Below are 115,343 nucleotides of genomic sequence, written 5' to 3' on the forward strand. Positions count from 1 at the left end.
GCAGCTTCGGTGTGGTCCAGGCGCCCTTCCTGGTGCGCAGGATGCGTTCGATCTCGGTATCGAGGTCCGCGATGACCGCGGCGTCGGAAATGAGGTCGGTGCGGGAGATGACCGTCTGGATCAACTGCCGCGACAGGATGCCGTCGCGCAGGGTGGTCAGCACTTTCGGTAGCCGGTCCCGCAGGGCGAGCGCTTCACCCACCCACTGATCGGCCTGGTAGCGCGTAATGGCGGCTTCGCGGCACACCCGGGTGGCCATCTCGGCGTAGCGGTCGATGAAGAACCCGCCCTGAGTGTTGACCACGAGCTGGTCGTAGACGGTGACGATCGACTCATACCGGCACCAAGCCAGGTAAGCCTCACCATGGCGGATCGAACCGAACCGTTCCATATGGGTTGCGGTGTCGGATGATTCGGGGTGGGCAGCATCGACCCCGGCGAGGAACTCGCTCGGTAGATCGGTCCACTTGCTCACGCTGCCCCCACAACGTCTACAGCCCAACCTGGGTGGCTGAATCTGTTACCAACCAATGTAGATCAACCCACCGACAAACGCGGATCTTCCTCCACAAGGTCGGGAAATAGAAACGTTGTGGGGCAGACGGTTTGATCGGAATGAAGTCTGGCAGACAAGTTCTAACCTGCCGCGCGCTCCAGGATCTCCTCTATCGCCCTTGCGGTCTCGGTGGCGTGCGGAGCGCGGATCATCGAGATGTGGTCGCCGTCGATGTCGAGGAACTCGACCTTCCCCGACGTGAAGTGGCCCCAGAGGGCGGGATCGTCGGTGTTGGTGCGTGCCTTGACGACCGTGATCGGACCCGAGTAGGGGCTGGGCCGGTGCCGTCGGATCATCTTGGTGCCGAGGCGGAAAAAGACGACCCACTGCACCGGCGTCGACAACGGGACGAGTCCCGCGGTGAGAACCAGTGCCTTGAGGGCGATTTCCTGCACGACGCGCTGGACCGGTGAGCCGGTGGGCTTCTTCGCGTCGGTTCCGGTGCGGTCCGGCAGTGTCTCGCTCGTCATCGTCAGCGAGCGCAGCGAGTTGCCGATGCGCTGCACGACGTTCGGTCCGCTCCCGGAAAGGCGTTGTGCCAGAATCGGGTCGATGACCGAATCGAGCACGGCGACCGGATGGCAGGTCTCGCCGGCCCGGGTGAGGCGCGCGGCGACCTCGACGGCGATGAACCCGCCCAGCGAGTAACCGCCGATCTGATACGGGCCGTGGGGCTGCACCGACCGGATGTCGGCGATCGCCCGACGTGCCGCGGCGCGCACAGAATGATCTGCACGGCCGCGCTTTTCGACGCCACGGGACTGGATGGCGTACACCGGACGGTCGCCGGAGAGTGCACGGACGACCGGCGTCAGGCTCGTCGCGAGACTGCCCGCCCCGGCGATGATGAAGACCGGGTCGCCGGCGCCCTTCCGCAACGGGATCAGCGTGGCACCGGTGGCGTTCTTGGAGCGCTCCTTCGCGGCCGCCTCGATCCGCTGCGCGAACTGCGCGATCGTCGGTGCCTCGGCGAGCATGGCGGTGTTCACCTCCAACTGGAGGTGGTGCTGGACCTCGGAGAGCATCTTGGCTGCGGCGAGGGAGTCACCGCCGAGCTCCACGAAGTCGTCGTGACGACCGAAGGACTGGGGTTCGAGACCGAGGATCTCGCTCCAGAAGCGGTGCAGCGCCATCTCGGTCAGCCCGCGCGGACGCTCGGGCGTCGGGCGCGGTGGGGGAGGAGGCAGGGCTCCGCGGTCGACCTTGCCGCGCTCGTTGCGCGGGATCTCCGAGACCACGACGATGTCGCGCGGGATCATCCACGGGGTCAGCGTCTTTCCGAGTTCGTGCCGGATCTCCGCGGGCGACGGCGACCACTTCAACGGGTCGACGGCCACGTGCGCGGTGAGCCGGCCCTCGTCCCGATCGGCGGTGACGACGGCGTCGGTGGTCCAGGGCAGCGACCGCAGCGCGGACTCGACCTCGAGGGGTTCGACGAGATAGCCGCGGATCTTGATCGCGTCGTCGCCACGACCGAGCAGTGCTAGTTCACCGTTCTCGTCGAGACGGCCGAGATCGCCGGTGCGGTAGCGTCTGCGGCCGTCGGGCAGCGAGGTGAAGCGGGCCGCGGTCAGCTCCGGATCCGCGTGGTACCCGGAGGCGATGTGTGCGGATTCGACGATGACCTCACCGGTGGTCCCCGGCGGCAGATCGTGACCGTCCTCGTCGACGATGCGGACGACCTTGTCCGATGCCGGGAGGCCGACCGGTATCGCGCCGTCGGTGACCTCGCGTTCCGGTGGGAAGAGATTGAAGGCCAGGTTGCCGACCTCGGATGCGCCTGCCCAGCAACAGAACACGCCGCGGGAGAGGATCGTGTTCCGTGCGAGTTCGACATCTGCGCGATGCGCAGGCTCACCGCAGGTCGAGAGCAGGCGCAGGGAGTCGACGGCGTCCTCGGCGTCGAGCTCGCCCAGCCACGACCGGAGCAGCGACGGAGTGCAGTGCGCGGTGGTGGCACTTTCGGCGGACAGCCAGTCGCGTAGCCCGGTGGTCGTGCGGCGCCGGACATCCCACAGCAGCATCGTCGCACCGTTCAGGAGGCTCATCGCGAGCGCGTCGAGCCCGCCGCCGAAGCTCAGCGGCAGCAGCACCGCAGCGCGATCGTCGGGACCGAGCTCCATGAACCGTCGGCCGTCACGCGCGTGGTTGACGGGTATGCGCTGGGCGAGTACGACCCCCTTGGGGGTGCCGGTGGAGCCGGAGGTGAACAGGAGAACTGCAGGGTCGTCGGGTGCGGGTTCGGCGTAGGGCGTCGCGGCCTGGTCGAGCGGCGCGAGCTGACCGACGGTCGCCGGGGTGAGGAGGTGCGCCCCGGACAGTTCCAGGATGTTCGCGCGGCGGTCCTCGGGCAGGAACGGGTCGACCAGTACGAGCGGACGTCCGGCGCACCAGACCGCGAGCATTGAGAGCACCGAGTCGACGTCGGACTCGATCTCGACGGCCACCGGGTTGTCCGTCGGGGTCGTGTCGAGGATTGCGCGGGCGAGGTCGTCCACCCGCGCGGCCGCCTGCGCGAAAGTGATCGACTGCTCCGGAGTGCGGATCGCGGCCGAGTCGCCACCGCTGCGGGCGATGGCTCGCCATCGGGCGGCGACGGTCCCGGCGGACTCGGATGATCCGGCCGTGGCAAACGGACTGTGATCCAGGTATCTGGCGCCGGTCATGTCCTCGAACTCCCCAGGTGGCGGGGGGGGGACCACGGTTGCGGGCGGGCCGCGGCTCTCGACCCGGACGGCGCCGTTCCGTGCGGGACGCGGCCCCTCCTCCGGCCCCGGAAACTACTCAGGTAACGCTACCCTTTGTTCGGCTCATCGGCAGTGTTGGACGGCGAGAACGTGGCGCGGGTAACAGTAGGGTGAAGACAGATCGGTAGGCCCGATGGCCCGACGAGAGGGAACGATGCAGTACGACGACGTGATCCTGGGCCGGCGCAGCATCCGCGGTTTCACACCGGAGCCCGTGCCCCGAGAACTGATCGAGGAGATCCTCGCGCTCGCCATGCGTGCTCCGTCCTCGATGAACACCCAGCCCTGGAACTTCTACGTGATCACCGGTGAACCACTCGATCGCATCCGTGCGGGCAACACCGAGCGCAACCTGGCCGGTGTACCGCACTCTCGCGAGTTCCGGACCGGGGCGGAGAAGTTCACCGGTGTCCATCGTGATCGCCAGGTCGGCGTGGCCAAGCAGCTGTTCACCGCGATGGGCATCGCTCGCGAGGACATGGAGATGCGGCAGGACTGGGTCCTACGGGGATTCCGCCAGTTCGACGCCCCGGTCTGCGTGATCGTGACTTACGACCGCATCCTCGACGGCAGCGACGACACACCCTTCGACTGCGGTGCGGTCTCCACCGCGTTGGTGAACGCCGCCTGGTCCCGGGGTCTCGGTGCGGTGATCAACAGCCAGGGCATCATGCAGTCACCCGTCGTTCGGGAACATGCCGGAATCCCGGATGACCAGGTGATCATGAAGAGCATCGCGCTGGGCTGGCCGGATGAGACGTTCCCCGCCAATGCCGTGATCTCCGAACGCAAGACGGTCGAGGAAGCCACCACGTTCGTGGGGTTCGGAGACTAGTTCAGAGCGCCAGCGCTCGGTGGGCCGCGTCGGCGACGCTGCCTCGATACAGCGGTCCGTGTCCGGCCAGCAGCAGCTCGGCGTCGAGTTCGGTGAACCGTTCGACGCTCCGACGCGCCGTGGCCTCGTCGTGCTGGAACGGTGACGGAATGCACTGTGGCCCGACGATCGCCGACACCTCATGGCCGCTGACCAGCGCATCGCCGGAGACCAGGGCGCGTCCGTCGCCGACCAGGTAGGAGCTGTGGCCGTCGGTGTGGCCGTGGCTGGCCACCGGGATCGGTGAACCCGGCAGATCCAGCGGCTCGGAGAACGGTGCTGCCGCCGGCAGTCCCGCGCGGCTCAACACCCCGAGTGGTGTGGTCTTGGCCAGCCACGACCAGAGTCGTCGGTGTCCGGCGAGCGGTGCGAGGTCCAGGGCGTTGGCCTGCTGGAGATGGTGCCGCAGGGCGTGGTCGACCTCGACGGGATCCATGTAGACCGGGAATCCGTACCGCACCTGCAGTTTCGCGAGTCCGCCGAGATGGTCGACGTGCGCGTGTGTCAGCAGCGCGCCACGGATGTCCTCAGGGCGGCGACCGATCCGATTGATCGATTCGATCACCTGCCCGGCCTGTCCGGGGTAACCGCCGTCGATGAGGGTGAGCTCGCCGTTCTGCTCCAGCAGCACCCAGTTCACGACGTCGGTGTGGACGAAATACGTTGTCGCCGAGTCAGCGTCGAGGCGCGTGATCTCCATCGGCCGGGCGGTGCGGAAGGAGGGACGCATCGCTCACTTCCGGACGACGAGGACGAACGGGCCCACCTCGGTGACCTCGAACCGCGGGTCATCGAAGACCGAAGGATCGAAGGTGACGGTGTAACGCTTCACGTTCGGGTCGTTCGGGTAGACGTCCTCGGCGAGGCGGAGCGAGTACCCGTCCGAGCTGTATCGGAACAGGAAGACGTTCGGCGCCTTCCACGGCGACTCGTCGAGGTGTCCGACCAACTGATCGGCGTCCTCCGACTTCGCCCACCGTGCGATGGCCGCGGCGCGCTTGTCGAACTCGGCCAGCGGGTTGGCGTAGTGCGAGGTAAGTCCCTGGAAACCCCAGTACGGATAGATCGACAGGAACCCGAAATCGGCGGTGAGGACGACGTTCTCGGTCGGCGGCCGGCCGGTCTGCTCCCCGATCAGTTTGTCGATCTCGGCGAAGTACGACTCGGCGCCGGCCGGACGTGCATCGGCGCGCTTGCCGTAACCGTCGGTGTCGGTGTAGGCGGTGGTGATCTCCGTACCGAGATGACCGGGGATGCTCTGTGCCGCTGCGATTGCGGCGAGCACGGCCACCGCGCCGACGACGACGCGTACGTCACCGAACCTGCCCACGGCCCAGCGGCCGATGTCGACGACACCGAAGACGCCGGCCGCGGCGAGCGCACACACCAGGATCGGCTCGAGCCGGAAGGACAGCAGGGTGGTGCCCATCGCGGTCATGAGCATCGACAGGAGACAGAAGAGGTACACCGTGATCACGGTGGCGCCCATGGCAACCGCGACGGTGCGTGTCCGGAAACGCAGGAGAATCCACAGCAGGCCGATCATGGTGATCGCGCCGACGAGGTTGACCCCGAACATCGGCAGCGGGAACACCGCACCGCGCTCCGGGAGGTAGTGCTCGGCGGTTCCGCCGCTGGCCGGGGCGCTGGACAGCCGCTTCAGCAGATAAGGCGCCCAGACCAGCAGGGCGATTCCTCCGGCGATGACGCCCACCGAGACGAGTCGGCCGGCGACGGCGACCATGATCTCGCGGCGGTGCGCCTTGACGGTCCGGGTCGGTGTCGCCTTGTTGGTCGCCGCGATCCAGCCCTGGGCGAGGAAGTAGCAGGCAAGCAGGATCGCGGTGAGTGCGAACAGGCCGGTGTAGAGCGTGTAGGTCGCGGCCGAGATGCCGAGGAAGACACCAGCACCGACCACCGCAGGCCAACTGGTCGCACCCCGCAGTGGTCCGGCCGGACCATCGGCGGCACGCGTGCGACCCCTCAGCGCGTAGGTGAGGACGATCATCATCGGTACACCGATGATCACGAGGATCGCGGCGTACGGCTCGGGTGAGGCGTACAGCAGGGCCATCGTGGTCACCGCGAGTCCCAGTGCCACACCACGATCCGCACCGAACATGCGGTTGAACAGGATGATGCCGACCGCCGCGGCCACTGCCATCGACACGATGGCCCACGGCTTGTACGCCTCCCACCCGGGCTGGCCGAGCAGATTCGCGAACCGGCCGCCCCACCAGAACCACCCGGCCGGGTAATACGGCGGCAGATCCGGATAGGTCATGTCCGCCAGGTGCGGACTCGACGTCATCCGCGTCAGGTACTCGGTGCGGAACTCCTGGTCGACGGACAGGCCGAAGAGGTAGAGACGCGTCGCCCCCAAGGGCATCCCGATGGTGACCGTCACGAACGCCGACATGGCCGCCGCCGACAGGAACGGGATGAACACCCGTCCCTTGCCGTAGCGGTACAGCAATGCGACGACGACGAGCACCGCGATCGCGAGGACCTGGCCGGCGGTCGTCAGCGACCGGGTCACGTTCGACGAGTTGAAGGCCGGCCAGTTGACGGTCTCGATCGCCTTGAGGCCGACGATCGACACCACCGCACCGACCACCACAGCCGTCAGCAGGAGCAGCGCCGTCCGGCCCAGGCGTGATGCCGTGGTGGGACCGGAGTCCGTTTCCTGAGGCGCGGTCGTGGGGTCCTGGCGGTCAGCGCTCACAGAAGTCGTCATCGCTCGCAATCGCAGTCGGGGGCTGCTAGACGGGCAGCTTGCGGAAGATCGGGCGCGGGATGTGGCGCAGGACCATCATGATGTAGCGGAAAGGTCCGGGGACCCAGACGATCTCCTTGCCCTTGGTGGCCGCGGCCACCGCGAGGCGTCCCACGTCTTCCTTCTCGACGGTCAGCGGCGCCTCCTTGACGTGCGCCGACAGTCGCGTGCGGACCTGACCCGGACGGATCACGAGGACGCGAGGGCCGTAGGGACGCAACGCCTCACCGAGTCCGAGGTAGAAGCCGTCGAGGCCGGCCTTGGTGGAGCCGTAGACGAAGTTGCTGCGACGCACGCGCTCACCGGCGACCGAGCTCATCGCGATGATCTGGCCGTGGCCTTGGGCGCGCATCTTCTCGCCGAGCAGGACGCCGACGGAAACCGCTGCGGTGTAGTTGATCTGGGCTTCGGCGACCGCGAGGCCGTGGTCCTGCCACGCCTGCTCGTCGTCACCCTGGATGCCGAAGGCGACGATGGCGACGTCGACGTCACCGTCGGCGAAGGCCTTGTCGATCACGTCGCGGTGGGTGTCGGTGGCGCGGGCGTCGAAGTCGATGACGCTGACCTCGGTGGCGCCGGCCTCCTTGGCCTTCTCCACTGCCGCCTCGACGGCCGGATCGCCCGGCAGGGCGGCGAGGATGACCCGCGCCGGTCCCTTGCTCAGGTACTCGGCGGTGATGGCGAGCCCGATCTCCGAGCTCCCGCCCAGGACCAGGATGGACTGTGGGACGCCGACGGCGTTCATCATCTTCGGTCTTCTCGCTTTCGGTGGTCTGCGGCCGGTCGGGCCGCAGAGGTGGTATGGAGGTCGGAACCGGTTGTGGGTCAGGCGAGTTCGAGTCGGCGGCCCATGTCGGACATGAACACGCGGTTGGGGTCGATCCGCCGACGCGTGGCGATCCACTCGTCGATGCGCGGGTACATCGAGTGGAAGGCCGCCGCCGACGTCCGCGAGTCCTTCGCGGTGTAGAGGCGTCCGCCCATGCTCATCACGCGGCGATCGAGATCGTTGAGGAACTCGGCGAGTCCGGCCTTGACCGGGAAGTCCAGGCAGACGTTCCAGCCCTTGAACGGGAAGCTGAGCGGCGCCTTGTTGCCCTCGCCGAAGAGCTTGATCACGTTGAGGAAGCTGACGTGTCCCGACGCCTGGATGTGCTCGATGAGGTTGGTGAACTCGGCCTCGTTACCGGTGGGCACGATGAACTGGTACTGGCAGAATCCGCCACCGCGACCGTAGGCGTTGTTCCAGTCACCGAACACGTCGAGCATGTGATAGAACTGCGCCAGATTCTTGACCTTGCCCTCGCTGGGCGGGCCGATCCGGTAGTACGCCTCGCCGACCGCGGCGAAACTGAGCTTGTTGGCCAGCCCGCGGGGGAAGACGTCGGGGAACCGCACGAGCGGCTTGTTGTTGAAGGACAACGGGTTGTCGCGGTACTTCTCCGGCAGCTCATCGACGCGCGCGAGGTTGCCGCGCGAGAAGGTGCCGCGGCCGAGCTTCGGGGGTGCGCTGATGGTGTCGAACCAGCCCGAGGCGTACTCGTACCCGTCCTCGAAACCGTCCTGCAGGTGCAGGTCGAGAGTCTCCTGCAGCGACCCGGTGCGCGCGGTGTCGGCGATGAAGTAGGCACTCTCGGTGCGCTTCATCTGGATCTTCGCGCGCAGCACGATGCCGGTCAGGCCGATGCCGCCGACCGTCGCCCAGAACAGTTCGCCGTTCGGGTCGTCGCCGGAGCCGTCCGGGGTGAGCGTCAGGATGCGACCGTCGGCCACGAGCAGCTGCATCTCCACGACGTGGTTGCCGAAGCTGCCCTGGCTGTGGTGGTTCTTGCCGTGGATGTCGTGCGCGATCGCACCGCCCACGGTGACCTGGCGGGTACCCGGGAGCACCGGCACCCAGAGGCCGTACGGGAGCGCGGCCTGCATGAGGGTGTCCAGGGAGACGCCGGCGTCGAGGTCGACCGTCGCGGTCTCGGAGTCGATGGCGTAGATCCTGGTCAGCGGGGTCATGTCGATCGTGAGACCGCCGCTGTTCTGGCCCGACTCGTTGTAGGAGCGGCCCAGTCCGCGGGCGATGACACCGCGCTTGAGGTAGTCCGGCTTGTCCGCGTTGTCGTCGGCGACGCGGGCCACCGCCTCGGCGATGACCTCGGGATACGGCGTGGACAGGACGTGGCCCTCGATCGGGGTGGTGCGAGACCAACCCACCAGCTTGCGGGTCGTGATCGGCAGCAACTCTTCAGTAGACATCGCTGAAGAGAGTACTCGGCCGCGGTGGGCCGCCGATGAGAGACGACGTGCGACAGGTGTCGCACTTTCGCGAGGCTGTGGCGTCGGGCTACCGCAGCACGCCGAGTTCGGCCCGTCCCAGCACGGCGGCCGCCGCGTTCCGGCCGGGGATGCCGCTCACACCCCCGCCGCGTCGTGCGCCGGCGCCGCACAGCAGCAACCGCGGATGGCGGGTCTCGACGCCCCAGGTGCCGACCTCCGACGCCGTTTCCGCCCACGGCCACCGCAGCGACTGATGGAAGATATTGCCGCCGGGCAGCCCGAGCATGTCCTCGAGGTCCTGCGGGGTCTTCGTCTCGATGCACGGGCGGCCGTCGAGGTCGTGGGCGATGACGTTCTGGATCGGCTCGGCGAGCAGCATGTTGAGCGAGGCGAAGGTCGCGCCCACCGCGTGCTCGACGGCGCCCGGTTCGTCGAACACGTCCGGTGGCATATGCAGACCGAACAGCGTGAGCGTGTGCTTGCCGTCGAGTTCGGGTCCGAGGATGGACCGGTCGGAGAGGGTGTGGCAGTAGATCTCGCAAGGCGGCAGCTCAGGGACCTCGCCCCGGGTGGCCTGCCGCCAGGCGTCGTGGAGCTGACTCGCGGTCTCGTTGATGTGGAAGGTGCCGGCGAACGCGGCCTCGGGTGTCACTGACTCGTCGCGGAGGCGGGGGAGACGGTCGAGGAGGAGGTTGATCTTCAGCTGCGAGCCGCGGGGATGGGCCTCGCAGACGATCGGATCGTCGAGCAGTGTGTTGAGGACCTGCGGTGCGCAGGCGGCGTAGAGCATCGAGCCGCGTGCGTTGTGCGGCGTGCCGCCCGAATCGGTGAACTCGACGGTCCCGTCAGCCGGATCGACGCCCGACACCGCGACCCCGGTGCGGATCTCGGCGCCCGCCGACGTCGCGGCCTGGTACAGCGCACCCGAGACCGCACCCATGCCCCTGACCGGGACGTCCCAGTCGCCGGTCCCACCGCCGATCACGTGGTAGAGGAAGCAGATGTTCTGCCGCAGCGACGGGTCGTCGAGATCGGCGAACGTGCCGATCAGGCCGTCGGTGGCGGCGATGCCGCGCAGCAGGTCGTCGTCGAAGTATTGGCCGAGCAGCGTGCCGAGCGGCAGCGTGGTGAGCGCCTCCCACAGCTCGGCGTCGGAGGTGTCGGTGCCGACCGCGAGTTCGTGCATGTCGGCGGCGGTACGCAGCGGCTCGATCAGGGTGGGGAAGACGCGCTGGGCGATGGTCCCGACGCGACGGTAGAAGGACTGCCACGCCATGAAACCGGCGGTGGAATATCCCACGGCGTCGGCCCCGACGCGGTCGGCGCGCAACACCCGCCGGAACGTTTCCGCGGTCGCGTCGTCGTCCTGGGTGTCGATGAGGATGCCGCGCGTCGGGTCCGACGGGAGCGGCGTGTACGAGGAGTAGCGGCGTCGGATCAGTGAGATGTCGAGGTCGAGGTCGGTGATGATCTCGCGCGGCATCAGCGAGACCAGATACGAGAACCGCGACAGCTGGGCCGCGAGACCGGGGAAGGGCATCGCCGAGACGGTCGCCCCGCCGACATGATCGGCCTTGTCCAGGACGAGGACCCGACGACCTGCGCGCGCGAGATAGGCGGCGGCGGTCAGGCCGTTGTGCCCAGCGCCGATGATGACGTCGTCATAAGAAGCAACTGCGGTGCCCATCGGTCCTGTGCCCATCGTTCAAAGGGTCTCAGATCGACGGACACCGCAGCGGTGATTTCGGGTCAGCGCAGGATGCGGGCCACGAACGGGGTCGAGTCCTTCATCGAGGCCAGCACCGCGCTGGAGTGGTCGTCCTCGGGGTAGACGAACAGCTCGACGGGCTGGTTGTTGGCCTTCATCTGTGCGTAGAGCGACAGCGCCGACGGTGCCGGCACATCGACGTCACGCAGACCCTGGCCCAGGAAGATCGGGCGGTCGTAACCCTTGTACGGGGTCGCCATGTACTCGTGCAGCGCCGGGCTCAGACCCGGGATCGACATCAGCGGTGCGCGGAACCAGGTGCGCACGTCGTCACCGGCGAGTGCCTTCTTGAGGATCGGGTAGCAGGTGGTGCGACCCTCGGCCAGGCGTGCGATGCCCTTGGGTGTCATGACCTTGGTGATGTTCATGTCCGGACGGGTGTCGTTGAACCCGGCCAAGATGTAGGCGGTGTAGGCGTTCAGGCCGCCGGGCAGGTTCACCGGCGGGACGGCCGGTCCCAGGTTCTGGTACAGGTACTCGAGGTTGGCCGGGATGCCGGTGGCGACGACGCCGCGGTAGTCCAGACCCGAGCCACGGCTGAACTCGGTGGCGTAGCGGGCGCCGTTCAGGGCGGCGGCCGCACCCTGTGACTGTCCGATGATGGCCCAGCGCTTGGCGAACGGCAGATCCATCTGATGCGACGCGACGACGATGTCGACGATCGCGTGCGCCGCGGTGACGCCGTTCAGGTAGGCCATCAGGCCCGGGGTGCCGAGACCGACATAGTCGGCGGCGACGACGGCGTAACCCTGCTGGAGCCAGTGGCCCAGGTACTTCTGGTCGCGCTCGCTGCGCGGGAACGCCGATGGCGTGCAGTCGTCGTTCATGCCGACGGTGCCGTGCGCCCAGGAGATGATCGGCCAGCCACCGGCGGGTGCCTTGCCCTTGGGCAGGAAGACCGCGCCGGTGCCCGTCGCCATCTTGCCGTGCTGGTTCAGCGACGAGTACTGGATGCGGTAGGCGTCACCGGCCGCGGGGAGGTTGAGCTCCGCGGCGAGCGGGACCTGGGAGATGAGGGTGCCCGCCTTGGCCGGGATGGGGCCCGAGTACTCGGTGACGTCCAGGCCCGACCAGTTCGGGATGCCGACGGAAACCGCGTCATCCGCGTGTGCCGGGGCGGTCGATCCGAACGCGAGCAGGACCATGCCGAGGCCGGTGATGACGGAGACGAGTGTTCGCGTGGTGCGCGACACCGGTGATCTGGACGTGAGGGCAGACATGTTCAGAACAGTAAAGGTACTCATGTGCCGCGTACACCTCAGGACGGTGAGTATTCGTGCCGTACCGGAGCGGTTTCCGTGCCCCCCTCGGTTTCCAGTTTGGTCTCGGCGGAGCGAACGGGGGTCGCGGCCGACCTATCCTTGTCGGGTGGACATCCCCTCGGTCGAGCTCAGCAACGGTCGGTCGATTCCTCTCGTGGGACTCGGCACCTACAACATGCTCGGCCGGCCGTGCATCGGCGCGGTCAGCGCCGCACTCAAGGCCGGATACCGACTCCTCGACACCGCTCCCCGCTACAGCAACGAGCTCAGTGTCGGCATGGGCGCGAACGGTTCGGGCATCGCTCGTGACGAGGTCATCGTCCAGACCAAGCTCAGCGGCGGTGACCAGGGTTTCGACGAGGCGATCAACGCCGCCAAGGAAAGCGCGCGTCGGCTCGGTGTCGGCTACATCGACGTCTATCTGATCCATTGGCCGTGCCCGAGTCTCGGACGCACGGTCGAGTCGTGGAAGGCGCTGCTCACCCTGGCCGACGAGGGTTACGTCCGCACGCCCGGTGTCTCGAACTTCAAACCTCATCAGCTCCAGGCGCTGTTCGACGAGACGGGGCGCTGGCCGGTGCTCAACCAGATCCAGTGCTCACCGGCACTGCCACGGACCGAGCTCCGTGAATTCATGGCGGAGAAGGGGATTCACGCACAGGCGTGGCATCCGACCGGCCGTAAGGAAGGTGTCTTGGGCGACCCGGCAATCCTGCGGATCGCCCGCAAGTACGGCAAGTCGCCGACTCAGATCGCGCTGCGGTGGGCGGTGCAGCACGGCATCAGCGTCGTGCCGAAGTCGTCGCACGCGGGCCGTCAGCTCGAGAACGCGGACCTCTTCGATTTCGCCCTCGACGACGCGGACCTCGCCGACCTCGCCTCGCTGGACCGCGGCGAACGCGCCGCCCGGGACTCGGACGTCGACGAGGAGTTCTAGCTCGTCCGCTAGGGTGTCAGCGTGTCTCGACCCGACTCCGGCAACGACGAACCCGCAGGTGACGTCCCTCACGATCACCACGAGGACTTCACGACGCGGCATGCGCCGATGCCGATCGAACTGCCCTTCGACGACGAAGAGGCGTCGACCGATGTCGACCTGAAGACGCAGCTGATCCGCTTCGTCGTCACCGGCGCCGGGTCGGCGGTTCTCGACTTCGGGCTGACGCTGTTCCTGCAGTACATCGTCGGGACCCCGGACTGGGTCGCCAAGGCATTCGGCTTCATCCTCGGCACCACCGTCGCGTACCTGATCAACCGGCGCTGGACGTTCCGCGCCGAGCCGAGCGCCGCCCGCTTCACCGCGGTCGTGCTCCTCTACCTGGTCACCTTCGCGGTCAACGTCGGTCTGTACAGCTGGTTGTCGTCGCTGTGGGACAAGACGGCCGTCTACTCGGCGATCGCTTTCGTCATCGCGCAGGGCACCGCGACGGTCATCAACTTCGTGGTCCAGCGGGCGGTCATCTTCAAGATCCGGTGATCGCGGCTACCGTGGCGGCATGCGAAGAGCCGTCGTAGTCGGAGCAGGACCCAACGGACTCGCGGGGGCGGTCCGGCTCGCCCAGGCGGGTCTGGAGGTGACCGTGCTGGAGGCCGCCGACGAGATCGGTGGCGGCACACGCAGCGCGGAGCTGCTCGAGCCCGGCATCGTGCACGACATCTGTTCGGCCTTCCACCCGCTCGGTGCGGCGTCTCCATATCTGCGAACCCTCGGGCTCGAGCGGTACGGCTTGCGCTTCCTCCGGCCGGAGATCGACGCCGCGCATCCCCTCGACGACGGCACCGCCGGCCTGTTCTACCAGTCGGTCGAGAAGACCGCCGCCGGGCTCGGCGCCGACGGTCGACGGTGGCGCGCGATCTTCGGGCCCGTGGCGAAACGCTTCTCCACCATCGCCGACGACGCGCTCGGGCCCATGCTGCGAATCCCGCGGCATCCGCTGGATTTCGCCGGCTTCGCAGTCCGTTCGGGACTCCCGGCGACCCTGCTGGCCCGAGCCTTCTCCACCCCGCAGGCACGCGCGCTCTTCATCGGCATCGCGGCGCATCCCTTCGTGCGGTTGAACCGGATCGGTACCGCGGCGGGCGGCGTGATGCTCACCGCGGCCGGCCACGTCGAGGGCTGGCCGGTGGCCGAGGGCGGCTCTGCCGCGATCACCCGGGCGCTCGCCGCGAAGCTGGCCGATCTCGGCGGCCGGATCGAGACCGGCACCACCGTGACCAGCCGCGCCGACCTCGATGCCGACATCGTCCTGCTCGACACCGACCCCACAGCGGCGCAACGCATCCTCGGCACCGAACAGCCGTCGCGCACCGCCCGGACCTATCGTGGGCATCGGGGCGGACCGGGGGCGTTCAAGGTGGACTATGTCGTCGAGGGCGAGGTCGGGTGGACCGCCCCCGGATGCGACCGCGCCGGCGTCGTCCATCTCGGCGGCACCATGGAACAGGTGGTGAGAGCGGAGAACACGGTCCTCGACGGCCGGATGCCCGACGATCCGTTCGTCCTCATCGGCCAGCAGTGGCTTGCCGACCCCTCCCGGGCGAAGGGTGATCGGAAACCGTTGTGGGCCTACGCCCATGTGCCGCGCGGGTACACCGGCGACGCGACCGAGGCGGTCACCGCGCAGATCGAGCGCTTCGCACCGGGATTCTCCTCGCGCATCCGCGCGTCCCGGAGCATCGGTCCCGCCGAGCTCGAGGTCGAGAACCCGAACTACGTCGGCGGCGACATCGGCGGCGGCCGAAACGACCTGTGGCATCTCGTCGCCCGGCCCCGCCTGTCGCCGAATCCGTACGCCACGGGCGTCGACGGCGTGTACCTGTGCTCCTCGTCGACCCCGCCGGGCGGGGGAGTGCACGGCATGTGCGGGTTCCGCGCCGCGGAGGCCGCGTTGCGCGGTTAGGTCACGCCCGCTGCGGGACCTCTGGCGGGATCGCCGCGAGAAGGCCTCGCGTGTAGTCGGTTTCGGGGTCGTGCAGGATCTGCGATGCCGGGCCGGTCTCGACGACCTTGCCCTTCTGCATCACCGCGACGGTGTCGCTGATCTGTTCCACGACGGCGAGGTCGTGCGCGATGAACAGGAAGGTCAGATCCTTCTCGCGCTGCAGGCCGCGTAGCAGTTCGAGAACCCCCGCCTGCACCGAGACGTCGAGCGACGCGGTCGACTCGTCGAGGATGAGGATCTCCGGCTCGGACGCCAGAGCTCGCGCGATGCAGACGCGTTGACGCTGGCCGCCGGACATCTCGTGTGGGTACCGGCCGAGGAACGAGGAGTCGAGGCTGACGTCGTTCAGAAGTTGCTCCGCACGGCTCCGCATCTCGTTGCGGCCCGAAGCCAACCCGTGTGCGCGGAGCGGTTCGGCGATCGACGCGGCGACCGTCATCCGCGGATCCAGTGACGCGGTCGGGTCCTGGAAGACCATCGCGACCCGGCGTCGGAGGAGCGCCTCGTCAGCACCTCGAACACCCACCGCCTCGACCTCGCGCCCATCGATCGTCACCGTCACGTTGCCGGTCACCTTCGCGCCCTGGCCGGAAGTGATCAGTCCGGTGACAACGCCGGCGACCGTCGACTTTCCCGACCCGGACTCGCCGACGATGCCGAGTGTCCGACCCCGGGCCACCTGCAGGTCGACGCCGTCGATCGCATGCACCACGCTGCGACCCGCCGGGCCGCGCACCACGTACTCGACGCCGAGCCCGCTCACCTGCAGGACGGGTTTCTCGGCGACTTCCTTCGTCAGCCCCCGGTCGGTGTCGCGTTCCTCGACCTTGCTCAGCAACGGCCGCGAGTCGAGGAGCTTCTTGCTGTATTCGTCCCGCGGGTCGTCGAAGAGTGCTGCCACGTCCCGGCTTTCGACGATGCGACCCGAACGCATGACCATGACACGGTCGGCGATCCGACCGATCACCCCGAGGTCGTGGCTGATCCACACCACCGCCATGCCGCGTTTGCGCTGGAGGTCGGCGACGAGATCGATGATCTGCGCCTGGGTGGTCACGTCGAGGGCCGTGGTCGCCTCGTCGGCGATGAGCAGGTCGGGGTCGCAGGCAAGGGCGATCGCGATCATCACGCGCTGGCGCTGGCCGCCCGACAGTTGGTGCGGGTATGCGCGCAAACGGCTTTCGGGATCGGGCAGATTGACGTCGCGCAGCAACTGGAGTGCGCGGTCATGTGCCTCGGCGCGACCGAGGCCGAGGTGCCGGCGCGGTCCCTCGGTGAGCTGCTGCTCGATGGTGAGAAGCGGATTGAGGCTCGACGACGGGTCCTGGAAGACGAAGCCCACTCGTGTTCCGTGGAGGGCACGCAGCGTCGACGGGGTGGCGCCGACGATCTCGGTGGTGCCGAGTCGAGCCGATCCGCGCACGTAGGCGCTCGGGGCGTCGAACAGGCCGGTCGCCGACAGCACACTCAACGACTTTCCCGAACCGCTCTCTCCGACGATGCCGAGAGTCTCGCCGCGTGCGACCGTGAAGCTGATGCCGTGCACGATCTCCCGCGGCCCGACCCCGATGATGAGGTCCTCCACGTCCAGCACCGAATCCTCGGCGACTGCGCGTGCCGGCTTCGGCGTCGCCGTCGCTACCGTGACGGACGTGCGGTCGTATCCCCGGTTGCGCAGCAGCGTGCGCTGCCGTGGGTCGAGCACGTCGCGCACCCCGTCGCCGACCAGGTTGAACGCGAACACGGTGAACAGGATCGCGAGACCGGGGAAGACGCCCATCCACCATGCGGTGGTGATGAAACCCTGCGCATCGAAAAGCATGCGGCCCCATGACGGATCGGGCGGCTGGACACCGAGGCCCAGGAAGGACAGTGCGGCCTCCGACAGGATGGCGAACGCGAGAGAGATCGAGGTCTGCACGATGACCGGCCCCGAGATGTTCGGCAGCACATGGCTGAACAGGATGCGGGACGTACGCACCCCCATCGTCCGGGCCGACTGCACGTACTGGGTCTGCCGCACCCGCAACGTGTCCGCGCGGGCGACCCGAGCGAAGATCGGGATGTAGACGACGCCGATGGCGATCATCGCCGATGTGACCCCGGGCCCCAGGACCGCGACGATCGCCAGTGCCAGAAGGAGCACGGGGAACGAGAACACCACGTCGACGATGCGCATGAGCGCCGTGTCGAGCACCCCGCCGGCGAAACCCGCGACCATCCCGAGGATCACGCCGACCGTGAGGGAGATCGCCACGGCGATCACCGCGACCCGCAAGCTCACCGACGCCGCGAGCACGACCCGGGAGAAGACGTCGCGACCGAGGTCGTCTGTACCGAACAGATGCGACCAGCTCGGTGCCTGCAGTGCGTTCGGCACGTCGATCGCGTTGGCGCCGTAGGGGGCGATGAGCGGACCGAAGACCGCCGCGACGACGACGACCGCGATGACGACCAGGCCCGCGACCGATGCGCGATTGCGGAGCAGCAGGCGACAGGCCGAATCCGTGGCGGCGGGAGGGTCGGGTGCGGTGGGTGTCATGACAACCGGATCCTCGGATCGATGACGGCGTAGAGGATGTCCACGACGAGGTTCACGAACAGGAAGATCACCGCGATCAGCAGGATGGCGCCCTGCAGCACCGGGTAGTCGCGGGCCGCGACCGAGTCGTAGACCAGCAGTCCCAGGCCCGGCCAGGCGAACACGACCTCGACGACGATGACGCCACCGAGGAGCCCGGCGAACTGGATACCGGAGATGGTGAGGACGGGCACCAGGGCGTTGCGTCCCACGTGGTCGAGCATGATCTTCTTCTTGCTCAGGCCTTTTGACTCGGCGGTGGTGACGAACGGCGTGTTCACGACCTCGAGCACCGATGATCGGACGTACCGCGTCATGATCGCGCCCGTCACGACCCCGACCGTCACCGCGGGCAGGACGAGATGCTCGAACCAACCGAGCGGCCCGTCGGCGAACGGCTGGTATCCCGCCGACGGCAGCCAGCCGAGCGCGGTCGAGAAGAGACCGATCAGCAGGATGCCCATCCAGAAGTCCGGGACCGAGATGCCGAACTGGCTGATGACGCGAATGACGTTGTCGGCCAGTCGGCCTTCGCGGAGAGCCGCCCACGACCCCAGCGGGATCGCGATGAGCAGTGCCACCACGATGGCGGCGAGGGCGAGCGTGATGGTGGCGGGCAACCGGTCGAACAGCATGGTCGTGACGGGTTCGCTGTTGCGAAAGCTCACCCCGAGATCGCCGGTGAAGGCATTGCCGACGTAGGCGAACAGTTGGTTGGCGAGCGGCTGATCCAGGCCGGATGCACTGCGAAGCGCCTCATACGATTCCGGCGTGTAGCGCGTGCCGAGTGCGATGCGCACCGGGTCGCCGGGCACGATCTGGATCAGGAAGAATACCGCGACGATCACCCCCAGCAAGACGGCGACGGTGTAGGCGAGCCGGATGAGGATGAAGCGCAGCAGCGGGGAACGGAGCGCGGTCACGTCAGCTCCTCTCCAGCCGGACGGACCGGAACCGGACGGCTTTGTCGGACCGGACCGTGTACCCGTGGAGCTCCCTCGAAAACGCCTGCGTGGCAGAAGGGTTGTAGAGGTACAGATAGCTGACGTCATCGGCTATCCGGCCGGCGGCGTCGGCGTAGATGCCCTTGCGGGTTTCGACACCGAGTTCGGTGCGTCCCCGGTCGAGCAACGCGTCCACCTGCGGGTTCGAGTACTTCTGCGCGTTCGACGTCCCCTTCGAGTGATGCTGAGCGTAGTAGAAGTCATCGGGATCGATGTTGCCCAGCCAACCGAGCAGGAGGGCATCGAAGTCACCGGCAGCCTGCCGATCGAGCCACGCACCGAAGTCGAGTTGCTCGATCTTGACGGTGATGCCGACGTCCGCGAGGTTCGACGCGATCACCTGCGCGGCGGTCACGGTCTCGGGGTACTCGGTGGTCACCATGAGCCGCATGTCCATCGACCGGATACCGGCCTGGCGCAACAGGTCTTTCGCCTTGTCGACGGCTTGAGCGCGGTCGAGGCCCGCGGTGTAGCGGTCGTAGGGCGCGAACCACGGGCTGGTCGACGGGATCGCGAGTTCGTTGGGTGTGGCGGTGCCGTATCCGACGACCTGCGCGATCGATGGTCGGTCGATGGCGTAGGCGACGGCCTGGCGCACGCGGGTGTCCTCGAACGGCTTGGCGTCGAAGTTCATCGTGATGTACCAGTAGTCGTTGGCCGTGACGGTGCCGACTTCTAGGGTGTCGTCCCGCGACAGGATGTTCAGCTGCTGCGCGGGAATCGCGTCCGTCCAATCGATCTCGCCGGAGCGCAATGCCGACACCGCCGTCGTGCCCTGCGAGATGAAGCTGTAGTTCACGCCGTCGATCGCCGGCGGCCCACCCCAGTAGTCGGGGTTGGCCTTCAGCACGATCGACGCGCCGGGGGAGCGCGAGACGAACGAGAACGGGCCCGTGCCCACGGGTTTCGTTGCGATCTCCCCGGATTCGACGTTGCGCCGGTTGACGATCGCCAGTCCTTTGAAGCCGCCGATGTTGGTGAGTAGGTTCGGGGTGGGTTCGCGGACGGTGAACTGCACGCGGCGGTCGTCGAGCGCGGTGATCGATTCGATGGCCTCGAGTTTCCAGGCGTTGGACAGCTCCTCGTCGAGGATGCGTCGGAACGAGAACTCGACGTCGGCGGCGGTGAGGGTGTCGCCGTTGTGGAAGGTCACCCCGGGCCGCAGCAGGAACGTCCACTGCCGGGCGTCGGGGCTGACCTCCCAGCTCTCGGCGAGAGCCGGTTGCATCTGCAGGTTCTCGTCAGGTTCGACGAGGGTGTCGAAGACGTTCTCGAGCACCTCGAAGGTGAAGTACGAACTGGATTTCTGCGGATCGAGCTGATCGGGTTCACCTGCGATGGCGACCCGCAAGGTAGTCGGCGAGACGGACGACCCGCCGCATGCGGCGAGTGCCGAGGCGCCGAGAAGCGCGGTACCGGTGACCCCCGCGGCCTTGAAGAAGGTACGCCTGTTCAGGCGAGACGAACCGTTCACCCGACCGGCACCCTGCGTCGACCACGAGGCCGACCCACCGGGTGAATCGGTCATCGCTGTCCTCCCACCCGGTGATTGCTCACACCTGGGGTCTGCATTGTCCGTGTCTGCAGTCTGCCCCAGGGGGAGGTGCCGTGCAACAGCGCCGACCGGTGCCCCCCAGTGGCAGCATCGAAGCGCAGTTGCTGGGCGACACCAGTCGCCTGATCCGAAAGCGGCACTCTCAGAAGGACAATCATGACCTCGGAGGTGATCGCGAAGTCGCATGATGTCGGACAGCATGGGCCTCGCCGTCTTTCCGCGGATGCGAGGCGAGACTCGCCGGCCTGGCCTGGGCCGGGTGCTCAGCGCGTGCGGAGGCCGCTCAGTTTCCTGTCACCGACTCAGCAGCTGCCGCGTGGTGTCGTCCGCGGGTACGAAAGTCTCGAGATGGAGCCCACGGAGGGTGACGTCTGATGCACTCTCGATCTGGCTGGTCACGCTGAAGAGCCGGAGTACATCGTCGCCTACCTCGATCTCCATCGGGATGACAGGGTCGACCAGCGATCGGGCGGGTGGAGTTCCGTCGGAGGGGTAGGCGGTGACGTCCTCCAGGAGTGAGACCAGGTCGGGGTCACCGCCGGTGTGGGCGATGCGCTGCTCGAGTTGGTGAATCAGGTGTGTTCGCCAAGCGGGCAGGTTGCGGATGCGCGGCGCGAGTCCTCGCGGGTGCAAGCAGAGCCGGATCACGTTCAGCGGCGGCTCGATCAGACCGGGATCACAACCGGTGACCAGCGCATCGACGGGCTCGTTGGCATCGACGACGTCCCAATGGTCATCGAGGAGCAAAGCGGGGTACGGCGCGTGGGCGTCCAACAAGCGCCGCAGTCCGGCCATCACCGGCGCGAGCGCCTCGTCGTCGGTGGCACGGTGCGGATAGCGAGGAGCGTAGCCTCCGGCGAGCAGAAGTCGATTCTGCTCGCCCATGGGTACCCGCATCACCTCTGCCAGACGGACAATCATCTCCGGTGTCGGCCGGGACCGTCCGTTCTCGACGAAGCTCAGATGCCGGGTGCTCACCTCCGCCTGCGTGGCGAGGGCGAGCTGGCTGAGGGATCGCAGCTCGCGCCAGCGGCGCAATTCATTGCCGACCGATGGAGTTGTCGCCGTCGAAGTCATGCCCCGAGCGTAGGCAGTCCGGATCCGGACGACCATGACCTCGCGGGTAATCGACCGCCGGTCGACCAGCGGTGAGACTTCGGGTGCAGCTCATTCGAGAAAAGACAAGGAAGACACCATGAAAGAAACTGTCACCCGTTACCTCGACACCTGGAACGCCACCGACGAGGCGGCACGCGCCGAACTTCTCGCCGATCACTGGTCCGAGGATTGCGCGTACGTCGACCCGCTTGCCGAGGTGCAGGGCCGCGAAGCCGTCGGAATGACCATCCAGGCCGTGCATGCCCAGTTCCCGGGCTTCGTGTTCACCTCCGTGGGCGAGGTCGATGCCCACCATCAGCAGGTTCGTTTCCAATGGGGTCTGGGCCCGGACGGCGAGGAGCCGGTCGTCGTCGGTTTCGACGTGGTGGTGGTCGACGCGGACCAGCGCATCCGTGACGTTCGCGGCTTCCTCGACAAGGTGCCTGCCTGACAGCTGGTCGAGGGCCGGCCGCAACGTCGGGGACTGTCACGGAGACCGCTGCACAACCGAATCAGTCGTTGACCTTCGCGATCACGTTGTCCGCGTACCAGTTCAGATGATCGATCTTGGTCTGGAGCGGCTCGGTGTCCTGACCCATTACATACGGTAGCCGGAAACCGACGATCACATCGGTGATCCCCTTGTCCTCCAAGCGCTTACATCCATCGACCGTGTAGGCGTCCATCGAGATCACGTGAATCTCGAACGGATCGTCGGCCTTGCCCTCCGCCTTGCGGATCTCGTTGATCCGATCGAGAAGCGTGTCGAGTTCTTCGGGCGGGCCGCCGCCGTGCATCCAACCGTCGCCACGGATCACCGCTCGTTTGAGTGCGGCGTCCGCGTGGCCGCCCACGAGCAGCGGGATGGGCTCGGTGGGCGCGGGCGTCATCTTGATCTTCGGGATGTCGTAGAACTCGCCGTGGAACTCGAAGTACTCGCCCGTGGTGAGGCCGCGGATGATGTCCATACACTCGTCCATCCGCTTGCCGCGGCGGCGGAAGTCGACACCCATGAAGTCGTAGTCCTCGGGCCACGGGCTCGTGCCGACGCCGAGGGCGAGGCGGTTACCGGTGAGGAAGGCGACCGAACTGGCCTGCTTGGCGACCAGGGCCGGCGGACGGACGGGAAGTTTCAACACGAACGGGGTGAAGCGGATAGTCGAGGTGACCGCGCCCAGTGCCGCGGCCTGGATGAAGGTCTCGATGAACGCCTTGCCGTCGAGAAACTCGCGATTGCCGTCGGGGGTGTACGGGTATTTGGCGTCCGATTCCTCGGGATAGGCGAGCGAGTCGGGGATGGTGAAGCCGGCGTACCCTGCCTTCTCCGCGGCCTGCGCGAGCGGCGCGTAGTACGACGGGTCGGTCATGGCCTCGGCGAAAGTGAACCGCATCATGCTCCTCAAGGACGTCCAGACGGAACTCTCCCCACAGTAGAACACGTTCTAGTTTGCTCGGGAAGAGTCCGCCATCGACGCAGCTGGGAGCTATCGATGCAACCCGGAAAGCGGGTTGTTCTCCCGCGCGCCCGGCCCCGGGCGAACGCGGAGGTCGGCGAGTTCGACGTGCTCGCCGCAGACCGAGCAGTGCGGCTCGACGGTCATCGTGTCGCCGCAGGTGTGCGTCGACTCCACCGGCGCGCCGTCGTCGGTGGTCCACTTGTCGCCCCATTGCCGTAGCGCGGTGACGACGGTCCACAGGTCACGCCCCTTGTCGGTGAGGCGGTAGTCGTAGCGGACCGGGTTGTCCTGGTAGGGCTCCTTGGTCATCACGCCGTGCTCGACGAGGGTGTCGAGACGCTGGGTCAGGACGTTGCGGGCGATACCGAGCCGCGTCGAGAACTCGTCGAACCGAGTCACGCCGAACAGGGCATCGCGAACGATGAGCAGGGTCCACCACTCGCCGACGATCTCCAGGCTCTGGGCGACCGAGCAGTTCATGTCGGTGAAAGAGGCGCGGCGCATGCCCTCGACGATAGTGGGTTGCGTGAAGCAACTCAACCTGCTTGCATGAGTTGCATGAAACAACTCAGCAGGCAGTGGAACGCTGCCGGTGGTCTGGCGGGAGAATTCGGGGCGTTGCCGGTCGGTTCGGGGAGGTGGGCGGCAACCATCGACGAGAGTTGGTGGGGCTGGTCGGGCCCGTTCGGCGGGGCGATCGTCGCGCTCGCCGTACACGTCGCAGCCGATGCGGTGCCGGGGGCGTCGGTCCGCGCGGTGGACCTGCGGTTCGTCGGCAAACCGGCCGGCGGCGAACTCATCCTGACGCCGTCGGTCCGTGAGGTCGGCCGGCACACGCGGATCGTCGACGTGGCCGTCACGCAGGGAACCGCCGAGATCGCGATCGCCTCGGTGACGGCGGGGCGGGTCGGCGACGCCGCTGCCGATGACATCGTCGACTTCACGGCGGCCGTGCCGGGTCCGGAAGGGCTCGCGCAGTTCGACATCCCGCCGGAGATCGTCCCCATGGGCGGTCACCTCGACCTTCGCCCGGTCGATGGCCCGCTGCCGCTGACCGGCGCCGACGACCCGTGGATGCGTGCGTGGATCTCGACGCGTGCCCCCATGGCGCTCGACGCGGCCTACCTCGGCCTGCTCGCCGATTGTCTGCCGCCCGCGGTCTTCCCCACACTGACCGCACCCCTGGCCATCCCCACCGTCGCCTTCTCGATGCACATCACCGCAGCGCTCGACGATCCCGAACCGGCGCCGGTCCTCGTGCACACCCGCAACATCTCCACGTCGGGCGGCTGGTCCGTCGACGACACCACCCTCCGTGACCGCAACGGGCGGCTCCTCGCTTCCGCGCGCCAGAGCCGCCGCGTCGTGGGGTGGTCGGCCCGATGACCTCCACGCGTACCGAAACCGACTCCGCCGCAGCGTCACCGGTTCTCGCCCGTCCCGGGCTCACGCTGCTCATCCTGTCCGGCGCCGCGTTCATGGCCAGCCTGGACGTGTTCATCGTCAACGTCGCGTTCGACGACATCAGTGCCGACTTCGACGGCGCGAGCCTGTCCGCGATGTCGTGGATCCTCAACGCGTACGCGATTCTCTATGCGGCGCTCCTCGTCCCGGCGGGCCGGATCGTCGATCGCTATGGCCGTAAAGGTGGGTTCCTTCTGGGTCTCGCACTGTTCACCGTCGCCAGTGCAGCCTGCGCTGCAGCACAGGGTGTTTGGTGGCTCGTCGCATTCCGTGCGCTGCAGGCCGTCGGTGCGGCGATCCTGACGCCGGCAAGCCTCGGGCTGGTGGTGTCGACATTGCCGCCGGAGCGTCGTGCGCGCGGTGTGAAGATCTGGGCGGCCACCGGTGCGCTCGCCGCCGCTTTCGGTCCCGCTGTGGGAGGCGTGTTGGTGGAGGCGTCGTGGCGGTGGGTGTTCCTGGTGAACATCCCGGTGGGCATCGCCGCTCTCATCGCGGGTGCGCTCGTTCTCGTCCGCTCCCGAAACGATTCTGTGACTGCGTTTCCCGATGCTCTCGGCGCCGGTCTGCTCGTGGTGGCCGTGGGTGGGCTGACCTTGGGTCTGGTGCAGGGGAGTGAATGGTGCTGGTCGGATTCCCGCATCATCGGTGCATGGCTCGTTGCGCTGGTGGCGTTCGCCGGGTTCGTGCTGAGTTCCCGACGCCACGCCGAACCGGTCATCGACCCCGCGTTGTTGCGGGTTCGGGCCTTCTCCTACGCCAACGTGGCCATCCTGCTCTTCTCGATTCCGTTCGCCGGCGCGCTGCTCGCCAACATCCTGTGGTTACAACAGGTCTGGGGGTTCTCGGCGATCACGACCGGGTTGGCGGTGTCCACCGGACCGCTGATGGTCCCGATCTTCGCGGCGGTCGCCGATCGCCTCAATGCGAGGATTCCGGTGGGCGTCATCGTGGCCGCGGGCTGTGTCCTGTTCGCGGTCGGGATCGGGATGGTCGCGCTGTCGGTCGACGCGACCCCGGACTTCGCCACCGAGATGCTGCCCGGCTGGCTCATCGGCGGTGCCGGTGTCGGATTCGCGCTGCCGTCGATCCTGTCCTCCGCGACGGCCGACCTACCCGCCCATCAGGCGGCGACCGGCAGTGCGGTGGTCAGCATGAACCGCCAGATCGGAATGTCGTTGGGTGTCAGCGTGTTCGTCGCGATCGTCGGCACCGCGGTTCTCTACGACGACGTGCACGACGGGTTCGTCTCGGCGTGGTGGGTGCTCGCCGGAATCGGGGTGGTCGGTGGTGTCGCCGCGCTCGGCATGACCCCGCGCGCCGGGCTCTGAAAAAAGTTGCGGCAGTTGGTACCGGAATACGGGACCGACTGCCGCAACAATTCGCGCCGACTCAGGGCCTTGTGAACCGCTCCCGACGACCCAATCCGCGCAGTCGTACCCACTCGGCGAACGCCTTCGGGTCACGTTGCTGCACAAGGAAGAACCAGCCGAAGCGGGCGTACTCCTGGGGGAGCAGCTTGCGCATACCGGGCTGGCTCATGAGGTAGCCGCGGTTGCGGTAGGTGAAATAGCGCTTGGTGTCGTTGTCCGGGTACTGGGTGTGCATGCGGCCACCCAGGATCGGGCGGAACTCCGCGGAACCGTCCGGATGCAGGTAGCCGGCTCGCAGGCAGGTACCGAACTTCACCCCGGAGCGAACCAGACGGCGGTGCACCTCGACCTCGTCGCCGCGGAAGAACAACCGGAGATCGGGGACGCCGACCTGCTCGAGGCATTTCGCCGAGAACAGCGCGCCGTTGAACAGCGACGCGATACCGGGCAGGAGATCGTCAGACTGGGCCTCACCGTCGGCGAAGAGCTCAGAACGCTTGCGGCGCCACACGAGCCCGCGTCGCAGCGGGAAGGCAAGGGTGTCCGGGTCGTCGAGGTTGGCGACCACCGGCGACACCTCGTCGAGGTCGTGACGCTTCGCGCAGTCGAGCAGTGTGGAGAGCACCGACGATCCGTCGGGCCGGCCGTCGTCGTCGGCGCACCAGACCCAGTCGGCGCCGAGCGCGAGTGCGTGCAGCATGCCCAGCGCGAACCCGCCGGCGCCACCGAGGTTGCGCTGCGACCCCAGGTACGTGGTGGGAACGGGCTGAGCGGCAACGAGTTCGGCGACCTCGGGCTCGTCGGCGTTGTCGACGACGACAAGGTGGTCGACGGGCCTGTCCTGGCCGGACACCACCGCGAGGGATTCGGCGAGCAGTTCGACGCGACGGTGGGTCACCACCACCGCGATCACCTTCTTCGGCCGGGAACCGCTCACTCGGAAGCCTTCTGCGAATCGGCCTGGACCTGGGCGATCACCTTGCGGACGTGGGCTGCGGCGCCCGGGCCCTCATAGGCCTCGACGACCTCTTCGATGCCGCCCTCCATGCGGACCTCACCCTTGTCGATCCACAGCGCGCGATCGCAGAGCTGGGCGAGGAACTCGTTGGAGTGGCTGGCGAAGACCAGGATTCCGGAACGCTCGACGAGCGCCTGCAGACGACCGCGCGCCTTCTTCATGAAGTCGGCATCGACCGCGCCGATGCCCTCGTCGAGGATGAGGATCTCCGGGTCGATCGACGTCACGACGCCGAGTGCGATGCGGACGCGCATACCGGTGGAGTAGGTGCGCAGCGGCATCTGCAGGTAGTCGCCGAGTTCGGTGAACTCTGCGATGTCGTCGATCTTCTTCAGCATCTCCTTGCGGGTCATGCCCAGGAACATGCCGCGGATGATGATGTTCTCGTAGCCCGAGATCTCGGGGTCCATGCCGACGCCGAGATCGAAGACCGGGGCGACGCGACCATGCACCCGGCAGGCGCCGCGGGTCGGTTCGTAGATACCCGACAGCAGGCGCAGCAGCGTCGACTTGCCGGCGCCGTTGTGGCCGACGAGACCGATGCGGTCGCCGTGTTTGAGGTGCAGGTTGATGTTCTTGAGAGCCTCGACGACCACCACGTTCGACGCGTTGGATCCGATGACACCGCCGGCGGCGCCGATGACGGACTTCTTCAGCGAACGCGTCTTGGCGTCGAAGATAGGGAAGTCGACGCAGGCATCCCACGTGTCGACGCGGACCCGGTTGTCCTCGAGGTTGTTGTTTCTGGCCATCAGTTGAGTCCCTACACCCAGTACGCCACGCGGGCGCGGTAGTTGCGCATCACCAGCATGCCCAGAACCCAGCCGACGGCGGTGCATCCGAGGACGACGGCCCAGTGGTAGAACTCCACCGGTTCGCCGAGCAGCGGTCCGCGCGCGATCTCGAGGTAATGGAACATCGGGTTCAGCTCGACCAGCTTCAGCCGCGACGACGTCTCGCCGGTCGCGCTGCTCAGGCTCGACGTCGTCCAGATGATCGGCGTCATGAAGAACACCAGCTGCACCGCGGTGGTCAGGAGCTGACCGATGTCGCGGAAGCGGGTGGACAGGATGCCGAAGACGATCGTCACCCACACCGCGTTCAGCACGTACAGGCCGATGGCCGGGACGATGAGGAACACGGTCCAGTTCAGCGGCGGTGTGAAGATCGCGAAGATGATCACGATGATCACCACGTTGTGCGCGAAGATGATCAGCGACCGCCACACGACCCGGTAGACGTGGACGCTGACCGGGGCCGGGAGCTGTTTGATCAGGCCTTCGTTCTTCGCGAACACCTCCGCGCCGTCGAGGATCGAGGTCTGGATGAAGTTCCAGAAGATGAAGCCCAGCGCGACGTACGGCAGGAACACCTTGATGTCCATGCCGAACAGTTCGCCGTACAGCAGGCCCATCGCGGTCGCGGTGACGCCGGTGGCGATGGTGATCCAGAGCGGGCCCAGCACCGACCGGCGATACCGCTGCCTGATGTCCTGCCAACCCAGATGGAACCACAGCTCGCGGCTGGCGAGACCGTCGCGGAGGTCCTTGACCGCACGCGCGAAGGTGCGTGACTCAGAACTCTCGGGACGCGCGGGTATCGCGTCGTCGTCTACTACCGCTGACACGAGGAGTCAGCGTACCCGCGCCGAGACTCAGAGGTACTGGCCGGTGCTGTGGCCAGGGCCACCGCCGGGTCCGGGCATGCCCGGGGGCAGTGCACCCTGACGCATCTGTTCGAGCTGGGCGCGGGCCGCCATCTGCTGGGCGAACAGTGCCGTCTGGATTCCGTGGAAGAGGCCTTCCAGCCAGCCGACGAGCTGGGCCTGCGCGATCCGCAGCTCGGCGTCGGACGGAGTCTGATCGTCGGAGAACGGCAGTGCGAGGCGCTCGAGCTCTTCGCGCAGCTCGGGCGCGAGGCCCTCCTCGAGTTCGCGGATCGACGACTCGTGGATCTCGCGTAACCGGTTGCGCGAGGCTTCGTCGAGAGGTGCGGCCCGCACCTCCTCGAGCAGCTGCTTGATCATCGTGCCGATCCGCATGACCTTGGCGGGCTGCTCGACCATGTCGGCGACGCTCGTCGACTCCGACGACTCGTCGCCGGATTTCGGGCCGTCCACGCCCGCGCCCACCACGATCACGTTCTCGGAGTCGCCGGCGCCGAAGGGGCTGCCGGGCGTCGAACCGGGTCCTGGAGTGCCATCGATTGCCATGGCTCCCATTGTGCCCATCCAGATCGACCGAGACCTCGCCGGGCGCGGATCGTTCGGGTGCCAGCACTCACCAGAGGTGGTGAACGGCGCGAGTAAGGGCGTCTATCCTCGTGCCATGGCTTTCGACGTCGCCTATGTGCGTGGATTGATTCCATCGCTCGGCGACGGCTGGATTCACCTCGACCCCCAGGCGGGTATGCAGGTTCCGGATTCGGTCGCCACGGCGGTGACCACCAGCTTCCGTCATCTGGCGGCGGCTCCCGGTGGCGTGTACCCGTCGGCCCGCGCCTCCGCGGATGTCACCGACAGCGCTCGACGCGCGATCGCCGATCTCGTGGGCGGCGACGCCGCGGGCGTGGTCCTCGGTCCGTCGCGCTACTCGCTGCTGGCCTGCCTGGCCGAGGCGCTCTCCCCGCACGCGTTCCTGCGCGGCGATGTGGTGGTGACCCGGCAGGACGACGAGCCGAACATCGTTCCGTGGGTCCGCGCGGCCGAGCGGTATGCCGGTCGGATCAGGTGGGCCGAGGTCGACGTCGAGAGCGGTGCGCTGCCCGCATGGCAGTTCGGTGACCTCATCACTCCGGAGACCGAGGTCGTCGCCGTGACCCTCGCCTCGTCGACGACGGGTGCCATCACCGACATCGGCGAGATCACGCCGCTGGTCCGCGAGGCGGGCGCGCTGTTCGTCGTCGACGCCACCAATGCCGCGCCGTACCTGTCGCTGGACATCCACGAGCTCGGGCCGACGTCCTGGTGGTCTCCGCCGAACGCTGGGGCGGCCCGCGGATGTCGGCGATGGTGTTTCGCGAACCCCAGGTCATCGACCGGTTACGACTGATGTCGATGGACCCGGGCGCCAAGGGGCCGGCACGACTCGAACCGGAACCCCACCAGGGGTCGATGCTCGCCGGACTGGTGGCCTCGGTCGAACACATCGCGGGACTGGACGAGGATGGCATCGGAAAACGCCGGCGCCGTCTGATCACCTCCCTCGACGGCGTCTACGAGTACCTGCAGCGGCTGACCTATTACCTGGTCACGACGCTGACCCAGCTCAATCACGTCAATGTGGTCGGCACCGAGGAGAACCGGGTGCCGCTGGTGAGCTTCACCGTTGACGGGGTGAGCGCCGACAAGGTGGTGCGTCGCCTCGCCGACAACGGGGTGTGTGCGCTTGCCGACGTCCCTCACCGAGCGCTGGTGCGGATGGGCGCACCCGAGTTCGGGGGTGCCGTCACCGTGGGTCTCGCACCGTATTCGACGCCGTACGAGGTGGACCACCTGGTCCGGACCCTGGGTTCACTCGCCTGAACAGAGGACAGCGCAACCCCGCACGGTATTCACTATTGCGCGTCCCGAATTAACAACAATGTATGTTGTCCTGTTGTGTCGGGAAACAAGGATGATCGAGCATCAGGTCCTCCGCGGTCACTCACCTCTGCCGAGGCCGAGAGTTGGTTCTACCTCGTCGACGGTGGATGGGCGTTGTTCGCGCGCGTCAACGACGAGTTCGTAAGGCGCGGCCTGTCGCTGTCGGACCTGCGCATCCTCGAGGCGATCTCGCAATCGCCGAAGCTGGGTGTCAGCGAGGTGGCCGACACCGTGCACATGCGCGTCAGCACCGTGTCGCGCATGATCGCGCGACTCAGCGAGGTCGGCGACGTCGAACGACTCGAGTCGAAGGCGGACGGGCGCCATCGACTTGTTCACCTCACCGATCAGGGCCGCGAGACTCTTGCCACCCACGTCCATCTCCGCGACCGGGTCATCCGGAGGTTCGTCGTCGACGCGATGAGCCCGGATGAGTTCGCCTGTCTCGGGATCGCGTTCCGCAAGATCAAGGAGGCGGTCGCCGCCGCCGACGAGGAGTCGGCCCCCGCTCGCTGACCTACTCCACCGTCAGCAGGACCTTTCCGATGGCGTCACCGCTGTTGAGGTGGTCGTGCGCCGCGGCGGCGTCGGCCAGGGGGAAAGTGCGGTCGACGACCGGCTCGACCTTCCCGGCTTCGATCAACGGCCACGTGCGGGCCATGGTCGCCGCGACCACCTCGGCCTTGCCGCCCGGCCCGTGAACGGGACGGGCGCGCAGCGTCGTGCCCATCACCGACAGCCGCTTGGCCAGCAGCAGGCCGATCGGGAGTTCGGCTTTCGTGCCGCCCTGCATCCCGATGATCACCAGACGTCCGTCGGTGCTCAACGCCTTGATGTTCGACGACAGGTACTTCGCGCCGATGATGTCGAGGATCACGTCGCGCCGCCGTTGTCCTTGAGGATCTGGGCGAAATCGTCTCGCGTGTAGTCGATCAGGATCTCGGCGCCATATTCGCGGCACCGGTCGAGCTTGGCCTGGGTGCGGGCGGTGACCGCGACCCGGGCGCCCATCGCATGCGCGAGTTGTGTCGCATGGGTGCCGATGCCGCTCGATCCGCCGTGGATGAGAAGCAGCTCGCCCGTGCTCAGGTGCGCGGTGTCGAAGACGTTCGACGACACGGTGCACGCGACCTCGGGGAGCGCGGCCGCCGACACCAGGTCGACGCCACGCGGGACCTGCATGACCTGCTCGGCGGGAACCGCGACCTTCTCCGCGTAGCCGCCGCCGGCCAGGAGTGCGCACACCTCGTCGCCCACCGCCCAACCGGACACCTGGTCACCGAGCGCGGAGATCCGGCCGGACACCTCGAGACCGAGCGTCTCCGAGGCACCGGGCGGCGGCGGGTAGTTCCCGGCTCGCTGGAGGATGTCGGCACGGTTGACACCGGCCGCGACCACGTCGATCACCACCTCACCGGCAGCCGGCGACGGGTCGGGCACGTCCTGCACGGACAGGTTCTCGGATTCGACGACGATGGCTTTCACCCTGTCGATGGTTCCACATGGGGCACCAGAACCACGGTGTCCCGCGACGTCCCGGGCCGAACCGGTGTTCACTCGGCTTCGGTGGGCGGACAATGGGCTCATGTCCACTCTGTTCTGGATCATCATCACCGTGGTTGCCATCGGCACGATCGCAGGCGGGTTGCTGCGCATGCAGGCCTGGCTGCGGAAGCCGGCTCCACCCGAGGTGATCGAAGCGGCGCGGCGGGAGCGCGAAGCCGAGGAGGACTGACTCGGAGCCGCCTACCACCAGATCAGCGCGGCGCAATGGGGTGCTGACGGCCGATGTCCGTGTTTGACGTACTCTTGCTGGTCAGGGAAGCGTGGCAGAGCGGCCGAATGCACTCGCCTTGAAAGCGAGCGTGGGTAAAACCACCGGGGGTTCAAATCCCTCCGCTTCCGCCAGGATCGCCGTGTGGCGCCTTCGCGAATCTGTACGTGAGGCACGACACGGCACGCGGCGTCCTAAGATCTTCGCCGTGCAGTTCTCGAGGTTCGTCGCCATCGGTGACAGTCAGACGGAGGGTCTGGGAGACCCGCACCCGGAGTACGAATTCCGCGGGTGGGCCGATCGCCTCGCCGAGCGGATGGCGGTACTCAACCCGGATCTGCAGTACGCCAATCTGGCGATCCGTGGGAAGCGGACGCGGCAGGTTCTCGAGGATCAGCTCGAACCGGCGCTCGCTCTCGAACCGGATCTCGTCGCCGCACCGCTCGGTATGAACGACGTGATCGGCCGCTCTGACCTCACCCAGGTGCGCGCCGACCTCGATGCGATCTATCGGCGACTCGCCGATTCGGATGTCACTGTGATCGTCTCGACCTTCCCGAACATCGTCCGCACCATCCCGTTTGCCGCCCGAAAAGAGCACCGGTTGCTGGAGCTGAACGCGATGAATCGCGAGTTCGCCGCGACCTACGGTTTTATCCTCGTCGACCTCCACGCCGCACCGGTGTTGACGGACCCGCGATCGTGGTCGTCGGACCGACTGCACGCCTCGCCGTTCGGGCATGAGAGGTTTGCCGACGCTGCCGCGCATGCCCTCGGTCTCCCCGACGCGACCGACGACTGGGGCAATCCGCTGCCACCCGCACCGGTTTCGCATCCGGTGGCCGCCCTCGTTCGCGACACCCGGTGGGCGGTCGAGTTCTTCACGCCGTGGCTCATACGCAAGCTCCGCGGGGTCTCCCTCGGCGACGGCCGCGATCCCAAGCGGCCGTCACTCACCTCGATCGTCGTTCGGGATGTCTGAGGTTGAGGGAGCCGGATTCACCGTTGCGTCGTTCAACGTCAACGGGATTCGGGCGGCGCGTCGGCGCGGCTTCGACGTCTGGCTGGCACAGCGCGATCCCGATGTCGTGGGCCTGCAGGAGTTGCGGTGCGGCATCGACGATGTCGGTGAGTTCGCCGGTTACACCGCGGCAGTCGACGTCGGCACGATCCCGGGACGAAACGGCGTGGCGATCCTGACCCGCACCGCGCCCGCCGCAGTGCGTACCTGGCTGACGCATCCACCGAAGGCGCGCGGGCTGAACGCTTTCGCGCTCGAAGGGCGGTATGTCGAGGTCGATCTGGCCGACCGGCCCCTCACCGTCGCGAACATCTACCTACCCAAGGGCGGTCTGCCCGCGGAGTTGCAGCGGCCCGGTTCGATGCGGGAGAAGCCCGATGGCGGCGCCAAACATGCACGCAAACAACGGTTCTTGGCGGCGTTCGCCCGCGAACTGCAGCGCAGCCGGCTCGCGGCACGCCGCGCCGGGCGGGAGTTCCTTCTTCTCGGCGACCTCAACGTCGCCCACCTCGAACACGACGTCACCAACTGGCGTGCGGCCCGCAAGATGGAGGGCTTCCTGCCCGAGGAACGAGAGTGGTTCGGTGAGATCACCGGGTCGCGCCGGCTCGTCGACGTGGTGCGTGCGTTGCACGGCGACCGGCCGGGCCCGCTCACCTGGTGGAGCTGGGCGGGGGAGTCCTTCGTCAAGGACGTCGGGTGGCGCATCGACCACCATCTCGCGACACCCGGGCTCGCGCGTCGGGCGCGGTGGGTCGAGGTCGACAAGGAACCGACGCCGGATGTCCGGCTCTCCGACCACGCGCCCCTCGTCGTCGAATACGCCGAGGTCAACGACGGGGAGAAGGGGTTGTCAGACGGTCCGCGACCCGCAGGTACTCAGCTGGGCTGATAATCTCCCGCCGGTGACAAGCTCTGCTCCGACCACCCGCGACGGCCTGGGTGCGCGCCTCCTGTTCACTCTGGCGCTCCTGTCGGCGACCGCACCGATCGCGACCGATCTGTACCTGCCCTCGTTCATCGACGTCCAGGACGCTCTGCACACGGACGCCACGCACGTGCAGTTGACGCTGACCGCGTTCCTGATCGGTGTGGGTGTCGGCCAGGTCATTTGGGGTCCGATCTCGGACCGGTTCGGCCGGCGTCTCCCGCTGATCATCGGCTCTGCCGGCGCAGTCATCGCCGGTGTGGTGGTGGTCGCGGCACCGAACATCGAGGTGCTGATCGGCGCCCGGTTCGTGCAGGCGCTCGCGGCGGCGTCCGGCATGGTCATCGCCCGCGCCGTCATCGCCGATCTCCTCCGCGGATTCGCCGGCGCCCGGTCGATGACGCTGATGATGAGTATCCAGAGTCTCGCACCGGTCATCGCACCGCTCGTGGGAGGTGTTCTCGCAGGACATGTTCCGTGGCGCGGCATCCTCGCGGTGATCCTGGCTACGGCCGTATCGCAGCTGATCGGTGCGGTGACCTCGGTGCCGGAGACCCTGCCGCAGGAGCGTCGTGCACCGCGACTTCGGTTCGGGGACCTACTCGGTCGGCTGAAGCGCCCGGCGTTCATGGCCTACGTACTGACGCAGGCCTTCGCGTTCGGCGCGCTGATGGCCTACATCTCGAGCTCGTCATTCGTGTACCAGAACGTCATCGGAACGTCGGAGCTGGTGTACGGCTGCGCCTTTGCGGTCAACGCGCTGGGGATGATGGGTGGAGGACTGATCTCGTCGAGGCTGGCGCGTCGGCAGGTCCATCCCGCGACGACCATCAAGCGCAGTCTTCCCGTGTTGATCCTCGCCGCGTGCGGGGTGCTCGGCGCGGCGGTGTCGTCGGTGCCGGTCCTGCTGGTTGTCCCGCTGTTTGTCCTCGCCACGGCCATCGGCTTCATCTTCGGCAACGCGGCCGCCCTGGCCATGGAGCACACCCACGACGCCGCGGGCGCCGGCAGTGCCATGCTCGGCGGGATCATGTTCCTCGTGGGTGGCGCGTTGTCCCCGCTGGGCGGCCTCGCCGGCGACGACACCGCCGTACCGATGGCCTGCATCATGATCGTCTCGTCGATCCTCACCGCGGTCTGCTTCGTTATCGGCCGGCGCTACGTCGCGCGCAACCCGGAATCGGAGGCGGCGTTCGCGCACGCGTGACCCGCGCCCGGGCACAATCGCTGGTTCCGGCCAGAAGCGCCAGCCGGAAGTGGCGCATCTGAGGGGAAGTCGCGATTGTGCCACGCGGCGGGGACGGGGCTCACACGACGGTGAGCACAGCCTGCAGGTACTCCCACTCCATGCGGCCGTCGGTGATGTGCCGGTCGGCGAGCTCGGCGATGGCGGTGTCGAGTTCGGCGACGCGCGTCGGGTCGTCGGCGATGTTGCGGAAGGTCACGATCGTCGGGCCGTAGTGGGCCTTGAAGAAGTCCCGGAAGGCGGCGCCGTCGGGGAACTTGTCGATCTCCACCGTCGTGGTGGTGAACCGGTGATCGGTCACGCGGCCGTCGAACAGCGATCGCACATGGTCGGTGCTGCCCCACAGCGGTCCGGGCTGTGCTCCGGGAGGTGGCGGCGGTGCATACGGCTTCATGACGCTGAACAGTTCGCCGATGAAACCCGTTGGCGTCCAGTTGATCAGGCCGATCCTGCCGCCGGTATGGACGACGCGGACGAGTTCGTCGGCGCACCGCTGGTGGTTGGGTGCGAACATGACGCCGACGCAGGAGGTTGCGATGTCGAAGTCGTCATCGTCGAACGGGAGGTCCTCGGCATCGGCGGTGCGCCAGGTGATGCCGAGATCCTTGTGCCGCGCCTCGCCGGTCTCCAGCAGCTCGGGGGTGAGGTCGGTGGCGACGACGTGCCCACCGGCCCGAGCTGCCGGCACCGCGACGTTGCCGGCGCCGGCGGCGACGTCGAGAACCTTGTCGCCGGACCGGATGTACAGCGCGTCGACGAGTCGACGGCCCAGCGGGGCGATCAGATCGGCGACGGCGGGATAGTCGCCCGCTGCCCAGAGCTTGCGGTGCTTGGCCTTGATCTCGGCGTCGAACGGGGTGGGCTGGGTGGTGGTCATGATGGGGACTCCTCGTCGTGGTCGTGTCGGGGTTCGTTTGCGGACACCACGAGCTTCCGCCGTCGGGACGACTTCCCTCTAGACCAACATCTGTACCGGTTCCGGTTCACATTCTGTACTGGTCATCGACGTGCCGCGGGTGTGTACTGGGATTCAACGACGCAAGGGAGGATGCGATGACGTCGTATGGACAGTTCTGCCCGGTCGCCAAGGCCATGGAGCTCCTGGATGAACGCTGGACGATCCTGATCGTCCGCGAAATGCTCTTGGGCAGCCGTCATTTCAACGAACTACGACGCGGCGTACCGAAGATGTCGCCGGCGCTGCTCACCAAGCGGCTGCGCAGTTTGGAACGAGCCGGGGTCATTCGGCGTTCGGACATCGGTGGTCGTTCGGTGTACTCACTGACCGACATGGGCCAGGAGCTGACCACTGTGGTGGAGGCGTTGAGCCAGTGGGGGATTCGCTGGGTCGGAGAACTCGGAGACGCCGACCTCGACCCTCACCTGCTGATGTGGGACATGCGCCGCACCATCGCCGTCGAACGATGGCCACGGCGACGGACCATGGTGCAGTTCAGGTTTCGCGATGTCATCGGTAGGTCGGGCACCTGGTGGCTCGTCGTGTCGGGCGACGACGCGCAGGTGTGCGATTTCGATCCCGGTTACGAGGTCGACGCCACCATCGTGACCGATTTGAGAACCCTGACCGAGATCTGGCGCGGCGACATCGACTGGCGGTACGCGCTCAGCGCCGATCGAGCCGAGGTCCACGCCCCGGCGGAGATCGCCCGCGAGATCCCGTCGTGGATCGGGCAGAGCCTCTCGGCGGCCATCCCGCGTCCCGCGTGAATCAGCGCAGTCCGATCGAGCGCATCAGGATCGGCCAGGACACAGCCAGTTCGTCCTTCCAGTAGCCCCACTTGTGGGTGCCGCTGGGTCGCAGGTTGGAGGTGTAGGGGATGCCGAGTTGCTTCAAGCGGTTGCTCATCTGTCCGGTGCAGGTCCAGCTGCCGAACTCGCCGATCATGCCCTGGAAGGTCTCGTCGATCGGGTCGGAGAGCAGGTTGTTGTACTTCCCGGGGAGGCCGTTTCCCGACGACATGTAGATGGTCTTGCCGCGCAGCTCCTCCGCGTTCACGTAGGGATCGTGGGCGCTCCACTCTGGGTCGCCCATCGGGCCCCACATGTTGTTCGCGTTGCCGCCGCCGCGGCTCACGTCCCATCGGGTGAGCAGCTGGTTCTGGGGGCTCGAGATGTTGGCGCAGTCGCTGTACCCGGCCACCCCGCGGTACAGCGCGGGGCGTCGGGTGGCGAGGGTCAGGGCCGCGACCCCGCCCATAGACGCCCCGGCGATGGCGTTGCGACCGTTGCCGCCGAACTCCTCGTCGATAAGCGGGGGCAGTTCCTCGGTCAGGAACGTCTCGTACATGTACTTCTTGCCGACGCCGGGATCGACTGCGCGCCAATCGGTGTAGTAGCTGTGCGGATCGCCGACCGGCGTCACGACGTTGAGCTTCTCGCCCGCGCCCAGCTGCTGCAGGTTCGTCATCGCGTACCAGCCGGACTCCTCGTCGTGTGCTTCGGCGCCGTCGAGCATGTACAGCGTCGGTCGCTTGGTGTCCCCGGCCGGATGCTGGACGTCGACGGTGATCTCGCGACCCATCGACGGCGACCAGATCCTGAGGCGCTCGCGTCCGTCGAAGGCGGTGGTCGAGACGATGCGGGCGGTGTCCTGGTCGGCGACGGCGGACGGGACTCCCGGGGTGAGTGTCAGCGCGAGTGACACCCCGACCGCCACCAGTGCCCCGGTCAGCGTTCGGTGTCGTCGCATGCGGCATCCCCTCGTCGTGGGTCGAGTAACCCGTCGAGTATGGGGCAGATGTGACGGATGGGACAGGTGTTGTGACCGGATTGCAACGACGGGCTCGGCACACGCCCCGTTGATGCGGGAGCTAAGCGATGTCGCGTCGCAGCGTGGTGTACCGCCCGATCACCGCGAACGCGGCGATGTACACCAGCATCACGAGAGCACCGGCCCACTGCGGGAGCAGATCCCCGGCGCCCTCACCCATGCTGGCGTAGAAGCTCGTGCCGACCAGGGCGTCGGCCGCCGACCCGGGCAGGAACTTCGACACCGACGTGGTGGCGTCGAAGGAGGCCAGCGCGATCCGGGCGATCGGTTCGACGAGCTGGGTGAACGCCAGCAGGATGACGATCGAGGCGACCTGATTTGAGACCACCGCCCCGAAGGCGACGCCCAGCGCCGTCCACAACACCATCACGAGCATCGACAGGACGATGACCTCGATGGTCGACGTGTCGCCGAGGAAGGCGCCGTCCCCGAGGAGCGCGAGGACCGGCGCGGCGGTCGCCACCACCGCGAGCGTGCCGAGGATGCCGTACAGCGCGCCGATCGGAATACCCGCGATCAACTTGGCCACCAACAGGATTCCGCGTCGCGGTTCCACCAGGAGGCTGGCGGTGATGGTCTTGTGCCGGAACTCGCCGGTCACCGCCAAGCTGCCGATCACCAGCGCGAAGACATATCCGATCGGTGAGGTCAGTGCGTAGATCGACCGCGCGAGGTCGCCACCCGAGAGCAGCACCGGCTGATTCATCGCATCGTCAGCGGTCATCGAAAAGGCAAGGACGGCACCGATGAACGCCAGGTATCCGACCATCGCGATGAGCAGCACCCACCACATCCTGGTGGAGACGAACTTGCGGTATTCCGCGACCAGCGCCGCCTTCATCGCACAGCTCCCATCGACGGCGTGGCCGAACCGGTCAGTTGCAGGAAGACGGTCTCGAGATCGGCTCCGGCGTCGGTGAGTTCGTGCAACTCGATCCCGGCGCCGAATGCCGCGGAGCCGACGGTCGCGGTGTCGACGCCGTGGATGCGGAACCCCCCGGGGGCGTCCTCGATTCGCCAGTGGCGTTCGCGCGCCAGGGCCACAAACGACGCGGGGCTCGGCGTGCGGACCCCGACCGCGTGAACCGCGAGGTCCTCGAACTCGGTCAGTGTGGACGCGCGGACGAGTCGACCGTTGCTGATGACCACCACGTCGTCGACGGTGCTGCGTACCTCTGCCAGAACGTGACTCGACAAGAGCACCGTGCGCCCCTCGTGGGCCAGCGATCGAAGGAGTCCGCGCAACCAGACGATGCCCTGGGGATCGAGACCGTTAGCCGGTTCGTCGAGCAGGATGACCCCCGGGTCGCCGAGAAGTGCGGTGGCCAGCCCGAGTCGCTGGCGCATGCCCATCGAGTAGCCGCCGACCCGCCGGTCCGCGGCCGCGGTGAGCCCGACGAAGTCCAGCATCTCGCGACAACGCGCCTTCGAGACCCCGACCTGCGGGGCCAGCGTCGTCAGATGTCCGAGACCGGTGCGGCCCGGATGGAAGCTCGACGCCTCGAGTGCAGCCCCGACCTCCTGCGCCGGTCGCCGGATCTGCAGGTACGGGCGGTCACCGATGAGTGCTCGTCCCGCCGTCGGCTCGACGAGCCCCAGCAGCATTCGCAGGGTGGTCGTCTTGCCCGAACCATTCGGTCCGAGGAAACCCGTCACGCGCCCCGGCGCGACCGTGAAGGACAAGTCGTCGACCGCGGTGACCGCACCGAAGCGCTTGGTCAATCCATCGATCGTGATGGCGGGGGAGTTCAACGTCGGGTCACAACCAATCGCGGCGTCGGAAGGTGATGTAGAGGCCGAGCACGATTACAACTATCAGAGAGATGCTCATGATGAAGCCGGAGGTGGCGAGATACCCCGGATACGGCACATTCTGTCCGTAGAAACCGGTGATGGCCGTCGGAATCGCGATGATCGCGGCCCAGGCCGTCAGCTTCTTCATCACCGTGTTCAGCCGCGCGTCGGCGAGCGTCAGGTTCGTCTCGAAGACGGTCGTGATCATGTCCCGCAACGACTCCGTCCACTCGGACGCGCGGAGGGCGTGGTCGTACAGATCCGAGAAGTGGGGATCGAGTTCGGGCGGCGCGTGGTTCTCGAGACGGCGCCGCTGGATGCCGGCGATCACCTCACGCATCGGCAGGACCACCCGCCGCAGCACGACCAGGTCCTTGCGCAGATCGTAGGTGCGGCGCTGGAGTTCCCGGCCCGGGACCCGTTCGTCGAAGAGCAGTGCCTCGAGGTCCTCGATCTCGTCGTCGAGTCGCTGGACCGCGTCGAAATGTCCGTCGACCACGACGTCGAGCAGGCCGTGGACGAGCGCGCCCATGCCGTGTTGCGTCGCGCCGCTCTCCGACCAGCGCCGGACCACCTCGTCCATGTCGAAGTCCGGGGTCGGGCGCACAGTGATCAGAACGTTCCGTTTGACGAAGATCGAGATCCGGTGCAGGTCGAACATGCGGGCGCGCCCGTCCGACGACGCCCGGAAGTCGGTCCCCGACGCGTTCTCCGCGACGTCGTCGGACGTGGTCTCACCGGCGGCGCCGTCGTGCAGGGCGATCGCGTAGACCATGACGAACGTGTGGCCGGAGTACATGACCGTCTTCACGCGTTCGGCCGCCGCGACGGTGTCCTCGACCGCGAAGGGATCGAGGTCGAGCTCGGCGGCGACCCTCGACAGGGTCTCGTGGGTGGGGCATTCGAGGTCGGCCCAGATGAGGGTGTCGGGATCGTCGGTGTCGAGGCAGTCCGAGATCGCGTCGATGTCGAAGCCGTCCACGGCTTCGCCGTCGCGCCAGAGCTGGCCGCGTACCCGCTCGTTCGCGTGCCGTTCGGTACCGGCCTCGGCGGAATCGGTCATGCCCACATCGTGACAGCACGAACGCCTCGGGCGAGCCCGGGTGAGGAGATCGCGGTCACCCCGGCGTGTCGGAAACCGCGGGTAGCATCGAAATCGGTGTTTGCGGAAACGGGGGGCGCATCGATCTCCCAGGTAAGGCGGCAGTGGCATGGTCGACAAGGGCTCGGAAGGGCAGGGCTCGAGAGGGTCGGGGCGGATGCCTGCGCGCAGCAGCGAGCAGATCCGCGAGTGGTGCGACCGGTCGGCACTGCCGGGTGAGCGTCGCGAACTGTCCGACACCGCCGCGCTGCTCGTCGCGGCCGGTTACCTGACTCCCGGGGGCCGCGCGATCGTGGTGCGCAGGATCTCCACCGGCCGCCCGATGCCGACGGTCCCCGCCGGGTTCGGCGACCTGCGCCGCCTGCAGCGCGCGATCGTCCAGCTCGAACACCAGCTGTCCAACCCGGTCGTCCCGAGCGTCGTCGGCGCCGTCATGCGCAACCGGCTGAACGGTCTCCAACGTCGCCGCGACGACGCCCGGAAGCACATCGTGACCGCCAAGGGCGTCCTCGCCTCGGGAACGCGCGCGATCCGTCGCGAGCGTCGCGAGAACATCTACCTCGAGATCGAGGAACGCGAGCGGCTCTTCTCCGGCCTGCTGTGCACGCCGACCCCCAACGTCAACTCCTCGGGCTATGTCCGACGCGCGGGCACGGCGGCCATCGACCGCATCGCCGGCGTCGTCGGACAGGTCGCCGCGAAGTCGGGCAACCCGCAGGCCGGGCAGTGGGCCGATCAGCTCCTGACCACCAGCCGCGACGCGGCACAGGCCGGCGCCCCGCGATCGGCGACCTTCGTCGACGGTTACGAGACACTGCTGTTCATCGCGGGCCACTATTACGACCGCATCGTCGGCAACCCCGCGTGGCGTTCGGACCACTTCGAAGTGCAGCGCACCCAGGTCAACCTCCACGCCGAGCTGGCCGAGATCGCCGCCGACGTGATCGGCCTGCGAGCTGTTCGCATCGACCTCGACCGCGCGAAGCGCAACGGCGGATTCGACCGCACCTTCGCGGCCCAGATAGACCAGCGAGAGACGACGCTCCGCCCGGTGTGGAGTGAACTCATCGATCGCGTCCAGGCACTCGGCGAGGTCGCGCACGTCGTCGAGTCGGCCGCCGTCGAACTCCAGGTGCTCGCCGAATACAACAAGGCGATGACGTTGGACGACCGCATCGACGCGCTGATCGCGCGTTCGGGAGATCGGGAGATCTCGGTCGACAACACCATGCGTCTCACCGAGCAGGTGCGCAGCGGCGAAGAGCAGCTTCGGATCTATCGGGATGTGTTGCAGGGCAACATCGCCCGGATCTCGCCGGCCGTACCGCGGGAGCTACCGGCTCGCTACGAGCCGTCGTGACCAGGCCTTGAGGTAGTCCTTCTCGCCGGGGCTGAGACGCCGGAGAGTGTGTTTCTCCACGTCGACGACGGCCATCTGGGTGCTCGCCACACACGCCGGGCGGCTCACCGGGTCGGCATGTGCACCGCGGATCTCGTAGCCGATGGTGAAGTCGACCGACCGGAAGTTCTTGATCCACATGCCGATTCGCAGTGGCGAGTCGTCGTGTCTGAGTTGGGCCTGGTACCGGATGTCGACGTGGACGATCATCGCGCTGGTGATCAGCGGGGCGTACTCCTCGCCGGCGCTCAGGAGCCAGGCGATGCGCGCCTCCTCCATGAGGGTGACCATGCGCGCGTGGTTGACGTGCCCGAAGGCATCCATGTCCGACCACCGGACCCCGACCTCCGCGACGAACGCGTACGCGGAGTCGTCGAGCCCGCCGTCCTCGAGACCGGTCTTCGCTGCGTTCATCGTGACTTTCGCTCGGGGACAGAGATTGTGTGGCGATTGGTATCGGATCGGCCACTTCCGCGGCGTCTCGCCCTGCCGACCAGCAGGTAGTCTGACAGTCTAGATGTCCGCCACGTGTCCGGTTGTCCGGTGCGGTGCAGTTACATGGCGAACGGTGACTTCCGGTGCGGTCGGGGTTTTGCCGGGTAGGGAGTTTGACGTGATTTCGAGGCGCTTGATCGCGGGCCTTGCCAGTGTGCTGATGACGGCTGCATTGACCCCGGTGGTGGCCCACGCGGCACCGCGGACGACCGAGCCGAAACCCGTCGCACGTATCGCCAAGACCGTGAAGATGAGTGCCCTGCGCACCGATGTATGGGTGTACTCCCCGGCCATGAAGGACCGCATCCGCGTGTCCGTCCTGACCCCGCCGGGGGCGACGGGTCCGCGATCGACGGTGTACATGCTCGACGGTGCCGGCAACTACAAGGACGTCAGCGACTGGATCACCAAGGGTCGCGCCGGCCGGTTCTTCGCCGACAAGAACGTCAACGTAGTACTTCCCGCCGGGGCGTCGGGCACCTTCTACACCGACTGGAAGAAGCGCGACGCGAAGCTCGGCAAGCCCATGTGGGAGACATTCCTGACCAAGGAGCTGCCCCCGCTCGTCGACAAGCGGTTCAACGGCAACGGGCGCAACGCGATCATCGGTCTGTCCATGGGCGGGCAGGCGGCGTTCGCGCTCACCGTACGGAACCCTGCGATGTACACGGGCGTCGCATCGCTCAGCGGCTGTCCGCCGGTGTCGGGGCCGTTCAACGAGGCGTATGTGCGCTCGACGGTCGGTCGTGACGGCGGCGACGCGACCAACATGTGGGGACCGTTCGGCTCCGCCGGATGGCGCGCCCACGACCCGAGCCACCATCTGGACAAACTCCGCGGGAAGAACATCTTCCTCTCCGCCGGGTCGGGTGCGATCGGCCCGCTCGATCTGCAGCGTCGGATCGAACCCGAGGAGGGCACCCGGGACGTCGTGACGGCCTCGTCGTCGGCCTTGGAGCTGGGTGCCTACCGCTGCTCGCTCGAGTTCGCGGTGACCCTGCGAGCCGCCCGCATCCCGTACACCAATGGCTTCCGCCTCATCGGCACCCACACCTGGGGTTACTGGGAACGCGACCTCGCGGTTGCGTGGCCGACCCTCGCGCGCGGTCTCTAGCCGGGTCCGCCAGCTAGGCCCGTGCTCCGCCCCAGTTCTCGGCGAACGCCAGGAAGACGTCACCTTCGACGGCATTGGTGACCGTCACGCGCACGCCGTCACCGTCGAACGGACGGATCACCACACCGGCGTCGACGCCGGCCCGGGCGAAGTCCATCGCGGCCTCGCCCAGATCGAGCCAGACGAAGTTGGCCTGCGAGTCGGGCACCCGGTAGCCGGCGGCCCGCAGCCGATCGGTCACGCGGGTACGTTCGGCGACCACGGCGTCGGTCCGGGCGACGAGCTCGTCCGCGGCCTCGAGGCTCGCGATCGCGGCCGCCTGCGCGACGCTGCTCACCGAGAACGGCACGTGGACCTTGCCGAGCGCGGTGATGACCTCGGGGTCGGCGATCGCGTAGCCGACGCGGAGACCGGCGAGGCCGTACGCCTTCGAGAAAGTGCGCAGGATCACGAGATTGGGAAACTCACGACGCAGTTCGAGTGCGTCGTAGGCCTGGCTCTCCGGCAGTCGCAGGTACTCGAAGTACGCCTCGTCGAGCACGACCAGGATGTCCGACGGCACCTTCTGCAGGAAGGCTCGGAGGTCGGCCGCTTCGACGACAGTGCCCGTCGGGTTGTTCGGGTTGCACACGAACATCAACCGGGTCCGGTCGGTGACGGCGGCGGCCATCGCGTCGAGGTCGTGGGTCAGGTCGCCGGTGAGCGGCACCTGAACCGGCGTCGCGCCCGCGACCCGGGTGGCCAGCGGGTAGGTCTCGAACGAGCGCCAGCCGAACACCACCTCGTCGCCGGGGCCGCTGGTGATGGTGATCAGGTTCTGGCAGAGGATCACCGATCCGCAGCCGACCTGGACCTCGTCCTCGGTGACGCCGAGTTTCTTGGCGAGCGCTGCGGTGAGTTCGACGATCCCGTTGTCCGGGTAGCGGTTGACTCCGGCCGCGGCGGCGGCGATGGCGTCGACGACGCTCGGCAGCGGGCCCTCGGTGACCTCGTTGCTCGCGAGCTTCACGGCCCCGGGAAACGTCTTGCCCGGAACGTAGACGGGAAGGGTGTCCAGATCGGGGCGGATTCGCAGGCTCACCAGACCAATGTAGGCCGACCCGCCAGAGGGGCAAAAACCGGCTCTGACCAAACGGTTTGCTTGTGGACGCAGCGGGTGTGTAATCTTTCGTCCGGCAGTTCGAAAGGACTCCGCCAAGGAGGCGTGCCAGAGCGGCCGAATGGGACTCACTGCTAATGAGTTGTCTCGCTAAAACGGGACCGGAGGTTCAAATCCTCTCGCCTCCGCCACCGCAGTCGGCCGACGGCGGTACAACTGAATAACACGCGCCCGTAGCTCAACGGATAGAGCATCTGACTACGGATCAGAAGGTTTGGGGTTCGAATCCCTACGGGCGCACAGAAAATGAACCCGCCACCGGCTCCCGGTGGCGGGTTCATTCGTCGGCGACGAACGTGATCTACGTGTCTGTGGTGAGCACCACCAATTCGTTCGTCGCCCGCGTCATCGCCACATACCGATCCACGGCACCTTCGATCCCCTCGCCGAACGACTCCGGATCGACGAGCACCACGAGATCGAACTCGAGCCCCTTGGCGAGGGTCGGGGTCAACGACCGGACCCGCTCGTTCTCGGCGAAGCCCGGGTCGCCGATGACGCAGACCAGTCCTTCGTCATGCGCGGACAACCATTCGTCGACGACCCCCGCGAGCTCGGATCGTCGTCCGTAACGGACGGGCAGGCCGGTGCGGCGTACCGAGGTCGGGACGTTGGCGTCGGGCAGCGCGGCGCGGATGACCGGTTCCGCGGCGCCCATGATCTCCTCGGGCGTGCGGTAGTTGATGGTCAGCCCCGCCAGGGCGACGTCGCCGAACCCGACCCGCCGCAACCTCTCCGACCACGACTCGGTGAATCCGTGACGGGCTTGTGCACGGTCGCCGACCACCGTGAAGCTCTTCGACGGGCAGCGGTCGAGGAGCATCTGCCACTGCGCGTCGGTCAGCTCCTGCGCCTCGTCGACGACGATGTGCGCGAATGGTCCGGCCAGCGGGTCCGCGGTGCCGGTGTCGGCCACGACGCCGTCGTCGAGCGCGTTGCGCAGATCCTCCCCGCGGAGCATGGTCATGAGGCCCTCGCCGTCGTCGTGCACCCCGGCTGCGATCAGGTCGTCGACCACCTGGTTCATGCGATCGCGCTCGGCCGCGACGGTCGCCCGACGGTGGCGTCTGCGCAGGGCGGCTTCGGGGTCCCCGACCCTGCGTCGCGCAGCGTCGAGCAGCGGGAGGTCGGCGTCGGTCCAGGCGTCGGGGATGTCGCGCTGTAGGGCACGCACCTCGTCAGGTGTCAGCCACGGCGCACACCGGCGCAGATAGGCGGGCACCGACCACAGATCGCCGACGATGTCCGCCGGTTGCAGAACCGGCCACGCGCGATTGAACGCCGACGTGAGCTCGTGGTCGGTGGCGAGCGCACGCCGCAGTGCGCCGAAGGGAACATCGTCGTCGTGCTTCGAGGCGATGATCGAGACGAGTTCCTCCCACACCTCGTCCCGGCCGTCGTTGTGCGGCGTGCCGGGCTCGGGCACATCGAACGCCTCGGTCCAATCCGATGCAGTGAGAGTGACTTCGGCCCAGGGCGTTTCGACGACAAGCGGCGTCGTCGGTGGTTGCTCGTAGAACTCCACCGCCGGCTCGACAGCCCCGACCATCCGCGCCGACGACTTCAGTCGTGCCACGCGATCGTCGGATTCCATTGTCGCCGAATCCCCTTCGACGACGAGATCGGAGAGCGTGCACGTCTGCACGCTCTCCTCGCCGAGGCTCGGCAGCACATCGGCGACGTAGGCGAGGTACGGGCGATGCGGACCGACGATGAGGAGCCCTCCGCGGTTACCGGCGAGTCGAGGGTCGGCGTAGACGAGATAGGCCGCCCGATGGAGGGCCACCACCGTCTTGCCCGTCCCGGGGCCGCCGTCGACGACCAGCGCGCCGTGGGAGCCGGCACGGATGATCGCGTCCTGATCGGCGGCGATAGTGCCCAGCACGTCCCGCATCCGCGGCGAACGGACGGCGCCCAGGTCGGCGATGAACGCCGACTGGTCGTCGAGAGCTGCGTGACGATCAAGAGCAGCCGGGTCGTCGACGAAGACCTCATCCCAGTAGTCGGTGATCCGCCCTTGCGTCCAGCGGTAGCGGCGTCGACTGACCAGTCCTGCGGGATCACGCAGGGTCGCGGCGAAGAAAGGTGCCGCCACGGGTGTACGCCAGTCGACGAGAAGGGTTTGGCCGGCGGCATCGGTGAGACCGAGCCGGCCGATGTAGAGCACCTCACCGTCGGCGCCGACGATGCGCCCCAGGCAAGCCTCGAGGTCGAAGCGTTTCAGAGCCCGCACGCGGGACAGGGTCTCGTGAATCTCCAGATCCCGATCCAGGGCTCGACGTCCGCCGCCGCCATCGGATCGGCGAAGCGCCGCGATCCGGGAGTTCGCGTCGGCGATGCTCTCGGCGAGGCTCGTGGCGATCGAGGCGAAGTGTCGCTCGTCGTCGGCGATGAGAGCGGGGTCAGCCTTGACGGACAGCCTGGGCGGCAGGTCGAAGACAGTGCTGGGTTCAGGGGCGAGCGGGGCGGACGGCACGGACAAGGCGGCTCCGATGGTGCGATGCGGGTGGGACTTCCGGCAGGTGGGAAGGCGATTCTGCACCCGGTGGGGGGTCTTGCGGCAAGGCCCCGTCCAGCGCTTATGGTGAAGAGGGAAAAACTTTCGGACACCGAGCGGGTCACGGATGACGACGCGCCGGCGCCCATCTGTTGCACGCTGTTTCCAGTTGTGTGAAGGTGGCATCAGTTCACTCGGTGAACTATTTCGGCGGGGCCTGTCAGGGGGCTGCCGCCCCCAGATACTGGGGGTAGGGGCGGCAGCGCGGCATCGGTCGAGGACGCCTCGACCCCCAGAGGCCGGCTGTCCGCGCGTGGGAAGTCATTTCGAGAAGCAGCCGATTTCATTTGGTCAACCGGATCCGCGTCGGATCGAACCCCAAGCGACCTGTATTTCCGGACCGCGCGGGGTCACTACCATCGCGACCCGCCGTAAGGTCGAAGACAGACGACACTTCGACCGGAGGCCGACGATGGGACAGCCGTACGGCGGGCCGAACCGCGACGCCCGCGACCCGCGGGATCACGGCAACGATCCGTATACGCAGACATCCGCGTCGCCGCAGCTGTACCCGCCGCTCGGCTACGCCCCGGACGGCACCGCCCTGTTCACGCCTGGCCAGCCGACGAACACCGAACTCCGGATCGCCGAGCAGGCCGAACGCGAAGAGGCTCGGGCCGCCGCCGAGTCGACAGCCGGGGCGGACGACGAGTCCCGCATCCCGAAGGTGTCCACGACGTCGCTCATCGTCTGTCTCGGACTCGTCGTGCTGGTGGCGGTGGCGATCGTCGGGTTCAGCGGCATATTCCGGAACGAGCCCACCGAGCCGCCGCTCGCCGACCCGCCCACCACGATCGACACGGTCCCGCTTCCCCGCACGTTCGAGCCGCCGCGGCTGACCCCCGACGGTCCCGGCCGGTCGGCGCCCGGCGGACCCGATGAGCGCGTCAACCCGCAGGACAAGCCGGTGACCTACGAGGTCGCCATCGACGGCCAGGCGACCATCCTCTACGTCGACTCGATGGGCCTGCGGTCGGAGTTCGCGCCGTCGAATCCGTGGAGTGTCGAGTTCACCGGCAGCGACAATCCGTTGCGCCTGCTCGTGATCGCCGGGACGGGGAGCGGCGCCAAGTGCTCGATCACCGTCGACGGCGAGGTGGTCGTGGAGGACACCGTGACGGCGTCGTCGGCCCGACGCACCGCCTCCTGTATCGCCTGACCGGCGTCTCCACGGTCGTCCACTTGGTGGAGTGACCAGCACGTCCGATGTGTGATCGGTCCGTCGGCTCGCTACCGTAGACGTGTGAGTTCCCCGCAGACAGCCCCCGAGAGCGGGCAGTCCTCCGCCACCACGGACGAGTTCAAGACAGTGCTGACGTGGCGTGGTGAGGACACCGATCGACTCGAACAGGTGCGCCTGGTCGTCTCCGGCGCGCGCATGAAGGCCTACGGCCGGATCATCGCCGCCAAGACCGACGACCATGAGGCCTTCTCGGCGTCGTACGAATTGCAGACCACGGAGTCCGGCGTCACCAAACGCCTCACTGTGCACCTCATCTGCGAAGCGGGGGAGACCCAGTTCGGCATCACCCGCGACAACGAGGGCACCTGGCTCATCCGGCGCCCCGACGGCGAGATCATCCGGTCGGACTTCGACGGTGCCGAAGACGTCGACCTCGCCCTCTCGCCGATGTTCAACGCGCTTCCGCTGCGCCGCAAGGCATTGACCGAGGCAGACGGGGCCGTCGACGTCCCGGTCGTGTACATGTACCTGCCGAGCGGCGAGGTCAAGGCGGCCACGATGTCCTACACCGCCACCGCGAAGGGCATCGACCTCGTGTCGCCGTTGGCCACCACCACCATCACGCTCGACGAGAACGGCTTCGTCACCGATTACCCGGGACTCGCCCGACGGGTCTAGCTAACCCACCCAGACCCTGCCCTGGTGCGCCTGGCGGCGGAGTTCCTCCTGCCAGCCCGGCTCACCGATGGTCACCCCGCTGATCGGCTCCGGCTCGCCATCGTGAAGTCGCTCGTATGCGACGCGTGCGCGATGCCCGTCGTCGACCAGGATCTCCGCGGTCCCGTGGTCGCGCAGCTCGTCGCGCGCGGCGATCAGCCGGTCGATGGTCTCGCTGAGCACATTCAGGACGGCGATGCCGTTGGCCTCGATCATCGCCCGCTGCAGCGCGGGCGCGGTACCGGCTACCCGGGTGCCGTCGCGGAAACTGCCGGCCGCCAGACGCAGAGCCAGGTCGCTCTCGCCGGCACCCACAGCCGCGGTCGCGGCCGCCGTCAGATGCGGCATGTGCGAGATCGCGGCAACGGCACGGTCATGGGCGTCGGGCGCCACCGGCACGACCCGCGAACCCGCCAGCCGGGCGATCGACGCGACGGCCAGCCAGTCGTCGGCGTCGGTGTGATCGGTCGTGGTGACCGCCCACATCGCCCCCTGGAACAGCGTCGGATCGGTTGCCGACCAACCCGACCGGCTCGTCCCGGCCATCGGATGGCCGCCGACGTACCGCGCACCGGGATGCGCCCGCGCGATCACCTTCTCCACTTCCTGCTTGACGCTGATCACGTCGGTCAGCAACGCGCCGGGCGCATGTTCGGCGATGGCCGAGAGGATCGGCTCGATGGTCGTGACCGGCGTCGCCAGCACCACGACGGCACCCGTCTCGGCCGCCCGGCGCAGGGTGGCGACGAGATCTGTCGACGCCTGGTACCCGTCGGCGGTCGCTGCCTCGACGGTCGCCGACGAGCGGTTGTAGCCGAACGTCTCGTGGCCGGCGTCGTGCAGGACGCGCAGCAGCGAGCCGCCGATCAGACCCAGACCCAGCACGCACACCGGCGTCGTGGGCACAGAACGCGAGGACGACGAGTCAGCAGTCACGCCGACAACGTTCCCATACCTTGATCGCTGCTCGTCCCGGGACTTGGGACTGCCGGTGATAGCGGCTACGGTTTCTCCCATGGCCGGTGCCGGATTTGGGAAGTCGGGGTCGAACGCGCAGGACGTGGACGACGACATCGACGGTTTCGCCGTCGCGGTGGTCCGTGACGAGAGCGGATGGAAGGTCTCTGCGCTCAAGCCGTCGGCGCTCTCCGATCTCGAGGACGCCGAGAGGCAACTCCGCGAGCTCCGTTCCGCCGGTGCGGTCTTCGGACTGCTCGACGTCGACGACGAGTTCTTCATCGTCATTCGTCCCGCGCCGACGGGTGCTCGTCTACTGCTCTCCGACGCCACTGCGGCGATCGACTACGACGTCGCGGCCGATGTCCTCGACGCCTTGAACCTCGACGTCCCCGACATCGACCCGGACGAGCTCGACACCGTCGACCCGTGGGAAGAGGGAGACCTGGCGGTCCTCGCCGACCTGGGCCTGCCCGACGCGGTCATGAGCATCATCGTCGGCGACACCGACCTCTACGCCGACGAACAGCTCGGCATGATCGCCGCCCGACTCGGCTTCGCCGACGAACTGGGCAAGGTTCTCGACTCGCTCGGACACTGACCGGCTCCTGATGAGCGCCCCCGCCTGGGAGAACATGGTCCGCGCGGCGCTCGACGCCGCATCCTTGTCGGGTACCGACGACGTCCCGATCGGTGCCGTGGTCTTCGACCCCGAGGGCGTCGAACTCGCGCGCGCGGCCAACCGCCGGGAAGCAGACGGTGACCCGACCGCTCATGCCGAGGTTCTCGCCCTGCGCGCCGCCGCCCAGGCGTTCGGTGACGGCTGGCGACTCCCCGGCTGCACGATCGCGGTGACCGTCGAACCGTGCACGATGTGCGCCGGTGCCATCACGCTCTCGCGCGTCGACGCACTCGTGTTCGGGGCATGGGAGCCCAAGACCGGGGCGGTCGGGTCCCTGTGGGACGTCGTGCGGGACCCGCGACTCACCCACCGCCCCCAGGTGAAGGGCGGGGTACTCGAGGACGAGTGCCGGGCGCTGATGGTCGACTTCTTCGCGACGAAGCGCGAGCGCTGAGGGCGGCTGTCAGGGGCCGGCGACAAAAAGATCGGTGGGATCTCAGGGTCGCGACCGATGGTCGGCGCTGTGCTGCTCTGGCAGATTGGACTGGTACCGACCAGATCCTCGAGGAGAAGCCATGTCCGACCCGGCCGACAAGGTCACCGCAGCCTTCGACACCGCCAAGTCCAAGATCAACGAACTGGCCGAGAGCGGCAAGGTGCAGGAAGCACTGGGCACCGCCCGCGACAAGATCGACGAGTTCGTCGAGAGCAAGCAGGTCCAGGATGCGCTCGGCACCGCCAAGGACAAGCTGAGCGAACTCGCCGAAAACGAGAAGGTCCAGGAGGCCGTGACCACGGCCAAAGACAAGATCACCGAGGTCGCCCAGAAGTTTCAACAACCGCTGATCATCCTCTGACCTGCGGTTCTGCAGGCCGGGGAATGTCTGTGGCACGGTGGGAACCAGGAGTCAGCTCCTTCGAGCGACGCCCGCGTCGAGCCACCGGCGCGTGACGGTCGCCGAGTTCTTCCACCTCGGCCGGCACCAGGCCGCGCCGAACCTCACCGAGGAGGCTTCATGGGAACCACTGACGACGCCAAGAACAAGGCCGAAGAGTTGAAGGGCCGTGGCAAGGAAGCCGCCGGCAGCCTCACCGACGATCAGAGTCTGAAGAACGAGGGCAAGGGCGATCAGGCCCACGCCCAGGGCAAGCAGAAGATCACCGAGGCCGCCGACGCCGTCAAGGGCAAGATCGACGACGTCAAGGACAAGCTCACCGGCCACTGATTGTCCGCTGCACCCGGTTTTATGGCTCTGACCAGCTGATTTAAGACTCAACGCCCTGCTGCGGTACAGTCTTTCGCGGTGGCGTGTCCGAGCGGCCGAAGGTGCAGCACTCGAAATGCTGTGTGCGGTAACCCCGTACCGAGGGTTCAAATCCCTCCGCCACCGCCAGGAATGACCCCCTATCTATTCAGGTAGGGGGTCATTTCATTTCTCCGGGAGCCGTTCAGTTGCCGGCGACGTCGTCCCGAAGTGCGCGCAGGCCGTCTTCGGTCTCGGCGGCCCGGTGCGCGCCGACAGCCGCCTCCCATCGGACACGGATCTGCTCGAACGCAGCACTCCCGATCGCGATCGCCTCGCGACCGTGCGCGGTGATCTGCAGACTCTTGCGGCGCGCATCGTCGGTGTCTGCCGCTCGTTCCACGTAGCCCAGTCCCTCGAGCGTGCTGATGGTCTTGGCGGCCGCCTGGCGGGAGACGCCGAGGTGCCGGGCGAGGGAAGCGGCGTTGCCCGCCCCCTCCTCGATGGCCTCCATGGCGAGCTCATTGGAAACCGTGAGGCCCGCATGCCCGGCCTCGGTCAGTTTCTCGGTGACCTCGCGCGTCATCGCGTCGAAGGTCTCGACCAGCATGCGGGCGAACTGTGCGCCATGAGAAACGTCCACGCCGGGAGATTACTGCGCGCCCCGAGATGTTGACAACCTAGTTGTCATACTCCTACCGTGTGTTGACAACCTAGTTGTCAATCTAAGGAGTCGATCATGATCATGGGCACGCAGATCCCGGTCCGGGCCACGATCCCCGGCGTCGAGCATCACGATGCAGCGGTGAACGGAACGGTGCTGCACTACGTCTCGGCGGGGCGGGAGGGCTCGCCGATCGTCCTGGTCCACGGGTTCCCCGAGTCGTGGTGGGCGTTCCACAAGCTGATCCCGCTGTTGGCGGGGACCCATCGGGTGTTCGCCCTCGACCTCCGCGGTTTCGGCGATTCGGCTGTCGCCGGCGACGACTTCACCAGTTCCATGGCCGCCGAGGACATCCACCAGTTCGTGAGACACCTCGCGGCCGGCCCCGTACATGTTCTCGCGCAGGATATCTCGGGCGGTGCGGTCTATCGGTTCGTCTCGGGGCATCCCGAACTCGTGCGGAGCCTTGTCGGCGTGGAGATGGGGCTGGCCGGATTCGGACTCGAGGGATTCGGGGATGTCACCCAGGGTGGTTCGTGGCACATCGGTGCGTTGGCCGCGCCGGGGATACCCGACCTGCTCATCGCCGGCCGCGAGCGGGAAGTGCTCGGCGAGTGGGCTTTTCCGACGATGACCACTGTCGAGGGGGCGGTTGGCGAGGAGGATCTCGACGAGTTCGTCCGGGTTTTCGCCCGAGACGGCGGTTGGCGCGGGGCAGCGGGTCTGTACCGGTCCATGCTCGCCGAAGGGGAGGAGTTCCGGGCCAGGGCTGCCGTGCCGCTCGCCGTGCCGATGCTCGCGGTCGGATCCTCCGGAGGGGCGTTCACCGCCCAGACGCTCGCGCAGATCTCCGGCGGGCCGCTGTCCGCAATGGAGTTCGACGAGGTGGGCCACCACGTCGCGCTCGAGGCCCCGGATCGGCTCGCGACAGCGGTCGCCGACTTCCTCGCCGACGTGGACGGCTGACCCCCACGTCGGCAGCGGGGATGCTGCGTCGCGATCCCGGCAGAGGCTTTTGTGCTCCGAGGACAAACGCCTCTGCCAAGTCTGGCCTCCCGGGCCGTTTCAGATCACTTTGCGGTTGCTTAGTGTTCTGAATCACATACCGGAGGACAAACGTGATCTGCCTTGGAGGCCTACCCGTGACCAGTTCCTACTTCGCCTGGGACCTGACCGAGCGTGGCGACGCACCGTGTGTTCGCGACGACGCGACCGCACTCGACTACGTGGGCTTCGCCGAGCGCGTCGACGCCGCGGCCGAGCAGTTCGCCGGTCGAGGTGTCGGCCGGGGCGATGTGGTGGCGACCTTCCTGCCGAACCGCGTCGAACTGCTGATCACGCTGATGGCCGCCTGGCGGCTGGGCGCGGTCGCTACGCCGGTCAATCCCGCCTTCACGCCCGATGAGGCCGAGTACCAGCTCGCGGACTCGGGCGCACGCCTCGTCGTCGGGCTCACCGCGGGTGGCACCGATCCCGATCGTGACTTCCTCCCCGTCGACGACCTCGCCACGTCGCCGCCCCAGCGCTGGCGCGCCCCGGCCACGCCGAGCTTCGACGACGACGCACTGCTCATCTACACATCCGGCTCGACCGGCCGTCCCAAAGGCGTGCGCCTCTGCCACGGAAACCTGCATCACATGGGTTCGGCGATGGCCCAGCACTTCTCGCTCACCGATCGGGACCACGCACTACTCGTGCTGCCGCTGTTCCACGTCAACGCCATCTGCGTGAGCTTCCTGGCGCCGATGCTGGTCGGCGGGCAGTTGAGCATTACCGGCAAGTTCTCGCCGAGCCGATTCTTCGACGACGTCGCGCGACTGAAGCCGACGTACTTCTCCGCAGTCCCGACCATCTACGCGCTCCTCGTCTCGCAGCCCGGTCTGACCCCGGACGCGGTCGCTTCACTGCGATTCGCGGTCTGCGGGGCGGCCCCGATCTCCAAGGAACTGCTCGACCGGGTCGAGCAGGCCTTCGGCCTCCCGATCGTCGAGGGCTACGGACTGACCGAGGGGACGTGTGCGTCGGCCTGCAACCCGGTCGACGGTGTGCGCAAACTCGGCACGGTCGGGCCTGCGCTGCCCGGCCAGCACATCGCCGTCGTCGACGCCACGGGCGCCGAGGTGCCGACCGGTGAGATCGGCGAGGTCGTCATCAGCGGACCGAACGTGATGCGCGGCTACCTGAATCGTCCCGATGCCACCGCCTCGACCATCGTCGACGGCCGGCTGCACACCGGTGACGTCGGCCGTCTCGACTCCGACGGCTACCTGACCCTCGTCGACCGGATCAAGGACATGATCATCCGTGGCGGCGAGAACATCTACCCGAAGGAGATCGAGAACGCGCTCGCCACCCACCCCGACGTCCTCGAATGCGCCGTCGTCGGCGCCCCCGACGAGCTCTACGGCGAGCTGCCGGTCGCTTTCGTGGTCGCCTACCCGGAGCGGAACCCGTCGGCCGAGGAACTCGCCGACCACATCGCCGACCGACTCGCGAAGGTCAAGCAGCCCAGCGTGATCCACGTCATCGACGCACTGCCGCGCAACCCCGTCGGCAAGATCGACAAGCCAACCCTGCGCAACGAGGTGCGCAGCCCCGCGCCCATCTGACGACCCCACACGATCCACCACCTCGCAGCCGTCCCGGCTGCCGAGTCGACACCCCACGCGCCACGGACCCCCGCGACGCCCGAATCCAGTGATATTCCACCGGAAAAGGAGTGCACAGCAATGGGACTCACCCAACCCGATTTCCCCCAAGTGGACCCGGAGACATTCCTCCAGAGACCGTTCTTCGACCGAATCCGCACACTCGGCGCCCATTGGGCCGATTACGGATTCGGCACACCGAAGATGGTGCACATCATCTATCTGGTGAAGGTCTTCGTCTTCTACGTCGGCGTGGGGATCACGCTCGCGACCCTGACGTCCGGACTCAACCCGCTCCACGTCACCGAGTGGTGGAACCAACCCATCGTCTACCAGAAGGCGATCCTGTGGACGGTGCTGGTGGAGATCCTCGGCATCGGCGGCTCGTGGGGTCCGCTGGCCGGCCACTTCAAGCCGATGACCGGCGGCATCCTGTACTGGTTGCGCCCCAAGACGATCCGGCTCCCACCGTGGCCCGGCAAGGTGCCCTTCACCAAGGGTGACTCCCGCACCCCCTTCGACGTCGCGGTGTACGCCCTGATCCTCACGAATCTCGTTGTCGCGATCGCTCTTCCGGGTGTCACGTCGGACTCGCTGGACGCCGCGATGGCCGACAACCAGGGCCTGGTGAACCCGACGCTGATGTACCCGCTGATCGCTCTGCTCGTCGTCATGGGTCTGCGGGACAAGGTCATCTTCCTCGCGGGACGATCCGAGCAGTACCTGCCCGCGATCATCTTTTTCGGAATCCTGCCGTTCGTGGACATGATCCTCGCGCTGAAGCTGCTGATCGTGACCGTCTGGGTCGGTGCCGGAATCTCCAAGATGGGGCATCACTTCTCGATGGTGATCCCGCCGATGCTGTCGAACACCCCGTGGTTGCCGAGCAAGACGGTCAAGCGTGCGCACTACCGCAACTTCCCCGGCGACATGCGGCCGTCGAAGCTGGCCGGCGGCGTCGGGCACGTGCTGGGCACCATCGTCGAGATCGTCACGCCCCTGGTGCTGCTCTTCTCCACCAACAAGACGCTCACCGTGGCCGCGGTCGTGCTCATGGTGTGCTTCCACCTGTTCATCCTGTCGACGTTCCCGCTGGCCGTTCCGCTCGAATGGAACATGCTGTTCGCCTACGCGTCGGTGTTCCTGTTCCTCGGGTTCCCGGCCTGGGACGGCTACGCCCTCACCGACACCTCGACCCCGTGGGGCATGGTGTTGATCGTCGCGGCGCTCTGCTTCTTCCCGATCCTGGGCAACCTGCGGCCCGACCTCGTCTCCTTCCTGCCGTCGATGCGTCAGTACGCCGGCAACTGGGCGTCGGCGACCTGGGCGTTCGCGCCGGGCGCCGAGGAGAAGCTCGACAAGTATGTTGTGCGACCGGCCAAGAACACCCGCACGCAGCTGCTCGAGTCGTACCCGCCGGAGGTCGCCGACGTGGTGATGCACCAGCTGCTGGCGTGGCGGTCGCTGCACAGCCAGGGCCGCGCGCTGTACTCGCTGATGATGCGCCATCTCGGCTCCGACATCGACACCTACACCCTGCGCGAGGCCGAGTTCTCCTGTAACTCACTGGTGGCCTTCAACTTCGGTGACGGACACCTCCACGACGAGAAGCTGATCGCCGCCCTGCAGCGACGCTGCAACTTCGCGCCGGGTGAGTTCACCGTCGCGTGGATCGAGTCGCAGCCGATCCACAAGGGCACGCAGGCCTACAAGGTGATCGACGCCGCGCTGGGTGTCATCGAGACCGGCACCTACCGGGTCGTCGACGCGATCAACGAGCAGCCGTGGCTCCCGAACGGGCCGATCCCGTTCGACGTCGAGTGGACTCTCGACGTTGACGCTCGTCGCGCGGTCACCGATCCTGAAGTGGTGCGTGAACCGCGGATGCGCCGCAACGACAGCGGCACGTCGCCCGTGCAGGCGACAGATCAGGTGCAGCAGTGACCACTGCTGTCGTGGTCGGCGGCGGGCCCAACGGGCTCGCCGCCGCCCTGCACCTGGCCCGCAACGGCGTGCAGGTGCAGGTACTGGAAGCCGCCGACACGGTCGGGGGTGGCGCACGATCCGGCGAACTGACCGTCCCGGGCGTCATCCACGACCACTGCTCGGCGTTCCATCCGCTCGGGGTGGGGTCGCCGTTCTGGGCCGAGGTCGGACTCGAGAAGTACGGGCTCGTGTGGAAGTGGCCGGAGATCGACTGCGCCCACCCGCTGGACTCCGGCGACGCCGCGCTGCTGTACCAGTCGATCGCCGAGACCGCCGCCGGTCTGGGCGACGACGGAGTCCGCTGGCGGTCCATGTTCGGCGACCTCGCCGAACATTTCGACGACCTGGGTGAGGACCTGCTGCGGCCGATCGTCAACGTCCCCGGACACCCGATCCGTCTGGCGGCGTTCGGTCCTCGTGCGGTGCTGCCGGCGACCGTGCTCGCGCGGTGGTTCCGAACCGGACGGGCGCGTGCGCTCTACGGCGGGATCGCCGCGCACCTGTTCTCCCGCCTCGACCGGCCGCTGACGGCTTCTCTCGGTCTGATGATCGCCGCGAGCGGGCATCGATACGGATGGCCCGTCGCCGAGGGCGGTTCCGGCGCCATCATCGCGGCGGTGTCAGCGGCGCTGCTCGACGCCGGCGGCAAGATCGAGACCGGAGTCCGTGTCAGTTCCCGTGCGGACATCCCCACCGCCGACCTCGTCCTGCTGGATCTGTCTCCGGCGCAGGTGCTTTCGATCTACGGCGACGCCATGCCCGCACGAATCCGTCGCTCCTACCGGCGGTACCGCGTCGGGTCGTCGGCCTTCAAAGTCGATTTCGCCATCGACGGTGACATCCCGTGGACCAATCCGGACTGTGTTCGGGCCGGAACCGTGCACCTCGGCGGCGACTTCGACGAGGTCGCGTACACGGAGAAGCAACGCGCGGCGGGGGTCATGCCGGCTCGGCCCTTCGTCCTGCTCGGTCAGCAGTACGTCGCCGATCCCAGTCGGAGTGCGGGTGACATCAATCCGATCTACGCCTACGCCCACGTCCCGCGGGGTTTCGACGGCGACGCCACCGAACAGATCGTGGCGCAGATCGAGAGATTCGCCCCCGGTTTCCGCGACCGCATCGTCGCCACGACGAGCCTGGGAACCGAGGCTCTGCACCAGGGCAACGCCAACTTCGCGGCCGGTGACATCATCGGCGGCGCCAACAACGGGCTGCAGATGGTCCTGCGTCCCCGCCTTGCGGTCGATCCGTACTCGACAGGCGTCCCGGGCGTGTACATCTGCTCTCAGTCCAGTCCGCCGGGAGCCGGTGTGCACGGGTTGTGCGGGTACCACGCCGCGGAGTCGGCGTTGCGTCACGCCCGGGTGGGTTCGGCCCGGTGACCGGTTCGGGTGCGTTTCGCTCGATGTCGACGGCCGCGGGCGACGCAGCCCGCGACCGGCTGGCCGGGGTGCCCGCCGCGGCCGGCTCCGAACTGCTCGAACACGCCGCGCTGGTCGCGAAGATGTTGCGGGAGGGCGAGTCCGAGCTCGTCGCCGAGCTGAGCTCGATGATGACCCGCGGCATCGACCAACTCGACACCGACCCCAAGCTGATCGAACTGCTCGCGGCCAGCGTTCACGGCAACGTGTCGACGATCATCCATGTCCTGGCCAACGACATCCCCATCGAGCATCTCCAACCGGCAACTGCCGCAGTGGAATATGCGCTCAGGCTGGCGCAGCGCGACGTGCCGTCGAACTCACTCGTCCGGGCGTACCACATGGGACAGAACAGCATGATGCACCGCTGTTACCGGCTGGTCGAGGAACTCGACCTCGATGCCGAGGCCTCCATGGCGCTCATCCGGCACATCTCAGATGTCGTCTTCGGCTACATCGACTGGATAACGCTCTACGTGTTCGAGGCCTACGAGGACGAGCGCCGCCGGTGGCTCGGCGTCGAGGGCAACGTGCAGTCGGCCGCCATCCACACGTTCCTCGACAGCCTCGACGCCGACGACCGCGACTTCGAGAGCGAGACCGGATACCGCCTGGAACGGCGGCATCTCGCGCTGATCGTGTGGTCGGCCGACGACGATCCGCGCGAGCTGGGCGCGCTCACCCGCGCGGCGCGAGACCTGGCCGTACAGATCGGTGGCGGAGGGGACCCGATCGTCACCGCGATCGACCGGTCGACCGTCTGGGCCTGGATTCCCTTGGCAGTTCGCGGCGACGACGACAGCGTTGCGCAGGCAACGGTGCCGCCGGGGGTCAGGGTCGCCTGGGGCCTCCCGGCGTCGGGTGCGCGTGGTTTCCGGCGCACACACGAGCAGGCCCGCGCCGCCTATTCGGTCGCCACGACGCCGGGGAGTTCGGCCGGACAGGTCGTCGGCTTCGGCGACCGGGGTGTCGCCGTCGTGTCATTACTTGCCCGCGAACTGGATTCGACGCGTGCCTGGGTCCACGAAGTACTGGGCGGACTCGCCGAGGACACCCCGAACGCGGCGATGCTGCGCGAGACGCTGTCGGTGTACTTCGCCACGAAGGAAAGTCACCTCCACACCGCCGAACGCCTGAACCTGCACCGGAACACGGTGAAGTACCGCGTCGGGAAGGCGCTGGCCGAGGTGCCGCGCGACCGCGACCGCCTCGACCTCGCCCTGGCCCTCAAGGTCTGCGAGTTCCTCGGCCCGACGGTGCTCGACCGCTGACCGTCAGTCACACGCGGTGGCTGCGGACGCCTCGCGCAGCGGCGCGATCTCCTTCTCGATGCGTTCGGTGATCGCCACCCGCCGGTCGAGCGCGTCCTGGCCTACGGGAAGATGCAGCGGCAGTGGACCGTCCGACGACACGATCCGGTGGATGAACGCGGCGCCCTTGACCGGATCGCCGAGCTGCGAGTGGTTGGTCTCCGCGGCCCAGTCGAGTGTCGCGTGAGCGGGGGTGCCGTCATACGCCGCAATCTGATTCGCCGGGAGTTGTAGCGAACTGGCGTCGAGGAAGTCGGTGCGGAACACACCGGGTTCGACGACGGTGCTCTGGATGCCGAACGGCGCGAGCTCGCCGGCGAGGGATTCGCTGATGCCCGCGACCGCGAACTTGGTGGCCGAATAGAGTCCGACGCCCGGCTCGCCCTCGAAGCCTCCGCGCGATCCGATGTGCACGAGTTTGCCGCGACCGGCGGCCCGCATCAGCGGCACGACCGCACGAGTGGTGTTGAGGAGTCCGAAGACGTTGACGTCGAACACCGACCGCGCCTCGGCGTCGGTGACCTCCTCCACCGCACCGAGCAGACCGCGTCCGGCGTTGTTGACCAGGACGTCGATGGTTCCGAACCGCTCTACCGTCAGGGCGACGGCGGTGGCGACCTGGTCGGGATCGGTGACGTCGAGCGGTACCGGTAGGACATCGGCGTCGGCTCGGACGTCCTCGGGGATGGAGTCGGTGCGGCGCGCGCAGACCGCGACTCGGTCGCCGGCCTGCAGTGCGGCCCGAGCCATCTCGAGGCCCAGTCCGCGGCCGGCTCCGGTGATCATCCAGACAGACATGTTCGTGCTCACTTTCGTTGGGATGGTGGTGAATCGCCGTCGAGGCGATGACATCCATGGTTGCGATGCCGCGAGCACCGGTGAAGAGAGAGTTCTTCCTGGGACAAACTGGGCCACCCACATCCTTTGACGCACGTCGGCCGAATCCCCAGGATGGAGACATGGCCGATCAGCTGGAACCGTCGCTCGCCGATTTCCTCCGCGCTGCCCGCGGCCGATTGACGCCCGAGACCGCCGGAATATCCGACACCGGGAGGCGCCGGGTCAACGGTCTGCGACGCGAGGAGCTGGCGATGCTCGCCGGGGTGAGCGTCGACTACTACACGCGACTGGAGCAGGGGCGGAGCAAGAGTGCGTCCCTGGAAGTGCTCGATGCCCTGGCCGACGCCCTTCAGCTCGACGACAGCGAACGCTCACATCTGCACACGATCGCCCGCCGCGAACCGGCCCGACGACGTGCGGACAGGCCACAGCGTCTTCACGAGTCGACACGGGAACTGCTCGTGACCTTCGACGCGGCGCTACAACCTGAGTTCGTGCTCGGACGTCGGCTGGATGTGCTGGGACACAACCGGCTTGCCGGTCTGCTCGTCGCCGACTTCGAGAACATGCCTGCAGCACAACGGAATCAGGCACGCTTCGTCTTTCTCGACCCGCATGCACGCGACCTGTACGCCGACTGGGGCGGCGTCGCCGCAGACACCGCCGCCATGCTTCGCATGGACGCGGGCAAGCACCCCGACGATCCGAAACTCGGTGCCCTGGTGGGTGAACTGTCGATCCACAGCCCAGAGTTCGTCAAGTTGTGGGCACGCAACCGCGTGCATGAACGCAGTGTCGGCACCAAGCGGTATCACCACCCGTTGGTGGGTGACCTGACGGTTGCCTATCAGGCCCTGACCCCGGGGGACGATCCCGAGCAGACGATCTTCGTCTATCGGACCGAGCCGCGGTCCGCTTCGCGGCACGCGCTTCAACTGCTGTCCGGGATCGCCGACGCACCGGCGACGCCCGCTGGGACGACAGCCGTCTCGCGCGCCGCCGAGTCGGGTACCTGAGCGACTGTCCGGCAGCAGCCGAGGTCAGCCGATCGCGGGCCGGTGACTCTGCGCGGTGGTCTTCCGTGCCGCAGCGACCGGAGACAGTGCGACTGCGATGGTGCCGGTCACCACCAGGTGCGACGGGATCGCGGCATGAAGGGTGCGGCGGTGCCGGGACAGATCGACGACGGTGATGTCGAGCATCGATCCCGTCGAACCGGACCCGGGGAACGCGACATCGAGGATCGACGAGTGAAGGGGAAGCGCGGCATCGATGGAAACGACCGCGCGTCCATGGGAGATGACCACCGAGGTCATCCGGGTCACCAGCGTCGAGTACCACTCCGACGGCTCGCACGAGGACTGGCTCACCGGCAGTCCGTCGGCGTCGAGGTAGAAGGCGACCTTGCGCCGCAGGGATTCCTCGCGCAACGAGACCTCGCCCGCGAGGATGTCGTCGCCGGCGGCGCTGAGCGGGGCTCCCCAGGTGGATGCATCGAAGGTTCTGGTCACTTCTGACCCCTCTCGGCGAAGGACTGTGTTCTCCCAGTGTGACCGATGGCCGGGCGCTGTGCACCTCGACGCGGCGGAAAAATGTTGAACAGCAACAAAATTGACGATACATGCGTACTGGATTGCACACGCTGGAGCCGGCGCCGATCCGACGCGAACGACGATCGGGTGCTCGACCGCGATCTCGTCGTGTGCACCGATCATGGCTCAACACCCGCGCCTCCGCACCTCGGACACGCCGTTCTCGTTCGTTCGGGGGAGCACTGATACCGGCTAACCGGTAATCCCGTCACCGGGCAGCCTCCGGTCGGGTTGGCGGTCAGCATCGACGACATCTGGTTCCCATCGGACGAGTGTTGTAGTCACCGATTCAAGGACTCACCAGGACGAATCCGACGCCGCGGTGACACTGCGCGAGAGGGGCTCTCACCATGAACGACACATCGATAGACACGGTCGCGTGCCCGACGACTGGGTCCGGCAGCTGAACCACGCGCACGCCCGCTGAATCCCGAAACCCTCCCCGCCACCGCACTTCACGAACCACGGAGCCCCTCATGTCCACCGCCTTCACCTCACACGCCACCGACCTCGTCAGCGTCTACGGTCGCAGCCAGTGCCGGCGTGCGTTCGAGCTGCGCGACCTCCTCAGCCGGAGCGTCGTCCACTTCCAATGGATCCCGATCGACACCGACGTCGACTGCACACAGCACTTCGGTGTGCCGCTCGACGAGACAGACCTCCCGATCGTCGATCTGAGCGACGGTTCGCGGCTGCACTCCCCGACGGTCGCCGAGCTCGCGGACCGGCTCGGGTGGGTCCAAGAACCCAAGCTGAAGGAATACGACGTCGCGATCTACGGTGCCGGGCCGGCGGGGCTGTCCGCAGCGGTCTACGCGGCGTCGGAGGGGCTGAGCTCCTCCTCATGCGCGACGGGATGCAGACCCGCTTCGCCGACGACCGGGTGTACACGACGCTGAACGACGGGACGACCGTCGTCTCACGGACTGCGGTGTGCACGACCGGCGTGGAGTGGCGGCGCCTCGGGCTCCCCGACGAGGACCGCTACATGGGCTGCGGCCTCTTCTACGGGGCGGCGACCAGCGAGGCGCCGACGTGCTCCGACCTCGAGGTGTTCGTCGTCGGCGGCGGCAACTCCGCCGGCCAGGCGGTGATGAACTTGTCGGCGTACGCCAAGCGCGTCACCATGCTGGTCCGCGGGCCGTCCTTGTCAGCGACGCTGTCCGCCTATCTCGAGGAACGGGTCGTCCGACAGCCCAATGTCGAGATCAGGACGAACACCCGGGTGGCCGGCCTCCGCGGAGCGCAGGGATTGACGTCGATTCGTGTCGAGGACACCAGAACCGGCGCCGTCCGCCGGAACTCGGTGAAGCGCGTCGCATCCGCCGTCGGCGAAGGGGCGATGGCGGTCACCTTCGTCCACAGCTACCTGGCGTCGACTTAGGTGCGCAGACCTAGCTGTGCACGCCGGTGTGGGTCCCGTCGGCGCGCCACGTGACCGTCGTCGGGACCTCGTCGTCCCAGGGTTGGCGGGTGACGAGATCGGCGACCCGGACGTACCCGCGTTCGAAGATGCCGGTGGCCGGATCGACAAGGCGGTACTCCTGGGTCTGGCGATGAATCGGCTGGGCGTCGAGCAGGACGATCCGGACCTCACCCGGCTCGAAGTGGCAACGCCGCTGCAGTGATTCGATCAGCTGCTCGTTCGAGAGGTGGCCGTCGCCGAAGTTCCAGCCCATCGCGGTGCTGCAGATCCGCTCACCGTCGGTGAGGACATATTGCTCCTCCGGGGTGGGGGTCATCGCCTTGTGCGCCAATGTGAACAGTGCCCGACCGTGACTGTTGAAGGCGCGGAACGCATATCCCATGTACAGCGGGATCTGGGCGGCTTCGGGACTGCCGTAGAAGCGTTCGAGCTGAGCGGCCGGCATCGAGGCGATGGCGACGATACCGGCTTCGATCTTCGCCGACGCCGACGGTTTGATGCACCACAGCCCCGTGTCCCAGTTGCCGGCGTAGTACCGCATGCCCGGCAGGAAGGACACTTTGCGCGGCATCAGATTGCCGACGACGACTGTCGTCGCCGACACTGCGAACAACAGTATCGGCCAGGGTGATTCGAGATCGGTGAGGCCGATGCCCGGGTGTCCCACGAAGATCGCCAGGATGCCGAACATCATGAAGACATTCCACTCGAGCGGGACCCCCATCGGGATCGACGACAGGATGCCGAAGTGGAAGACGAGCATGATCGCGGCGGCGATCCCGCCGACCCACCCGCCGTGCGAGAAGAACAGCACGATGGGGACGAGTCCCTCGATTGCCGTGGAGAAGTGGGCGATCCAGCGTGACCGTCGTCCGGGGCGCAGGTCGTCGGGGAAGTCCTCGAAGAACTTGCGTTTGATCTTCGGCGACCGCCAGATCGGGTTGTTCGACATCATCGTCGCGATCACGAAGGGGAAGTGCTTGTTCAGCTTCGATGTCGCCGCACCCAGCCAGATGCACAGGAACATGAGCTTGGCGCCGATGATCATGTCGACGCCGCTGAACAGGAAGGTCACCGTGAGTGCGCCGTACACCTCCCCGCGCGCTGCGAGGAAGACCGTCTTGTCGCGGAGCCCGATCGCGGCGAGGAGTGCGAGGATCGTCCAGATCTGCCACACCGGCAGAACTCCGACGGTCGTGTCGAGAGCGGGGACGGCGCCGGACCCGGGGCTGAACAGCGCGATCAGCACGACGACGATCAGCGCGCCGTAGAGCGCGACGTCGACCGGGGTTCGGGTGTCGCCCGTGGTCAAGGGGATGCGCGGCCACGGGGGCTGGCGGATCGTCTTGGGGCGCAACCAGTAGAGGATCGAACCGAAGGGCGGGAAGAAGCGGTTGTTCAACGGACCGAACCCGCAGCCGAAGCCCACGACCTCGAACAGCATCGTGTAGAGGACGACCTTCTGGAAGACGATCGGCTCGTTGTACCAGTCGGTGACGGCGAAGAAGCCGTCGATGCCGGGTGTCGAGATGACGATCGCCCAGCCGATCAGGATGTAGGCGAGGATCTTTCCGACGTAGAACAGGTGCAAGGCGACCGGGGTCCCGAATCCGACCTCGGCCCAGTGTCGCGCCATCGGTCGGATCTTCTCCGCCCGCGTGCCCTGGCTCCAGGTCGGAAAATCGATGTCCGGCGTGGTCTGCTTCAGGAATCCCATCGTCGCTGAACGTAACAAACCAAGCGATTGCTTGGGGTCGGATCGGGCTCGGCGGCGTGCGAGCGGCAGAGCGGCCGGGTCACTGGTGCGCGGTGTCGTATCTGTCGCGGGACGCGTGCACTTCGTCCATGTGGCTTCGGCCCAGGTCTTGATCGACGCCATGACGCCGTGCAGGGACAGCCCGAGGTCGGTGAGTTCGTAGGTGACGGTGACCGGAACCGTGGGAGTCACCGTGCGGGTGAGAAGTCCATCGCGTTCCATCGACCGCAGCGTCTGCGTCAACATCTTCTGGCTGACGCCGGCCAGGCGTTGTGCGAGTTGGGAGTAGCGCATCGCCCGCGGGCCGCCCGGGCAGTCGTTGCCCGGCGCGGGACCATCGCTTCCGAGCGCGGCGAGGATGAGCGCGACCCACTTGTTGGAGATGCGGTCGAGGAGTTGGCGGCTGGGGCACTGCGCGAGGAATGCGTCGTACTGCGCGCGAGCTTCCGCCCGTCTGTCCGCCGCGGTCTGTGTCGGCATGGTGGCACCTTTCGTTCCGGTGCGTAACGCACTTCGAAGTGCGTACTTCCCAATAGAGAGTTGCTCTCTCATGGTGGTTCATAGGAGGGCTACACACAAGGAGGAGAACGTCATGAACACATAGCGAGACACTTTCCGCGCCGCCGTCGTGACCACGCCGTCGGGACCCGATTCGATCGAGATCGTCGACATCCCGGTGCGGCAACCCGCGGACGGTGAGGTGCGCGTCGCCGTCGCTGCCGCGTCGATCAATCCGGTCGACCTGGCGGTCTCGTCCGGGTTCTTCCACTCGGTGGGGGTGATCAGCGGCGACACGCCCGTCGGGCTGGGTATGGACTTCGCGGGCACGGTCCTCGAGTCCGGCGTCGGCGTCGACCTCGCACCGGGTACCCGGGTCGCCGGGGTCCTGCCCGGCTTCGACCATTCGACGGGCGCCTACGCCGACGAGGTCGTGGTCCCGGCTGACGCGGTGGCAGTCGTGCCGGAATCGCTGGACCTCGTCGCCGCGGCGACCGTTGCCATCAATGCCCTTGCCGCAGAGCAGATCCTCGACCTTCTCGGCGAGCCCGGGCCCGGCGGCGACCGACTACTCGTGACCGGTGCGGCCGGGGTGGTCGGTGGATACCTCCTGGTTCTGGCCCGGCGTCGAGGGTGGGACGTGGCCGGGCTCGCCCGACCGGCCGACGAGGACTTCGTGCGGGGTCTCGGTGCGGACTTCCTCGACTGGCCGCTGGGCGGCTGGTTCGCGGTCGCCGATGCCGCCGCGATGCAGGAAGACGCCCTCGCGCTGGTGCAGAACGGCGGTCGGTTGGTCGGGGTGATGCCCGGTCGGGCCCCGGCCGCCGAACGTGGGATCACGGTCGACGTGGTCGACTCTCACGCGGACGACCGCCTCGCGCGGCTGCTGGAACTCGCCGCGGTGGGTGACCTGCCGATCCGGGTCGAGGGAACCTTTCCGCTCGACTGGGTCGCCGACGCTCAGAAGGCCGCGGCGAAGCCGGGTGGTCGGGGTCGGTGGGTGATCACGCCGTGACGATGTGCGGTGCGGGCGGATCGAAGCTCGGGTTGTCGGGGAGAGGCGATTCGCCCTTCGAGTCACCGATCTCCTTCACTGTCTTCAGGTCGGTGAGCTTCGAGCCGCCGCGCCGCGCGAGCGAGTCGTCGTACCACTCGAACCACGGATAGCCGTACTGCAGATACTCCTCGATGGTGGGAGGCGCGTGGTGCGGAGCCGTTCCGGTCAGTCCCTCCCAGTCCGCGCTGTTGATGATCCGCAGGACGGCCGCGCCGGTGGCGTCGGTGTCCCAGTTGGTGCGTGGTTCGACGGGCGTCGCGATGGTCTGCGTGATCGATCCACCTGCGCCCATGCCCATCGCGCCGGTGGCTTCGGGTGCCTCTGCGCACAATTTCATCATGTCGGGAGCGGGCAGAGGCAGCGCCACGCGTCGTGCGGCGACCCGTTCGTTCCAAGTCGACGAGCGAAGCGGGGTGACCTGGATGCGGACTCTTCCGTCGTCGGCCCCGCTGAGCTGTTCCGCAGCGGTGTAGCCGCCGCCGAGTGGCATCGCGACGAACTGCCGGACGGTCTTCTCGTCCACCCGGAAGCCGTCGAGCCAGGGCTGCTCGGGGACCTCGAAGTAGTCCTCGCCCAGGAAGTCGACGGCGTCGGAGAAGTCGTCGCCGGTGACCGCGTTGATCCCGCCGACCGCGATCCGGACGAGAAACGGGTAGTCCTCGGGTGAGTTGAAGCTGAACCAGGCGGCCTCGGCCTGCCACATGGGGAGGAGTACGTCAGAGCCGGCCCAGGTGCGAGGCCGGTGGGCAACGGTGCCCGCATTGATCAGGGAAAACGAGCCGATTCCGGGCGGCAGCCCGTAGGTGGTCTCGTCGTCGGGAACGCGGAGGGTGCGATGCACGCGGATGTGCAGTCGGGCGTCGGGGTGGACATCGGGAAAAGCGAATTCCAACTGGTTCCGGGTGACGGTGGGGGACATGTGCGGCCTCCGGCTGGTGCTGATGTGTGTCGCCGACGTTAGAGGTCGGGTCCGACAATCCCCGGCGTGCGCAGACCTGAGTTCGAACCGGCGACGGGACCAGCGCGGAGTGGTTCACTGGAAGCATGATGCTCGTCGCGGTGGCCGTCTTCGTGGTGGTGGTCGCGGTGGCGCTCGTCCTGCTGATGTCCATGGCCATCGGTGCCTTCTCGGCGATGTTCAGCGAGATGAAGGCCGACTCCGCGCGTCGGCGCGCTGGGCGCGGTGATTCGCCGATCTCGGTGTCAGACCCCGTCGCGTCGAACTCGACCGACCCGCTCGCCGAGCTCGCCGACGACATGCGGCTGGCACAGGCCCGCCGATGGGCGTCGTGCCAGTCCGTGCAGAGCCGTCTGCAGGACGAGGTGAACGAGACATCCGAGTACGTCTCCCTCGCTCTCGACATCTGGGGTGGCGGCGACCTCGACAAACTCAGAGGCGACCGCGTCGGACAGATCGTCTGGACGACGGCGATGGTCGCCGACAGCGTGGCCCGTCAACCGGCCTGGCAGCTGGACTTCTTCGACCGCCATGCGGTCCGCGTCGACCTCGGCGGCGAGGTCACCTCCATCGCCACCGCCGCCGCCGGACTGCGCGACCAGCTCGACATCCTCGGCGACAAACCCGAGGGACACCTCGGCGTCGACGACGAGGTTATCGCCACCTTCGCCGAGAAGTCGCGGGTGCTGTCCGGGCGACTGGACGGCCTCGTCGAACGTCTGGAGGCATTCGCCGGCTACGAGCAGATCGTCGCCCGCATCCAACAGCGCCAGGAGAAGCAGGCCTGGCTCGACAGGGTCAGTGCGATAGACGAATTCGAGCACGTCGTCGACGCGGAGTGGGACCGCGCCGAGAGCGACCGCGTCCGCAACCTGGCCGACGAATCCGAGGTCCTCGCCTCGATCTACCTGGATGAGATCGCCCCGCTGGCGAAGTCGCTCAAGCGGAGTGACGCATCGTAGGACCTCTTACGAGGGTGTGGTGACCACCTGGAACAGGACCTCCTTCCGGACCTCGAATCCCAGCTGCTCGTAGAGGCGGATGGCGTTCACGTTGGTCGCGTCCGCGTGCAGGATCGGGGTTTCGCCCCGGTCCCGAATGCCCTGCGCGAGTGCGAGAACCAGCCGCGACGCGAGGCCCTCACCACGGTGATCGGGGTCGGTGCACACTGCGCTGATCTCGGTGTATCCCGGGAGGGTGAGTCGTTCGCCGCCCATCGCGATCAGCCGGCCGTTGCGTCGGAACCCGAGGTAGGTGCCCATCTCGATGGTCCGTTTCCGGAACGGCCCGGGACGGGTGCGGCTGACCAGGTCGGCCATCTGCGGGACGTCGTCGGCGGTCAGGCGGATCGCGGCGTCGTCGGGCCTCGCGGGCACCCCGGCGTCGATCATCTGGACTCCGGGCAGATGCATCTTCGACTGCCAGTCGGCGGGTGGGGTGTCGGCGACGACCGGGATGAAGAGCGAATTTCCCGGTCCGACCATACGGGCGGCGTCGGCCCAGTCCTGGGCGGTCGGGCCGTCGGGGAGGGCAGCCATCGGGCAGACGTCGGGGTGGTATCGCAGGGCGGTGCCGACTCCTTCGGCGAACCGCGCATGCGGGCCGGCCAGGGCGGCCCGGGCCGGGTTGTCGAGCGGGGTGTGGTCGGAACGTTTTGTCCCGCGCGCGGATTCGTCGACGCTTCCGACCACACGACGACGATACCCGGCGGTGCGGACCGGGTCGGGTCGAGTTCGCGCGGGAAACGGCCTACGCAGGACACATGGACCATCTCGGCCTTACGATCGGGCGATCAACAGCGCTGGTCACGAACGTTCCGCGTAGCGTCGCCGGCGGAAGTCCGGGCCCGAAGGAGCCGCGCGTGGCGATGAGTGAGAGGCCCCCCGATGTCGGCGTCGACCGTGAGGCGACGCGCAATCTCGCCTTGATGCTCGTGCTCACGTTCGCGACCGGCGTGGTCGACGCGGGCGGTTTTCTCGGCTTCGACACCGTGTTCCTCGGGAACATGACCGGCAACGTGCTGATCCTCGGTATGGGTGCGGCCGGTGCCGACGGACTGCCGGTCTTCTCGCTGGCCCTCGCCCTGATTGCGTTCATCGTCGGCGCCGGGATCGCGAGCCTGTTCCTACGTTCGGGGCGGCGTGGATGGAGTCCGCGGTTGACCGCGGTGCTGGTGGTGTCGGCATCGCTGGTCGCCGGCACCTCGGTCCTGGTCTGGCTGCAGCCGACCGAGCACGTCGCAGTGATGTTCGCGATCGGGATGACGGCGGGTGCGATGGGCATGCAGGCCGCCGTGGCGCGCAACATCGGTGTCGCAGACGTGACCACCGTCGTCGTCACCTCGACGATCACCGCTTGGGCGATCGACATGTTCGCCCGGCCCAGCCGGGCCACGATCCTGAACCGCCGGCTGGCTGCGATCGTGACGATTCTGGTGGGTGCCCTGGTCGGTGCGCTGTTGGTGAAGGTTGCGCTCTGGTCTGTCTTCGCGGTGGCCGCGGGAGTCAGCGCCGTCGTGGTGGTGTGCGGGCACGTGCTCGCCTCCGCGGGTTCCGGTGGGATTACCCGAACCAGTTGATGTCGACGCGGCCGAGTGACGTTATGTGGTTGCGTCCCTGCCAGATCGGCGTTCCGGCTGGTTGGGTCGAGTACAGTCCGTGACCGGCAGCGAGCACTCGGTCGTACTGACTGGGCCAATTGATCTCGGCGGCGAGACCGTCGAGCGTATCCCGGCCTCGGTTGAGTGCGCGTTTGACGTGCGCGGGCGCGGGCAACCGGTCTGACTTGCTCGAGTTGCAGCCCTGGCACGAGACAACGAGGTTCGCGAGCCCGTCGATGCCGACCCGCGACCACGGCAGAACGTGGTCGACGTGGCGTTGGCGGTAGAGCATTGTGTCGCAGTAGAAGCAGGCACGGCCAAACCGGTCCGTGAGCGCGTCACCGGCTCGCTGCAAGGACACACGATCCGCACCGAACAGGTGGTGGGCGAGATCGGGACCCTCGTCGAGGAGGTTCTTGTTCATCCTTCGAACGTCATCGACCCACGCCAGCTGGAAGGCCGGCTTCAGCAACGGTGCAAGGCGCGCGAGAGTCACGCATACGCCGGGGAACAGCGTCAGTTTGTTGCCGTGGTCAGCCACTCTTCCCTGCGAGTCCGTACCCATCCAGGAGTCGTCGTACAGGAAGCGATCCTGCTCGCCGCCCGAGGTGAGGTTCTGAAGAAGCTTCAACGGATACCGCACCAGCGTCCGTTTGACGACGGCATGCGTCGCCCTGTAGCGCTCTGACTCGTGTGCGACAACGAGATCGAGGCCTTGAGTCCGGTGAGTCGTGGCCTTGGCCCGCAAATCCGAGACTGCATCGAAGATGACTCCTCGCCCGTCGGCGGACTGTCGCAGGAGATGGCCGTCTAGGGGTCGCATCTGGCGCCAGTACAGCTCGATGACTCGGCTGGTCAGATCATCCAGGTCGACGTCGACAGCCGCGTCCGGGTTGTCGGGCACGGATTCAACTGCTAGGTCGAGCAGAGCCATCAGGACGGCTAGCTTGTACGTTGCTGTGCGCCGGCCACCCTCGATGATCGCCACCAGTTGCTGCCCGAGGGCGAGCGGGTCGGTGGGATGCGGCACGGTCGCATTCTATTCGACGAGCAGGCGACCCCGGAGTGACTGACTGTGTAAGTTGCGCTCACCTTGGGCGACGGGTCTGCAATTACAGATTGCGTCTTGTCGCGGAAAGCGGCACCGATCGCAACGTGATCTGGAAGCCACTCAAAGGAACGGTCGGCGAACACGCAGAAGCGCGCTCGCCGAACGTCTTTCAGGTCCCGGCCGAACGGTCGCCGAGCCCGAGGCCGCGGGAACTAGCTCAAGACGATCTCGACCGGCACTGCGCTGCCGAGGGTATGGCCGACGGGAGAGCTCGCCTGAACCTTTGCGTGCAGTTCGTCGAGCTTCTCGCGCGGGGCGTCGGAGTCGATGGTGACGTTCGCGGTGATCGAGTTGAAACCGGCGTGACCTTCGGCGAGGCCGAGGAAGACGCGAAGGTCGATGTCGCCCTTGAGGTCGATGCGGAGATCCTTCAGTTCGACGCCGGCCACCGTGGCGTTGGCGGCGTAACCGACCGCGAGGCAGTTGCCGAGCGCACCGAGGAGCTGCTCGACCGGGTTGGGTGCCGTGTCGCCGCCGCCCAGCGCGGCCGGCTCGTCGGATGCCACCGGCGAGAAGTTGCGGACACGGGCTTCGGAAGCGAACGCGCCATTCCACTGGACGTGAGCAGCCCAGGTCGTCTGAGCCTTGGTGTCGTCGGCCCGGATGGCTTCGACGAGCTGACCGACAACTGCGATGTCGACGTCGTTGAGGCGGGTGGCGGTCTCGGTCATGGTGCTCCTTCGCGAAGAATGTCGATCTTCGCCGAAGCTATCCGGCGACGACGCCGCGATCACCAGTCAGCGTCATCCTGAGCCGAAGTCTTGGCGGCGGTCCGCAACCGGAGCATGATGATCGGCCCGGCCGGTCAGCAGTTGTTCGGTTCGCCGATCTTCACGGCGGAGCGAACGGCCTGGCGCTCCCCGAACGATTGGGCGCGTAGGGGCACCCGCGCCCACCTATGCGTTCAGTTGGTTCGAACGAAGGAATCGAGATCTGCCTGCCGGTCGTGCGGCGGGCATGTCGCGACCGCGCGGTAGCCTGCGGCAAGGCCGGCTACCGACGACACGAGGGTGACCAGTGACTACGGACGACACCCCTGGTGGGGGCTTGGGAAGAAAGATCCCGCCATGCCGAGCGTGATCCCCGAGAACCCGCGGTTCGCGGCGGCGAGCGAGGAAGTCGTCTTCAACGCGCTGAACGAGCAGCTCCTGGACGAGGACCTGCTCGTCGTAGGGCAGCGGGTCACCGACCACTCGAAGGATCACGAGATCGACTTCGTCGTCGCGATCGAGGGCGCCGGGGTCGTGTGTGTCGAGGTCAAGGGCGGCGACGTGTGGCACGACGGCGAGTCGTGGTGGCAGGAGCGCATCGGGCAGGCTCCGAAGCGGATCGACCCGGTCGCACAGGTCAGGGACGGCTGCTACTCGCTGCGTGATTTCGTCGAGCATGATCCCCGGTGGACGCAGGGGCGGGTGCGATGGGATCACGTGGTGGTGTTCCCGCACTCGGAGGTGGATTCCACCTTCGCACTTCCCGAGTGCCCGCGATGGAAGGTCGTCGACCGCACCCAACTCCACCAGCTCATGCCCCTGATCCGGAACGTCCTGCTGAAGAAGGACGTCGAGGTTCCCGGGATCGATGCCGAGGGGATCGGTCGACTTCGACTCGCGCTGAGCGGCAGGGGTTTACCGCAACGAGATGTTGTCGCCCGTGCTCTGGAGAACGAGAGCGTCGCCGACACGCTCACCTCCCACCAGGCAGTGATCCTCCGTGCGATCCATCAGCTCAATCGCGTCGAGGTGCGTGGCGGTGCCGGCAGCGGGAAGACATTCCTTGCCGTCGAACAGGCACGACGCCTTGCGAAGGACGGGCAGAGGGTTGCCCTCGTCTGCTACTCACACGGGCTGGCGTCGTTCCTCCGTCGACTCACCGGCACGTGGAAACACAAGGAACGGCCCGCGTACGTCGGCGAGTTCCACGAGCTGGGCATCGAATGGGGTGCGCCCACCGGCCCCGACGAACAGGAACGAACCCAAGCGGCGCAGGACTTCTGGGAACACACGTTGCCGCAACTGATGGACGAACTCGCACAGGAACTCCCGCCGGGGAAGCGCTTCGACTCGATCGTCGTCGACGAGGCACAGGACTTCGCCGACGACTGGTGGAAACCGATGCTCGCGTGCCTGCGTGACACCGAGTCCGGCGGCATCTACGTGTTCAGCGACGAGGCGCAACGTGTCTTCGCCCGGCAGGGATCGCCGCCGGTGGACCTGGTGCCGCTGGTCCTCGACCATAATCTGCGTAACACCAAACAGATCGCCCAGACCTTCAAACCGCTTGTCGGACAGCGAATGCAGTTACACGGCGGTGATGGTCCGGCGGTGACCTTCGTGCCGTGCACGGCAGCAGAGGCGGTCGACGTCGCCGACGACCAGATCGACCCGTTGCTCGACAAGGGATGGCGTCCCGAGGACATCGCGCTGCTGACCACCGGGAGTCGCCACGCCGAACAGAAGGCGCGCCAGGCCGAGGGCACCAAGGAGTACTGGGAGTCGTTCTGGGACGGCGAGCAGGTCTTCTACGGTCACGTCCTCGGGTTCAAGGGGCTGGAACGGCGCGTCGTGGTGCTGGCGCTCAACGAGACGAAGGCGTGGGACCGGTCTCGCGAACGCCTCTACGTCGGATTGTCGCGGGCCCGTGATGAGTTGGTGGTCTGCGGTGATCCCGAGTTCGTGCGGGAGGTCGGCGGACCCCAGGTCGCCCGACAACTCGGCATCGCCTAACCGACCCGTACAGACGATGGCAGCGGTGAACGACGGCCTTCGACAAGGCAAACAGAAGCCGCCGACCAGGACGTTTGCCCTAATTTGGCACGAGATCGCGCGCCCTATGGGACTTTGGTCCCGAGGATAAGTGGACTTATGGCGTGTGGGTGCCGGGACCTAGTTACCTAAGGCGAGAAGATTTGAGTCCACCGGCTTCACAGCCGTTTGGTTCGGTTGAGAAGCTCCTTACGCTCCGTCGGCATGAATGCCAGACGCGCCCTCTGTGCGGGCCTCGCAGCAGTCGCTGTCCTCGTCGGTGGTGCCGGAGTACTGGCCCCGGCGGCGAACGCTGCTCCCGCGAGTCGCTGTGCCCCCGCCTCGACCCCTGAGACGACGCAGCGGCTCTCGGAACTGACCGATCCGTCCGAGATCAAGACCTTTGACGATGCACGCTCCACGATCAGCGAGACCTGCGTAGTGAGCTCAGCAAGTCGAACAACTATCTCGGCACGTTCCCGATCGCCTTCGACAACATCCTCGAGCTCGTCGGACCCAGCATCGAGTCCGGAATCTACGAGCACCCGGAGTGGGCTTCGGATCTCGCGGTGGAGGTAGTCCGCCTCTACGTCGGGAACCTCCACGAGTACGTCATCGGCGGCAAGCCGCAGGCGCATTGGGCGCAGGCGTTCGCTCTGACCACCGCGTGCGACCGCAGCCCGGGACGGGTCCTGCTCGGGCAGATCTTCGCCCATCTCCTCGTCGACTTCCCGTACGCGCTGGAGAACATCGACACGACCGTCGGCCACACCCGGGACTTCTACACCTTCGGCGGTGCGCTGGTCGACGCCACGCCGGCAATCGTCAAGGACGTCAAGCGCACCTACGGTGTCGACCTCGGGCCGCTCTTCACCGCATGGTTCGTCGGCGACCTGATCGGCGACAGCCAGGCCACGACGCTCCTCTTCCAGTCGACCCGGACCGCTGCACTCGTCAACAGTTTCGGCTTGCAGAATCCGGCAACCCGCGGCGTGACCGTGGCCGAGATCAATGCTCTGTTCCAGACGTCGAACGTCGCCCTCGATGTGATGGAGAAGCTCGGCCAGATCTGACGAAGACGCGGGCCGGTGACAACCCGTCACCGGCCCGCGTCTTGGTCCTGTAGATCCAACTACCAGGAGATCTCGATCTCGATCTCGGATTTGTCCTCGCCGCGCTCGAACTCGACCTTCAGCTTCACCTGCGCCGGGATGTCGATACGCACGGTCTTGTTGTTCTCGACGTACGACACCTCGTTGTGCCGGGCGATCGCGTCGGCGAGGTCGTGAAGCCGCTGCGCCGCCTCTTCGCGGGTCAGCGTGGTCTTGGTCTCGTGTTCGAACAGTTCGTCGCTCATGTGTTCATCTGAACCGATCGGGATGCATCGGTCAAGGAAGAAGCTGAACTAGTTGCTCAGCGGCCGCAGGAACTCGCCGCTGACCTGAACTGCGGGCGCCGACGATCCGCCGCCGACGACCAGCGTCGCGAAGGCGAGGTCGCCGACGATGCCGGCAAACCAGCCGTGCGGGTTCTTGTTGTCGCCGTACTCAGCCGTCCCGGTCTTGCCGCCCAGGCCAGGGATGTCCTGCAGCGCGGTGGCGGTTCCGCGGGTGACGGTGTCGCGCATCATGCTTCGCAGCGCGCGCACCACATCGTCGGGAATCGGCTGGGGTTCGGTGTCGCCGGTGGTTCCTCGTCCCTCGACCAGCGTCGGGGTGACGGTCTCACCTCGCGCGAGACTCGCCTCGGCCAGTGCCAGGCCGAACGGGCTGACGGTGACTGTGCCCTGGCCGATGCCGTTCTCGACGCGCAGGGCGGGGGTGTCGGCGTTCGGTACGGAACCGGTCACGGTGGTCAGGCCCGGAACGGTGTAGTCGGCGCCGATGCCGAACCTGCGGGCCATCGAGGTCAACGCGTCGGCGGGGAGCTTGTTTGCGAGCGCACCCATGGAGGTGTTGCAGGAGCGCGAGAAAGCCGTTGGTAGAGGGACGGTTCCGAGATCGAATTCGTCCTCGTTGGGGATCGTCCTCCCCTCGATCGTCGTCCGTCCCGGACACGGGACCTGCGATGTCGGCTGCACCCCGCCGGACGCCAGGGCTGCGGCGGTGGTGATGGTCTTGAAGGTCGAGCCCGGCGGATACAACCCGGTCAGGGAGACTGCGCCGGAGCGGTCCGCGGCGTCGTTCTGGGCGACGGCGACGATTCCGCCGGTCGAGGGGGTGATCGCGACGATCATCGCGGGGCGTCGTTCCCGGTCGACGGCCCGCTGCGCCTGGGCCTGGATGTCGCGATCGAGTGAGGTGCGGACCGGAGACGTCTCGCCAGGTTGAGCTGAGTCAACGAGATGCGTTGGTGCGCCGTCCTTGTCGACGATCTGGATCGACCACCCGGCTGTGGCGTCGATCGCGCTTCGCCAGATGTCCTCAAGGCCGGCCATCGCGGGGGAGTGGAGAGCTTTGGTGGCACTGAGGAGTGCGCCCTGCTCGGTGGTCGTGATGCCGGCGATCGACCTGAGGCTGCGCTGGACACGTTCGAGATCGCTGTCGCGCAACCTGATCACGGTCTGGCTCGGGGCTTTGTTGCCGTCGAACAGTTTTCGGATGGTTGCCGTGGTGATCGACGGTTCGATCGGCCGGAGCGCGCGCGCCAGTTGACCGGCCGACGCGAGCTGTGCCCGTTCGAGATCGATCAGCGTCACGGCTTGCCATGTCATCAGCGGGCGGGCGTTGGTGTCGAGTACGGGGGTGCGGTAGGCGCGGTCGTCGCTGTAGGAGAAGGATTGTCCGTCGCGGAGCTGCCGGTGCATCACGGAGGGCTGCCACCGCACACGCCAGCCCGAATCGGTCTCGGTGAGGATGACCGACGTCTGATAGGCGGTGTTCCCGTTCCGGATCTGCCACTGGTGGTCGAGAGTCCCGGTGACCTTCTTGTCATCGACGAGGTCGGGGGTGACCGACAGCTTCGGGGTGGAGCCCATGCCCTCGAAGATCGACTTGATGGTGGTGCGCGCGGCGGCCGGGTTGTCGGTGAGTCCGGCGGCCGCGTCGACGTCACCCCGTTGGAGTGCCTCCGCGAACGACCGCAGGGTGTCCTCAGGCGAGTCCTTCGTGAGGAAACACCCCGACAACGTGCCGACCAGAACCGCGAGAACGCTCAGGATCACCAACCACCGACGCATGTGGTCAGACAACCGACCGGAGTGCCCCGATGCAAAGTCACAACGCGCGATCAAGCGATAGCGAACCAGTATCAGCCCAGATCACACCGGGTGGACGGCGTCATTCCCGAGGAATGCGGAGCTCCGTGACGACGGTCCGGGCCAGCTCGCCGATCGCGCGGTCGACTTGCGGCAATGCAGGCTCCGACCGTGCACTCCTGGTGAAGACCGCAACGGCCACCGGGAGCTCGCCGGGGAACTCGACGACGCCGACCTCGTTGCGGATCGCGACCAGAGTGCCCGTCTTGCCCGCGACCGTGACCCGTCGGAACGGAAAGCCCGACGCCAGTCGGGAGGTGAAGACCTGACGACGCATGGTGTCCCTGATGAACGCGCACATCTCGGCCGACGCCGCGCGGTCGGTCCACACGGCGGTCAGGACCGTCGAGCAGTCCCGGGGCGTGGACGAACTCGTATAGGCGGCGTCGTAGGCGCTCACCGTGGTGTCGCTGTCCGGGTCGGCGAGTGCGGCGAAAGCCTCTGCCACCGTGCTCGTTCCGGTCTCGCGCTGGAGTCTTTCGTGCAGTTCTGCGACCCCTCCGACGATGCGCGTGCTCGTGGCACCGAGGCCGATGAGGTCCTCTCGGACGCGGTCGAGCCCGATCTCGTCGAGGAGGACGTCGGCGGCCACGTTGTCGGAGACGGTCATCATCGAGGTGGCGAGATCGCGTCGGCTCAGGGTGATCGGGTCGCGCAGCGTGGCCAGGCCCGTCGGTCCCTGCGCCCACCGGGTGGGATCGACGGTCACCGGCGAGGTCAGGTCGATCTCTCCGCGATCTGCGCTGCGGCACAACGAGATCAGGACAGCGAGCTTGTAGACCGATGCCAGAACGACCGGTGCGTCGGCGTCGTAGGAGTAGCTGATCTGGGGCGAGCCGATCGTCGTCGCATGAAGCCAGCCGGAACAGCCGGCGTCGGCGAGGATCTCGGCGACGTTGCGGTCGATCCGATCTCTCACGTGGGCAGGCAGCTCACCCGGGCCGACGGTCACCCGGTCGCCTTGCTGATCTTCCACAGTGCGGCCGTCGCCACGTCGGCCACCTCGCCGAGCGCAGACTCCCGGTAGACGACGCGGAGTCGAAGTGCTGTTGCGTCACGCCCGATGGGCAGGCAGCTTATGGAGTCCAGCGATGCAAGGCGTTGCGCGTCGGCGGTCAGACCGAAGGCTCCGCTGCCGGCGACGGCGGCCACCAGGTGTTCGGACGACGAGATGGGCAGAATGCGTGGATCGAGCCCGGATTCGCGGAGGCGGTCGATCAGCTGATCATGTGCGGGTGGATTCGCCGCGCGCGATTGGTGGCAGAGGTCGAGTCCGGCCAGTTGTCGCAACCGCGGACGCACCGTGGTGGTCACCGGATGGTTTGCGGGTACGACCACGTGGCGCCGAAACACGACGATCGGACCGGTGGTGAGAGTGCCAGTGACACAGGGAGCGTCGACGATCGCGAGGTCGAGCGTGCCCGCGGATACCTGCTCGACCAGACTCACCGCAGTTGCGCTCAGCATCTCCTGGCCGGAGGACACGTCACCGAGACGTTGTGCGACTGCCGCAATCGCCGCGGCACCGGCGAGAGGCACTGCACCCCAACGCAGCACCTCGGATCCGTCGTGAAGGTGTCGGGCTTCACCGAGGAACCGCGCTGCGTCGTCGATGAGAAGACGTGCGCGGGGCAGCAGGTCGCGGCCCGCGTCGGTGAGTTCGGCGCCGCGGGAGGTGCGTCGGATCAGCTGGACCCCGAGCTCCTTCTCCAGGCGTCTCAGCCCCTGCGACACCGGTGGCTGCGTCATCTCCAGCCGAGCAGCCGCGTCCCCGAAGTGGCCTTCCTCGGCGACGGCGACGAAGAACCGCAGGTGCCTGACGAGATCCACGGGTTCCAGGATGGCACGGCGGCGTCGACCGGCCTCGCAACCCACCCCTTTTCCGTATACCCACCCCGTCGAGCGGGGGCGGGTATACGGAAAAGGGGAGAGGCTGCGACGGTCAGCGCAGGAACGTCGCGGCCGCGTCGGCGAGGTCGAGCAGCGGTTGCGGGAAGATGCCGAGTACGACGGTGACCAGGGTGCAGATCGCGATGCCCGTGGTGGTGAGGATGCTCGGCTTCACGACGTGCGGTGCGTCGTGGGTGGGGACGTCGTCGAAGAACATGGCGACGATGATGCGGATGTAGACGTAGGCGGCGATCGCGCTGCTGATGACGCCGATGACCACCAGGACTCCGCCGCCGTTGCCGGCGACTGCGGCGAAGACGTCGAACTTGGCGATGAAACCGCTTGTCAGCGGGATGCCCGCGAAGGACAGCAGGTAGACCGCGAACATGGCGCCGACCAAGGGGTACCGACGGCCGAGACCCGACCACTGGGTGAGGTCGGTGGCCTCGCGGCCGGACAAGTGCGGGTTGCGGACCGTCGCCGCGGTGCCGTGGATCGCGGCCGTGCGTGCCGAAGTGCTGGTATCCGAAGTTGTCGTGTCCGAAGTTGTCGTGTCACAGTCGGGTTCGCGGATCACCGCCACCATGGCGAAGGCGCCGAGCGTCGTGAACGCGTAGGCCGCCAGGTAGAAGAGCGTTGCGCCGAGACCGGCGTCGTCGAAGGCGATCAGGCCGAGCAGGATGAAACCGGCGTGCGCGATCGACGAGTAGGCGAGCATGCGCTTGATGTCGTTCTGGGTCACCGCCATCACCGACGCGATGACCATCGACGCTATCGCCACTGCCCACAGCGCCGGCTCCCATTGATCGCGCAGCGCACCGAAACCGACGTAGAAGACGCGCAGTAGCGCACCGAATGCGGCGACCTTGGTCGCCGATGCCATGAACGCGGTGACCGGGGTCGGGGCGCCCTGGTAGACGTCGGGAATCCAGGAATGGAACGGAACCGCACCGACTTTGAACAACAGCCCGACGGCCAGCATCGCGAGCCCGATCAGCGCCAGCGTGGTGTCGCCGCCGGTACCGGCGACATCGGTGAGCGACGCTCCGATCGTCGACAGGTTCAGCGAGCCGGTCGCGCCGTAGACGAATGCCGCACCGAACAGGAAGAAGGCCGACGAGAAGGCGCCCAGCAGGAAGTACTTGAGCGACGCCTCCTGCGAGATGAGCCGACGACGCCGCGCCAGTCCGCACAGCAGGTAGAGCGGCAGCGAGAAGACCTCCAGCGCAATGAACATGGTGAGCAGATCGCCGCAGGCGGGGAACAGCATCATGCCGCCGACCGCGAGAAGGGCCAGCGGGAACACCTCGGTCGTCACGGCCCCGGCACGGGTCGCCTCGAACTCGGCGTCGGTGTTGGGCACCGACGCACCGGACGGCGTGAACATGTCCGCGTCTACTCCACCGCCGTTCAGACCTGTCCTGCCGGACTGATCGTCGCCGACCTCGGCGCCGGCGAGAGTACGCATGGTGACCGGCGCGACGACCCGCTCGAGCCGCCGTTCGGCCATGAAACCCACCGCGATGATCGCGATGATCAGCAGGAGTCCCTGCAGATACAGTGTCGGGCGGTCCATCACGACGGCCCCCGACATCGCGAACTGACCGTTCGCGCCGTCCGCGGTCTGTGCGGTTGTGACGGTGGCCAGCGCGGCGAGAGCGACGACGAGGCCGCCCAGCGAAAGTGCCAGTTGCAGTGCGTACCTCAACCTGCGCGGGGCAAAGGCTTCGACGAGGACCCCGATGACTCCCGCACTGAACACGATCAGCATGGGGGACAGCGCCGCATACTCGACGCTCGGGGCTTCGATCGCGGCCAGCGGCGTCGTGCTCAGGGCGACGAGAGACGTGGTCATCGGTGAGCCTCCGCGACAGGGGTCGAGCCGGCGGGCCGGTCATGGGCGGGGTCCGCCACCGCGGGTTCGGGATCGGTGACCCCGACCGTCGTCAGCGTGCTCTGCACGGCCGGATCGATCAGGTCGATCATCGGCTTGGGATAGACCCCCAGGGCGATGAGCAGGGCGAGAAGCGGGACGACGACGGCCAGCTCGCGGCCGGCGAGGTCGCGTATCGGCGTCGACCGCTCGTCGTCGGGCCTGGCCGGTCCGCCCATCATCCGCTGGTAGGTCCACAGGATGTAGATGGCGGAGAGCACCAAGGCCGAGCACGCGAGGACGGCCGCGATCGGGTAGCGCGTGAATGTGCCGATGAGGACCAGGAACTCGCTGATGAACGGGGCGAGTCCGGGCAGCGACAGGGTCGCGAGACCCGCGACGAGGAAGGTCCCGGCCAGGACCGGGGCGACCTTCTGGACACCGCCGTAGTCGGCGATCAGGCGACTGCCCCGCTGCGACACCAGGAACCCCGCGATGAGGAACAGTGCGGCCGTGGAGAGTCCGTGGTTGACCATGTACAGCGCCGATCCGGTCTGTCCCTGATCGGTCAACACGAAGATGCCGAGGATGATGAAACCGAAGTGGGAGATGGACGTGTAGGCGATCAGGCGCATGACGTCGGTCTGACCGATCGCCAGGATCGCGCCGTAGATGATGCTCACGACCGCGAGCCCGCAGATCAACGGGGCGAAGTACTGGCTGGCATCCGGGAACAGCTGCAGGCAGAACCTCAGCATTGCGAAGGTCCCCACCTTGTCGATGACGGCCATCATGAGCACCGCAGAGGTCGGGGTGGCGGCGACCGCGGCATCGGGAAGCCACGAATGCAACGGCCAGAGCGGGGCTTTCACCGCGAACGCGAACATGAAGCCGAGGAACAACAGTTTCGCGAGACCGGTGGTGTCGTCGATCTGTCCGCTCGACACCGCGGCCACGATGTCTCCCAGTGCGAAGGTCCCGCCGCCATCGGCCCCGACGCCGTTCTGTGCGGACACCACATACAGGCCGACCACCGCCGCGAGCAGGAGCAGACCGCCGAACAGGTTGTACAGCAGGAACTTCACCGCCGCACCGGAGCGGTTGGGGCCGGTGCCGAAGCCGCCGATGAGGAAGTACATCGGGATGAGCATGGCTTCGAAGAAGATGTAGAACAGCAGGATGTCCAGGGCGACGAAGCTCATCAGCACCATCGCCTCGGTCGCGAGGAACAGCGCGAGATAGATGTGCGGGCCCTTCTGTGCCCGTCCACCCGAATGGTCCAGGGAACCGTCGGAGTCGGCGTCGTGCCAGCCGGCCAGCAGTAGCAACGGCAGGAGAGCTGCGGTCAGCAGGATGAGGACCAATCCGATTCCGTCCAGCCCCAACGCATACCGGGTCCCCAGGGCCGGAATCCAGCTCACGTCCTCGGTGAACTGGTATCGCTGCCCGGCAGGATCGAAACCGACCGCGAGACCGACGGCCAGGACGAGAACACCGACGGTGACCGCGAAGGCGAACCAGCGGGCCACCGCGGGACGGCTCGCGGGAATCGCGAGGACCAGGGCCGCGCCCACCGCGGGGGCCAGCCAGAGGATCGTCAGCCAGGGGATGTTCACAGCACGTTCACCGCCATCACGAGTGCGACGATCAGGGTCGTCCCGGCGAACATCGACAGCGCGTAGGACCGTACATAACCGTTCTGCCACCCGCGTATTCGGCGTGATGCGCGGGTCACGGTCTCGCCGACCCCGCTCGTCAGCCCGTCGACACCGTCGGATTCCACGGCGACCAGGCCGGCGGTGACGCGCTGCCCGGGACGCATCAGTAGTTCCTCGTTGATCGTGTCGCCGTACAGATCGCGTCGTGCTGCGACGGTCAGCACCGACACGTCCTCGGGTGCGACGACGGGAACCGGCCGGGTGGCGTACTGCCGGTAGGCGATCGCGACGCCGACCGCCACGACCAGAAGGATGATCGCGGTCATCGCCCAGACCGGGATCAGGTGGTGGGCGGTGTGTTCGCCGACCACCGGTTCGAGCCAGCGCTCGAGCGAACCGCCGATCGCGAGCAGGCCACCGGAAGCCACCGAACCCAGTGCGATCAGGACCATCGGCCCGGTCATCACCCGGGGTGACTCGTCCGGGTGCGGTGCGGGGGCATCGGTGCCGTCGTGCCAGCGCTTCTCGCCGAAGAAGGTCAGCAGCATCACGCGGGTCATGTAGAACGCGGTGATGCCCGCGCCGAGAAGCGCTGCACCACCGAGGATCAGACCCTTCGCGCCGCCCGCGCCGAAGGCGGCCTCGATGATGTGGTCCTTGGAGTAGAAGCCCGCGAACGGTGGGACACCGATGATCGCGAGGTAGCCGACCCCGAACGTCACGAAGGTGACGGGCATGAGTGTGCGGAGTCCGCCGTACCGTCGCATGTCGGTCTCGTCGTTCATCCCGTGCATCACCGATCCGGCGCCGAGGAACAGACCGGCCTTGAAGAAGCCGTGGGTGAGGAGGTGCAGGATCGCGAATGCGTAACCGGCCGGGCCGAGGCCGGCGGCGAGCACCATGTATCCGATCTGGCTCATCGTCGACGCCGCGAGCGCCTTCTTGATGTCGTCCTTGGCGCAACCGATGATCGCGCCGAACAGCAGCGTCACGGCACCGACGACCACGACCCCGACCTGGGCGGTGGGTGCCAGGTCGAAGATGGGGCCGGAGCGCACGATCAGGTACACGCCGGCGGTCACCATCGTCGCCGCGTGGATCAGCGCGGACACCGGGGTCGGACCCTCCATGGCGTCACCGAGCCACGACTGCAGCGGTACCTGGGCCGACTTGCCGCAGGCGGCGAGCAGGAGCACGAAACCCAGTGCGGTGAGGGTTCCTTCGCCGGCCTGGGGAGCGCCGTCGAAGACCGCGGTGAACGCCACCGACCCGAAGGTCGCGAACATGATCATCAGTGCGACGGCCAGCCCGATGTCGCCGACGCGGTTGACCACGAAGGCCTTCTTGGCCGCGGTCGCCGCGGTCGGCTTGTACTGCCAGAAGCCGATCAGCAGGTACGACGCGAGGCCCACGCCCTCCCAACCGAGGTACAGGCCGAGATAGTTGTCGGCGAGGACGAGGACGAGCATCGCTGCGAGAAACAGGTTGAGGTAGCCGAAGAATCGTCGACGGTCGGGGTCGTCGGCCATGTAGCCGATCGAGTAGACGTGGATCAGCGATCCGACGCCGGTGATGAGCAGGACGAAGCACATGGACAACTGGTCCAGGCGGAAACCGAAGTCCACCTGTAGTTCTCCCACCGGAACCCAGCTGAAAAGGGTGTCGGTCACGCCGCGGTCGTCGGCGGGACGAGACACCATCCCGGCGAACATCACCAGCCCGACCACGAACGATGCGATCGCCGCGGCGGTACCGAGCAGATGACCCCAGCGGTCGGTGGTCCGACCACCGAGGAGGAGGATCACCGCACCGGCGAGCGGGAGCGCGGGGACCAACCAGAGCAGTGACGCGGTCAGTTCGGCGTTCACCAATCCTCCTCTACCGCTTCAGCAGATCCGCGTCGTCGACCGACGCCGAGCGGCGCGATCGGAAGATGGTCATGATGATGGCGAGCCCGACGACCACTTCGGCCGCGGCGACGACCATCGTGAAGAAGGCGATCACCTGCCCGTCGAAGGACTGGTTCATCCGGGCGAAGGTGACAAAGGCGAGATTCGCGGCGTTGAGCATGAGTTCGATGCACATGAACACGACGATCGCGTTGCGTCGCAGCAGCACTCCGGCGGCCCCGATGGTGAACAGCAGTGCCGCGAGGTAGAGGTAGTTCTCCGGATTCATGATCGAGCCCCACCCGGGTTCTCCGGAGCCTGCGGATTTTTCTGGCGCAGGGTGCGGGCGGCCAGGATGGCGTTCACCGAGAGGTCGGAGGGACTGCCGTCGGGCAGTCGTGCCGGGACGTCGACCGCGTTGTGCCGGGCGTAGACACCGGGACTCGGGAGCGGGGTGATGTTGATGCCGCTGCGGAATCGCGCCTGCGACAGCTCCTTCTGGGTGAGGCGTGGACCGAACTTCTCCCGGTGGGCCAGCACCATCGCGCCGAGGGTCGCGGCGATGAGCAGTGCCCCGGTGAGCTCGAACGCCCAGAGATACCGGACGAAGATGAGCTCGGCGATGGCCTCGATACCGTAGTCGCTGTCGTCGGCCAGGGCGCCGGGGGCGGTCGCGCCGGTGGTGACCGCGATGGTGGCGTTGCCTATCCCGGCGATCAGCAGGACGCCGAACCCGACACCGATGATCATCGCGGCGACTCGTTGCCCTCTCAGGGTCTCTTTCAGGGAGTCGGAGGAGTCGACGCCGATGAGCATGAGCACGAAGAGGAACAGCATCATCACCGCGCCGGTGTAGACGACCACCTGCACCACGCCGAGGAACAGCGCACCCTGTGCCACGTAGAAGACCGCGAGGACGATCATCGTGGTGGCCAGGAAGATCGCCGAGTACACGGCCTTGGTGGCGAAGACGACGCCGAGCGCGCCGGCCACCGCGATCACTCCGAGCACCCAGAACTGCACGGCCTCACCGGTCGAGGTGCGAATCACCTCGTCGGCCAGTGTCGTGGTCATCGGCCCGGGCGTCATGGTCGCGGCTCCCGGGCACCCTCGCGAACCGTCGGTGTCGGGAGCGGCGTCACCCGGCCGTCGGAGGTGACCTCACCGCGGTAGTAGTTCTCCTCGGTCGAACCGGGCGCCATGGCGTGCGGTGGTGGTTCGACGTCCGGTGCCAGTGGCGCCAGCAGTCGGTCCTTCTCGTAGATGAGGTCGGCTCGGTTGTCGTCGGCGAGCTCGTAGTCGTTGGTCATCGTCAGGGCACGGGTCGGACAGGCTTCGATGCAGAGTCCGCAGCCGATGCAACGCAGATAGTTGATCTGATAGACGCGGCCGTACCGCTCACCGGGCGAGTACCGTTCGTCCGGGGTGTTGTCGGCCCCTTCGACGTAGATGGCATCGGCCGGACACGCCCACGCGCACAGCTCGCAGCCGATGCACTTCTCCAGGCCGTCGGGATGACGGTTGAGTTGGTGCCGACCGTGATAGCGAGGCGCGGTCGGCCGCTTCTCCTCGGGATACTGCTCGGTGATGCTCGGCTGGAACATGCCACCGAAGGTGACGCGTAATCCACTGACCGGTTTGAGGAAATCAGGCATCGGTGGTCTCCCTGCTCGGCGTCTGATCGGCGGGAAGGGGCGGCTCGGGATCGATACGGACGGGCTGGGATCTGGAATCCGTCGACGGCATGGGCGGTACGGGGAACCCTCCGGCCATGGGATCGAACTCGGCCGGGCTCTCCGGTTCGGCCGGGGCCTCCGGCAGATCCGGTACCCGCATCATCCGCCAGATCGCGTAGGCGATCAGTGCCGTCACCGCGAGACCTGCGCCCGCAGAGACGAGCGGCCGGATGAGGCCTGCGTCGTCGCCGATGGAGGCGCGGATGATCGCCACGACCATCACCCACGTCAGCGAGATCGGGATGAGCACCTTCCAGCCCAGGTTCATGAACTGGTCGTAACGCAACCGCGGCAGGCTGGTCCGGAGCCAGATGAACACGAACAGGAACGCCCAGACCTTGATGGTGAACCAGAGGACGGGCCACCAACCGGAGTTCGCCCAGTCGAAGGCACTCAGCGGCCACGGCGCCTGCCAACCCCCCAGGAACATCGTGGTGGCCAGGGCCGAGACCGTCACCATGTTGATGTACTCGGCGAGCATGAACATCGCGAACTTCAGCGACGAGTACTCCGTGTGGAAGCCGCCGACCAGCTCGCCCTCGGCCTCGGGCAGGTCGAAGGGAGCGCGGTTGGTCTCGCCGACCATGGAGATCGCATAGATCACGAACGACGGGAGCAACAGCAGGAAATACCAATGATGCTCCTGCGCCGCAACGATTCCCGAGGTCGACATCGTCCCGGCATCGAGGAACACCGCCGCGAACGTGAGTCCCATCGCGATCTCGTAGGAGATCACCTGGCGGTGGAACGGAGTCCGCCGAGAAGGGGATAGGTCGAGCCGGATGACCAACCGGCCAGCACGATTCCGTACACGCCGACCGAGGTCACGGCGAGGACATAGAGCACCCCGACCGGCAGATCGGTGAGCTGCAACGGGGTTTCGTGGCCGAACACCGACACCATCGGCCCGAACGGGATCACCGCGAACGCCATCACCGCGGGCACTACCGCGATGATCGGTGCGAGGAGGTAGATCACCCTGTCGACGCCGGACGGGATGATGCCCTCCTTCAGTGCGAGTTTCACACCGTCGGCGAGACTCTGGAGAATTCCGCGAGGCCCGACGCGGTTGGGTCCGATCCGGGTCTGCATGCGCGCCATGATCTTGCGCTCGAGCAGGATCGCGACCAGCGGGTTGACGACGAGGAACGCGAAGACGGCGACAGCCTTGACGACGATGAGCCAGATGGGGTCGTGGCCGAAGTCGGCGAGGTCGGGGAAATCGGTGGCGAGAGTTGTCATCGAACACCTCCGGCGACGTCCGCCGACGAGGCCGGCGACAGCGCGACGAGATCGCCCGCCCGGGCCCGGAGGTCGGCGTGCACTCGCGAGCAGGGAGAGTTGAGCGGGACCCACACGACGCGGTCGGGCATCTCGGCATACTCGACGGGCAAAGCGATCTCCCCGTCGGCGGTGCTGATCCGCACGCGACCGCCGACCGCGACCCCGGCTTCGGCGGCGGTCGTCGGAGACATGCGCGCAACCGGCGGGCGTGCGGTCCCGGCGAGGTGCGGCTCACCGTCCTGCAGACGCCCCAGGTCGAGCAGCATGTGCCACGTGGCGAGCACGGCCTGGCCGGACTCCGGTGCGCGTTGGGGACGCTCATGGGCGACGACGGCCGGGCGTTCACCCGACCACGCTCCGATGCGGCGCAGGTCCATGTGGATGGTCTGCGGTCCATCGCAGCGCAGTTCGACGCCCAGCCGCCGTGCGAGTGCGTCCAGGACCCGATGGTCGGGAATCTGTCCCGACTCGGTCAGCGCGGCGGTGAAACTGCGCGGACGGCCCTCCCAGTCGACGAACGTGCCCTCCTTCTCGGCGACCGTCCCCACCGGGAACACCACGTCGGCATGCGGCGTCACCGTCGACTGCCGCTGTTCGAGACTCACGACGAAGGGTGCGGCGGCCAGTGCGTCCTGCGCGGCCGCGGGATCGGGGAGATCATCGAGGTCGACGCCGGCGACGATCAGCGAGAGTCCGTGGTAGCGGGCCGCATCGAGGATTCCGGTGGTGTCCCGACCGGGCAGCGTCGGGATGCCGGGGCCCCACACCTCCGACACCGCGCCGCGCGCCGCGCTGTCGGTGATCGGCCGACCGCCCGGCAACAGCCCGGCGAGCGCGCCGACCTCGAGTGCGCCCCGCTCACCGGCCCGGCGCGGGATCCAGGCGATCCGCGCGCCGGTGCGATCAGCGAGGTCGGCGACCGCCCGCAGTCCCCCCGGAACCCCGGCCAGTCGCTCCCCGACAATGATCACCGAACCCGCTTCGCGCAGATGGTCGGTCACCTCGTCGGAGGCGAGGATCTCCGTCTCTGCGCCCGGCGTGGTGGGGAACAGTCGCGCATCGAGCTTCTGTGCGCCGCGGCTCGCGAACGGGGCCAGGGTGGCCACCCGCTGCCGGTTCGTCCGCACCGCCCGGCGAAGACGCAGGAAGACGATCGGGGACTCCTCCTCGGGTTCGAAACCCGCGAGGAGTACCGCCGGGGCGGCGGACAGATCGTCGTAGGTGGTGTCGAGACCGCGCCCGGCCACCCGGCTCGCAAGGAAGGACGCCTCTTCGGTGCTGTGAACCCGGGCACGGAAGTCGATGTCGTCCGACTTCAGGACTGTTCGGGCGAACCGTGCGTAGGCGTAGGCGTCCTCCACGGTGAGGCGTCCACCGGCGAGGACGCCGACGTTGCCGATGGCCGTCGAGAGTCCCGCGGCGGCAACGCGGATGGCGTCGGCCCACGACGCCTCCCGCAGTTCGCCGTGCCGGTCGCGGATCAGCGGAGACGTCAGGCGGTCGGCCTCGGTCGCATAGGCGAAGGCCCACCGTCCCTTGTCGCAGTTCCACTCGGAGTTGACCTCGGGGTCGTCGCCGGCGAGGCGTCGGAGCACCTTGCCTCGCCGATGATCGGTGCGCTGGGCGCATCCGCTCGCGCAGTGCTCGCACACGCTCGGCGTCGAGACGAGGTCGAAGGGCCGTGCACGGAAACGGTATTGAGCGCCGGTCAGCGCGCCGACCGGGCAGATCTGGACGGTGTTGCCGGAGAAGTACGAGTCGAAGGGTTCGTCGGAGTAGATGCTGACCTGTTGCAGCGCACCGCGATCCGCCAGTTCGATGAGTGGATCGCCGGCGACCTGTGTGGAGAACCGCGTGCACCGGGCGCACAGTACGCATCGCTCCCGGTCGAGCAGGACCTCCGAGGACAGCGGGACCGGCTTGGTGAACGTGCGTTTGACGCCGTCGAACCGGGACTCGCTGCGACCGGCCGACATGGCCTGGTTCTGCAGCGGGCACTCGCCGCCCTTGTCGCACACCGGACAGTCGAGCGGATGGTTGATCAGCAGCAGCTCCATCACGCCGCGCTGCGCGTCCGCGGCGATCTGCGAACTGAGCTGTGTCCGGACGACCATTCCGTCGGTGGCCGTGGTGGTGCACGATGCCAGGGGCTTTCGCTGACCCTCGACCTCGACGAGGCACTGGCGGCAGGCGCCGACCGGGTCGAGCAGCGGGTGATCGCAGAAGCGGGGGATGGTGATGCCGATCTGTTCGGCGGCGCGGATCAGCAAGGTGCCCTTGGGTACCCGGAGCTCGACGCCGTCGATGGTGATGCCGACCAGGTTGTCGGCCTGGGTCGCCGGATCACTGCCGTGTGTGAGGGTCATCGGGCGTCTCCCATCGGCTCGGAACCCAGGACGGTCGACAGCGAGTGGTCGAACGGGCAACCGTGATCGAGATGGGCGAGGTATTCGTCGCGGAAGTACTCGAGCGAGGACACGATCGGACTGCCCGCACCGTCGCCGAGCGCGCAGAACGACTTTCCGACGACGCTGTTGGTGACATCGGAGAGAGTGTCGAGGTCGGCGGCGGTGCCGCCCTCGTGCTCGAGCCGATGGAGTAGTTGCACCAGCCAGTAGGTGCCCTCCCGGCACGGCGTGCACTTGCCGCACGACTCGTGCGCGTAGAACTCGGTCCAGCGCAGCACCGCACCGACGACACAGGTCGTCTCGTCGAAGATCTGGAGAGCCTTGGTGCCCAGCATCGATCCCGCGGCGCCGACGCCCTCGTAGTCGAGTGGGACGTCGAGGTGATCCGGCGTCAGCAGCGGCGTCGACGACCCGCCCGGGGTCCAGAACTTGAGTTCGTGTCCGGCGCGGACGCCGCCGGCGCGTTCGAGCAGTTGCCGGAGGGTGATTCCGAGAGGTGCCTCGTACTGGCCTGGATGAGTGACGTGGCCGGACAGGGAGTACAGAGTGAACCCCGGTGACTTCTCGGTGCCCATGGACCGGAACCAGTCGACGCCGTTCCGGATGATCGGCGGCACGCTCGCGATCGATTCGACGTTGTTGACCACGGTCGGGCTGGCGTAGAGGCCGGCGACCGCCGGGAAGGGCGGGCGGAGGCGCGGCTGGCCCCGACGGCCCTCGAGTGAGTCGAGGAGCGCCGTCTCCTCACCGCAGATGTACGCACCCGCGCCGGCGTGCACCACGAGCTCGAGATCGAAGCCCGAGCCCAGGATGTCTTTCCCGAGACAGCCTGCGGCATAGGCCTCGTCCACGGCGGTACGCAGACGGCGCAGGACCGAGGCGACCTCCCCGCGGACGTAGATGAACGCGTGGTGCGCGCGGATCGCATACGCGGCGATGACGACCCCCTCGACGAGGGTGTGCGGCGTCGCGAGCATGAGGGGCATGTCCTTGCAGGTACCGGGCTCGGATTCGTCGGCGTTGACCACGAGGTAGTGCGGAATCGAGGGCTCGGCGCCGGGGGACTTCTCCTGCGGGATGAAGGACCACTTCATCCCGACCGGGAAGCCGGCGCCGCCGCGCCCCCGGAGGCCGGAAGCCTTGACCATCTCGATGACGTCGTCGGGTGGGGTGTCGAGCGCGGTGCGCAGGCCGCGGTATCCGTTGTGGCGCAGGTAGTTCGTCAGGGACCAGGACTCGTGTTCGTCCCAATGCCGGGACAGCACCGGGGTGTCCGGGGGTTCGGGTTCAGCAGGTTCGCTGGTCGTCTGGTCCGTCGGGAGTCGGGGGTCGGCCGGCGAGGGCGCGGCCCCGGCGAGCTCGAGCTCGGTCCGACGGAAGGAGCACACGCTCCCGGTGCCGCGGGCGGGCTCGACCGAGACGCCGGCGCGGAGGTCCTCGATGAGTTCGATCGTCGACTCCGGGGTCTGGTTGTCGAAGAACTCCCAGTTCACCATCACCACCGGCGCGAAATCGCAGGCGGCATTGCACTCGACGTGTTCGACCGTGATGCGTTCGTCCGCGGTGGTGTCCCCGGGCCGGACACCGAGGTGGTCGCAGACCGCGCGGAGGATGTCGTCGCCGCCGAGAGTGGCGCAGAGCGTGTTGGTGCACACCCCGACGAGGTATTCACCGGTCGGTGAGCGTCGGTACATCGAGTAGAAGGTGGCCACCGACGCGACCTGGGCGGCGGTCAGATCGAGCTGCGCCGCACAGAATTCGACGCCGGCGCGGGTGATGTAGCCGTCCTCGGACTGCACCAGATGAAGCAGGGGGAGAAGGGCCGACCGCGACTGCGGGTAGCGCGCGATGACCGGTGCCGCCTGCTCGGCGAGACGTTCGGTGACCTCGGCCGTGTACGCCGACGGGCCGCCGAAGGTGATGATCGGCGCCGGGGTGCCTGAGACCGGCGCGGCGTCCTCGGTGGGCGGTGAGGTGGAGAGCTCCACGAACACGGGATCGGTCATCGGTCCACGCCTCCCATCACCGGGTCGATACTGGCGACGGCCGTGATCACGTCGGCGACCATGCCGCCCTCGCACATCGCCGCCACCGCTTGCAGATTCGTGAACGACGGATCGCGGAAGTGGACCCGATAGGGTCGGGTGCCGCCGTCGCTTACCAGGTGGACGCCGAGCTCGCCGCGTGGGGACTCGACCGCGACGTAGCACTGTCCGGCCGGCACGCGCATGCCCTCGGTGACCAGCTTGAAGTGATGGATCAGCGCCTCCATCGACGTCCCCATGATCCTGGCGATGTGTTCGGGGGAGTTGCCGAGACCGTCGGGACCGAGGGCCAGATCGGCCGGCCAGGCCAGTTTGCGATCGGCGACCATGACCGGGCCGGGCCGGAGCCTCTCCAGGCACTGTTCGACGATGCGAATCGACTCGCGCATCTCCTTGACGCGGATCAGGTAGCGGCCGTAAGAGTCACAGGTGTCGGTGGTGATGACATCGAAGTCGTAGGTCTCGTACCCGCAGTACGGCTGCGTCTTCCGCAGATCATGCGGATAACCGGTCGACCGCAGCACCGGTCCGGTGATGCCGAGAGCCATGCAGCCCGTCAGGTCGAGATAACCGACGCTCTGGGTGCGCGCCTTCCAGATGTAGTTGTCGGTCAGCAGATCTCCGAGCTCGTCCAGGCGGCCGGGTAGCTGGGCGACGACCTTGGCGACCTGTTCCGGCCCGTCGGGCGGCAGATCCTGCGCGACGCCGCCGGGTCGGATGTAGGCGTGGTTCATCCTCAGGCCGGTGATGAGCTCGAAGAGGTCGAGGATCAGTTCTCGCTCGCGGAAACCGAGGAACATCGCGGTGACGGCGCCGAGCTCCATTCCGCCGGTGGCCAGGGCCACGAGGTGGCTGCTGATCCGGTTCAGCTCCATCAGCATGACGCGGATGACGGTGGCCCGCTCCGGGACGTCGTCGGTGATCCCGAGGAGCTTCTCGACGCCCAGGCAGTAGGCGGTCTCGTTGAAGAACGGTGACAGATAGTCCATCCGGGTCACGAACGTGACGCCCTGCGTCCAGTTGCGATACTCGAGGTTCTTCTCGATCCCGGTGTGCAGGTAGCCGATTCCGCAGCGCGCCTCGGTGACCGTCTCACCCTCGATCTCCAGGATGAGCCGCAGCACGCCGTGCGTCGACGGGTGTTGGGGGCCCATGTTCACGACGATGCGCTCGTCGCCGGGTTGCTGTTCGGCGCGGGTGCGGACGTCGGAGACGATGGAGTCCCAGTCCTGTCCGGAGACGGTGTAGGTGCGGGTCGGGGTCTCCTCGCGTGGCGTCGTGGAACGGGGTTTCGACGATCCGGTGGCTGTGTCGGTCATCAGCTGTACGACCTCCTCCGGTCCGGTGGGTCGACGCGGGTTCCCTTGTACTCGATGGGCACTCCGCCGAGCGGATAGTCCTTGCGCTGCGGATGGCCTTCCCAGTCGTCGGGCATCTCGATACGCGTCAGTGATCGGTGGCCGTCGAAGACGATGCCGAAGAAGTCGTAGGTCTCGCGCTCGTGCCAGTCGTTGGTGGGGTAGATGTCGCAGAGGCTCGGGATGTGCGGATCGGTGTCGGGTGCCGACACCTCGAGGCGCAGGCGCCGGTTGTGGGTCAGGGAGGCGAGGGGATAGACGGCGTGCAGTTCCCGGTCGGTGTCGCCGGGATAGTGGACCCCGTTGACGCCCAGGCACAGTTCGAAGCGCAATCCGGGTGCGTTGCGGAGGGTCAGCGCGACGGCGGGGAGGTGCTCTCGCGCGACGTGGACGGTCATCTCGTCGCGGAAGACGACCACTTTCTCGACCGCGGCGTCGTAGGAGTCGCCGAGTTCGGCCTCCAGGAGATCGGCGATCTCGTCGAAGTAGCTGCCGTAGGGTCGAGAAGAGCTGGGCGGCAGGGTGATCGGATCGATCAGACCCCCGTATCCGGAGGTGTCGCCGGTGCCCGGTGCGCCGAACAGTCCGTGGCGGACGCCGATGACCTCGGGATCGGGCGGTTTCGGGTCGGGCATGCCCAGGTCGGTCATCGCAGCAGCCCCTTCATCTCGATGGTCGGAGTCGCCTGCAGGGCAGCGCGTTCCGCTGCCCAGATGGCCTCCTCGCGATTCACGCCGAGCGGCATCTCCTGGATCTTCTCGTGCAGCTTGAGGATCGCGTTCAGCAACATCTCGGGACGAGGAGGACAGCCCGGGAGGTAGATGTCGACGGGCACGACGTGGTCGACGCCCTGGACGATCGCGTAGTTGTTGAACATCCCGCCGGACGATGCACAGACCCCCATCGCCAGAACCCATTTGGGTTCGGGCATCTGGTCGTAGATCTGCCGGAGCACCGGCGCCATCTTCTGGCTGACGCGGCCGGCGACGATCATGAGGTCGGCCTGCCGCGGAGACGCACGGAAGGCCTCCATGCCGAATCGGGCGAGGTCGTAGCGACCCGACGTGGTGGACATCATCTCTATTGCGCAGCAGGCGAGTCCGAAGGTGGCCGGCCACAGCGAACCCTTGCGCATGAAGCCGGCGAGATCTTCGACGGTGCTCAGCAGGAAACCGCTGGGGAGCCGTTCCTCGAGTCCCATGACTGACCTCCTTACAGACGGTGACCGGGTGAAAAGTCCTCAGTCCCAGCTCAGTCCGCCACGACGCCATTCATAGGCGTAGGCGACCGAGACGTTGACGATGAACAAGAGCATGGCCGCGAGGCCGAACCAGCCGAAGGAGTCGAAGGCGACGGCCCAGGGGTAGAGGAAGACGATCTCGATGTCGAAGATGATGAACAGCATCGCGGTGAGGTAGTACTTGACCGGCACCCGCTGGATCGGGCCGCTGAACGTGGGGCCCTCGCCCCCGCGACGGGAGGCGGGAGTCAGAAGACTCTGGCCGACCGGCTCGATGCCACACTCGTACGCCTCGAGTTTGGCGCGGTTGTACCGTTTCGGGCCGATCGCGATACCGATGAAGACGCTGAAAACGGCAAACGCCACGCCGATTGCCCCGAGGATCATGATCGGGACGTAGGCGTTCAAAGCGTGGACTCCTCCTCGCTCCGGGCGGCCGAAACACCTGGTGGGCGATTCCGGCTCGGCGATTGTCCTGCCCGTGCCAGGGGTTCGGTCAGAACCTCCCGACGCGGTTGTGAGCTACACCACAAGCCTAGGTGGTCGTCCCGCGGGAGTCACCCGTTTCAGGCAGTTCGGCGTTTCTCGACCATCTCGACGAAGGCCTCTGCGAGGGCGATCGGATCGACCGGGAGAGTGGCGACGGCATCGGCCCGCGACCATTCGGCGAGCCAGCGGTCGTCGGCGCGGCCGAGCAGCACGAGCACCGGTGGGCTCGGGTCCAGCTCGTCCTTCATCTGCTTGGCGATCCCCATCCCGCCGGCCGGGGAGGCCTCGCCGTCGGCGATCACCGCATCGACCACGCCGGCGTCGAGCTGGGCGAAGACCATTGGAGCCGTGGCGACTTCGATGAAGCTGAGCTCGGGGATGTCCTGGGACGGCCGGGTACCGAGCGCACCGATGACCTGGGCCCGGGTCTCCGAATCGTCGGAATAGACCAGCACGCGCAGCGACCGGGCAGCCTGGGTGTGGGTCACGCGTGCGATGCTACCGCCGTTCGACGTCCGGTTCGGGTGACTTGACCCGCGCGTCGGTCGTCGGGTGGCTCAGTGCTCGGTCGAGAAGCCGGCGCGGCGCCGGTGGACCTCGAGCGCGAAGACGACGAGCTGGTCGATGAGATCGGCGTAGGGCACCCCGGTGGCCTCCCACAGCTTCGGGTACATCGAACCGGGGGTGAACCCGGGGATGGTGTTGACCTCGTTGAGCAGCCAGCCGCGACCGTCGGCCTCGTAGAAGAAGTCCACACGGGCCATACCGGTGCAGCGCATCGCCGTGAACGTCCGGGCCGCGAGCTCCTTGACCTCGGCGATCGCGGCGTCGGGGAGGACCGCCGGGATGACGAGCTTCGCCGCGCCGGTGACGTACTTGTCCTCGTAGTCGTAGAACTCGCTGCCGGGTTCGATCTCGCCGGGCACCGACGTCTCGGGGGCGGTGTCGCCGAGGACGGCCACCTCGATCTCGCGACCGGTGACGTTCTCCTCGATGATCACCACGTTGTCGTAGCGCAGGGCCAGGTTGATCGCGGCGTCCAGCTCACGCTCGTCGTGCGCCTTGGTGATGCCGACCGACGATCCGAGGTTCGCGGGCTTGACGAACACCGGGAGCCCCAGCTCCTCGACGACCCGCGGGACGATCGTGTCCGGGTCGTCGACGCCGTCGCGGAACTCGACCCAGCGGCACTGCGGGATGCCGGCCTGCGCGGCGACGATCTTCGCCATTGCCTTGTCCATGCACACCGCCGACGAGAGCACCCCGGCGCCGACGTAGGGCAGCTTGAACAGTTCGAGCATCCCCTGGATGGTGCCGTCCTCGCCGTGCGGACCGTGCAGCAGCGGCAGGACGACGGTGATCGCCTGGTCGGCGTGTCCGCGGAGTTCGGTCAGCGGGTCGACGACGGTGCCGGCCACCTCCAGGACGTCCGGGAGCGGGGTGCCGTCGGCGATCGCGGCGATGGCCTTGTCGTTGCGCAGCCAGGTGCCGTCCTTGGCGATGCCGATGGGGACCAGGTCGTATTTGGCCCGGTCAGCGGCGGCGAGAACATGCGCGGCTGTGACCCGTGACACATCATGTTCGGCGGACACCCCGCCATAGAGGACCACAAGACGCAGGAGCCGCGAAGACATGCATGTCACGATACGGCCCCCGGCAACCGAGTTCTCGGGGTGGCGTGGCCGGTTGTGGGTTTCGACACGGCTCGACCAGCAGCGCAGACGGCTCGGGAAGCCGGTCCGCGGACGTCGGCTAGCGTGAGGTCGTGCATTTCTTGGCGAGTGAGGTCGCAGCGTCCGTCGGCGGCGAGTTGATCGGTCCCGACGTGCAGATCGACGGGGCGAGCATCGACTCGCGCAATGTCCGGCCGGGTCAGCTCTTCGTGCCGATCGTCGCCGAGCGGGATGGTCACGACTTCATCCCGTCGGCCCTGGAGAGCGGCGCGGCGGCGTACTTCACCTCGCGCGCGGAGGTCTCTCGCGGCACCGCCATTCGCGTCCCCGACACCGCCCTGGCCCTCGCTGATCTCGGGCGTGCGGTCCGCGGCCGTATTCCCGACCGCGTCGTGGGCATCACCGGCTCGGTCGGCAAGACCTCCACCAAGGACCTCCTGGCCGGGGTCCTGCAGACCACCTACCGCACCGCGGCGAGCGAGAAGTCCTTCAACAACGAACTGGGCCTTCCGCTGACCCTGGCGGGCGCGGCCGACGACGTCGAAGCCGTGGTCCTCGAGATGGGTGCGCGCGGGATCGGCCACATCGACCTGCTGTGCTCCATCGCGAGCCCGACCGTCGGCGTGATCACGCGCGTCGAAGGTGTCCACCTCGAGTTGTTCGGGGACATCGAATCGGTGGCCCGCGCGAAGGGTGAGCTGGTCGAGTCCCTTCCGGCCGACGGGATCGCGGTTCTGAACGCCGATCACCGGTACGTCGCGGCGATGGCGGAGCGCACCTCGGCCCGGGTGCTGCGGTACGGCCTGTCGCCGGACGCCGACGTGTACGCGTCGGACATCGTCGTCGACGACGAGCTGCGAGCATCGTTCCGGTTGCACACGCCGTGGGGTTCGACCGACGTGCGCCTCGGTGCGCGGGGTGAGCACCAGGTCCCCAACGCGCTCGCGGCCGCGGCGGCCGGCGGCGGTCTCGGAGTGTCCGTCGAGGACATCGCCAATGGTATGTCTGCCGCCGAATTGTCCGGTCTGCGAATGGAACTCGCGAAGAACGCCGACGGCACGATCGTGCTCAACGACGCCTACAACGCGAACCCGACGTCGATGTCGGCGGCACTGAAGTCGCTCGCCGCGCTGCCCGCGGGACGACGCGTCGCCGTTCTCGGCACCATGGCAGAACTCGGATCGGACTCTCCGGCCCAGCATCACGCGATCGCACTCGAGGCACACGAACTCGGCATCGAGGTCATCGCGGTCGACGAACCCGACTACGGCGACACCGCGCGCCACACCTCCGGCGTCGACGAAGCGGTTGCCGCACTCGGCGACCTCGCCGGAGGAGATGCGGTACTGGTCAAAGGAAGTCGCGTCGCCGCACTGGAGCGGGTGGCGCAGGCCCTGCTGAGCTGAGGTCCGGGCCGGCCGCGTGTCACGCGGTCGGTGATTCCCAGTTCTCCACGGGGTCGGCCTCGGCGGCCGCGCGGGCGCGGTATTCGCTCGGGCCGATCCCGAGTTCGGCCCGGAAGCGGTTGCGCATCGTGGGACTCGACGGGAAGCCGGAGATCCTGGCCACCTCGGAGACCGCCATGTCCGGACGTGTCCGGAGGAACTCGCAGGCGGTCTTGAGTCTGCGGTCGGCGATGCGTGCGGCCAACGAGTCCTCGGTGTCCTCGAAGTGCCGGTACAGCTGACGGCGGCTGATGTGCAGGTAGCGGGCGATCGCGTTCGGGGTGAACGAGGGATCGCGATGGTGACGCTCGATGAGGTCGGAGACCGCCTCCCGCACGAAAAGGGCGTTGTCGGTGATCTGTCGATTGTCGTAGTCGAGCTGTCCGAGTGCAGCGCGAACCAATTCGATGGCGGCCATCTCCGTGTCCGGGCCGGGTTCGGTCACGCCGACCGCGGTGTCCGACGCGAACTGAAGGATGAACGATGCGGTGGCGCGCGCCAGCAGGGTGTGAGAGGCGACCGGCCGGCGGGCCTGCTCGGCGACGCGGCGCTGGTTCCCGAGGAGTTCGAGCGGGATCACCAGGCCCGCAGGGTCATTGATCTCGAAGGTCCGCTCGAGGTAGGGGGATGCATTGCTGACGAAGGCGAGTTGCCCGGGGCCGTAGGCGAAATCGCGTGACCCCTGGCGGATGATGTGCTTGCCCTCCAGGGTGTGCACCCCGATGACCAGGTCTTCGGAGGGCTGTTCGGAGATGAGGCGCGGGTTCCGCGACACCTCGAGCGGGGTGTGCAGGCTGCAGAACGTGCCGATCATCGAGAGCTGACGTACGTACATCAGCGAGTCGAACGAACCGGGGTCATCGGTCCGCACCTCGACGTGCTGCCCGTAGTGGCGCATTCCGTCGGGTCCGGTGAGCCGGATCGGTTCGGCATGGATGTTGCTGCGGTGCACGCCGACACGGCGCTCCCACGTCTCGATCACCTTCGGCGGGAGGGGGTCCGACGAGACATCGTCCCGGAACAGCTCGGTCATCCCCGGCTCCCCGGTGCCCGAGCGCCCTCGCCGGGATTCGGTTGTGTAAGTGGTCCGGTCATGCCGACTCACCCGCGGAGTTGCGGTCCCAGGCCGGGAGGACCACGAGGGACGCCAGGAAGAAGCAGATCGCTCCGATGAAGGTTCCCCAGTTCGCCATCGCCGTGTCGACCGTGACTCCGCCCTTGGACACGTAGGCGCCCACCGCGGCGACGCCGAAGGCGATGCATCCGATGAGGTTGATCTGCACCGACCACCAGCCGGCCGAACCCGGGTCGAAGAACTTGTGTGCGTGCCGGTAGCCGCGAACGGCCATGAAGCCGCTGACGAGGAAGAGGATCGATCCGCCGGCATCCGGCGACCAGACGAACTCTCTCTGGGAGGGGATCGAATGCGCGGTGAGTGCCGCGGTGGTGCTCACGTTGAACAGGATCGTTCCCAACGACTGGGTCGACGCCGCGAGCCAGTCGGCGCGCACCATGATGCCGCTGCCGTAGTCGACCTTGGTCGTCACGGGGCCGCTCAGGATCAGCTGGATCAGGCCGGCGGCGGTGAAGAACCACGCCCCGACGAAGCAGCAGAGATTGACGGCCGACGATCCAGCCGAGCTGCCGAAGCCCGGCGCCGCGCTCAACGCGAAGAGTGCGGATCCGATCATGAAGCCCCAACACTGTTTGTTCAGGGTCGGGATGAAGACCGTGCTGCGTCTGGGGGCTGACGCGGCAATACTCATTTTCTACCTGTCTGTGAATGCGACGATGCGTCCCCGGCCTGGAAGGGATGCCAGGCCGGGGACACATCAGGGGATCGCGACGATCTCGGCGATCAGTGGTGGAAGTGCGAGCGCTCACCCTCGGCCGGGATCGGGCCCTCGAGACGATCGAGGAAGTCGACCTCGGTCTGGATGTCGGCGATGAGGGCACGCGCGAGGTCGTGGCTCAGGCCGGCGCGGACGACGATGCGCTGGACGGTGAGGTCGGCGAGGTCGTCGGCCATCGGGTAGGCCGGGACCAGCCAGCCCTTCATGCGCAGGCGATCAGACAGGTCGTAGAGGTTCCAGTTGTCGGTGTGGCCCGACTTCAGGCGCCATGCGAAGACCGGGATGGTGTCGCCCTTGCTGACGAGCTCGAAGGCGTCGATCTTGGCGATCTCCGACGACAGCCACTGCGCGACGTCGAGCGAACCCTGCTGGACCTGGCGGTAGCCCTCACGGCCGAGGCGCAGGAACTGGTAGTACTGCAGCAGCACCTGGGCGCCGGGACGCGAGAAGTTCAGAGCCAGGGTGGGCATGTCGCCACCGAGGTAGCTGCAGTGGAAGACCATGCTCTCCGGCAGCGCCTCGGTGTCGCGCCACACGATCCAGCCGACACCCGGGTAGACGAGGCCGAACTTGTGGCCCGAGGTGTTGATGGAGACGACGCGGTCGACGCGGAAGTCCCACTCCAGGTCGGGCTGGCAGAACGGAGCGATCATCGCGCCCGACGCGCCGTCGACGTGGATCTTCACGTCGAGGCCGGTGTCGGCCTGGATCTGGTCCAGCTTGGCGGCGATCTGCTTCACCGGCTCGTACATGCCGGTGTAGGTCTGGCCCATGATGGCGACGACGCCGATGGTGTTCTCGTCGACGTACTTCTCGAGCTCGTGGCCGTCGAGGACCATGTGGTCGGGGCTGATCGGCACCCAGCGGGGCTCGACCTCGAAGTAGTTGCAGAACTTCTCCCAGCAGACCTGAACGGCGGTGGACAGCACCAGGTTCGGGGTCTCGGTGGACTTGCCCTCGGCCTTGCGGCGGGCCTGCCAGTGGCGCTTGAGGGCCAGGCCGCCGAGCATGCAGGCCTCCGACGAACCGATGGTCGAGGTGCCGATGGCGTTGTCGACGTTCGGGTTGTGCCAGAGGTCGGCGAGGATCTTCCAGCAGCGGTCCTCGATGGCGGCCGTCTGCGGGTACTCGTCCTTGTCGATCATGTTCTTGTCGACGGTCTCGGAGTAGAGCTTCTTCGCCTCGTCGTCCATCCAGGTCGACACGAAGGTCGCCAGGTTCAGGCGCGCGTTGCCGTCGAGCATCGCCTCGTCGTGGACGATCTGGTAGGCGGTCTCGGGCAGCAGCATGTCGTCGGCCATCGAGAACTTGGGCAGATCGGTGGCCTCGCCCGGGCGGGTGAAGACGGTCCGCAGATTCAGGTTGTCGCCGATGTTGGTCGTGGCGCGGGCCTGCGAGTTCGATTTGGGTGTCATGTATTCCTCCTGGTGTTCAGATGCTAAGGCGCTCAATACCGGAAATGGGGCGGTTGAAGCGATCTACTCGAGGTAGACGACAGTCACGGGGGCTTGCCTGTCTCGACCTCCCTAGACTTCCACCGGCGGATACAGACGGTCCATCGTGTACTGGCGGTTTCGACGGGCGGCCCACGACGAGATGAGCAGGCAGCCCAGGGTGATTCCGCTGAGGACACCGATGGCGAGCCACAGTCGGTAGTCGATGCCGCCGACCGTGAGTTGTCGGAGGCCCTCCACCGTGTAGGTCATCGGGTCTACGTAGTGGATGTACTGGAACGGCGTGGCCGTGGTCGGCACGGGATAGATACCACCCGCGGACACCAGCTGGATCATCAGGAACGCCAGTGTCACAACACGTCCGACCGCGACGTCGAAGACCGCGTTGAACATCTGGATCATCGCCATGAAGGTCGCGACCACGAGCAACAGGTACAGGAACGTGGCTATCGGGTACTCGGCACGCAGCCCGACCGCGAAGGTGACCACCGTGTACAGGACGGTCGCCTGGATGAAGCCGATGGCGAAAGCGGGTGCGTACGAGGCCAATACGACGCGCAGCGACGAGAAGCCCTGGACGATCGGGCGGGACTGCAACGGCGTCAACAACATCCAGGTGATGATGCCGCCGACGAACAGTGCCAGGGACATGAAGAACGGTGCGAAGCCGGTACCGAAGGTCGGGGCCTCGTGTGTGTAGTCCTCTTGCAGGGCGACGGGCTGTGCCAACGTCTTGGCGATCTCCGTCTTCTCCTGGTTGGTCCAGGACGGGATGGCCTTGACCCCTTCTTCCAGACCGGACGCCAGTTCGTCGGCACCCGCGCTCAGCTCACCGAGGCCAGAGCTGAGTTCGGCTGAGCCGCTCTTCAGTTCGTTGGCGGCACCGCGTGCGGCGAGGATGTCGTTGCGAAGGCCGCCGTTCTCGACGAGGGTGAGGCCGAGGCGGAGGGGGCTGTTCGGATTGCCGAGCTGCTGCGAGAGCACGTTGGCGTCGTTGTTCAGCTGGGTGAGCTGGTTGTTCGCGTCCGGTCCGAGTCCGCTGGTGCGCAGGAACTGTTGTGCGGGGGAAAGGGCATTGGCGAGAGATCGCATCGTGGGATCCGGCGACGAACTCAGCTGGGCGATGACCGAGTCGAGGCCCTTGCTGGCCTGCGACTGCTGATTCGCGGCGGTCGTGAGTTCGTTCGACGCCGCTCCGGCATTGCGGGCGAGTCGATCTGCGGCCGCATTCACCTCGGCTGAGGACAGACCGGTCTGGTCGGCGCCGAGTGCGTTGAGCAGGGGATCGGTGGCCTTGATCAGTGCGGAGTCGAGTTGGCCGAGACCGGACGCGAGCTCCTGAGCGCCCGAGTCGGCGGTCTTCAGACCGGCGGCAAGTTCGTTCGCGCCGTCGGCCGCTTCCGTCAGCTTGGGCGTGAGGTCCCCGACCTCGTTGAGGACGATCTCGAACGTCTGCGCGCCGACCTGTGCGCTGACCTTGTTGACGACCTGCTGGGCGGCGTCCTGACCGATGATCGTCGCCAGGTAGTTGTTGGCGTCGTTGTAGGTGAACACCAGCGGCGCCGAACGCGGCTTGTCGCTCGTGGGCGAGGCGATCGCCTTGCTGAAGTCGGCGGGCAGCGTGATCGAGAAGTAGTACTTGCCGTGCGCGACACCGTCGGCGGCCTCGGCGGCGGAGACCTCGTGCAGATCGAGCTGCTTGGACTCGATCAGTCCGGCCGCGACCTGGGAGCCGGCGTCGAGTTTCTGCCCTTCGACGACTGCACCGGTGTCCTCGTTGACGAGTGCGACGGGGATCTTGTCGGCGGCGGCAAACGGATTCCAGAACGCCCACAGGTACATCGCGCCGTAGAGGAGCGGCATGAGCATGATGACCACGAGCGCCAGCCGGGGCATCCGGCCCCGGTAGTAGCGCTTGATGTCGCTGCCCGGCGAGAATGCGGCAAACATGTTCCTACGTCCGATCTTCGTGCTCGAGGCCGACGAACTGGCCATCTGTGAGGTTGTCGACGGGGATGACGTCACGGACGCCGCCGGCCGGGGACACGGCGTTGATGTCGGCGGTGATCACCGTCTGGGTGCGGCCCAGGTCGACGAGGCGGTCCATGAGATGGACCTGGTTCTCGCGCCGGGTCAGGTTGTCCACTCCGCCGACGACCAGCAGTGGCGGACGGCGCAGGTTGCCCACGGCGATCCGGAAGAGAGCCGCGGTCAGCTCGGGGAGTTCCTCGACGAACGATTCCATCGCGGGAAGGGGGTAGGGGCCGAAGACGGGTCGGCAGATGCGCTCGAGGTCTTCCTCGCGCGCGGGCGTGACCCACTTGTACCAAGGCGCCGACCACCGGATCTGCTCGGTGATGACGTCGCTGACACGGATGGTCTGTTCGATCCCGTCGACCTCGTCGATCCACGCGACGGCCGCGTTCTCGAACAGGTGGTGGGCGTCGTTGGCGCGGTCGAAGGCGACCAGCTCACCCTTCGTCGGCTTCATGCGACCTGCGAGGGTGAGGAGCAGTGCGGTGCGGCCTCGGCCCTCCGGCCCGGCGATGACCGTGACCCCGCCGGTGCGGACCCGAAGGTCGACCGGGCCGTAGATGTGGCCCCAGGAAGCATCCACGGAGAGTCCGTGGCCTTCGATCAGGGTCGCGTCAGAGGGGGTGCCGCCAGGCTCCGGGGCATCACGCATCGCTGCCGCCCGATCCGAAGACCACATCGTCCAACTTTCTGTCGTTGTGTCGGCATAACCGACTCGCCTGCCGTACCGCCGGTGAGCAGTACGACAGGCTGGGGGTGAATTCAGAGGTTCTTTAAGATTCGCGCGGCGTCGCCCTCGATGAGTGGGTCTGTGCCCTCGATCAGTCCTTCGGACGTCCCGTCGAATACCCGAGTGTCTCGGATGATTGTGCGACCGTGAACAGTCACTTTGCTGGACATACATTGGAACTTAGCTCAGGCATATCCGGCATTTCAATGCGAACGCGCAGGTCACAGAGGGCGAATCTGGCACGAAATTCGCCCCGGCAACCTGTAACGGCTCCGGGTCCGGTTCGAGGTGCCCGCTGGGTCCGCGAACAGCACGTTTGGGGTGAACGGCTGTAATCCTCATGATGTGTCCTGAATCCCACGGACTGGGTTTCGTGGTCCCATTTCCGGGGGAAAGAAACGCTGGGCCAGGGCAATCCCCGAAGACGGCACGATATTGCCGTTACCTGCGAGTAACGCCAAAGATCGGGATAACTTCTCGTCGTCGCGACGCCACCGGAGTGCCTCATCAGGTTTGTCGTATGTGAATCGGTGGCACATTTCGGTCACTGGACCCAGTCGTTGTCGGGGGCCACTCGGATCGGCCTGTCAGAATCTTTCGTCATGACCGATCTCACCCACGCCCACGCCGTGTCCCTTTCCACCGTTCCGAACCTCCGGGACCTCGGTGGGTGGACGACCGCCGATGGACGCCGTGTGCGGTCCGGTCTGGTGTTCCGGTCCACCGAGCTCCACCGGTTGGCGGGTGATGACCTCACGAAATTCGACGCGTTGGGGATCACGGCCGTCTACGACCTCCGCACGGTTGCCGAGCGTTCGGCCGCGCCGGACCCGGCCCTGCCCGGTGTCGTGGAGGTTCCCCTCGACGTGCTGGCCGACTCGTCGACCGCGATCCCGGCACGCCTCAACGAGGTGGTCGCCGATCCGGCCGCGGTCGCTGCAGCGAGCGAGGCACTCGGGGGAGGTAAGGCGGCGGAGCTGATGGAGGGCACCTACCGACAGATCCTGAGCCTGCCCAGCGCCCATGCTGCGTACCACCGGCTGTTCACTGCGCTCGCCGAGCCCGCGTTGCCGGGTGCGGCACTGTTCCATTGCACGACCGGCAAGGATCGGACCGGCTGGGCGGCGGCAACGTTCCTCACCGTGCTCGGCGTCGGCCGGGACGAGGTGTTCGAGGACTACCTCCTCACGAACGACGAACTGATCCCGGCACTGCACCCGGTCTTCGCCGCGTTCCAGGCGGCCGGCGGCGACCCCGAGGTGTTGAAGCCGATCCTCGGCGTCCAGCGGAACTACCTCGAGGGGGCGTTCGAGGAGATGACCGCACAGTTCGGCGACATCGAGGGCTACTTCCGCGACGGACTGGGACTGGATCCCGCTGTGCCGGAAGCGCTCCGGAAGCGCTACCTCGACGAGTGAGCGGAAACCGGGCGTGAGTCCTCGGAGCATCGCGTCGTTCGAGGCGATCGGTCTCGGCCTTGATCTGCTGCCAGTCCTCCTTCGAGAATCGGGCGGCGCGCTTCTGGCTCTCCTGCCACGCGTCGGTCTCGCCCCACCGTTCCTCGGCCTCCGCCGCGTACTCCTCGCCGGGCCGGCCCTCGCCGAAGATCTCGGGTTGTTCGGCCGCCGACAGCTGGATTCCCTGCTTCTTCGCGCTCATCATCTCCTCCACCGCTGCAACCATCCGATGCAAGTGATCGATCCGGTCGGTGAGCAGCTCGTGCTGCGCCCGGAGCTGATGCAGTTCGTCGGCATCGGGATCGTCGAGCAGGGTCGCTATCTGCTCGAGTGAGAAGCCCAGTTCGCGGTAGGTCAGGACACGGCAGAGCCGTGCCACGTCGGCGTCGTCGTAGACGCGGTACCCCGCTGCGTGCGGCGCGACGGTGTCACCAGACCGATCCGGTCGTAGTGGTGCAGTGTGCGGACACTCACGCCGACCATCCCCGCGACGAGGCCCACGGTCAGGTCCGACGAGGGAGCGGGGTGCGGTCGGTGCTTCTCGTCACTCACATGAGCAACCTTGGGGTCTGACGTCGCGTGAGAGTCAAGACAGTTCGGTCAGCGAGTTCGGATCAGGGAGCGAAACCGATGACCGTCGTGTCCTTCTGGCAGGCGGCGAGCACGCCCTGCAGCTGCGATGGCCCGCAGGTCCAGCCGGAGACCGACTGCTGCGCGCCGGAGACGATCTTGGGGCCGTACTCGCCGGCGATCGACGTCGCCTTGTCGCAGTCGACGTCGCCGGACAGGATCAGCACACGCAGCGCGCCGTCGGGGCCGGGGATGCTGCCGCAGGTGGCGCCGGGCCCGCCCCGGGTCGATCCTTCCGCGTCGGCGCCCGGTGTGACCGAGTCGGCACGGGCCGACGCGGGCTTGCGCCCGGGGACGACGGGTGCCGATGTCGACGGGGCGTCGGCGGGTTGCTCCGCCGATGCGGCCGCGCTGTCACCGGCGCTCGCGGAGGTGTCGGTGACATCCTGTTCCGCACCGCACGCGGACAGTGTGAACAGGGCCAACGACAGGCCGAGTGCGGTGGTGGCGACCCTGGTCCCGGAGGAGACGGCGCGGCGCGTTCTGCACGACATGGTCCCCACCGTAGCGAATCCCGGAATGCCGGACCGATCGGTCGTCGTGGTCGCCGATGGGCCCGACGGCGCCGCCGCCGGTTTGGGTGGAGGGGGCCGACCTGGGAGGATGCACCGGTGAGCAGTACCGGAACCGAAGTCGCCGACCCCGCCTACACCGTCGGCACCACCCTGCCCGGCACCCGCGGCCGCACCGGGGTGATCAACACCCCGCACGGCGCGATCCTGACGCCCGCCTTCGTGCCGGTGGGTACCAAGGCGACGGTGAAGACCGTCCTGCCCGAGTCGGTCGCGCAGCTGGGTGCTCAGGCCGTCCTCGCGAACGCCTACCACCTGTACCTGCAGCCGGGCCCCGAGATCATCGATCAGGCCGGCGGACTCGGTGCCTTCATGAACTGGTCGGGCCCGACCTACACCGACAGTGGCGGGTTCCAGGTCATGTCGCTCGGCGCCGGCTTCAAGAAGGTCATCGCGATGGAGGTCGGCAACCCCGACGACGAGCTCACCGCGAACGGCAAGGAACGGCTCTCCCGCGTCGACGACGACGGCGTGACGTTCAAGTCGCACCTCGACGGCTCGGCGCATCGCTTCACGCCCGAGGTGTCGATGCAGATCCAGCATCAGCTCGGTGCGGACATCATCTTCGCCTTCGACGAACTCACCACGTTGATGAACACCCGGGTGTATCAAGAGAATTCGCTGGAACGCACCCGACAGTGGGCCATCCGGTGTCTGGCCGAGCACAACCGCCTGAGCGTCGAACGGGCACACCGGCCCCAGCAGGCGTTGTGGGGCGTGATCCAGGGAGCCCAGTACGAGGATCTGCGACGCAAGGCGTCCCGCGACCTCGTCGCGCTGAGCGAGGCCGACCGGGAGGCCGGCGGCAAGGGATTCGGCGGCTACGGCATCGGCGGCGCCCTCGAGAAGCACAACCTCGGCCGGATCGTCGGCTGGGTCAACGACGAACTGCCCGAGGATGCGCCGAAGCACCTGTTGGGCATCAGTGAACCCGACGACATCTTCACCGCCATCGAGAACGGCGTGGACACCTTCGACTGCGTGTCGCCCACGCGAGTCGCGCGCAACGGCGCGATCTACTCGCTCGACGGTCGGTACAACATCACGAACGCGAAGTACCGCAACGACTTCCGGCAGCTCGATCCCGAGATCGAGAACTACACCTCGCAGTACAGCCGCGCCTATCTGCATCACCTTTTCAAGGCGAAGGAGGGTCTCGGTCCGACGCTGGCGACCCTGCACAACGTGTCGTTCATCATCACGCTGGTCGACCGCGCACGACAGGCGATCGAGGACGGCACGTACGTCGAGTACCGGGACGAGTTCCTGCGCCGCTACTACGGTTCGACGCGGGACTGAACGCGTCCCCGAAGCCGTGTGGTGGGTCACGTCCCGGAACCGCGCGGAACGGTGATTCGTTGTGACCCCATCGCAACGAGGTTGCGTACACCCCCGAACACTCGGCACCCTGTAGGGGTAATCGAGTACCAGCGAGAGAGACGATGAGACGCGCTAAGCGCCGAAAACGCCGACGACACCCGTCCGCACCCTGCCCCGAACCGGGCCCTGACCCGCGTTCCGGACACGCAGTCCACTGCGAGATCCATCCCGACGTCCCAGGCGTCGACGCTGATCGGATGGCGACATGCTGACCGTTCTCGGAATCTTCCTGGGAATCCTGGTCGTCCTCGCGATCACCGCCGTCACCGGCTACTTCGTGGCCCAGGAATTCGGCTTCATGGCGGTCGACCGCTCCCGCCTGAAGGCCCGCGCCGAATCCGGTGACGCCGCAGCGAAGCGCGCCCTCTCCGTCACCCGGCGAACCTCGTTCATGCTGTCCGGTGCCCAGCTCGGCATCACCGTCACCGGCCTGCTCGTCGGTTACGTCGCCGAACCGCTGATCGGTTCCGGGGTCGGTGACCTGCTGAGCAACGTCGGCATCCCGGTGGGTGTCGGTGTCGCGATCGGCACGGTCATCGCGATCCTGTTCTCCACCGTCGTGCAGATGGTCTTCGGCGAACTCTTCCCCAAGAATCTCGCGATCGCCCGGCCGGAACCGGTCGCGCTCTGGCTCGCCCGGTCGACAGCGATCTACCTCGCCGTGTTCGGCTGGCTGATCGCGTTGTTCGACAAGGCGTCGAACCTGTTGCTGCGCGCACTGCGGATCGAGCCGGTCCACGACGTCGAACACTCCGCGTCGGTCCGCGACCTCGAACACATCGTCGCCGAGTCGCGCGATGCCGGTGAGCTTCCCGAGGACCTGTCCGTGCTGCTCGACCGCGTGCTGGAGTTCCCGACGCGCACAGCCGAACACGCGATGATCCCGCGTCCGCACACCGACCAGGTGGACGCGTCGCTGCCCGCCTCCGAGGTACTCGCTCTGATGAGTACCGGGCACACCCGGTACCCGGTCGCCGGTGACGACGAAGTTCTCGGCGTGGTCCATCTCCACGACCTTCTCGAGTGGTCGTACGCGCTGAAAAAACAACCCGCGCAGGCTGTCCCGACGGCCACCGCGGGTGACCTCTGCCGCCGCGCGGTCGTCGTCCCGTCGACCCTGCCGCTGCCGGAGGTGCTGGAGAACCTCTCTGACGCACACGAGGAGATGGCCATCGTCATCGACGAGTACGGCGGCTTCGCCGGCGTCGTGACCGCCGAGGACATCGCCGAGGAACTGGTGGGCGAGATCGACGACGAGCACGACCCGGAGACCTCCGCGGCGATCGAGAAGACCGCCGGCGGCTGGCGTGTCCGCGGTGACGCCCACGTCGACGAGGTGTCCCGTGCGATCGGTTGGGAACTACCCGAAGGCGACTACGAGACGATCGCCGGACTGGTGATCGCCGAGTTCGTCGGGTTGCCCGAGGTCGGGGAGACCGTCGAGATCACCATCGATCCCGATCCGGCCTCGGTCCTCGACGACGACGAGGCGCCACCCCGCGTGGTGCGCGTCGATGTCCTCGAGGTCGAGAAGCATGTGCCGGCGCTGGTGTCGATGACACTCGGAACCGAAGTGAGCACCGACGCAGCAGGATCGGACACCGGACGGGAGGCCGACAATGGATAACCCGTGGGTCATCGGGGTGATCACCGTCTCGCTCATCGCGGCGAGTGCTTTCTTCGTCGCCGTCGAGTTCGCTCTGATCGCGGCCCGACGCCATCGGCTCGAGGACGAGGCCGCAACGAGTAGTAGCGCCCGTGCGGCCCTGCGTAGCGCATCGGAGCTGTCGGTGTTGCTCGCGGGTTCGCAGCTCGGCATAACCGTCTGCACCCTGGCGCTGGGTTCGGTCACGAAACCTGCTGTGCATCACTGGCTCACGCCGCTGTTCGAGACGTGGGGCCTGCCGTACTGGTCCGCCGACATCGTCGGCTTCGTGCTGGCGCTCATCATCGTGACCTTCCTGCACCTGGTGGTCGGCGAGATGGCCCCGAAGTCGTGGGCGATCGCGCACCCGGAGCGGTCGGCGATCGTGCTGGCCCTGCCGATGCGGGCTTTCATGTGGCTCACGCGGCCGATCATCGTGCAGCTCAACCACCTGGCCAACTGGTGTTTGCGGCGCGTGGGCGTCGAACCCGTGGACCAGGTCGCCACCGGCCAGGACAGCGACGCGTTGCGCCACCTCGTCGAGCACTCGGCGACGGTCGGAACACTCGACGAGCGGTATCACGCGCATCTGACCAGCGCGCTCGAACTGGAATCGCTGACGCTCGGCGACGTCGTCACGCCCAGCGACACCCTGGGCGCGGTGCTGCCGACCGCGAGTGCCGACGAGATCCAGACTGCCGGACGGATTTCGGGGCATCTGCGGCTGCTGGTGCGCGACGCTGATCGGGGCCCGGTGCACGGCGTCGTGCACGTGCGCGACAGCCTGCGCGCGGCGCCGGACGCGACAGCCGCCGACCTCATGCGTCCGATGCTGCGGTTCGAGTCCGGGCAACCGGTCTACGAGGCGCTCGCCGCCATGCGTGAACGCCGGGCCCACCTCGCGCTGGTCACCGACTCCGGTCGGGCCATCGGGTTGATCACTCTCAACGACCTGTTGCAGAGACTGCTGGCGACGACTGCGTGAAGACGACCCCGCTGCCTGGGGTGTAGGCGCGGTAGGCCCCTCAGCTCATTCCCACTCCGCTGGGCCCAGCAGCCAGGGCTCCCGGGGCAGGGCGTCTGGGTCGAAACGGCTTGCGAGCGTGGGGAGGTCGACGGTCTCGCCGGGGTCTGCGAGGTCCAGTGACCGCGCGATGTGCGAGAGGACGGTGGCGGCCGGAACCCCGTCGGCCGCAAGGTCGGCGAGGGTAACGGCACCGTCGCGTTTGGAGAGCCGGACGCCGTCCGGGTTGAGCACCATCGGCACATGGGCATAGGTCGGTGGAGTCTCACCGAGCAGCGTCGCGAGGTAGGCCTGGCGTGGAGCCGACGACAGCAGGTCGTCGCCGCGCACGACCTGATCGACTCCCTGTGCGGCGTCGTCGACGACGACGGCCAGGTTGTAGGCGGGCGTGCCGTCGTTGCGCTGGATCACGAAGTCGTCGACCATGCCGGTGAAGGTGCCGTGGAGCAGGTCGGTGACGGTGAACTCGGTGGTGTCGGCCAGGATGCGGATCGCGGGTGGCCGTCCCGAGGCGATCTTCTGGGCGCGTTCGGCGTCGGTCAGTGTCCGGCAGGTGCCGGGGTAGGCGCCCTGCGGTGCGTGGGGAGCGGACGGGGCCTCGAGGATCTCGCGTCGCGTGCAGTAGCAGTCGAAGGTGCGACCGGCCTCGCGGAGCCGGGCGATGATGCCGCGGTAGATGTCACGTCGTTCGGTCTGATGGACGACGGGAGTTTCCCAGTCGATGCCGAGCGAGGCGAGGTCGGCGAGTTGCCGGGCGTCGGCGCCGGCGACCGCGCGGTCGAGATCCTCCATGCGGATCAGGAACCGGCGGTCGGTCGTGCGGGCGAACAGCCAGGCCAGCACAGCCGTCCGCAGGTTGCCGACGTGGAGGTCGCCCGACGGGGACGGCGCATACCGGCCCGCTGCGTGCTGTGTCGACATCGCGTCGAGGTTACCGCGTCGCGTCGACGCCCCGCGATGAGAATCGGTCTCGCCGATGGTCTGTCTCTGCGCCAGACCCCACGGTCACCCCGGAGTCCCGGGCGGATCGTTGCCAGCGCCCGGAGAAGTGAGGAACAGTGAAGCCATGGATCTTCCGGTCATGCCGCCCGTAGCCCCGATGCTGGCCAAGGCGGTCACCGCCGTGCCGCAGCAGCCCGACGGTGAGACGGCCTGGTCATACGAACCCAAGTGGGATGGTTTCCGCGCGCTGATCTTCCGCGACGGCGACGAGGTGGCGATCGGCTCCCGCGGTGGGAAAGACCTGGCGAGGTACTTCCCGGAGATCGTCGCCGCGGCGAAGGCCGAGCTGCCGGACAGGGTCGTTCTCGACGGCGAGATCGGGGTACCCGCACTCATCGGCGACACCCACCGGCTCGACTGGGATTCGCTCGCGCAGCGCATCCATCCCGCCGAGTCGAGGGTCAACATGCTCGCCGAGAAGACGCCGGCGATCTTCATCGGTTTCGACGCACTCGCACTGGAATCGACGGCGGTGAACGGACAACCGTTCGAGGTCCGTCGAGAGGCGCTGCTGCGCGCGGTCGGACCCGGCGACTGGGATCGGCGGATGCACGTCAGCCGCGTCACCAGCGACGCGTCGATCGCCGAGGACTGGTTCTCCGCCTTCGAGGGCGCCGGCCTCGACGGCGTCGTCGCCAAGCGTGTCGACGGCGTCTACGTCGAGAACAAGCGCGAGATGCTGAAGGTCAAACACAAGCGGACCGCGGACTGCGTGATCTTCGGTTATCGGATCCACAAGTCGGGCAGGGGGATCGGCTCGATGCTCCTCGGTCTCTACGACGACGACGGCGAGTTGCGCATGGTCGGGGGCGCGGGCGCGTTCTCCGACGCCAAACGCGTTGAGCTGCAGGAGATGTTCGAGCCGATGCGCCTCGACCCGGACAAGCCGTCACCGGGCGAGCCCACCCGATGGCGGTCGGAGAAGTCGGGGGAGTGGATTCCGATCCGCCCCGAACTGGTCGCAGAGTTCGCCTACGACCAGATGGAGAACCAGCGCTTCCGCCACACCGTGAAGTTCCTCCGCTGGCGCCCGGACCGGGATCCCGAGAGTTGTGGCTACGGCCAGCTCGAGGTTCCGCTCACCTACGACCTGCACGACGTCCTCGAAGGAGAATGACCATGGCATCCCGTTCTCCCGCAGAAGAACTCGACGTCGACGGGGTCGCCGTCCGTCTCAGCAACCCGGACAAGATCTATTTCCCCGAGCTCGGCGAGAACGGCGGCCGCAAGCGGGATCTCGTCGGCTACTACCGGACGCTCGCGCTCGGCATCGACGACAGTGGCGACGGGCCGCTCATGCGCGCGACGCGCGACCGGCCTACCTTCCTGCAACGCTTCCCCGACGGCGTGGAGGGGGAGGAGATCTACCAGAAGCACATCGCGAAGAAGCGTCCCGAGCACGTGCAGTCCACGCCGATCATGTTCCCGTCCAAGCGAACCGGGGACGCCATCCGCCCGACGGTGCCGGCCGATCTGGTGTGGGCGGCGAACCTGGGGACCGTCACCTTCCACACCTGGCCGACCCTGCACCCGGACAACGACCATCCCGATCAGCTCCGCATCGACCTCGATCCGCAACCCGGCACGACATTCGACGACGTTCGGAGCGTGGCGATCGACGGGTTGAAACCGCTTCTCGAGGAACTCGGCTTCACGGGCTTCGTGAAGACGTCGGGTGGCCGAGGAATTCACGTGTACGTCCCCATCGAGCCGTTGTGGGACTTCATCGCCACCCGGCGATGTGTCATCGCGATAGCCCGTGAACTGGAGCGCCGGGACCCGGATCGGGTCACCACGTCGTGGTGGAAAGAGGAACGCGGGGAACGGATCTTCATCGACTTCAACCAGAACGCCCGCGACCGCACGATGGCGTCGCCGTACTCCGTACGACGCAGCGCGATCGGTCGGGTGTCGACGCCGGTGACGTGGGACGAACTGGCCGACGTCGATCCCGACGACTGCACGATGGCAACCGTCCCGAAGCTGCTCGAGCGCCGCGGCGATCCGTGGACCGACATCGCCGATCACCGGCGCGGCATCGAGAAACTGCTGGAGATGGTCCAGCAAGACGATGCGAACGGGTTGGGCGACATGCCCTACCCGCCCAGCTATCCCAAGATGCCGGGCGAACCGCCGCGCGTACAACCCAGCAAGAAGGTCGCCGAACACTGGGACGAGAAGGGCAACCGGATCGAGGACTGACGCCCAGCTCGCAGGAGCGCTACTTCGGTGCGCAAGCGCTAGCTGCAAATGGCGCCTCGCGGCGGAACTGGCGATTTTGG

At 67.2% G+C, this 115,343-nt stretch carries 101 protein-coding genes, 4 tRNA genes and 5 pseudogenes; 46 read left to right on the top strand and 64 right to left on the bottom strand.

Annotated features, from left to right (window positions below; translation table 11 throughout):
• Positions 1-475 (bottom strand): DUF222 domain-containing protein (locus BJF87_RS15780; RefSeq protein WP_139319532.1); only part of this gene is annotated, 475 nt, incomplete at its 3' end.
• 161 nt (positions 476-636) lie between these two features.
• The gene (locus BJF87_RS15785) at positions 637-3,222 is read right to left on the bottom strand and encodes an AMP-binding protein (RefSeq protein ID WP_075863521.1); all 2,586 of its coding nucleotides are present in this window, start codon (positions 3,220-3,222) and stop codon (positions 637-639) included.
• A gap of 235 nt (positions 3,223-3,457) precedes the next feature.
• Between BJF87_RS15785 and BJF87_RS15790 the strand changes: the two genes are divergently transcribed.
• Entirely contained in the window at positions 3,458-4,138 is a 681-nt protein-coding gene (locus BJF87_RS15790) for a nitroreductase (RefSeq protein ID WP_075863522.1), read from the top strand.
• 1 nt (position 4,139) lies between these two features.
• Here BJF87_RS15790 and BJF87_RS15795 read toward each other — a convergent pair whose 3' ends face one another.
• From BJF87_RS15795 to BJF87_RS15820, 6 genes are all read right to left on the bottom strand, one after another.
• Positions 4,140-4,907 carry an MBL fold metallo-hydrolase gene (locus BJF87_RS15795; RefSeq protein WP_075863523.1) on the bottom strand — a complete coding sequence of 256 codons (768 nt, stop codon included), beginning with the start codon at positions 4,905-4,907 and terminating at the stop codon, positions 4,140-4,142.
• Positions 4,908-4,910: 3 nt separating this feature from the next.
• The gene (locus tag BJF87_RS15800; protein WP_396246705.1) at positions 4,911-6,914 is read right to left on the bottom strand and encodes a galactan 5-O-arabinofuranosyltransferase; all 2,004 of its coding nucleotides are present in this window, start codon (positions 6,912-6,914) and stop codon (positions 4,911-4,913) included.
• 25 nt (positions 6,915-6,939) lie between these two features.
• Positions 6,940-7,701: a decaprenylphospho-beta-D-erythro-pentofuranosid-2-ulose 2-reductase gene (locus BJF87_RS15805; RefSeq protein WP_035754282.1), complete on the bottom strand. Its 762-nt coding sequence runs from the start codon at positions 7,699-7,701 to the stop codon at positions 6,940-6,942.
• A 77-nt stretch (positions 7,702-7,778) separates the two neighbouring features.
• Positions 7,779-9,203 (bottom strand): FAD-binding oxidoreductase, encoded by a 1,425-nt coding sequence (locus BJF87_RS15810; protein WP_075863525.1) that lies wholly within the window; start codon positions 9,201-9,203, stop codon positions 7,779-7,781.
• Between the two features lie 88 nt (positions 9,204-9,291).
• Complete coding sequence (locus tag BJF87_RS15815) at positions 9,292-10,911, bottom strand: NAD(P)/FAD-dependent oxidoreductase (protein WP_075863526.1); 1,620 nt, start codon at positions 10,909-10,911, stop codon at positions 9,292-9,294.
• Positions 10,912-10,973: 62 nt separating this feature from the next.
• The gene (locus BJF87_RS15820; protein ID WP_262339012.1) at positions 10,974-12,212 is read right to left on the bottom strand and encodes a S9 family peptidase; all 1,239 of its coding nucleotides are present in this window, start codon (positions 12,210-12,212) and stop codon (positions 10,974-10,976) included.
• Positions 12,213-12,360: 148 nt separating this feature from the next.
• Here BJF87_RS15820 and BJF87_RS15825 point away from each other — a divergent pair, with 148 nt between their 5' ends.
• Genes BJF87_RS15825 through BJF87_RS15835 form a run of 3 tightly spaced genes read left to right on the top strand, consistent with a single transcriptional unit; the run spans position 12,361 to position 15,154 of the window.
• Positions 12,361-13,191 carry an aldo/keto reductase gene (locus BJF87_RS15825; protein ID WP_075863528.1) on the top strand — a complete coding sequence of 277 codons (831 nt, stop codon included), beginning with the start codon at positions 12,361-12,363 and terminating at the stop codon, positions 13,189-13,191.
• A 21-nt stretch (positions 13,192-13,212) separates the two neighbouring features.
• Positions 13,213-13,731 carry a GtrA family protein gene (locus BJF87_RS15830; protein ID WP_075863529.1) on the top strand — a complete coding sequence of 173 codons (519 nt, stop codon included), beginning with the start codon at positions 13,213-13,215 and terminating at the stop codon, positions 13,729-13,731.
• Between the two features lie 19 nt (positions 13,732-13,750).
• Entirely contained in the window at positions 13,751-15,154 is a 1,404-nt protein-coding gene (locus tag BJF87_RS15835) for an NAD(P)/FAD-dependent oxidoreductase (RefSeq protein ID WP_075863530.1), read from the top strand.
• 1 nt (position 15,155) lies between these two features.
• Here BJF87_RS15835 and BJF87_RS15840 read toward each other — a convergent pair whose 3' ends face one another.
• The 4 genes from BJF87_RS15840 to BJF87_RS15855 form a co-directional block, all read right to left on the bottom strand.
• Positions 15,156-17,738 (bottom strand): dipeptide ABC transporter ATP-binding protein, encoded by a 2,583-nt coding sequence (locus tag BJF87_RS15840; protein WP_075863531.1) that lies wholly within the window; start codon positions 17,736-17,738, stop codon positions 15,156-15,158.
• Entirely contained in the window at positions 17,735-18,700 is a 966-nt protein-coding gene (locus BJF87_RS15845; protein ID WP_075863532.1) for an ABC transporter permease, read from the bottom strand. Before BJF87_RS15845 ends, BJF87_RS15840 begins: the two co-directional genes overlap by 4 nt.
• A 1-nt stretch (position 18,701) precedes the next feature.
• On the bottom strand, positions 18,702-20,309 hold the full coding sequence (locus BJF87_RS15850) for an ABC transporter substrate-binding protein (protein WP_262339017.1): 1,608 nt from the start codon (positions 20,307-20,309) through the stop codon (positions 18,702-18,704).
• A gap of 321 nt (positions 20,310-20,630) precedes the next feature.
• Complete coding sequence (locus BJF87_RS15855; RefSeq protein ID WP_035754458.1) at positions 20,631-21,413, bottom strand: helix-turn-helix domain-containing protein; 783 nt, start codon at positions 21,411-21,413, stop codon at positions 20,631-20,633.
• A 118-nt stretch (positions 21,414-21,531) separates the two neighbouring features.
• Here BJF87_RS15855 and BJF87_RS15860 point away from each other — a divergent pair, with 118 nt between their 5' ends.
• Positions 21,532-21,885 (top strand): nuclear transport factor 2 family protein, encoded by a 354-nt coding sequence (locus BJF87_RS15860; protein ID WP_075863533.1) that lies wholly within the window; start codon positions 21,532-21,534, stop codon positions 21,883-21,885.
• Positions 21,886-21,946: 61 nt separating this feature from the next.
• Here the strand turns inward: BJF87_RS15860 and BJF87_RS15865 are convergent, their stop codons facing one another.
• Both BJF87_RS15865 and BJF87_RS15870 read right to left on the bottom strand, forming a co-directional pair.
• Positions 21,947-22,825 (bottom strand): TIGR03619 family F420-dependent LLM class oxidoreductase, encoded by an 879-nt coding sequence (locus tag BJF87_RS15865; RefSeq protein ID WP_075863638.1) that lies wholly within the window; start codon positions 22,823-22,825, stop codon positions 21,947-21,949.
• A gap of 93 nt (positions 22,826-22,918) precedes the next feature.
• Positions 22,919-23,395, bottom strand: a complete 477-nt coding sequence (locus BJF87_RS15870; RefSeq protein WP_006358750.1) for a helix-turn-helix domain-containing protein — start codon at positions 23,393-23,395, stop codon at positions 22,919-22,921.
• 54 nt (positions 23,396-23,449) lie between these two features.
• Between BJF87_RS15870 and BJF87_RS15875 the strand changes: the two genes are divergently transcribed.
• The gene (locus tag BJF87_RS15875) at positions 23,450-24,277 is read left to right on the top strand and encodes an acyl-CoA thioesterase II (RefSeq protein ID WP_075863640.1); all 828 of its coding nucleotides are present in this window, start codon (positions 23,450-23,452) and stop codon (positions 24,275-24,277) included.
• Positions 24,274-25,683, top strand: a complete 1,410-nt coding sequence (locus tag BJF87_RS15880; RefSeq protein WP_075863639.1) for a DHA2 family efflux MFS transporter permease subunit — start codon at positions 24,274-24,276, stop codon at positions 25,681-25,683. The genes BJF87_RS15875 and BJF87_RS15880 overlap by 4 nt, the downstream gene beginning before the upstream one ends.
• A 61-nt stretch (positions 25,684-25,744) precedes the next feature.
• Here the strand turns inward: BJF87_RS15880 and BJF87_RS15885 are convergent, their stop codons facing one another.
• Genes BJF87_RS15885 through BJF87_RS15900 form a run of 4 tightly spaced genes read right to left on the bottom strand, consistent with a single transcriptional unit; the run spans position 25,745 to position 28,955 of the window.
• Positions 25,745-26,662: a glycosyltransferase gene (locus BJF87_RS15885; RefSeq protein WP_075863534.1), complete on the bottom strand. Its 918-nt coding sequence runs from the start codon at positions 26,660-26,662 to the stop codon at positions 25,745-25,747.
• Entirely contained in the window at positions 26,659-27,495 is an 837-nt protein-coding gene (locus BJF87_RS15890) for an ABC transporter ATP-binding protein (RefSeq protein ID WP_006358745.1), read from the bottom strand. Before BJF87_RS15890 ends, BJF87_RS15885 begins: the two co-directional genes overlap by 4 nt.
• Positions 27,496-27,506: 11 nt before the next feature.
• A complete protein-coding gene (locus tag BJF87_RS15895) occupies positions 27,507-28,370 on the bottom strand; it encodes an ABC transporter permease (protein ID WP_006358744.1) in 864 nt (287 codons plus the stop codon).
• 27 nt (positions 28,371-28,397) lie between these two features.
• On the bottom strand, positions 28,398-28,955 hold the full coding sequence (locus tag BJF87_RS15900) for a bacterial proteasome activator family protein (RefSeq protein ID WP_006358743.1): 558 nt from the start codon (positions 28,953-28,955) through the stop codon (positions 28,398-28,400).
• A 115-nt stretch (positions 28,956-29,070) separates the two neighbouring features.
• On the opposite strand from BJF87_RS15900, the pseudogene BJF87_RS15905 reads away from it, so the two are divergent.
• Positions 29,071-30,266: pseudogene (locus BJF87_RS15905) on the top strand (cysteine desulfurase-like protein).
• 75 nt (positions 30,267-30,341) lie between these two features.
• A complete protein-coding gene (locus BJF87_RS15910) occupies positions 30,342-30,842 on the top strand; it encodes a MarR family winged helix-turn-helix transcriptional regulator (protein WP_006358741.1) in 501 nt (166 codons plus the stop codon).
• A gap of 1 nt (position 30,843) precedes the next feature.
• Here BJF87_RS15910 and BJF87_RS15915 read toward each other — a convergent pair.
• A pseudogene (locus BJF87_RS15915) lies at positions 30,844-31,811 on the bottom strand (NAD(P)H-quinone oxidoreductase).
• A 100-nt stretch (positions 31,812-31,911) separates the two neighbouring features.
• Here BJF87_RS15915 and BJF87_RS25880 point away from each other — a divergent pair.
• The 5 genes from BJF87_RS25880 to BJF87_RS15935 all read left to right on the top strand — a co-directional run bounded on the left by BJF87_RS25880 (position 31,912) and on the right by BJF87_RS15935 (position 35,256).
• Complete coding sequence (locus BJF87_RS25880; RefSeq protein WP_006358739.1) at positions 31,912-32,061, top strand: hypothetical protein; 150 nt, start codon at positions 31,912-31,914, stop codon at positions 32,059-32,061.
• An 85-nt stretch (positions 32,062-32,146) separates the two neighbouring features.
• Positions 32,147-32,234 (top strand) — tRNA-Ser (locus tag BJF87_RS15920).
• A gap of 74 nt (positions 32,235-32,308) precedes the next feature.
• Positions 32,309-33,082, top strand: coding sequence for an SGNH/GDSL hydrolase family protein (locus tag BJF87_RS15925; protein WP_035754312.1), 774 nt, complete (start codon positions 32,309-32,311; stop codon positions 33,080-33,082).
• On the top strand, positions 33,075-34,013 hold the full coding sequence (locus tag BJF87_RS15930; RefSeq protein ID WP_075863535.1) for an exodeoxyribonuclease III: 939 nt from the start codon (positions 33,075-33,077) through the stop codon (positions 34,011-34,013). The genes BJF87_RS15925 and BJF87_RS15930 overlap by 8 nt, the downstream gene beginning before the upstream one ends.
• A gap of 13 nt (positions 34,014-34,026) precedes the next feature.
• The gene (locus BJF87_RS15935; protein ID WP_075863536.1) at positions 34,027-35,256 is read left to right on the top strand and encodes a multidrug effflux MFS transporter; all 1,230 of its coding nucleotides are present in this window, start codon (positions 34,027-34,029) and stop codon (positions 35,254-35,256) included.
• 100 nt (positions 35,257-35,356) lie between these two features.
• Here the strand turns inward: BJF87_RS15935 and BJF87_RS15940 are convergent, their stop codons facing one another.
• The gene (locus BJF87_RS15940) at positions 35,357-36,172 is read right to left on the bottom strand and encodes a class I SAM-dependent methyltransferase (protein WP_075863537.1); all 816 of its coding nucleotides are present in this window, start codon (positions 36,170-36,172) and stop codon (positions 35,357-35,359) included.
• A 176-nt stretch (positions 36,173-36,348) separates the two neighbouring features.
• Between BJF87_RS15940 and BJF87_RS15945 the strand changes: the two genes are divergently transcribed.
• Entirely contained in the window at positions 36,349-37,023 is a 675-nt protein-coding gene (locus BJF87_RS15945) for a helix-turn-helix domain-containing protein (protein WP_006358734.1), read from the top strand.
• A gap of 1 nt (position 37,024) precedes the next feature.
• On the opposite strand, the gene BJF87_RS15950 is transcribed toward BJF87_RS15945, so the two are convergent.
• The 4 genes from BJF87_RS15950 to BJF87_RS15965 all read right to left on the bottom strand — a co-directional run bounded on the left by BJF87_RS15950 (position 37,025) and on the right by BJF87_RS15965 (position 40,943).
• Positions 37,025-38,005, bottom strand: a complete 981-nt coding sequence (locus tag BJF87_RS15950) for an alpha/beta hydrolase family protein (protein WP_075863538.1) — start codon at positions 38,003-38,005, stop codon at positions 37,025-37,027.
• Positions 38,006-38,126: 121 nt separating this feature from the next.
• Positions 38,127-38,927: an ABC transporter permease subunit gene (locus tag BJF87_RS15955; RefSeq protein WP_035754319.1), complete on the bottom strand. Its 801-nt coding sequence runs from the start codon at positions 38,925-38,927 to the stop codon at positions 38,127-38,129.
• On the bottom strand, positions 38,924-39,838 hold the full coding sequence (locus BJF87_RS15960) for an ABC transporter ATP-binding protein (protein ID WP_035754320.1): 915 nt from the start codon (positions 39,836-39,838) through the stop codon (positions 38,924-38,926). Before BJF87_RS15960 ends, BJF87_RS15955 begins: the two co-directional genes overlap by 4 nt.
• 7 nt (positions 39,839-39,845) lie before the next feature.
• Complete coding sequence (locus BJF87_RS15965; RefSeq protein ID WP_035754322.1) at positions 39,846-40,943, bottom strand: magnesium transporter CorA family protein; 1,098 nt, start codon at positions 40,941-40,943, stop codon at positions 39,846-39,848.
• A 148-nt stretch (positions 40,944-41,091) separates the two neighbouring features.
• Between BJF87_RS15965 and BJF87_RS15970 the strand changes: the two genes are divergently transcribed.
• A complete protein-coding gene (locus tag BJF87_RS15970) occupies positions 41,092-42,342 on the top strand; it encodes a hypothetical protein (protein ID WP_006358729.1) in 1,251 nt (416 codons plus the stop codon).
• Here the strand turns inward: BJF87_RS15970 and BJF87_RS15975 are convergent.
• Positions 42,316-42,795, bottom strand: coding sequence for a thioesterase family protein (locus BJF87_RS15975; RefSeq protein ID WP_075863539.1), 480 nt, complete (start codon positions 42,793-42,795; stop codon positions 42,316-42,318). The two genes, BJF87_RS15970 and BJF87_RS15975, sit on opposite strands and share 27 nt — an antisense overlap.
• Before the next feature lie 241 nt (positions 42,796-43,036).
• On the opposite strand from BJF87_RS15975, the gene BJF87_RS15980 reads away from it, so the two are divergent.
• Entirely contained in the window at positions 43,037-43,990 is a 954-nt protein-coding gene (locus BJF87_RS15980) for an alpha/beta hydrolase family protein (RefSeq protein WP_262339018.1), read from the top strand.
• 13 nt (positions 43,991-44,003) lie between these two features.
• Here BJF87_RS15980 and hisC read toward each other — a convergent pair whose 3' ends face one another.
• Positions 44,004-45,071 (bottom strand): histidinol-phosphate transaminase, encoded by a 1,068-nt coding sequence (hisC, locus tag BJF87_RS15985; protein WP_075863541.1) that lies wholly within the window; start codon positions 45,069-45,071, stop codon positions 44,004-44,006.
• A 117-nt stretch (positions 45,072-45,188) separates the two neighbouring features.
• Between hisC and BJF87_RS15990 the strand changes: the two genes are divergently transcribed.
• Together BJF87_RS15990 and BJF87_RS15995 are read left to right on the top strand one after the other, a co-directional pair.
• Positions 45,189-45,280, top strand: a tRNA-Ser gene (locus BJF87_RS15990).
• Positions 45,281-45,316: 36 nt separating this feature from the next.
• Positions 45,317-45,389 (top strand) — tRNA-Arg (locus tag BJF87_RS15995).
• A 61-nt stretch (positions 45,390-45,450) separates the two neighbouring features.
• Here the strand turns inward: BJF87_RS15995 and helR are convergent.
• Complete coding sequence (gene helR / locus BJF87_RS16000; protein ID WP_084813222.1) at positions 45,451-47,631, bottom strand: RNA polymerase recycling motor ATPase HelR; 2,181 nt, start codon at positions 47,629-47,631, stop codon at positions 45,451-45,453.
• Between the two features lie 487 nt (positions 47,632-48,118).
• Between helR and BJF87_RS16005 the strand changes: the two genes are divergently transcribed.
• Both BJF87_RS16005 and BJF87_RS16010 read left to right on the top strand, forming a co-directional pair.
• The gene (locus tag BJF87_RS16005; RefSeq protein WP_035754333.1) at positions 48,119-48,865 is read left to right on the top strand and encodes a hypothetical protein; all 747 of its coding nucleotides are present in this window, start codon (positions 48,119-48,121) and stop codon (positions 48,863-48,865) included.
• A gap of 51 nt (positions 48,866-48,916) precedes the next feature.
• Positions 48,917-49,567: a putative glycolipid-binding domain-containing protein gene (locus tag BJF87_RS16010; protein ID WP_075863543.1), complete on the top strand. Its 651-nt coding sequence runs from the start codon at positions 48,917-48,919 to the stop codon at positions 49,565-49,567.
• Here the strand turns inward: BJF87_RS16010 and BJF87_RS16015 are convergent, their stop codons facing one another.
• Positions 49,568-50,542, bottom strand: a complete 975-nt coding sequence (locus tag BJF87_RS16015) for a prephenate dehydrogenase (RefSeq protein WP_035754337.1) — start codon at positions 50,540-50,542, stop codon at positions 49,568-49,570.
• Between the two features lie 79 nt (positions 50,543-50,621).
• On the opposite strand from BJF87_RS16015, the gene BJF87_RS16020 reads away from it, so the two are divergent.
• From BJF87_RS16020 to BJF87_RS16040, 5 genes are all read left to right on the top strand, one after another.
• On the top strand, positions 50,622-51,164 hold the full coding sequence (locus BJF87_RS16020) for a tRNA adenosine deaminase-associated protein (RefSeq protein WP_006358720.1): 543 nt from the start codon (positions 50,622-50,624) through the stop codon (positions 51,162-51,164).
• Between the two features lie 10 nt (positions 51,165-51,174).
• The gene (locus BJF87_RS16025) at positions 51,175-51,639 is read left to right on the top strand and encodes a nucleoside deaminase (protein WP_006358719.1); all 465 of its coding nucleotides are present in this window, start codon (positions 51,175-51,177) and stop codon (positions 51,637-51,639) included.
• A gap of 121 nt (positions 51,640-51,760) precedes the next feature.
• Entirely contained in the window at positions 51,761-52,042 is a 282-nt protein-coding gene (locus tag BJF87_RS16030; protein WP_075863544.1) for a hypothetical protein, read from the top strand.
• A 159-nt stretch (positions 52,043-52,201) separates the two neighbouring features.
• The gene (locus tag BJF87_RS16035; RefSeq protein WP_006358717.1) at positions 52,202-52,411 is read left to right on the top strand and encodes a CsbD family protein; all 210 of its coding nucleotides are present in this window, start codon (positions 52,202-52,204) and stop codon (positions 52,409-52,411) included.
• A 77-nt stretch (positions 52,412-52,488) separates the two neighbouring features.
• Positions 52,489-52,579, top strand: a tRNA-Ser gene (locus tag BJF87_RS16040).
• Between the two features lie 55 nt (positions 52,580-52,634).
• On the opposite strand, the gene BJF87_RS16045 is transcribed toward BJF87_RS16040, so the two are convergent.
• Positions 52,635-53,072: a MarR family winged helix-turn-helix transcriptional regulator gene (locus tag BJF87_RS16045; RefSeq protein WP_035754339.1), complete on the bottom strand. Its 438-nt coding sequence runs from the start codon at positions 53,070-53,072 to the stop codon at positions 52,635-52,637.
• Positions 53,073-53,168: 96 nt separating this feature from the next.
• On the opposite strand from BJF87_RS16045, the gene BJF87_RS16050 reads away from it, so the two are divergent.
• From BJF87_RS16050 to BJF87_RS16070, 5 genes are all read left to right on the top strand, one after another.
• Complete coding sequence (locus tag BJF87_RS16050; RefSeq protein ID WP_035754341.1) at positions 53,169-54,059, top strand: alpha/beta fold hydrolase; 891 nt, start codon at positions 53,169-53,171, stop codon at positions 54,057-54,059.
• A 176-nt stretch (positions 54,060-54,235) separates the two neighbouring features.
• The gene (locus BJF87_RS16055) at positions 54,236-55,702 is read left to right on the top strand and encodes a class I adenylate-forming enzyme family protein (RefSeq protein WP_035754343.1); all 1,467 of its coding nucleotides are present in this window, start codon (positions 54,236-54,238) and stop codon (positions 55,700-55,702) included.
• A 120-nt stretch (positions 55,703-55,822) separates the two neighbouring features.
• A complete protein-coding gene (locus BJF87_RS16060) occupies positions 55,823-57,685 on the top strand; it encodes a DUF3556 domain-containing protein (RefSeq protein WP_035754345.1) in 1,863 nt (620 codons plus the stop codon).
• Complete coding sequence (locus BJF87_RS16065; RefSeq protein ID WP_035754348.1) at positions 57,682-59,109, top strand: NAD(P)/FAD-dependent oxidoreductase; 1,428 nt, start codon at positions 57,682-57,684, stop codon at positions 59,107-59,109. Before BJF87_RS16060 ends, BJF87_RS16065 begins: the two co-directional genes overlap by 4 nt.
• Before the next feature lie 23 nt (positions 59,110-59,132).
• Entirely contained in the window at positions 59,133-60,419 is a 1,287-nt protein-coding gene (locus tag BJF87_RS16070; RefSeq protein WP_035754475.1) for a CdaR family transcriptional regulator, read from the top strand.
• A 3-nt stretch (positions 60,420-60,422) separates the two neighbouring features.
• Here the strand turns inward: BJF87_RS16070 and BJF87_RS16075 are convergent, their stop codons facing one another.
• Complete coding sequence (locus BJF87_RS16075) at positions 60,423-61,256, bottom strand: SDR family oxidoreductase (protein ID WP_006358904.1); 834 nt, start codon at positions 61,254-61,256, stop codon at positions 60,423-60,425.
• 161 nt (positions 61,257-61,417) lie between these two features.
• On the opposite strand from BJF87_RS16075, the gene BJF87_RS16080 reads away from it, so the two are divergent.
• Positions 61,418-62,314, top strand: a complete 897-nt coding sequence (locus BJF87_RS16080; protein WP_042377074.1) for a helix-turn-helix transcriptional regulator — start codon at positions 61,418-61,420, stop codon at positions 62,312-62,314.
• A 24-nt stretch (positions 62,315-62,338) separates the two neighbouring features.
• Here BJF87_RS16080 and BJF87_RS16085 read toward each other — a convergent pair whose 3' ends face one another.
• Positions 62,339-62,809, bottom strand: coding sequence for a hypothetical protein (locus BJF87_RS16085; protein ID WP_042377076.1), 471 nt, complete (start codon positions 62,807-62,809; stop codon positions 62,339-62,341).
• Between the two features lie 557 nt (positions 62,810-63,366).
• Between BJF87_RS16085 and BJF87_RS26855 the strand changes: the two genes are divergently transcribed.
• A complete protein-coding gene (locus BJF87_RS26855) occupies positions 63,367-63,789 on the top strand; it encodes an FAD/NAD(P)-binding oxidoreductase (RefSeq protein ID WP_231380953.1) in 423 nt (140 codons plus the stop codon).
• Positions 63,735-64,274, top strand: coding sequence for an NAD(P)/FAD-dependent oxidoreductase (locus BJF87_RS26860; RefSeq protein WP_231380955.1), 540 nt, complete (start codon positions 63,735-63,737; stop codon positions 64,272-64,274). The genes BJF87_RS26855 and BJF87_RS26860 overlap by 55 nt, the downstream gene beginning before the upstream one ends.
• Positions 64,275-64,284: 10 nt before the next feature.
• On the opposite strand, the gene BJF87_RS16095 is transcribed toward BJF87_RS26860, so the two are convergent.
• On the bottom strand, positions 64,285-66,033 hold the full coding sequence (locus BJF87_RS16095) for a DUF3556 domain-containing protein (RefSeq protein ID WP_042377077.1): 1,749 nt from the start codon (positions 66,031-66,033) through the stop codon (positions 64,285-64,287).
• Between the two features lie 189 nt (positions 66,034-66,222).
• A pseudogene (locus BJF87_RS26865) lies at positions 66,223-66,624 on the bottom strand (winged helix-turn-helix transcriptional regulator); the annotation flags it as partial.
• 76 nt (positions 66,625-66,700) lie between these two features.
• On the opposite strand from BJF87_RS26865, the gene BJF87_RS16105 reads away from it, so the two are divergent.
• Complete coding sequence (locus BJF87_RS16105; protein WP_262339019.1) at positions 66,701-67,585, top strand: NADP-dependent oxidoreductase; 885 nt, start codon at positions 66,701-66,703, stop codon at positions 67,583-67,585.
• Here BJF87_RS16105 and BJF87_RS16110 read toward each other — a convergent pair.
• Positions 67,575-68,546, bottom strand: a complete 972-nt coding sequence (locus BJF87_RS16110) for a hypothetical protein (RefSeq protein ID WP_042377078.1) — start codon at positions 68,544-68,546, stop codon at positions 67,575-67,577. The genes BJF87_RS16105 and BJF87_RS16110 overlap by 11 nt on opposite strands.
• A 125-nt stretch (positions 68,547-68,671) precedes the next feature.
• Between BJF87_RS16110 and BJF87_RS16115 the strand changes: the two genes are divergently transcribed.
• A complete protein-coding gene (locus BJF87_RS16115; RefSeq protein ID WP_006358912.1) occupies positions 68,672-69,547 on the top strand; it encodes a hypothetical protein in 876 nt (291 codons plus the stop codon).
• Between the two features lie 6 nt (positions 69,548-69,553).
• Here BJF87_RS16115 and BJF87_RS16120 read toward each other — a convergent pair whose 3' ends face one another.
• Positions 69,554-70,276 carry a GNAT family N-acetyltransferase gene (locus tag BJF87_RS16120; protein WP_035754358.1) on the bottom strand — a complete coding sequence of 241 codons (723 nt, stop codon included), beginning with the start codon at positions 70,274-70,276 and terminating at the stop codon, positions 69,554-69,556.
• 170 nt (positions 70,277-70,446) lie between these two features.
• On the opposite strand from BJF87_RS16120, the gene BJF87_RS16125 reads away from it, so the two are divergent.
• Positions 70,447-71,163, top strand: coding sequence for a YoaK family protein (locus tag BJF87_RS16125; protein WP_081724856.1), 717 nt, complete (start codon positions 70,447-70,449; stop codon positions 71,161-71,163).
• Here BJF87_RS16125 and BJF87_RS16130 read toward each other — a convergent pair.
• Together BJF87_RS16130 and BJF87_RS16135 are read right to left on the bottom strand one after the other, a co-directional pair.
• A complete protein-coding gene (locus BJF87_RS16130) occupies positions 71,147-72,214 on the bottom strand; it encodes an HNH endonuclease domain-containing protein (RefSeq protein ID WP_035754362.1) in 1,068 nt (355 codons plus the stop codon). The genes BJF87_RS16125 and BJF87_RS16130 overlap by 17 nt on opposite strands.
• 233 nt (positions 72,215-72,447) lie before the next feature.
• On the bottom strand, positions 72,448-72,966 hold the full coding sequence (locus BJF87_RS16135; RefSeq protein WP_035754364.1) for an OsmC family protein: 519 nt from the start codon (positions 72,964-72,966) through the stop codon (positions 72,448-72,450).
• Between the two features lie 396 nt (positions 72,967-73,362).
• Between BJF87_RS16135 and BJF87_RS16140 the strand changes: the two genes are divergently transcribed.
• Together BJF87_RS16140 and BJF87_RS16145 are read left to right on the top strand one after the other, a co-directional pair.
• Positions 73,363-75,018 (top strand): nuclease-related domain-containing DEAD/DEAH box helicase, encoded by a 1,656-nt coding sequence (locus BJF87_RS16140; protein ID WP_035754366.1) that lies wholly within the window; start codon positions 73,363-73,365, stop codon positions 75,016-75,018.
• 500 nt (positions 75,019-75,518) lie between these two features.
• Positions 75,519-76,109 carry a DUF5995 family protein gene (locus BJF87_RS16145; protein ID WP_230461980.1) on the top strand — a complete coding sequence of 197 codons (591 nt, stop codon included), beginning with the start codon at positions 75,519-75,521 and terminating at the stop codon, positions 76,107-76,109.
• A 59-nt stretch (positions 76,110-76,168) separates the two neighbouring features.
• Here BJF87_RS16145 and BJF87_RS16150 read toward each other — a convergent pair whose 3' ends face one another.
• The 19 genes and pseudogenes from BJF87_RS16150 to BJF87_RS16240 all read right to left on the bottom strand — a co-directional run bounded on the left by BJF87_RS16150 (position 76,169) and on the right by BJF87_RS16240 (position 97,796).
• Positions 76,169-76,393: an amphi-Trp domain-containing protein gene (locus BJF87_RS16150; RefSeq protein WP_006358920.1), complete on the bottom strand. Its 225-nt coding sequence runs from the start codon at positions 76,391-76,393 to the stop codon at positions 76,169-76,171.
• A gap of 48 nt (positions 76,394-76,441) precedes the next feature.
• Complete coding sequence (locus tag BJF87_RS16155; RefSeq protein ID WP_035754369.1) at positions 76,442-78,214, bottom strand: penicillin-binding transpeptidase domain-containing protein; 1,773 nt, start codon at positions 78,212-78,214, stop codon at positions 76,442-76,444.
• Between the two features lie 100 nt (positions 78,215-78,314).
• The gene (locus BJF87_RS16160; RefSeq protein ID WP_006358922.1) at positions 78,315-79,244 is read right to left on the bottom strand and encodes a serine hydrolase; all 930 of its coding nucleotides are present in this window, start codon (positions 79,242-79,244) and stop codon (positions 78,315-78,317) included.
• Entirely contained in the window at positions 79,241-80,122 is an 882-nt protein-coding gene (locus BJF87_RS16165) for a LysR family transcriptional regulator (RefSeq protein ID WP_035754480.1), read from the bottom strand. The genes BJF87_RS16160 and BJF87_RS16165 overlap by 4 nt, the downstream gene beginning before the upstream one ends.
• A 112-nt stretch (positions 80,123-80,234) precedes the next feature.
• Positions 80,235-82,037: an NADH-quinone oxidoreductase subunit NuoN gene (gene nuoN, locus BJF87_RS16170; protein ID WP_042377080.1), complete on the bottom strand. Its 1,803-nt coding sequence runs from the start codon at positions 82,035-82,037 to the stop codon at positions 80,235-80,237.
• Positions 82,034-83,671, bottom strand: coding sequence for an NADH-quinone oxidoreductase subunit M (locus BJF87_RS16175; protein ID WP_042377081.1), 1,638 nt, complete (start codon positions 83,669-83,671; stop codon positions 82,034-82,036). The genes nuoN and BJF87_RS16175 overlap by 4 nt, the downstream gene beginning before the upstream one ends.
• Complete coding sequence (gene nuoL / locus BJF87_RS16180; RefSeq protein ID WP_006358926.1) at positions 83,668-85,581, bottom strand: NADH-quinone oxidoreductase subunit L; 1,914 nt, start codon at positions 85,579-85,581, stop codon at positions 83,668-83,670. The genes BJF87_RS16175 and nuoL overlap by 4 nt, the downstream gene beginning before the upstream one ends.
• Positions 85,582-85,591: 10 nt before the next feature.
• Positions 85,592-85,891, bottom strand: a complete 300-nt coding sequence (gene nuoK / locus BJF87_RS16185; RefSeq protein WP_006358927.1) for an NADH-quinone oxidoreductase subunit NuoK — start codon at positions 85,889-85,891, stop codon at positions 85,592-85,594.
• Positions 85,888-86,691, bottom strand: a complete 804-nt coding sequence (locus tag BJF87_RS16190; protein ID WP_006358928.1) for an NADH-quinone oxidoreductase subunit J — start codon at positions 86,689-86,691, stop codon at positions 85,888-85,890. Before BJF87_RS16190 ends, nuoK begins: the two co-directional genes overlap by 4 nt.
• Entirely contained in the window at positions 86,688-87,257 is a 570-nt protein-coding gene (nuoI, locus tag BJF87_RS16195) for an NADH-quinone oxidoreductase subunit NuoI (protein WP_006358929.1), read from the bottom strand. Before nuoI ends, BJF87_RS16190 begins: the two co-directional genes overlap by 4 nt.
• A pseudogene (gene nuoH, locus BJF87_RS16200) lies at positions 87,250-88,580 on the bottom strand (NADH-quinone oxidoreductase subunit NuoH). Before nuoH ends, nuoI begins: the two are co-directional and overlap by 8 nt.
• Positions 88,577-90,988, bottom strand: a complete 2,412-nt coding sequence (locus BJF87_RS16205; protein WP_075863545.1) for an NADH-quinone oxidoreductase subunit G — start codon at positions 90,986-90,988, stop codon at positions 88,577-88,579. Before BJF87_RS16205 ends, nuoH begins: the two are co-directional and overlap by 4 nt.
• Positions 90,985-93,036 carry an NADH-quinone oxidoreductase subunit NuoF gene (nuoF, locus tag BJF87_RS16210; protein ID WP_075863546.1) on the bottom strand — a complete coding sequence of 684 codons (2,052 nt, stop codon included), beginning with the start codon at positions 93,034-93,036 and terminating at the stop codon, positions 90,985-90,987. Before nuoF ends, BJF87_RS16205 begins: the two co-directional genes overlap by 4 nt.
• A complete protein-coding gene (gene nuoD / locus BJF87_RS16215) occupies positions 93,033-94,394 on the bottom strand; it encodes an NADH dehydrogenase (quinone) subunit D (protein ID WP_075863547.1) in 1,362 nt (453 codons plus the stop codon). Before nuoD ends, nuoF begins: the two co-directional genes overlap by 4 nt.
• Positions 94,394-95,083, bottom strand: coding sequence for an NADH-quinone oxidoreductase subunit C (locus BJF87_RS16220; protein ID WP_006358934.1), 690 nt, complete (start codon positions 95,081-95,083; stop codon positions 94,394-94,396). The genes nuoD and BJF87_RS16220 overlap by 1 nt, the downstream gene beginning before the upstream one ends.
• Positions 95,080-95,634, bottom strand: coding sequence for an NADH-quinone oxidoreductase subunit B family protein (locus BJF87_RS16225; protein WP_035754381.1), 555 nt, complete (start codon positions 95,632-95,634; stop codon positions 95,080-95,082). The genes BJF87_RS16220 and BJF87_RS16225 overlap by 4 nt, the downstream gene beginning before the upstream one ends.
• Positions 95,635-95,673: 39 nt before the next feature.
• A complete protein-coding gene (locus BJF87_RS16230) occupies positions 95,674-96,081 on the bottom strand; it encodes an NADH-quinone oxidoreductase subunit A (RefSeq protein ID WP_006358936.1) in 408 nt (135 codons plus the stop codon).
• A gap of 158 nt (positions 96,082-96,239) precedes the next feature.
• Positions 96,240-96,650 (bottom strand): hypothetical protein, encoded by a 411-nt coding sequence (locus BJF87_RS16235; protein WP_035754383.1) that lies wholly within the window; start codon positions 96,648-96,650, stop codon positions 96,240-96,242.
• Positions 96,651-96,719: 69 nt separating this feature from the next.
• Complete coding sequence (locus tag BJF87_RS16240; RefSeq protein ID WP_035754385.1) at positions 96,720-97,796, bottom strand: D-alanine--D-alanine ligase family protein; 1,077 nt, start codon at positions 97,794-97,796, stop codon at positions 96,720-96,722.
• 131 nt (positions 97,797-97,927) lie between these two features.
• Here BJF87_RS16240 and murF point away from each other — a divergent pair, with 131 nt between their 5' ends.
• Positions 97,928-99,241, top strand: coding sequence for a UDP-N-acetylmuramoyl-tripeptide--D-alanyl-D-alanine ligase (gene murF / locus BJF87_RS16245; protein WP_075863548.1), 1,314 nt, complete (start codon positions 97,928-97,930; stop codon positions 99,239-99,241).
• 19 nt (positions 99,242-99,260) lie between these two features.
• On the opposite strand, the gene BJF87_RS16250 is transcribed toward murF, so the two are convergent.
• From BJF87_RS16250 to BJF87_RS16270, 5 genes are all read right to left on the bottom strand, one after another.
• Positions 99,261-100,313, bottom strand: a complete 1,053-nt coding sequence (locus BJF87_RS16250; RefSeq protein WP_075863549.1) for a helix-turn-helix domain-containing protein — start codon at positions 100,311-100,313, stop codon at positions 99,261-99,263.
• Positions 100,314-100,371: 58 nt separating this feature from the next.
• Complete coding sequence (locus BJF87_RS16255; protein WP_075863550.1) at positions 100,372-101,046, bottom strand: hypothetical protein; 675 nt, start codon at positions 101,044-101,046, stop codon at positions 100,372-100,374.
• A gap of 92 nt (positions 101,047-101,138) precedes the next feature.
• The gene (locus tag BJF87_RS16260; protein WP_006358942.1) at positions 101,139-102,548 is read right to left on the bottom strand and encodes a glutamate decarboxylase; all 1,410 of its coding nucleotides are present in this window, start codon (positions 102,546-102,548) and stop codon (positions 101,139-101,141) included.
• A 111-nt stretch (positions 102,549-102,659) separates the two neighbouring features.
• The gene (locus BJF87_RS16265; RefSeq protein WP_075863641.1) at positions 102,660-104,537 is read right to left on the bottom strand and encodes a YhgE/Pip domain-containing protein; all 1,878 of its coding nucleotides are present in this window, start codon (positions 104,535-104,537) and stop codon (positions 102,660-102,662) included.
• 4 nt (positions 104,538-104,541) lie between these two features.
• Positions 104,542-105,273, bottom strand: a complete 732-nt coding sequence (locus BJF87_RS16270) for an ATP-binding cassette domain-containing protein (protein ID WP_005200505.1) — start codon at positions 105,271-105,273, stop codon at positions 104,542-104,544.
• A gap of 680 nt (positions 105,274-105,953) precedes the next feature.
• On the opposite strand from BJF87_RS16270, the gene BJF87_RS16275 reads away from it, so the two are divergent.
• Entirely contained in the window at positions 105,954-106,769 is an 816-nt protein-coding gene (locus BJF87_RS16275) for a tyrosine-protein phosphatase (RefSeq protein WP_075863551.1), read from the top strand.
• A gap of 31 nt (positions 106,770-106,800) precedes the next feature.
• Here BJF87_RS16275 and BJF87_RS16280 read toward each other — a convergent pair.
• Both BJF87_RS16280 and BJF87_RS16285 read right to left on the bottom strand, forming a co-directional pair.
• Positions 106,801-107,291: pseudogene (locus BJF87_RS16280) on the bottom strand (MerR family transcriptional regulator); the annotation flags it as partial.
• A gap of 131 nt (positions 107,292-107,422) precedes the next feature.
• Complete coding sequence (locus tag BJF87_RS16285; protein ID WP_084813223.1) at positions 107,423-107,932, bottom strand: hypothetical protein; 510 nt, start codon at positions 107,930-107,932, stop codon at positions 107,423-107,425.
• A 117-nt stretch (positions 107,933-108,049) separates the two neighbouring features.
• Between BJF87_RS16285 and tgt the strand changes: the two genes are divergently transcribed.
• The 3 genes from tgt (at position 108,050) to BJF87_RS16300 (ending at position 112,020) form a co-directional block, all read left to right on the top strand.
• Positions 108,050-109,309: a tRNA guanosine(34) transglycosylase Tgt gene (gene tgt / locus BJF87_RS16290; protein ID WP_075863552.1), complete on the top strand. Its 1,260-nt coding sequence runs from the start codon at positions 108,050-108,052 to the stop codon at positions 109,307-109,309.
• Positions 109,310-109,595: 286 nt separating this feature from the next.
• Complete coding sequence (locus BJF87_RS16295; protein ID WP_075863553.1) at positions 109,596-111,017, top strand: hemolysin family protein; 1,422 nt, start codon at positions 109,596-109,598, stop codon at positions 111,015-111,017.
• Positions 111,010-112,020 carry a hemolysin family protein gene (locus BJF87_RS16300; RefSeq protein WP_075863554.1) on the top strand — a complete coding sequence of 337 codons (1,011 nt, stop codon included), beginning with the start codon at positions 111,010-111,012 and terminating at the stop codon, positions 112,018-112,020. The genes BJF87_RS16295 and BJF87_RS16300 overlap by 8 nt, the downstream gene beginning before the upstream one ends.
• Positions 112,021-112,065: 45 nt before the next feature.
• Here the strand turns inward: BJF87_RS16300 and gluQRS are convergent, their stop codons facing one another.
• A complete protein-coding gene (gene gluQRS / locus BJF87_RS16305; RefSeq protein WP_075863555.1) occupies positions 112,066-112,980 on the bottom strand; it encodes a tRNA glutamyl-Q(34) synthetase GluQRS in 915 nt (304 codons plus the stop codon).
• A gap of 145 nt (positions 112,981-113,125) precedes the next feature.
• On the opposite strand from gluQRS, the gene BJF87_RS16310 reads away from it, so the two are divergent.
• Positions 113,126-114,178, top strand: a complete 1,053-nt coding sequence (locus tag BJF87_RS16310) for an ATP-dependent DNA ligase (RefSeq protein WP_075863556.1) — start codon at positions 113,126-113,128, stop codon at positions 114,176-114,178.
• 2 nt (positions 114,179-114,180) lie between these two features.
• Positions 114,181-115,263 carry a DNA polymerase domain-containing protein gene (locus BJF87_RS16315; RefSeq protein ID WP_075863557.1) on the top strand — a complete coding sequence of 361 codons (1,083 nt, stop codon included), beginning with the start codon at positions 114,181-114,183 and terminating at the stop codon, positions 115,261-115,263.
• Positions 115,264-115,343: the final 80 nt, after the last annotated feature.

It is taken from the genome of Gordonia sp. CNJ-863 (assembly GCF_001942325.1).
Taxonomy (GTDB): Bacteria; Actinomycetota; Actinomycetes; order Mycobacteriales; family Mycobacteriaceae; genus Gordonia; species Gordonia alkanivorans.

Bases quoted from the DNA above. Each gene is read 5' to 3' on its own strand.
- BJF87_RS15855 (WP_035754458.1), bottom strand. From the start codon at position 21,413: ATGACTTCGACGGCGACAACTCCATCGGTCGGCAATGAATTGCGCCGC.
- BJF87_RS16255 (WP_075863550.1), bottom strand. From the start codon at position 101,046: ATGAGTATTGCCGCGTCAGCCCCCAGACGCAGCACGGTCTTCATCCCG.
- nuoI (WP_006358929.1), bottom strand. From the start codon at position 87,257: ATGCCTGATTTCCTCAAACCGGTCAGTGGATTACGCGTCACCTTCGGT.
- BJF87_RS15800 (WP_396246705.1), bottom strand. From the start codon at position 6,914: ATGACGACTTCTGTGAGCGCTGACCGCCAGGACCCCACGACCGCGCCT.
- BJF87_RS16020 (WP_006358720.1), top strand. From the start codon at position 50,622: ATGGCCGGTGCCGGATTTGGGAAGTCGGGGTCGAACGCGCAGGACGTG.
- BJF87_RS15790 (WP_075863522.1), top strand. From the start codon at position 3,458: ATGCAGTACGACGACGTGATCCTGGGCCGGCGCAGCATCCGCGGTTTC.
- BJF87_RS15820 (WP_262339012.1), bottom strand. From the start codon at position 12,212: ATGTCTGCCCTCACGTCCAGATCACCGGTGTCGCGCACCACGCGAACA.
- BJF87_RS15815 (WP_075863526.1), bottom strand. From the start codon at position 10,911: ATGGGCACCGCAGTTGCTTCTTATGACGACGTCATCATCGGCGCTGGG.
- BJF87_RS16310 (WP_075863556.1), top strand. From the start codon at position 113,126: ATGGATCTTCCGGTCATGCCGCCCGTAGCCCCGATGCTGGCCAAGGCG.
- nuoK (WP_006358927.1), bottom strand. From the start codon at position 85,891: ATGAATCCGGAGAACTACCTCTACCTCGCGGCACTGCTGTTCACCATC.
- BJF87_RS15970 (WP_006358729.1), top strand. From the start codon at position 41,092: ATGGTCGACAAGGGCTCGGAAGGGCAGGGCTCGAGAGGGTCGGGGCGG.
- nuoN (WP_042377080.1), bottom strand. From the start codon at position 82,037: ATGACCACGTCTCTCGTCGCCCTGAGCACGACGCCGCTGGCCGCGATC.
- BJF87_RS15980 (WP_262339018.1), top strand. From the start codon at position 43,037: ATGACGGCTGCATTGACCCCGGTGGTGGCCCACGCGGCACCGCGGACG.
- BJF87_RS15840 (WP_075863531.1), bottom strand. From the start codon at position 17,738: ATGACACCCACCGCACCCGACCCTCCCGCCGCCACGGATTCGGCCTGT.
- BJF87_RS16275 (WP_075863551.1), top strand. From the start codon at position 105,954: ATGACCGATCTCACCCACGCCCACGCCGTGTCCCTTTCCACCGTTCCG.
- BJF87_RS16050 (WP_035754341.1), top strand. From the start codon at position 53,169: ATGATCATGGGCACGCAGATCCCGGTCCGGGCCACGATCCCCGGCGTC.
- BJF87_RS15890 (WP_006358745.1), bottom strand. From the start codon at position 27,495: ATGGCCAGAAACAACAACCTCGAGGACAACCGGGTCCGCGTCGACACG.
- BJF87_RS16220 (WP_006358934.1), bottom strand. From the start codon at position 95,083: ATGACCGACCTGGGCATGCCCGACCCGAAACCGCCCGATCCCGAGGTC.
- BJF87_RS16285 (WP_084813223.1), bottom strand. From the start codon at position 107,932: ATGTCGTGCAGAACGCGCCGCGCCGTCTCCTCCGGGACCAGGGTCGCC.
- BJF87_RS16115 (WP_006358912.1), top strand. From the start codon at position 68,672: ATGATGCTCGTCGCGGTGGCCGTCTTCGTGGTGGTGGTCGCGGTGGCG.
- BJF87_RS16295 (WP_075863553.1), top strand. From the start codon at position 109,596: ATGCTGACCGTTCTCGGAATCTTCCTGGGAATCCTGGTCGTCCTCGCG.
- BJF87_RS15810 (WP_075863525.1), bottom strand. From the start codon at position 9,203: ATGTCTACTGAAGAGTTGCTGCCGATCACGACCCGCAAGCTGGTGGGT.
- BJF87_RS15850 (WP_262339017.1), bottom strand. From the start codon at position 20,309: ATGACCGATTCACCCGGTGGGTCGGCCTCGTGGTCGACGCAGGGTGCC.
- BJF87_RS15860 (WP_075863533.1), top strand. From the start codon at position 21,532: ATGAAAGAAACTGTCACCCGTTACCTCGACACCTGGAACGCCACCGAC.
- BJF87_RS16030 (WP_075863544.1), top strand. From the start codon at position 51,761: ATGTCCGACCCGGCCGACAAGGTCACCGCAGCCTTCGACACCGCCAAG.
- BJF87_RS15880 (WP_075863639.1), top strand. From the start codon at position 24,274: ATGACCTCCACGCGTACCGAAACCGACTCCGCCGCAGCGTCACCGGTT.
- BJF87_RS15805 (WP_035754282.1), bottom strand. From the start codon at position 7,701: ATGATGAACGCCGTCGGCGTCCCACAGTCCATCCTGGTCCTGGGCGGG.
- BJF87_RS15930 (WP_075863535.1), top strand. From the start codon at position 33,075: ATGTCTGAGGTTGAGGGAGCCGGATTCACCGTTGCGTCGTTCAACGTC.
- BJF87_RS16070 (WP_035754475.1), top strand. From the start codon at position 59,133: ATGTCGACGGCCGCGGGCGACGCAGCCCGCGACCGGCTGGCCGGGGTG.
- BJF87_RS16270 (WP_005200505.1), bottom strand. From the start codon at position 105,273: ATGCGTGATGCCCCGGAGCCTGGCGGCACCCCCTCTGACGCGACCCTG.
- BJF87_RS16260 (WP_006358942.1), bottom strand. From the start codon at position 102,548: ATGACACCCAAATCGAACTCGCAGGCCCGCGCCACGACCAACATCGGC.
- BJF87_RS16075 (WP_006358904.1), bottom strand. From the start codon at position 61,256: ATGTCTGTCTGGATGATCACCGGAGCCGGCCGCGGACTGGGCCTCGAG.
- BJF87_RS16035 (WP_006358717.1), top strand. From the start codon at position 52,202: ATGGGAACCACTGACGACGCCAAGAACAAGGCCGAAGAGTTGAAGGGC.
- BJF87_RS16080 (WP_042377074.1), top strand. From the start codon at position 61,418: ATGGCCGATCAGCTGGAACCGTCGCTCGCCGATTTCCTCCGCGCTGCC.
- BJF87_RS15945 (WP_006358734.1), top strand. From the start codon at position 36,349: ATGACGTCGTATGGACAGTTCTGCCCGGTCGCCAAGGCCATGGAGCTC.
- BJF87_RS16240 (WP_035754385.1), bottom strand. From the start codon at position 97,796: ATGTCTTCGCGGCTCCTGCGTCTTGTGGTCCTCTATGGCGGGGTGTCC.
- BJF87_RS15795 (WP_075863523.1), bottom strand. From the start codon at position 4,907: ATGCGTCCCTCCTTCCGCACCGCCCGGCCGATGGAGATCACGCGCCTC.
- BJF87_RS15965 (WP_035754322.1), bottom strand. From the start codon at position 40,943: ATGACCGATTCCGCCGAGGCCGGTACCGAACGGCACGCGAACGAGCGG.
- BJF87_RS16315 (WP_075863557.1), top strand. From the start codon at position 114,181: ATGGCATCCCGTTCTCCCGCAGAAGAACTCGACGTCGACGGGGTCGCC.
- BJF87_RS16265 (WP_075863641.1), bottom strand. From the start codon at position 104,537: ATGTTTGCCGCATTCTCGCCGGGCAGCGACATCAAGCGCTACTACCGG.
- BJF87_RS16135 (WP_035754364.1), bottom strand. From the start codon at position 72,966: ATGACCGAGACCGCCACCCGCCTCAACGACGTCGACATCGCAGTTGTC.
- BJF87_RS16155 (WP_035754369.1), bottom strand. From the start codon at position 78,214: ATGCGTCGGTGGTTGGTGATCCTGAGCGTTCTCGCGGTTCTGGTCGGC.
- nuoF (WP_075863546.1), bottom strand. From the start codon at position 93,036: ATGACCGATCCCGTGTTCGTGGAGCTCTCCACCTCACCGCCCACCGAG.
- BJF87_RS15940 (WP_075863537.1), bottom strand. From the start codon at position 36,172: ATGACCACCACCCAGCCCACCCCGTTCGACGCCGAGATCAAGGCCAAG.
- BJF87_RS15900 (WP_006358743.1), bottom strand. From the start codon at position 28,955: ATGGCAATCGATGGCACTCCAGGACCCGGTTCGACGCCCGGCAGCCCC.
- BJF87_RS16225 (WP_035754381.1), bottom strand. From the start codon at position 95,634: ATGGGACTCGAGGAACGGCTCCCCAGCGGTTTCCTGCTGAGCACCGTC.
- BJF87_RS16005 (WP_035754333.1), top strand. From the start codon at position 48,119: ATGGGACAGCCGTACGGCGGGCCGAACCGCGACGCCCGCGACCCGCGG.
- BJF87_RS25880 (WP_006358739.1), top strand. From the start codon at position 31,912: ATGTCCACTCTGTTCTGGATCATCATCACCGTGGTTGCCATCGGCACG.
- BJF87_RS15785 (WP_075863521.1), bottom strand. From the start codon at position 3,222: ATGACCGGCGCCAGATACCTGGATCACAGTCCGTTTGCCACGGCCGGA.
- BJF87_RS15870 (WP_006358750.1), bottom strand. From the start codon at position 23,395: ATGCGCCGCGCCTCTTTCACCGACATGAACTGCTCGGTCGCCCAGAGC.
- BJF87_RS16250 (WP_075863549.1), bottom strand. From the start codon at position 100,313: ATGACCGAGCTGTTCCGGGACGATGTCTCGTCGGACCCCCTCCCGCCG.
- BJF87_RS15835 (WP_075863530.1), top strand. From the start codon at position 13,751: ATGCGAAGAGCCGTCGTAGTCGGAGCAGGACCCAACGGACTCGCGGGG.
- BJF87_RS16300 (WP_075863554.1), top strand. From the start codon at position 111,010: ATGGATAACCCGTGGGTCATCGGGGTGATCACCGTCTCGCTCATCGCG.
- BJF87_RS15950 (WP_075863538.1), bottom strand. From the start codon at position 38,005: ATGCGACGACACCGAACGCTGACCGGGGCACTGGTGGCGGTCGGGGTG.
- BJF87_RS16025 (WP_006358719.1), top strand. From the start codon at position 51,175: ATGAGCGCCCCCGCCTGGGAGAACATGGTCCGCGCGGCGCTCGACGCC.
- BJF87_RS15865 (WP_075863638.1), bottom strand. From the start codon at position 22,825: ATGCGGTTCACTTTCGCCGAGGCCATGACCGACCCGTCGTACTACGCG.
- BJF87_RS26855 (WP_231380953.1), top strand. From the start codon at position 63,367: ATGTCCACCGCCTTCACCTCACACGCCACCGACCTCGTCAGCGTCTAC.
- BJF87_RS16205 (WP_075863545.1), bottom strand. From the start codon at position 90,988: ATGACCCTCACACACGGCAGTGATCCGGCGACCCAGGCCGACAACCTG.
- gluQRS (WP_075863555.1), bottom strand. From the start codon at position 112,980: ATGTCGACACAGCACGCAGCGGGCCGGTATGCGCCGTCCCCGTCGGGC.
- BJF87_RS16150 (WP_006358920.1), bottom strand. From the start codon at position 76,393: ATGAGCGACGAACTGTTCGAACACGAGACCAAGACCACGCTGACCCGC.
- BJF87_RS16190 (WP_006358928.1), bottom strand. From the start codon at position 86,691: ATGACGCCCGGGCCGATGACCACGACACTGGCCGACGAGGTGATTCGC.
- BJF87_RS16060 (WP_035754345.1), top strand. From the start codon at position 55,823: ATGGGACTCACCCAACCCGATTTCCCCCAAGTGGACCCGGAGACATTC.
- BJF87_RS26860 (WP_231380955.1), top strand. From the start codon at position 63,735: ATGCGCGACGGGATGCAGACCCGCTTCGCCGACGACCGGGTGTACACG.
- BJF87_RS15955 (WP_035754319.1), bottom strand. From the start codon at position 38,927: ATGAAGGCGGCGCTGGTCGCGGAATACCGCAAGTTCGTCTCCACCAGG.
- BJF87_RS16110 (WP_042377078.1), bottom strand. From the start codon at position 68,546: ATGTCCCCCACCGTCACCCGGAACCAGTTGGAATTCGCTTTTCCCGAT.
- BJF87_RS16095 (WP_042377077.1), bottom strand. From the start codon at position 66,033: ATGGGATTCCTGAAGCAGACCACGCCGGACATCGATTTTCCGACCTGG.
- BJF87_RS15875 (WP_075863640.1), top strand. From the start codon at position 23,450: ATGAAACAACTCAGCAGGCAGTGGAACGCTGCCGGTGGTCTGGCGGGA.
- nuoD (WP_075863547.1), bottom strand. From the start codon at position 94,394: ATGACCGACACAGCCACCGGATCGTCGAAACCCCGTTCCACGACGCCA.
- BJF87_RS15975 (WP_075863539.1), bottom strand. From the start codon at position 42,795: ATGAACGCAGCGAAGACCGGTCTCGAGGACGGCGGGCTCGACGACTCC.
- BJF87_RS16140 (WP_035754366.1), top strand. From the start codon at position 73,363: ATGCCGAGCGTGATCCCCGAGAACCCGCGGTTCGCGGCGGCGAGCGAG.